General features: G+C 46.6%; 121 protein-coding genes and 3 pseudogenes (2 of these 124 cut by a window edge). 85 read left to right on the top strand and 39 right to left on the bottom strand.

The genetic code is table 11. The features are described 5' to 3' along the window. The 17 genes from F905_RS10475 to F905_RS10395 form a co-directional block, all read left to right on the top strand. Nucleotides 1–1,051, top strand: partial view of a pilus assembly protein PilM gene (locus F905_RS10475; RefSeq protein WP_005180518.1) — the 3' portion only. 8 nt of this gene lie to the left of the window's left edge; 1,051 of the gene's 1,059 nt are visible here — the last part of the coding sequence; the start codon falls outside the window, past its left edge; it ends in the stop codon at nt 1,049–1,051. Then, nucleotides 1,051–1,686 carry a PilN domain-containing protein gene (locus F905_RS10470; protein ID WP_005180516.1) on the top strand — a complete coding sequence of 212 codons (636 nt, stop codon included), beginning with the start codon at nt 1,051–1,053 and terminating at the stop codon, nt 1,684–1,686. The genes F905_RS10475 and F905_RS10470 overlap by 1 nt, the downstream gene beginning before the upstream one ends. Further along, nucleotides 1,683–2,402, top strand: a complete 720-nt coding sequence (locus F905_RS10465) for a type IV pilus inner membrane component PilO (protein ID WP_005180513.1) — start codon at nt 1,683–1,685, stop codon at nt 2,400–2,402. The genes F905_RS10470 and F905_RS10465 overlap by 4 nt, the downstream gene beginning before the upstream one ends. Beyond that, a complete protein-coding gene (locus F905_RS10460; protein WP_034598246.1) occupies nt 2,402–2,929 on the top strand; it encodes a pilus assembly protein PilP in 528 nt (175 codons plus the stop codon). Before F905_RS10465 ends, F905_RS10460 begins: the two co-directional genes overlap by 1 nt. Before the next feature lie 60 nt (nt 2,930–2,989). Further along, nucleotides 2,990–5,128, top strand: coding sequence for a type IV pilus secretin PilQ (locus F905_RS10455; RefSeq protein ID WP_171065122.1), 2,139 nt, complete (start codon nt 2,990–2,992; stop codon nt 5,126–5,128). A 36-nt stretch (nt 5,129–5,164) separates the two neighbouring features. Beyond that, nucleotides 5,165–5,707: a shikimate kinase AroK gene (gene aroK / locus F905_RS10450; RefSeq protein ID WP_005180498.1), complete on the top strand. Its 543-nt coding sequence runs from the start codon at nt 5,165–5,167 to the stop codon at nt 5,705–5,707. 22 nt (nt 5,708–5,729) lie between these two features. After that, a complete protein-coding gene (gene aroB / locus F905_RS10445) occupies nt 5,730–6,812 on the top strand; it encodes a 3-dehydroquinate synthase (protein WP_005180494.1) in 1,083 nt (360 codons plus the stop codon). Between the two features lie 12 nt (nt 6,813–6,824). After that, nucleotides 6,825–7,661 (top strand): hypothetical protein, encoded by an 837-nt coding sequence (locus F905_RS10440; RefSeq protein ID WP_005180491.1) that lies wholly within the window; start codon nt 6,825–6,827, stop codon nt 7,659–7,661. A gap of 438 nt (nt 7,662–8,099) precedes the next feature. Continuing rightward, on the top strand, nt 8,100–12,575 hold the full coding sequence (gene gltB, locus F905_RS10435) for a glutamate synthase large subunit (protein WP_155756628.1): 4,476 nt from the start codon (nt 8,100–8,102) through the stop codon (nt 12,573–12,575). 73 nt (nt 12,576–12,648) lie between these two features. Beyond that, the gene (locus F905_RS10430; protein ID WP_005180487.1) at nt 12,649–14,070 is read left to right on the top strand and encodes an FAD-dependent oxidoreductase; all 1,422 of its coding nucleotides are present in this window, start codon (nt 12,649–12,651) and stop codon (nt 14,068–14,070) included. A 242-nt stretch (nt 14,071–14,312) separates the two neighbouring features. Beyond that, a complete protein-coding gene (locus F905_RS10425) occupies nt 14,313–15,197 on the top strand; it encodes a metal-dependent hydrolase (RefSeq protein WP_005180485.1) in 885 nt (294 codons plus the stop codon). A gap of 165 nt (nt 15,198–15,362) precedes the next feature. Then, nucleotides 15,363–15,953 (top strand): LemA family protein, encoded by a 591-nt coding sequence (locus F905_RS10420; protein ID WP_005180484.1) that lies wholly within the window; start codon nt 15,363–15,365, stop codon nt 15,951–15,953. 26 nt (nt 15,954–15,979) lie between these two features. After that, complete coding sequence (locus tag F905_RS10415) at nt 15,980–17,044, top strand: TPM domain-containing protein (protein WP_005180482.1); 1,065 nt, start codon at nt 15,980–15,982, stop codon at nt 17,042–17,044. Further along, a complete protein-coding gene (locus F905_RS10410; RefSeq protein WP_005180479.1) occupies nt 17,038–17,598 on the top strand; it encodes a TPM domain-containing protein in 561 nt (186 codons plus the stop codon). The genes F905_RS10415 and F905_RS10410 overlap by 7 nt, the downstream gene beginning before the upstream one ends. 195 nt (nt 17,599–17,793) lie before the next feature. Beyond that, complete coding sequence (locus F905_RS10405; RefSeq protein ID WP_005180475.1) at nt 17,794–18,363, top strand: pilin; 570 nt, start codon at nt 17,794–17,796, stop codon at nt 18,361–18,363. 73 nt (nt 18,364–18,436) lie between these two features. Further along, nucleotides 18,437–19,171, top strand: a complete 735-nt coding sequence (gene tfpZ / locus F905_RS10400; protein ID WP_005180473.1) for a TfpX/TfpZ family type IV pilin accessory protein — start codon at nt 18,437–18,439, stop codon at nt 19,169–19,171. A gap of 91 nt (nt 19,172–19,262) precedes the next feature. Continuing rightward, nucleotides 19,263–20,903, top strand: a complete 1,641-nt coding sequence (locus F905_RS10395; RefSeq protein WP_005180471.1) for a PglL family O-oligosaccharyltransferase — start codon at nt 19,263–19,265, stop codon at nt 20,901–20,903. 111 nt (nt 20,904–21,014) lie between these two features. Here F905_RS10395 and bfr read toward each other — a convergent pair whose 3' ends face one another. The 6 genes from bfr to gmk form a co-directional block, all read right to left on the bottom strand. Further along, nucleotides 21,015–21,479, bottom strand: coding sequence for a heteropolymeric bacterioferritin subunit Bfr (gene bfr, locus F905_RS10390; RefSeq protein WP_005180468.1), 465 nt, complete (start codon nt 21,477–21,479; stop codon nt 21,015–21,017). 226 nt (nt 21,480–21,705) lie between these two features. Next, the gene (locus F905_RS10385; RefSeq protein ID WP_034597991.1) at nt 21,706–21,900 is read right to left on the bottom strand and encodes a bacterioferritin-associated ferredoxin; all 195 of its coding nucleotides are present in this window, start codon (nt 21,898–21,900) and stop codon (nt 21,706–21,708) included. A gap of 154 nt (nt 21,901–22,054) precedes the next feature. Continuing rightward, on the bottom strand, nt 22,055–22,438 hold the full coding sequence (locus F905_RS10380; protein ID WP_005180461.1) for a RidA family protein: 384 nt from the start codon (nt 22,436–22,438) through the stop codon (nt 22,055–22,057). 71 nt (nt 22,439–22,509) lie between these two features. Next, nucleotides 22,510–24,609 (bottom strand): RelA/SpoT family protein, encoded by a 2,100-nt coding sequence (locus tag F905_RS10375; RefSeq protein WP_005180459.1) that lies wholly within the window; start codon nt 24,607–24,609, stop codon nt 22,510–22,512. Between the two features lie 222 nt (nt 24,610–24,831). After that, nucleotides 24,832–25,113 (bottom strand): DNA-directed RNA polymerase subunit omega, encoded by a 282-nt coding sequence (rpoZ, locus tag F905_RS10370; RefSeq protein WP_005013174.1) that lies wholly within the window; start codon nt 25,111–25,113, stop codon nt 24,832–24,834. A gap of 76 nt (nt 25,114–25,189) precedes the next feature. Beyond that, nucleotides 25,190–25,813, bottom strand: a complete 624-nt coding sequence (gmk, locus tag F905_RS10365) for a guanylate kinase (RefSeq protein ID WP_005180457.1) — start codon at nt 25,811–25,813, stop codon at nt 25,190–25,192. A gap of 134 nt (nt 25,814–25,947) precedes the next feature. On the opposite strand from gmk, the gene ispH reads away from it, so the two are divergent. The 12 genes from ispH (at nt 25,948) to rplS (ending at nt 36,608) form a co-directional block, all read left to right on the top strand. Continuing rightward, entirely contained in the window at nt 25,948–26,898 is a 951-nt protein-coding gene (gene ispH, locus F905_RS10360) for a 4-hydroxy-3-methylbut-2-enyl diphosphate reductase (protein ID WP_005180456.1), read from the top strand. 163 nt (nt 26,899–27,061) lie between these two features. Continuing rightward, nucleotides 27,062–27,478 carry a pilus assembly FimT family protein gene (locus F905_RS10355; protein WP_005180452.1) on the top strand — a complete coding sequence of 139 codons (417 nt, stop codon included), beginning with the start codon at nt 27,062–27,064 and terminating at the stop codon, nt 27,476–27,478. A gap of 12 nt (nt 27,479–27,490) precedes the next feature. Beyond that, entirely contained in the window at nt 27,491–27,994 is a 504-nt protein-coding gene (gene pilV, locus F905_RS10350; protein ID WP_005180450.1) for a type IV pilus modification protein PilV, read from the top strand. Continuing rightward, nucleotides 27,987–29,060, top strand: a complete 1,074-nt coding sequence (locus F905_RS10345; RefSeq protein WP_005180447.1) for a PilW family protein — start codon at nt 27,987–27,989, stop codon at nt 29,058–29,060. The genes pilV and F905_RS10345 overlap by 8 nt, the downstream gene beginning before the upstream one ends. Further along, nucleotides 29,057–29,758 (top strand): hypothetical protein, encoded by a 702-nt coding sequence (locus F905_RS10340; protein WP_005180445.1) that lies wholly within the window; start codon nt 29,057–29,059, stop codon nt 29,756–29,758. The genes F905_RS10345 and F905_RS10340 overlap by 4 nt, the downstream gene beginning before the upstream one ends. 26 nt (nt 29,759–29,784) lie before the next feature. Then, nucleotides 29,785–33,324, top strand: a complete 3,540-nt coding sequence (locus F905_RS10335; RefSeq protein WP_005180442.1) for a PilC/PilY family type IV pilus protein — start codon at nt 29,785–29,787, stop codon at nt 33,322–33,324. 1 nt (nt 33,325) lies between these two features. After that, nucleotides 33,326–33,871 (top strand): prepilin-type N-terminal cleavage/methylation domain-containing protein, encoded by a 546-nt coding sequence (locus F905_RS10330; RefSeq protein WP_005180440.1) that lies wholly within the window; start codon nt 33,326–33,328, stop codon nt 33,869–33,871. Beyond that, nucleotides 33,871–34,305, top strand: coding sequence for a type IV pilin protein (locus tag F905_RS10325; RefSeq protein WP_005180438.1), 435 nt, complete (start codon nt 33,871–33,873; stop codon nt 34,303–34,305). The genes F905_RS10330 and F905_RS10325 overlap by 1 nt, the downstream gene beginning before the upstream one ends. A gap of 144 nt (nt 34,306–34,449) precedes the next feature. Further along, the gene (gene rpsP / locus F905_RS10320) at nt 34,450–34,707 is read left to right on the top strand and encodes a 30S ribosomal protein S16 (protein WP_004809941.1); all 258 of its coding nucleotides are present in this window, start codon (nt 34,450–34,452) and stop codon (nt 34,705–34,707) included. Nucleotides 34,708–34,735: 28 nt separating this feature from the next. Next, on the top strand, nt 34,736–35,284 hold the full coding sequence (gene rimM, locus F905_RS10315) for a ribosome maturation factor RimM (protein WP_005180434.1): 549 nt from the start codon (nt 34,736–34,738) through the stop codon (nt 35,282–35,284). A gap of 26 nt (nt 35,285–35,310) precedes the next feature. Further along, on the top strand, nt 35,311–36,060 hold the full coding sequence (gene trmD / locus F905_RS10310) for a tRNA (guanosine(37)-N1)-methyltransferase TrmD (RefSeq protein WP_005180431.1): 750 nt from the start codon (nt 35,311–35,313) through the stop codon (nt 36,058–36,060). Between the two features lie 173 nt (nt 36,061–36,233). Continuing rightward, nucleotides 36,234–36,608, top strand: coding sequence for a 50S ribosomal protein L19 (rplS, locus tag F905_RS10305; protein WP_003792460.1), 375 nt, complete (start codon nt 36,234–36,236; stop codon nt 36,606–36,608). Between the two features lie 64 nt (nt 36,609–36,672). Here rplS and F905_RS15775 read toward each other — a convergent pair. The 4 genes and pseudogenes from F905_RS15775 to F905_RS10285 form a co-directional block, all read right to left on the bottom strand. After that, a pseudogene (locus F905_RS15775) lies at nt 36,673–37,594 on the bottom strand (esterase/lipase family protein). 98 nt (nt 37,595–37,692) lie between these two features. After that, nucleotides 37,693–38,667, bottom strand: coding sequence for an esterase/lipase family protein (locus F905_RS10295; protein ID WP_005180416.1), 975 nt, complete (start codon nt 38,665–38,667; stop codon nt 37,693–37,695). Nucleotides 38,668–38,754: 87 nt separating this feature from the next. Beyond that, entirely contained in the window at nt 38,755–39,741 is a 987-nt protein-coding gene (locus F905_RS10290) for an esterase/lipase family protein (protein WP_005180413.1), read from the bottom strand. Between the two features lie 412 nt (nt 39,742–40,153). Next, nucleotides 40,154–41,182 carry a lipase secretion chaperone gene (locus F905_RS10285; protein WP_005180409.1) on the bottom strand — a complete coding sequence of 343 codons (1,029 nt, stop codon included), beginning with the start codon at nt 41,180–41,182 and terminating at the stop codon, nt 40,154–40,156. Between the two features lie 149 nt (nt 41,183–41,331). On the opposite strand from F905_RS10285, the gene truB reads away from it, so the two are divergent. The 4 genes from truB to F905_RS10260 all read left to right on the top strand — a co-directional run bounded on the left by truB (nt 41,332) and on the right by F905_RS10260 (nt 44,939). Beyond that, the gene (truB, locus tag F905_RS10280) at nt 41,332–42,237 is read left to right on the top strand and encodes a tRNA pseudouridine(55) synthase TruB (protein ID WP_005180406.1); all 906 of its coding nucleotides are present in this window, start codon (nt 41,332–41,334) and stop codon (nt 42,235–42,237) included. Between the two features lie 36 nt (nt 42,238–42,273). Further along, nucleotides 42,274–43,041 (top strand): sulfite exporter TauE/SafE family protein, encoded by a 768-nt coding sequence (locus tag F905_RS10275; RefSeq protein ID WP_005180404.1) that lies wholly within the window; start codon nt 42,274–42,276, stop codon nt 43,039–43,041. A gap of 159 nt (nt 43,042–43,200) precedes the next feature. Beyond that, complete coding sequence (locus F905_RS10265) at nt 43,201–43,659, top strand: hemerythrin domain-containing protein (protein ID WP_005180403.1); 459 nt, start codon at nt 43,201–43,203, stop codon at nt 43,657–43,659. A 128-nt stretch (nt 43,660–43,787) separates the two neighbouring features. Beyond that, nucleotides 43,788–44,939: an IS4-like element ISAbe18 family transposase gene (locus F905_RS10260; RefSeq protein ID WP_005176703.1), complete on the top strand. Its 1,152-nt coding sequence runs from the start codon at nt 43,788–43,790 to the stop codon at nt 44,937–44,939. 70 nt (nt 44,940–45,009) lie between these two features. Here the strand turns inward: F905_RS10260 and F905_RS10255 are convergent, their stop codons facing one another. From F905_RS10255 to serA, 3 genes are all read right to left on the bottom strand, one after another. Then, the gene (locus F905_RS10255) at nt 45,010–45,882 is read right to left on the bottom strand and encodes an EamA family transporter (protein ID WP_034598244.1); all 873 of its coding nucleotides are present in this window, start codon (nt 45,880–45,882) and stop codon (nt 45,010–45,012) included. 146 nt (nt 45,883–46,028) lie between these two features. Continuing rightward, the gene (locus F905_RS10250) at nt 46,029–46,904 is read right to left on the bottom strand and encodes an EamA family transporter (RefSeq protein ID WP_005180400.1); all 876 of its coding nucleotides are present in this window, start codon (nt 46,902–46,904) and stop codon (nt 46,029–46,031) included. A gap of 238 nt (nt 46,905–47,142) precedes the next feature. After that, nucleotides 47,143–48,375: a phosphoglycerate dehydrogenase gene (gene serA / locus F905_RS10245; protein ID WP_005180397.1), complete on the bottom strand. Its 1,233-nt coding sequence runs from the start codon at nt 48,373–48,375 to the stop codon at nt 47,143–47,145. 354 nt (nt 48,376–48,729) lie between these two features. Here serA and F905_RS10240 point away from each other — a divergent pair, with 354 nt between their 5' ends. From F905_RS10240 to F905_RS10230, 3 genes are all read left to right on the top strand, one after another. Further along, entirely contained in the window at nt 48,730–50,139 is a 1,410-nt protein-coding gene (locus F905_RS10240; protein WP_005180396.1) for an FAD-binding oxidoreductase, read from the top strand. A gap of 152 nt (nt 50,140–50,291) precedes the next feature. Beyond that, nucleotides 50,292–50,663 carry a hypothetical protein gene (locus tag F905_RS10235; protein ID WP_005180395.1) on the top strand — a complete coding sequence of 124 codons (372 nt, stop codon included), beginning with the start codon at nt 50,292–50,294 and terminating at the stop codon, nt 50,661–50,663. Nucleotides 50,664–50,895: 232 nt separating this feature from the next. Continuing rightward, nucleotides 50,896–52,125: a chloramphenicol efflux MFS transporter CraA gene (locus F905_RS10230; protein WP_005180393.1), complete on the top strand. Its 1,230-nt coding sequence runs from the start codon at nt 50,896–50,898 to the stop codon at nt 52,123–52,125. A 114-nt stretch (nt 52,126–52,239) separates the two neighbouring features. Here F905_RS10230 and F905_RS10225 read toward each other — a convergent pair whose 3' ends face one another. From F905_RS10225 to F905_RS10210, 4 genes are all read right to left on the bottom strand, one after another. Beyond that, entirely contained in the window at nt 52,240–52,539 is a 300-nt protein-coding gene (locus tag F905_RS10225) for a DUF3817 domain-containing protein (protein WP_034598242.1), read from the bottom strand. Between the two features lie 286 nt (nt 52,540–52,825). Continuing rightward, a complete protein-coding gene (sodC, locus tag F905_RS10220) occupies nt 52,826–53,371 on the bottom strand; it encodes a superoxide dismutase family protein (RefSeq protein WP_005180390.1) in 546 nt (181 codons plus the stop codon). 105 nt (nt 53,372–53,476) lie between these two features. Beyond that, nucleotides 53,477–54,604 (bottom strand): AI-2E family transporter, encoded by a 1,128-nt coding sequence (locus tag F905_RS10215; RefSeq protein ID WP_162182848.1) that lies wholly within the window; start codon nt 54,602–54,604, stop codon nt 53,477–53,479. Nucleotides 54,605–54,740: 136 nt separating this feature from the next. Continuing rightward, nucleotides 54,741–55,385 (bottom strand): ParA family protein, encoded by a 645-nt coding sequence (locus F905_RS10210; RefSeq protein WP_005180385.1) that lies wholly within the window; start codon nt 55,383–55,385, stop codon nt 54,741–54,743. A gap of 119 nt (nt 55,386–55,504) precedes the next feature. On the opposite strand from F905_RS10210, the gene F905_RS10205 reads away from it, so the two are divergent. Continuing rightward, nucleotides 55,505–55,972: a Holliday junction resolvase-like protein gene (locus F905_RS10205; protein WP_005180383.1), complete on the top strand. Its 468-nt coding sequence runs from the start codon at nt 55,505–55,507 to the stop codon at nt 55,970–55,972. Nucleotides 55,973–55,995: 23 nt separating this feature from the next. Continuing rightward, entirely contained in the window at nt 55,996–56,586 is a 591-nt protein-coding gene (locus F905_RS10200) for a hypothetical protein (RefSeq protein WP_034597981.1), read from the top strand. A 6-nt stretch (nt 56,587–56,592) separates the two neighbouring features. Here the strand turns inward: F905_RS10200 and F905_RS10195 are convergent, their stop codons facing one another. After that, complete coding sequence (locus F905_RS10195; protein ID WP_005180379.1) at nt 56,593–57,219, bottom strand: class I SAM-dependent methyltransferase; 627 nt, start codon at nt 57,217–57,219, stop codon at nt 56,593–56,595. 200 nt (nt 57,220–57,419) lie between these two features. Here F905_RS10195 and F905_RS10190 point away from each other — a divergent pair, with 200 nt between their 5' ends. Beyond that, the gene (locus F905_RS10190) at nt 57,420–57,953 is read left to right on the top strand and encodes a hypothetical protein (RefSeq protein WP_373366849.1); all 534 of its coding nucleotides are present in this window, start codon (nt 57,420–57,422) and stop codon (nt 57,951–57,953) included. Nucleotides 57,954–57,993: 40 nt separating this feature from the next. Then, on the top strand, nt 57,994–58,428 hold the full coding sequence (locus F905_RS10185; protein ID WP_005180373.1) for a protease inhibitor I42 family protein: 435 nt from the start codon (nt 57,994–57,996) through the stop codon (nt 58,426–58,428). Between the two features lie 57 nt (nt 58,429–58,485). Here F905_RS10185 and F905_RS10180 read toward each other — a convergent pair whose 3' ends face one another. Then, on the bottom strand, nt 58,486–58,818 hold the full coding sequence (locus F905_RS10180; protein ID WP_034598239.1) for a HopJ type III effector protein: 333 nt from the start codon (nt 58,816–58,818) through the stop codon (nt 58,486–58,488). 173 nt (nt 58,819–58,991) lie between these two features. Here F905_RS10180 and crcB point away from each other — a divergent pair, with 173 nt between their 5' ends. Then, nucleotides 58,992–59,372: a fluoride efflux transporter CrcB gene (gene crcB, locus F905_RS10175; RefSeq protein ID WP_005180370.1), complete on the top strand. Its 381-nt coding sequence runs from the start codon at nt 58,992–58,994 to the stop codon at nt 59,370–59,372. Between the two features lie 106 nt (nt 59,373–59,478). Here the strand turns inward: crcB and F905_RS10170 are convergent, their stop codons facing one another. The 4 genes from F905_RS10170 to F905_RS10155 all read right to left on the bottom strand — a co-directional run bounded on the left by F905_RS10170 (nt 59,479) and on the right by F905_RS10155 (nt 63,148). After that, nucleotides 59,479–59,736: a type B 50S ribosomal protein L31 gene (locus F905_RS10170; RefSeq protein WP_005180368.1), complete on the bottom strand. Its 258-nt coding sequence runs from the start codon at nt 59,734–59,736 to the stop codon at nt 59,479–59,481. Nucleotides 59,737–59,844: 108 nt separating this feature from the next. Next, the gene (locus tag F905_RS10165; protein WP_005180366.1) at nt 59,845–61,143 is read right to left on the bottom strand and encodes an ABC1 kinase family protein; all 1,299 of its coding nucleotides are present in this window, start codon (nt 61,141–61,143) and stop codon (nt 59,845–59,847) included. A 156-nt stretch (nt 61,144–61,299) separates the two neighbouring features. Next, complete coding sequence (locus F905_RS10160; protein WP_051065030.1) at nt 61,300–62,598, bottom strand: MATE family efflux transporter; 1,299 nt, start codon at nt 62,596–62,598, stop codon at nt 61,300–61,302. A gap of 91 nt (nt 62,599–62,689) precedes the next feature. Then, nucleotides 62,690–63,148: a DMT family transporter gene (locus tag F905_RS10155; protein ID WP_034598237.1), complete on the bottom strand. Its 459-nt coding sequence runs from the start codon at nt 63,146–63,148 to the stop codon at nt 62,690–62,692. A 127-nt stretch (nt 63,149–63,275) separates the two neighbouring features. On the opposite strand from F905_RS10155, the gene hemW reads away from it, so the two are divergent. Then, complete coding sequence (gene hemW / locus F905_RS10150) at nt 63,276–64,430, top strand: radical SAM family heme chaperone HemW (protein ID WP_005180349.1); 1,155 nt, start codon at nt 63,276–63,278, stop codon at nt 64,428–64,430. A gap of 91 nt (nt 64,431–64,521) precedes the next feature. Here hemW and F905_RS10145 read toward each other — a convergent pair whose 3' ends face one another. From F905_RS10145 to hemF, 4 genes are all read right to left on the bottom strand, one after another. Then, nucleotides 64,522–66,345 (bottom strand): acyl-CoA dehydrogenase C-terminal domain-containing protein, encoded by a 1,824-nt coding sequence (locus F905_RS10145; protein ID WP_005180348.1) that lies wholly within the window; start codon nt 66,343–66,345, stop codon nt 64,522–64,524. Nucleotides 66,346–66,754: 409 nt separating this feature from the next. Then, a complete protein-coding gene (gene aroE, locus F905_RS10140; RefSeq protein ID WP_005180346.1) occupies nt 66,755–67,543 on the bottom strand; it encodes a shikimate dehydrogenase in 789 nt (262 codons plus the stop codon). Nucleotides 67,544–67,761: 218 nt separating this feature from the next. After that, nucleotides 67,762–67,971, bottom strand: coding sequence for a hypothetical protein (locus F905_RS10135; RefSeq protein ID WP_005180345.1), 210 nt, complete (start codon nt 67,969–67,971; stop codon nt 67,762–67,764). A gap of 205 nt (nt 67,972–68,176) precedes the next feature. After that, on the bottom strand, nt 68,177–69,118 hold the full coding sequence (gene hemF, locus F905_RS10130; RefSeq protein WP_005180340.1) for an oxygen-dependent coproporphyrinogen oxidase: 942 nt from the start codon (nt 69,116–69,118) through the stop codon (nt 68,177–68,179). A gap of 235 nt (nt 69,119–69,353) precedes the next feature. Between hemF and hemN the strand changes: the two genes are divergently transcribed. Further along, a complete protein-coding gene (hemN, locus tag F905_RS10125) occupies nt 69,354–70,727 on the top strand; it encodes an oxygen-independent coproporphyrinogen III oxidase (RefSeq protein ID WP_005180338.1) in 1,374 nt (457 codons plus the stop codon). Between the two features lie 239 nt (nt 70,728–70,966). Here hemN and ribA read toward each other — a convergent pair whose 3' ends face one another. After that, complete coding sequence (ribA, locus tag F905_RS10120) at nt 70,967–71,569, bottom strand: GTP cyclohydrolase II (protein WP_034598236.1); 603 nt, start codon at nt 71,567–71,569, stop codon at nt 70,967–70,969. Between the two features lie 310 nt (nt 71,570–71,879). Here ribA and dxs point away from each other — a divergent pair, with 310 nt between their 5' ends. From dxs to F905_RS10080, 8 genes are all read left to right on the top strand, one after another. Then, entirely contained in the window at nt 71,880–73,790 is a 1,911-nt protein-coding gene (gene dxs, locus F905_RS10115; protein WP_005180334.1) for a 1-deoxy-D-xylulose-5-phosphate synthase, read from the top strand. A gap of 112 nt (nt 73,791–73,902) precedes the next feature. After that, nucleotides 73,903–74,733, top strand: coding sequence for an inositol monophosphatase family protein (locus F905_RS10110; RefSeq protein ID WP_034597976.1), 831 nt, complete (start codon nt 73,903–73,905; stop codon nt 74,731–74,733). A 457-nt stretch (nt 74,734–75,190) separates the two neighbouring features. Then, nucleotides 75,191–76,975 carry a DEAD/DEAH box helicase gene (locus F905_RS10105; protein ID WP_005180331.1) on the top strand — a complete coding sequence of 595 codons (1,785 nt, stop codon included), beginning with the start codon at nt 75,191–75,193 and terminating at the stop codon, nt 76,973–76,975. A gap of 390 nt (nt 76,976–77,365) precedes the next feature. Further along, nucleotides 77,366–78,187, top strand: a complete 822-nt coding sequence (locus F905_RS10100; RefSeq protein ID WP_005180329.1) for an ABC transporter ATP-binding protein — start codon at nt 77,366–77,368, stop codon at nt 78,185–78,187. Next, entirely contained in the window at nt 78,184–78,963 is a 780-nt protein-coding gene (mlaE, locus tag F905_RS10095; RefSeq protein WP_005180328.1) for a lipid asymmetry maintenance ABC transporter permease subunit MlaE, read from the top strand. The genes F905_RS10100 and mlaE overlap by 4 nt, the downstream gene beginning before the upstream one ends. Beyond that, nucleotides 78,963–79,634, top strand: a complete 672-nt coding sequence (locus F905_RS10090) for an outer membrane lipid asymmetry maintenance protein MlaD (RefSeq protein ID WP_005180325.1) — start codon at nt 78,963–78,965, stop codon at nt 79,632–79,634. Before mlaE ends, F905_RS10090 begins: the two co-directional genes overlap by 1 nt. Nucleotides 79,635–79,652: 18 nt before the next feature. Beyond that, nucleotides 79,653–80,285, top strand: coding sequence for an MlaC/ttg2D family ABC transporter substrate-binding protein (locus F905_RS10085; protein WP_005180322.1), 633 nt, complete (start codon nt 79,653–79,655; stop codon nt 80,283–80,285). 11 nt (nt 80,286–80,296) lie between these two features. Next, nucleotides 80,297–80,584: an STAS domain-containing protein gene (locus F905_RS10080; protein ID WP_005180321.1), complete on the top strand. Its 288-nt coding sequence runs from the start codon at nt 80,297–80,299 to the stop codon at nt 80,582–80,584. Nucleotides 80,585–80,720: 136 nt separating this feature from the next. Here F905_RS10080 and F905_RS10075 read toward each other — a convergent pair whose 3' ends face one another. Continuing rightward, nucleotides 80,721–81,734 (bottom strand): CorA family divalent cation transporter, encoded by a 1,014-nt coding sequence (locus F905_RS10075; RefSeq protein ID WP_005180320.1) that lies wholly within the window; start codon nt 81,732–81,734, stop codon nt 80,721–80,723. A gap of 152 nt (nt 81,735–81,886) precedes the next feature. Here F905_RS10075 and F905_RS10070 point away from each other — a divergent pair, with 152 nt between their 5' ends. Further along, nucleotides 81,887–82,480, top strand: coding sequence for an LOG family protein (locus F905_RS10070; RefSeq protein WP_005180318.1), 594 nt, complete (start codon nt 81,887–81,889; stop codon nt 82,478–82,480). Nucleotides 82,481–82,482: 2 nt separating this feature from the next. Then, nucleotides 82,483–82,884: an NUDIX hydrolase gene (locus tag F905_RS10065; protein WP_034597959.1), complete on the top strand. Its 402-nt coding sequence runs from the start codon at nt 82,483–82,485 to the stop codon at nt 82,882–82,884. A gap of 22 nt (nt 82,885–82,906) precedes the next feature. On the opposite strand, the gene F905_RS10060 is transcribed toward F905_RS10065, so the two are convergent. Beyond that, nucleotides 82,907–83,542: a ComF family protein gene (locus F905_RS10060; protein ID WP_005180315.1), complete on the bottom strand. Its 636-nt coding sequence runs from the start codon at nt 83,540–83,542 to the stop codon at nt 82,907–82,909. Then, entirely contained in the window at nt 83,529–85,574 is a 2,046-nt protein-coding gene (gene recG / locus F905_RS10055; RefSeq protein ID WP_005180314.1) for an ATP-dependent DNA helicase RecG, read from the bottom strand. Before recG ends, F905_RS10060 begins: the two co-directional genes overlap by 14 nt. A 33-nt stretch (nt 85,575–85,607) precedes the next feature. Here recG and F905_RS10050 point away from each other — a divergent pair, with 33 nt between their 5' ends. Then, a complete protein-coding gene (locus F905_RS10050; protein WP_005180312.1) occupies nt 85,608–86,423 on the top strand; it encodes an NAD(P)H-binding protein in 816 nt (271 codons plus the stop codon). 81 nt (nt 86,424–86,504) lie between these two features. On the opposite strand, the gene plsB is transcribed toward F905_RS10050, so the two are convergent. Next, a complete protein-coding gene (plsB, locus tag F905_RS10045; RefSeq protein ID WP_005180311.1) occupies nt 86,505–89,069 on the bottom strand; it encodes a glycerol-3-phosphate 1-O-acyltransferase PlsB in 2,565 nt (854 codons plus the stop codon). Nucleotides 89,070–89,355: 286 nt separating this feature from the next. On the opposite strand from plsB, the gene F905_RS10040 reads away from it, so the two are divergent. Both F905_RS10040 and F905_RS10035 read left to right on the top strand, forming a co-directional pair. Next, complete coding sequence (locus tag F905_RS10040; protein WP_005180310.1) at nt 89,356–90,228, top strand: acyl-CoA thioesterase; 873 nt, start codon at nt 89,356–89,358, stop codon at nt 90,226–90,228. A gap of 363 nt (nt 90,229–90,591) precedes the next feature. Continuing rightward, on the top strand, nt 90,592–91,836 hold the full coding sequence (locus F905_RS10035; RefSeq protein ID WP_034597932.1) for a dicarboxylate/amino acid:cation symporter: 1,245 nt from the start codon (nt 90,592–90,594) through the stop codon (nt 91,834–91,836). Here the strand turns inward: F905_RS10035 and F905_RS10030 are convergent. From F905_RS10030 to F905_RS10000, 7 genes and pseudogenes are all read right to left on the bottom strand, one after another. Then, a complete protein-coding gene (locus tag F905_RS10030) occupies nt 91,827–92,252 on the bottom strand; it encodes a VOC family protein (protein ID WP_005180308.1) in 426 nt (141 codons plus the stop codon). The genes F905_RS10035 and F905_RS10030 overlap by 10 nt on opposite strands. Nucleotides 92,253–92,365: 113 nt before the next feature. Next, nucleotides 92,366–93,313, bottom strand: a pseudogene (locus tag F905_RS10025) (metal-dependent hydrolase). 149 nt (nt 93,314–93,462) lie between these two features. Then, the gene (yihA, locus tag F905_RS10020; RefSeq protein WP_005180304.1) at nt 93,463–94,302 is read right to left on the bottom strand and encodes a ribosome biogenesis GTP-binding protein YihA/YsxC; all 840 of its coding nucleotides are present in this window, start codon (nt 94,300–94,302) and stop codon (nt 93,463–93,465) included. A gap of 87 nt (nt 94,303–94,389) precedes the next feature. Continuing rightward, entirely contained in the window at nt 94,390–94,842 is a 453-nt protein-coding gene (locus F905_RS10015) for an RrF2 family transcriptional regulator (protein WP_005180301.1), read from the bottom strand. A gap of 91 nt (nt 94,843–94,933) precedes the next feature. Next, on the bottom strand, nt 94,934–96,145 hold the full coding sequence (gene hmpA, locus F905_RS10010; RefSeq protein WP_005180299.1) for an NO-inducible flavohemoprotein: 1,212 nt from the start codon (nt 96,143–96,145) through the stop codon (nt 94,934–94,936). Nucleotides 96,146–96,294: 149 nt separating this feature from the next. Further along, entirely contained in the window at nt 96,295–97,878 is a 1,584-nt protein-coding gene (locus F905_RS10005; RefSeq protein WP_005180298.1) for a helicase HerA-like domain-containing protein, read from the bottom strand. Nucleotides 97,879–97,897: 19 nt separating this feature from the next. Further along, entirely contained in the window at nt 97,898–99,100 is a 1,203-nt protein-coding gene (locus F905_RS10000) for a PLP-dependent transferase (RefSeq protein ID WP_005180296.1), read from the bottom strand. 161 nt (nt 99,101–99,261) lie between these two features. On the opposite strand from F905_RS10000, the gene F905_RS09995 reads away from it, so the two are divergent. From F905_RS09995 to rplQ, 29 genes and pseudogenes are all read left to right on the top strand, one after another. Beyond that, nucleotides 99,262–100,014: a type 1 glutamine amidotransferase gene (locus F905_RS09995; RefSeq protein WP_005180293.1), complete on the top strand. Its 753-nt coding sequence runs from the start codon at nt 99,262–99,264 to the stop codon at nt 100,012–100,014. Between the two features lie 266 nt (nt 100,015–100,280). After that, nucleotides 100,281–100,592, top strand: coding sequence for a 30S ribosomal protein S10 (gene rpsJ, locus F905_RS09990; protein WP_005180291.1), 312 nt, complete (start codon nt 100,281–100,283; stop codon nt 100,590–100,592). Between the two features lie 59 nt (nt 100,593–100,651). Then, on the top strand, nt 100,652–101,290 hold the full coding sequence (gene rplC, locus F905_RS09985; RefSeq protein WP_005180289.1) for a 50S ribosomal protein L3: 639 nt from the start codon (nt 100,652–100,654) through the stop codon (nt 101,288–101,290). Between the two features lie 11 nt (nt 101,291–101,301). Further along, entirely contained in the window at nt 101,302–101,904 is a 603-nt protein-coding gene (gene rplD, locus F905_RS09980; RefSeq protein WP_005180287.1) for a 50S ribosomal protein L4, read from the top strand. Continuing rightward, the gene (rplW, locus tag F905_RS09975) at nt 101,901–102,221 is read left to right on the top strand and encodes a 50S ribosomal protein L23 (RefSeq protein WP_005180285.1); all 321 of its coding nucleotides are present in this window, start codon (nt 101,901–101,903) and stop codon (nt 102,219–102,221) included. Before rplD ends, rplW begins: the two co-directional genes overlap by 4 nt. A gap of 11 nt (nt 102,222–102,232) precedes the next feature. Beyond that, nucleotides 102,233–103,057, top strand: a complete 825-nt coding sequence (rplB, locus tag F905_RS09970) for a 50S ribosomal protein L2 (protein WP_005180283.1) — start codon at nt 102,233–102,235, stop codon at nt 103,055–103,057. 20 nt (nt 103,058–103,077) lie between these two features. Continuing rightward, on the top strand, nt 103,078–103,353 hold the full coding sequence (rpsS, locus tag F905_RS09965; protein WP_001138119.1) for a 30S ribosomal protein S19: 276 nt from the start codon (nt 103,078–103,080) through the stop codon (nt 103,351–103,353). Nucleotides 103,354–103,364: 11 nt separating this feature from the next. Beyond that, nucleotides 103,365–103,694 carry a 50S ribosomal protein L22 gene (rplV, locus tag F905_RS09960; protein ID WP_001982638.1) on the top strand — a complete coding sequence of 110 codons (330 nt, stop codon included), beginning with the start codon at nt 103,365–103,367 and terminating at the stop codon, nt 103,692–103,694. A 1-nt stretch (nt 103,695) separates the two neighbouring features. After that, nucleotides 103,696–104,512, top strand: a pseudogene (gene rpsC / locus F905_RS09955) (30S ribosomal protein S3). Continuing rightward, complete coding sequence (gene rplP, locus F905_RS09950) at nt 104,452–104,865, top strand: 50S ribosomal protein L16 (RefSeq protein WP_005180280.1); 414 nt, start codon at nt 104,452–104,454, stop codon at nt 104,863–104,865. The pseudogene rpsC and the gene rplP overlap by 61 nt, the downstream one beginning before the upstream one ends. Further along, nucleotides 104,865–105,062: a 50S ribosomal protein L29 gene (gene rpmC, locus F905_RS09945; protein ID WP_000849928.1), complete on the top strand. Its 198-nt coding sequence runs from the start codon at nt 104,865–104,867 to the stop codon at nt 105,060–105,062. The genes rplP and rpmC overlap by 1 nt, the downstream gene beginning before the upstream one ends. Beyond that, nucleotides 105,059–105,316: a 30S ribosomal protein S17 gene (gene rpsQ / locus F905_RS09940; protein WP_005180277.1), complete on the top strand. Its 258-nt coding sequence runs from the start codon at nt 105,059–105,061 to the stop codon at nt 105,314–105,316. Before rpmC ends, rpsQ begins: the two co-directional genes overlap by 4 nt. 91 nt (nt 105,317–105,407) lie before the next feature. Further along, entirely contained in the window at nt 105,408–105,776 is a 369-nt protein-coding gene (gene rplN, locus F905_RS09935) for a 50S ribosomal protein L14 (protein WP_001982634.1), read from the top strand. A gap of 9 nt (nt 105,777–105,785) precedes the next feature. Continuing rightward, nucleotides 105,786–106,103, top strand: a complete 318-nt coding sequence (gene rplX / locus F905_RS09930; RefSeq protein ID WP_005180274.1) for a 50S ribosomal protein L24 — start codon at nt 105,786–105,788, stop codon at nt 106,101–106,103. A gap of 16 nt (nt 106,104–106,119) precedes the next feature. Next, on the top strand, nt 106,120–106,656 hold the full coding sequence (gene rplE, locus F905_RS09925; protein WP_005180272.1) for a 50S ribosomal protein L5: 537 nt from the start codon (nt 106,120–106,122) through the stop codon (nt 106,654–106,656). 9 nt (nt 106,657–106,665) lie between these two features. Further along, a complete protein-coding gene (gene rpsN, locus F905_RS09920) occupies nt 106,666–106,971 on the top strand; it encodes a 30S ribosomal protein S14 (protein ID WP_005180266.1) in 306 nt (101 codons plus the stop codon). A 12-nt stretch (nt 106,972–106,983) separates the two neighbouring features. Continuing rightward, entirely contained in the window at nt 106,984–107,379 is a 396-nt protein-coding gene (gene rpsH, locus F905_RS09915) for a 30S ribosomal protein S8 (protein WP_005180264.1), read from the top strand. Between the two features lie 13 nt (nt 107,380–107,392). Beyond that, nucleotides 107,393–107,926: a 50S ribosomal protein L6 gene (rplF, locus tag F905_RS09910; RefSeq protein ID WP_005180261.1), complete on the top strand. Its 534-nt coding sequence runs from the start codon at nt 107,393–107,395 to the stop codon at nt 107,924–107,926. Nucleotides 107,927–107,940: 14 nt separating this feature from the next. After that, the gene (gene rplR, locus F905_RS09905; protein WP_005180260.1) at nt 107,941–108,291 is read left to right on the top strand and encodes a 50S ribosomal protein L18; all 351 of its coding nucleotides are present in this window, start codon (nt 107,941–107,943) and stop codon (nt 108,289–108,291) included. Nucleotides 108,292–108,293: 2 nt separating this feature from the next. Continuing rightward, nucleotides 108,294–108,791, top strand: coding sequence for a 30S ribosomal protein S5 (rpsE, locus tag F905_RS09900; protein WP_005180258.1), 498 nt, complete (start codon nt 108,294–108,296; stop codon nt 108,789–108,791). 6 nt (nt 108,792–108,797) lie between these two features. Then, nucleotides 108,798–108,974: a 50S ribosomal protein L30 gene (gene rpmD, locus F905_RS09895; protein WP_005180256.1), complete on the top strand. Its 177-nt coding sequence runs from the start codon at nt 108,798–108,800 to the stop codon at nt 108,972–108,974. Between the two features lie 3 nt (nt 108,975–108,977). After that, nucleotides 108,978–109,418: a 50S ribosomal protein L15 gene (rplO, locus tag F905_RS09890; RefSeq protein ID WP_005180254.1), complete on the top strand. Its 441-nt coding sequence runs from the start codon at nt 108,978–108,980 to the stop codon at nt 109,416–109,418. 45 nt (nt 109,419–109,463) lie between these two features. Continuing rightward, entirely contained in the window at nt 109,464–110,783 is a 1,320-nt protein-coding gene (secY, locus tag F905_RS09885; RefSeq protein WP_171065119.1) for a preprotein translocase subunit SecY, read from the top strand. Nucleotides 110,784–110,803: 20 nt separating this feature from the next. Next, nucleotides 110,804–110,920, top strand: coding sequence for a 50S ribosomal protein L36 (gene rpmJ, locus F905_RS15195; RefSeq protein WP_000867907.1), 117 nt, complete (start codon nt 110,804–110,806; stop codon nt 110,918–110,920). Nucleotides 110,921–111,027: 107 nt separating this feature from the next. Next, a complete protein-coding gene (gene rpsM, locus F905_RS09880) occupies nt 111,028–111,384 on the top strand; it encodes a 30S ribosomal protein S13 (protein WP_005012957.1) in 357 nt (118 codons plus the stop codon). Nucleotides 111,385–111,403: 19 nt separating this feature from the next. Continuing rightward, entirely contained in the window at nt 111,404–111,790 is a 387-nt protein-coding gene (rpsK, locus tag F905_RS09875; protein WP_001040166.1) for a 30S ribosomal protein S11, read from the top strand. Between the two features lie 12 nt (nt 111,791–111,802). Continuing rightward, entirely contained in the window at nt 111,803–112,429 is a 627-nt protein-coding gene (gene rpsD, locus F905_RS09870) for a 30S ribosomal protein S4 (RefSeq protein ID WP_005180248.1), read from the top strand. Between the two features lie 17 nt (nt 112,430–112,446). Then, nucleotides 112,447–113,454: a DNA-directed RNA polymerase subunit alpha gene (locus F905_RS09865; protein WP_005180245.1), complete on the top strand. Its 1,008-nt coding sequence runs from the start codon at nt 112,447–112,449 to the stop codon at nt 113,452–113,454. 19 nt (nt 113,455–113,473) lie between these two features. Further along, nucleotides 113,474–113,653 carry the 5' portion of a 50S ribosomal protein L17 gene (rplQ, locus tag F905_RS09860; protein WP_004754212.1) on the top strand. The gene runs 186 nt beyond the window's last position, so the window shows 180 of its 366 coding nt (coding positions 1–180); its start codon is at nt 113,474–113,476; the stop codon falls past the right edge of the window.

The following is a 113,653-nucleotide window of genomic DNA, read 5'->3' as shown; positions in this document are numbered from 1 at the left end:
GTTATATCGTAAACCGAGTAAGGGGTTAATAGGTGTAGATATTAGTTCTACTTCTGTTAAGTTATTGGAGCTCTCTGTAAAGAATGATCGTTACTGGGTGGAAAGTTACGCCTTGGTACCGCTCCCAGAGGGCAGTGTGGTTGAGAAAAATATTCTGAATCCTGAAGCTGTAGGGGATGCGCTCGAGCGTGCCTTTAATTTGGCCAATACACCGACAACAGCTGCCGCTTTAGCGATTCCAACCTCAATGGTAATTAGCAAGACCATTGAGATGGATGCCGATATGACGGATGACGAACGTGAAGTTCAAATCCGGATGGATGCAGAGCAATATATTCCTTTCCCATTAGATGAAGTTAGCCTGGACTTTGAGGTGCTGCCTGATCGTCTGGCCAATCCAAACCGGGTCAATGTTTTGCTGGTGGCGACACGACTGGAAAATGTCGAGAGTCGCTGTGAAGCGATTGAACTGGCCGGTTTAACCCCAAAAGTGGCAGATGTCGAAAGCTTTGCCATTGAAAATGCCTTTAAAGTCTTCGCCGATACCTTGCCGATGGGGGTAAATACCATTGGTGTGTTAGACATTGGTCATACTATGACCACGCTGTCGGTACTCAAAGACAATAAAATTATCTATACCCGCGAGCAGGTCTTTGGTGGCAAGCAGCTGACCCAGGAAATCCAGAACCGTTATGGTCTGTCCTTTGAAGAAGCCGGCCGCGCCAAGAAAAGCCGTACCTTGCCAGATGATTATGATGTTGAAGTGTTGGAGCCATTCCTTGAGGCGGTGGTGCAGCAGGCGGCACGTTCGCTGCAGTTCTTCTTCTCCTCATCGCAGTTTAATGAAATTGACCATATTCTGCTGGCCGGTGGGAATGCCAATATTCCAGGCCTGGCCAAGCTACTACAGCAAAAACTGGGTTACCGCGTCACCATTGCCAATCCGTTTTTACAGATGGGTTTCTCCTCCAAAATTGATATTAAAAGAATTGAAAGCGATGCCTCTTCATTGATGGTGGCATGTGGCTTGGCATTGAGGAGTTTTGATTAATGGCAAAAATTAACTTACTCCCTTGGCGTGATGAGCTAAGAGAAAAACGAAAAAAAGAATTTATTGCGGTTTGTATTGGGGCTGCATTAATTGGGGTGCTGGCCGTCACGTTGGCATGGTTCTATTACAACCATAAACTGCAGGATCAGGAACAGGCCAATCAGCTGGTGATCAGTACCAATCAGAATCTGGATGTACAGTTAAAGTCGCTGGAAGGCCTGCAAGAGCAGCGTAATGCCATTGTCGAGCGTATGAAGCTGATTCAGGGTCTGCAAAGTCAGCGTCCGGTCGCGGTACGTTTGGTCGATGAGCTGGTCCGCGTTACCCCAAGTAGCATGTATTTGACCAAAGTGGCCCGTATTGGCAATAAATTTACCTTTGAAGGCAAGGCCGAAAGTCCAAACACGGTAGCAGAGTTCCTGCGTAATCTGGAAGCATCGCCATGGTATCGTAACGCCTTCATGAATTCTTTCTTGGCCGTTGAAGAAAATAAAAACAAGGCACCAAGTTCGGTTGTTCCACGGGTAGAAGAAAGCTATGGCAGCTTCGTGGTAACGGCAGATTTGGATGAAATTGCACTTCCAGGCACAGCACCTGCGTCTGGTACTCAAGCAACAGCGGGGGCAGTACAATGAGTCTCGATCAATATGAAGAAATGAATCAGGATCCTGTTGCTGCGCCAAAGAAAAAAATGACGCTGGATAAATTCCTGCAGCAATGGAATACCTTAGATCCGAATAACTATGGCAGCTGGCCGTTTTCCGTCAAGCTGACCATCTGGATCTTTATCATTATTTTAATTGCCTTCCTGGGCTATTTCCTGGCCATCAAGCCGAAGCTGGATGCAATTTCCAATGCGCGTGCACAAGAGCAGAATCTGCTGAATGAGTTTCGTGAAAAAGATTCCAAACTGCGTAACTTGCAGCAATATCAGGCGCAGTTACAGGAAATGGAAGCCAACTTTAACCAGCAGCTACAACAGTTGCCAAAAGAAACCGAAATTCCAGGTCTGGTTGAAGATGTCAACGTTACGGGCGTGAATTCAGGCTTAAGATTTAAAAATATCCGTCTGGAAAATGAAATCAAGCAAGAGTTCTTTATCGAGCAGCCAATTTCGATTGAAGCCACTGGTGATTATCATGCTTTTGGTTCTTTTGTGAGCGGTACAGCCGCTTTACCGCGAATTGTGACCATGCATGATTTCACCATCACTGCCGGTGAAAACAAGGAAAAGAAAACCGATATTCCGCAAATTACCTATGTCGCGAAAGCCAAGACCTATCGCTATGTCGGGAATACCGATGCACAGGCCGGGAATAGCACGACTCCAGCCACAGGAGCAGCACAATGATGAAATTTGAAAAACTTTCGTTGGTTCTGGTGTTGGGCCTACTGGCTGCAGGCTGTGATTCACGTATTGATGCCGTGAATGCACAAATGGCAGAAATCCGTAATCAGTCGCCGTTACCGATTGAACCGGCACCGACTTTTGAGCCGGCACCTGTATTTAACTATGCAGCGCATCAGCTGAAAAGTCCGTTTATACCAAGTTCTCTGGCGGCCGAGCTGAAGATTATGGCGGGTAAACGGGTTTATCCAAACCTGTCGCGCCAGTTGCAGCCTTTAGAAAGCTATGCACTGGAAACCTTGAGCATGAAAGGCAGCATGCGCGGGCAACGCAGCGAAATTCTGGCCCTGATTCAAACTCCAGATGGGGAAATTGAACGGATTCAGCGCGGCAGCTATATGGGCTTGAATCATGGTCGGGTCATCAATATTACGCCGACACAAATTGACTTAATTGAGATTATTCCAGATGGTCGCGAAGGGTATGTTGAACGTCCAAGAAGTCTAGTACTGATTGGGCCGGCGCCATAAATTAAAGGAATAAAAATGAATAATACTGTGAAAGATTTTATTTTTGGGGATGGCATTACAATGAACAATTTGTTCCGTCAGTTTTCAATGGGCGCTGTTGCGATGGCCGTCATGCAAGTGGCCAATGCGCAGGTCAGCATTACCAATATTGTACCAATGCAAATTCCAGGACAAGGTACTGAAATTCGTGTCATGTTCAATGGCTTGCCACCTCAGCCTGCAGCCTATCAGCTTGAGCAGCCATCACGTTTGGTGCTGGATTTTGATAAAGCCCAGCAGAGCTTAAAACAGGCCAGCATTCCGGTTGCGACCCGGGAAGCCAGCTCGGTTGATGTCAGTTCCGATGCCCAGCGTGCACGTTTAACGGTTAATCTGGCTGAAGCGGGTGCTTTTACTACCCGTGTCGAAGGTAATACTTTTATTCTTAAAATTAACAGCACTCAGGCAGCCGCAACACCAGTAGCTGTACAGCAGACGGCTCAAGGCATATCGAATATCGGCTTTCAGCGTGGTGCAGAAGGGGAAGGTCAGGTGGTAATTGACCTGGCAGGCAGCAATACCCCGGTCGATGTACAACAGCAAGGCAGTAAAATTATTGTCCGTACCTTGGGTAATAAAATTCCTGCACATCTGGCACGCCGTTTAAACGTCAATGATTTTGCTACGCCGGTATCTACCATTGATGCACAAAATGATGGCGGTAATGGGGTAATTACCATTCAGTCTGCGGGAAGCTATGAATACATGGCGTACCAGGCAGAAAATAAACTGACCATCAGTCTGAAACGTCCGGTAGATAAGAACCCGTTCAAACCGCGTGCAGCACAAAGCTATACCGGCAAAAAGATTTCTTTAGATTTCCAGGATATTGAAGTGCGTCGTGTGCTGCAGTTACTGGCTGATTTTACCGGAATTAACATGGTTGCCGCCGATACGGTACAAGGCAATATCACCTTACGTCTCAAAGATGTGCCGTGGGATCAGGCACTAGATATTATTTTAAAAACCAAAAATCTGGATAAACGCCGTAATGGCAATGTGATCTGGATTGCACCCGTCGCAGAGCTGATCAAGGCCGAAGAAGAAGAAGCCAAAGCGATTGCACAAAGCGTCAAGCTGGCGCCGCTGCAAACCGAATATATCCAGTTAAATTATGCCAAGGCTGCTGATATTGAGAAACTGATTACTGATGGTAAAAACGCATCCAATTCTCGAGGCGGCACAAATTCGGGTTCTGGGGCAGATCCACTTGGTGATAGCGTCGGTAGTCTGCTCAGCCCACGTGGTACGGTGTCGGTTGATCCACGAACCAACACCCTGATTATTAATGATACTGCACAAAAAATTGACCAGATTCGCGGCATGATTGACTTGCTGGATGTATCGGTGAAACAGGTGATGATTGAAGCGCGTATTGTGCGTGCCACCACTGACTTCACCAAAGAGATGGGGGTCAAGTGGGGCATCCTGTCACAAGGGATCATGAATAATAACCATCTTCTGGTCGGTGGTAGTGATACCACACTGTGGAATTTACGTGAGCCGGAATTTGACGATGAGCGTGGTGGTTATACCTATGAAATTGAACGTCCACAAAACTTGAATGTCGATTTGGGGGTCACCAGCCCAGGTGCGAGCCGGATTGCTTTTGGTCTCATCAGCCTGTCTGACTTTATGCTGGATTTAGAACTGTCTGCCCTACAAGCTGATGGTTATGGTGAAGTGATTTCGACACCGAAAGTACTGACTGCTGATAAGCAACAGGCCAAAGTGGCTTCAGGTACGCAGATTCCGTATCAGTCTGCTGAAGGTGGTGGTGTCAATGCGGTGTCAACCACCGAATTTATTGATGCAACTTTAAGTCTGGACGTAACGCCAAGTATTACCCCGGATGGTAAAGTACAGATGAACCTGAATATCACCAGTGATAGTCCGGGAGCACCAACGCCGACCGGTCAGCTGACCATTAACAAAAACTCGATCAATACCAATGTACTGGTCGATAATGGTGAAACTGTCGTGCTTGGCGGTATTTTTGAGCAGCAGACAGCCAATCAGCAAACCAAAGTGCCATTCCTGGGGGATATTCCGTATTTAGGCCGTTTATTCCGTAAAGATATTAAATCGGACAATAAACGTGAGTTGCTGATTTTTGTGACACCACGAATTGTTAATGACAGTGTTTCAAGAAATCATTAATATATTTTCAATTTAACAAAATAAATAGGTGACTCCTTGCCAAGCAAAGAGTTTAACGCCCTGCCAAATATCTATTTGGTGGGGCCGATGGGGGCCGGAAAAACCACGGTAGGGCGACATTTGGCAGAGCTGCTCGGACGCGAGTTCCTGGACAGCGATCATGAAATCGAGCGTCGTACCGGGGCCACCATTCCCTGGATTTTTGAAAAAGAAGGGGAAAGTGGTTTCCGTCACCGTGAAACCACCGTCATTGACGAGCTGACCTCTCGTACTCAACTGGTTCTTGCCACCGGCGGCGGTGCAGTCACCCAGGCCCCGAACCGTGAATTCCTCAAACAGCGTGGTATTGTGGTATATCTGTATACCCCGGTGGAAATCCAGCTGCAACGTACCTACCGCGATAAAAACCGTCCTCTCCTTCAAGTTGAAAATCCTGAACAGAAACTGAAAGATTTGCTTGCAGTACGCGATCCATTATATCGTGAGGTGGCGCATCATATTATTGAAACCAATCAGGGGGCAGCCCGTGATCTGGCGCAAAAAATCCTGAATGAGATCGTGGCGAAGAAATCAATTTAATTGAGTATAGTGTTTTAAAACCATGCAAACCTTATATGTTGAACTCGGCGATCGCCGTTACCCGATTTTTATTGGCAGTGATTTAAATCCGCAGACGCTACTGGAACCTTATATTCAAGGCAAGCAGGTCATGATTGTGAGCAACAGTACCGTGGCGCCTTTATATTTAGAGCACTATCAAACTGCCATAGAAGCACTGGGTAAACAGGTAGCAACATGTATTTTGCCCGATGGTGAAAAATACAAGGATATTCAGCATCTCAACCTGATTTTTGATGCCCTGCTAGAGGCCGGGTTTAACCGCGATTGTACCGTGCTGGCACTCGGCGGCGGTGTGATTGGTGATATGGCCGGTTTTGCCTCAGCCTGTTTCCAGCGCGGCGTGTATTTTATTCAGGTACCGACCACCTTGCTGTCTCAGGTCGACTCAAGTGTGGGTGGGAAAACCGGGATTAACCATCCGCTAGGTAAAAACATGATTGGTGCCTTCCAGCAGCCGCAAGTGGTGCTGGCCGATATGTCACAGCTCAAGACCTTGCCGGATCGTGAGCTGTCTGCTGGTCTGGCCGAAGTGATTAAATATGCACTGCTGGGTGATATTGAGTTTCTGAACTGGTTAGAACAGCACATGGATGCCTTGGTGGCGCGTGATCCGGTTTTACTGGCAGAAGCGGTGTACCGTTCTTGTGCGCACAAAGCCCGTATTGTCGCCAATGATGAAAAAGAGCAGGGCGAACGCGCATTGCTGAATTTAGGCCATACCTTTGGTCATGCTATCGAGTCTTATCTCGGCTATGGCGAATGGCTGCATGGTGAAGCGGTTGCGACCGGCATGGTGATGGCCGCCGATTTATCGTATCGGATGGGCTGGATTTCCGCAGACGATGTTGAGCGTACAAAAAGAATCATTTCTCGTGCCCAATTGCCGATAGTATGTCCTAAAATTCCGTTGGATGATTTTCTCGGTTTTATGGCCCATGACAAAAAAGTGCTGAATGGCCAGTTGCGACTGGTGTTAATGCAGCGTCTGGGACAGGCCATCATTACCCGGGAATTTGATCCGGAATTAATGAAACAGTCTATTCTTGCGCATCAGGCAGCATAAATAAGGGATCCCATGGCAGCAGCATCACAAAGCGTCAAACAACGTGTTCAGAATTCCATCTGGTTGGTGTGTGGTGCGCTGTGTCTGCTGCTGGCGATCGTCTTCTGGGCCCTTACCGATCGTGATGAGCTGATTGAAGTCGAAAAAGCCCCAGAATCAGAAGTTGAATTGCAGATTCAGCCGGCAAAAGTCGCGGCAACCGCGCATTTGGGTGCCTTGATCGACGAAGTCAAACCGCTGGAACAAACCAAGCGTTTAACCGCTTCTGGTCTGCATGAACCCGAATTCCGTGGCACCAAATTTATCTCCGAGCAGCGTAAAAACCAGACCATTGAACTGTTTCGCGTGAGCGAAGAAGACATTATCAAGGGTTTTCTGAAAAAACAGGCCGATCGCCAGAATTTTCTTTATATTCGCTTGAGTGGTGAGAACCGCGCCGAGCAATATGTGCTGCTGTATGGCAATTATAAAAATACCAGTCAGGCGCAAAGCGCTTTAGAACAGCTAGCGCTGCAATTGCCTGCATCGGTCAAGCCGGTGGTGACCAGCTTTATGGACTATCTGCCGTTTGTGAATGACCTGGGTGCAGAGGAAGTGAGCCTGAACAATAAACTCTATGAAGTGGCTTTAAAGCCGGCTGCGCTGCCGAAAATTGATGAAAGTCTGCTGGCTGCACCAAAACAGAGCGCAACCAGTCCGCAACGCTCCACCACAACCACCACCGTAACCCGCCGTGATCAGGACGGAAACGTGGTGGATGTGCAAAAATCACAAAGCGGTGTCGCTCCATCTGCACCAGCATCGAAGAACACCACCACAGAACAAGAAATTAGCGATCCTTTCAATTAAACTGCCGTTCTAAAATAGCGCAGGCTGGTGTATAAAAATAAAGATATGCACAAAAACAGTGCGTATAAAATAAGCGAAACTTCCCTGAAAGCGCACCGCTCTCACTGAAACTTGCCCAAATTAAGTCATTTAAAAATAGCACAATAAAGTTGGCATCATTTTTGCATTATTGGGGCATCAATTGAGTTAATGTCCCTATTTTGGAGCAAGAAAGATTCAATGATTGTGCGAAATCGTCAAATGTTTATGCTTGATTTAAGTGCGTAAAGGCAGTCACGGTTTTCCTCAGCTTGTCATCTTGATCACTCAAGATCAGAGCCAGGAGAAATGAACTTGCTCAACATGGATCTTAAGCTAAGTCAGTCGGACCAGGTCGCAAAAGAAAGTAGATTGTTAATGCCCAGCAAGGGCGCGTTGAAAGAAGGGTACGCTATGCACATGCCATCGCCTAATACTGTAGCTCCCGCTCAAGGTTTATACCAACCGGATGAGTTTAAAGATAACTGTGGTTTCGGTTTAATCGCCCATATGCAGGGTGATGCAAGCCATGATCTCGTCAAGACCGCCATTCATAGTTTGAGTTGTATGACCCACCGTGGTGGTATTGCCGCAGATGGCAAGACGGGCGATGGTTGCGGTCTATTGCTTGCCATGCCAAAACAGTTCTTCCGTGAAGAAGCCAAACGCTTAAGTGACATTACCTTAAGTGAAGTGTTTGCTGTGGGCACCATTTTCCTGAGCCTCGATCCGGCCTTAGCTGCGCATGCCAAACAGACATTGACCAAAGAAATTGAAGCAGAAGGCTGTAAAGTCATTGCCTGGCGTGTAGTGCCAACCAATAACGATGCCTTAGGCTCAATTGCCATGCAGTCTTTGCCTGCCTTTGAACAGGTCATCGTGAACTGCCCGATTGGCGTGACTGAAGTTGAATTTAACCGTAAATTATTTTTGGCGCGTCGCCGTGCCGAGCAGCAACTCAGCAATGATCCGTATTTCTATGTGACCACTTTATGTTCAACTGTGATCAGCTATAAAGGTCTGATGATGCCAGCTGCGATTGCTGACTTCTATACCGACCTGGCTAATGAGCGTTTAGCGTCCCATATTGTGGTATTCCACCAGCGTTTCTCGACCAATACCTTGCCACGCTGGCCGCTGGCGCAGCCGTTCCGTTATCTGGCGCACAATGGTGAAATCAACACCATTACTGCAAACCGTAACTGGGCGCTGGCACGTACCCCTAAATTTGAAAACCCGTTGTTGCCGGGCTTAACCGAGCTGAATCCAATTGTGAACCGTACCGGTTCAGATTCATCCAGCCTGGACAATATGCTGGAAATTCTGGTGGGTGGCGGTATGGATTTGTTCCGTGCGCTACGTATGCTGGTACCACCAGCCTGGCAAAACGTGGAAACCCTGGATGCAGACCTGCGTGCCTTCTATGAATTTAACTCGAAACACATGGAAGCCTGGGATGGTCCGGCAGGTCTGGTGATTCAAGATGGTCGTCATGCCATCTGTATGTTGGACCGTAACGGTTTACGTCCGGCACGCTGGGTCATCACCAAAAATGGTTACATCACCTTGGCTTCTGAAATTGGGGTTTGGGGTTATGAACCGGAAGATGTGGTGTCGAAAGGCCGTGTCGGTCCGGGTCAGATTCTGGTGGTGGATACCATGACTGGCAAAGTGCTGGACACCAGTGATGTGAACCAGCATCTGAAAAAAATGCGTCCTTATCGTGAATGGTTACGTGAAAATTCAATTCGCGTTCAAGGCAGCCCGGAATTAGAAGAATATTTATGTGATCAGGGCTTAAAAGGCGATGGCCTGAAAGCGGCACAGAAAATGTTTATGGTCACTTTTGAAGAGCGTGACCAGTTGCTGCGTCCAATTGCAGAAAGCGGTCAGGAAGCGGTCGGCTCGATGGGCGATGATACCCCAATGGCCGTCTTGTCGCGTCAGGTACGTCATGTATCGGATTATTTCCGTCAGCAGTTTGCGCAGGTCACCAACCCGCCAATCGACCCGTTACGTGAATCGATTGTGATGTCGCTGGAAACCTGTCTGGGTCGTGAGCAAAACGTATTTGAGCAGGGGCCGGAACATGCTGATCGTCTGATCATTTCTAGCCCGGTGCTGTCAAACTCGAAAATGCACCAGATTCGCACTTTGGGACGTAAAGGCTATGAAATTGCCGATATCGACCTGAACTATGCTGAAACTGAAGGTCTGGAAGCGGCAATCACGCGTATTTGCGAGCAGTCTGCGCAAGCGATTCGTGATGGCAAAACCTTATTGGTACTTTCCGACAAGAAAATCCGTGAAGGCTATCTGCCGGCCAATGCGGTGATGGTCACTGGGGCAGTGCATCACCACCTGATTAATACCGGTTTGCGTACCGATGCCAACCTGATTGTGGAAACCGGTTTTGCCCGTGATCCGCATCAATTTGCAGTGTTGCTTGGTTTTGGTGCAACCGCGATCTATCCATATCTGGCCTATGATGTGATCAATGATCTGGTCGCTAAAGGTGAATTGCTCGGTGATCCAGTCTATGCACAATCGAACTTCCGTAAAGGGATTGAAAAAGGCCTGCTGAAAGTCCTGTCAAAAATGGGTATTTCAACCGTTGCTTCGTATCGTGGCGGTCAGCTGTTTGAAGCAGTTGGTTTATCTGCCGAAGTAGTGAATACCTGCTTTAGCGGTGTGCCAAGCCGTATTCAGGGTGCGACTTTTGTCGATCTGGAAAATGACCAGAAAAAACTGGCAGATACCGCGTGGAAAGCGCGTAAGCCAATTGATCAGGGCGGTTTGCTGAAATTCGTATTTGGCAAGGAATATCATGCCTTTAACCCGGATGTGATCAACTCCTTACACAAGGCGGTGCGTTCAGGCAATTATGCCGATTTTAAAGAATACGCCGAGATTGTGAATAACCGTCCAATCGCGACCATTCGTGATTTATTTAAACTGAAAACAGACAATTCGATTCCGCTGGAACAGGTGGAATCGGTTGAAGAGATTTTACCGCGCTTCGACTCAGCCGGGATGTCTTTAGGTGCCTTATCACCTGAAGCACACGAAGCAATTGCGATTGCCATGAACACGATTGGTGGTCGTTCGAACTCGGGTGAGGGCGGTGAAGATCCAGCGCGTTACGGCACCATCCGTAACTCGAAAATCAAACAAATTGCATCGGGCCGTTTTGGTGTGACGCCTGCGTATTTAACCTCTGCAGAAGTCCTCCAGATTAAAGTCGCGCAAGGTGCAAAACCAGGTGAAGGTGGCCAGTTGCCGGGCGGTAAAGTAAACGGACTCATTGCGCGTTTACGTTACTCTGTACCGGGCGTAACCTTAATTTCGCCGCCGCCGCATCACGACATTTACTCGATTGAAGATTTATCACAGTTGATCTTCGATTTAAAACAGGTGAACCCACAGGCGATGGTGTCGGTGAAACTTGTTTCTGAGCCAGGTGTCGGTACGATTGCGGCCGGTGTTGCGAAAGCTTATGCCGATTTCATTACCATTTCTGGTTATGATGGCGGTACAGCGGCTTCGCCACTTTCTTCTATTCATCATGCCGGTTCTCCGTGGGAGCTCGGTCTGTCTGAAGCACATCAGGCACTGCGTGTGAACGACCTGCGTGGTAAAGTTCGCGTACAAACCGATGGTGGTTTAAAAACCGGTCTGGACGTGGTGAAAGCGGCCATCCTCGGTGCAGAAAGCTTCGGTTTTGGTTCTACCCCAATGATTGCTTTAGGTTGTAAATACCTGCGCATCTGCCACCTGAACAACTGTGCGACCGGTGTGGCGACGCAGCAGGATCACTTGCGTCAGGAACACTATATCGGTGAGCCGCAAATGCTGATCAACTTCTTCACCTTTATTGCTGAAGAAACCCGTGAATGGCTGGCGGCGCTGGGTGTATCCAGTCTGAAAGACCTGATTGGTCGTACAGACTTGCTGGAAATCCTGCCGGGTGAAACCGACAAGCATGCCCATCTGGATTTAAGTGCCTTGCTGGAATCGCATCCTGCCGCGGAAGGTAAGGCGCAGTACTGTGAAGTACAGGGCAATGAGCCGTTCGATAAAGGTGTATTGGCCGAGCAGATGGTTAGCGAGATGCTGCCAGCCATTGAAGCCGGTACAGGTGGTGAATTTAATTACAGCATTGGCAACTGTGACCGTTCAATCGGTGCACGTATTTCCGGTGAAATTGCCCGCCGTTATGGCAACCTGGGTATGGAAGCCCATCCGGTGAAAATGAACCTGACTGGTACTGCAGGTCAATCGCTGGGTGTCTGGAATGCCGGTGGTTTACACATCAAGCTGGAAGGCGATGCCAACGATTACGTGGGTAAAGGTATGGCTGGTGGTCGTCTGTCGATCTTCCCACCAAAAGGTTCGCCGTTCCAGACCCAGAATACCGCAATTATTGGGAACACCTGTCTATACGGTGCCACTGGCGGTAAACTGTTTGCAGCCGGAACTGCAGGTGAGCGTTTCGCGGTGCGTAACTCGGGTGCCTTTGCTGTGATTGAAGGCGCAGGCGATCACTGCTGTGAATATATGACCGGTGGTATCGTAACGGTACTGGGTAAAGTCGGACACAACTTTGGTGCCGGGATGACAGGTGGTTTTGCTTATGTACTTGATTTGGACAACGACTTCGTTGACCATTACAACCATGAGCTGATCGAGTTAAACCGTATTTCTACAGAGTCGATGGAAGAACACAAAGAGTTCTTGTCACGTATCTTAGATGAGCATATTCAAGAAACGGGTAGTGCCTGGGCGTACAAGATCCGCCATGAGTTTGATTACTACAGCCGCAAGTTCTGGCTGGTAAAACCAAAAGCAGCCAACTTGCTGACTTTGTTAAAGACAACTCAAGCTGATCCTCAATAATTCCACGACTGCAGAAATGAAGCCAGATGCAAGGCAACTGTGAATCCCTTGCATCTAGCCACGGAGTAAAGACATGGCAGAACGCCTAAGTAATGACTTTCAATTCCTGGATGTTGCACGCCAAGACCCAGAGAAAAAAGAGATTGACGTCCGCAAATCTGAGTTTGTGGAAATTTATAAGCCATTTACCGCAGAAGTGGCGACCAACCAGACCCATCGCTGTTTAGGCTGTGGTAACCCGTATTGTGAATGGAAATGTCCGGTACATAACTACATTCCAAACTGGTTAAAACTGGTTTCAGAAGGCCGTATTTTCCAGGCAGCAGAACTGTGCCACCAGACCAACACTTTGCCAGAAGTTTGTGGCCGGGTTTGTCCGCAAGACCGTTTGTGTGAAGGTGCCTGTACCTTAAATGATGGCTTTGGTGCCGTGACCATCGGCAATGCAGAAAAATACATCAATGACACTGCATTTGCGCTGGGCTGGCGTCCAGACATGTCGCATGTCAAATGGACCGATAAAAAAGTCGCGATTATTGGTGCGGGCCCGGCAGGTCTGGGTTGTGCTGATATTCTGGTGCGTAACGGTGTAAAACCGGTGGTGTTTGACAAACGTCCGGAAATTGGTGGTCTGCTGACTTTTGGTATTCCAGAATTCAAGATGGAAAAAGACGTAATGAAACGCCGCCGTGAAATTTTCACCGGTATGGGCGTAGAATTCCGTTTAAATACTGAAATTGGTACAGATGTCACCATTGACCAGTTGCTGGCTGATTACGATGCGGTATTCATGGGCATGGGTACTTATACCTATATGAAAGGTGGTTTTGCCGGTGAAGACCTAGATGGTGTGTATGATGCACTGGATTTCCTGATTGCCAACGTGAATCGTTGTCAGGGCTGGGAAAAAGATCCATCGGAATACATCTCAGTCGAAGGCAAAAAAGTGATTGTCCTGGGTGGTGGTGATACCGCGATGGACTGTAACCGCACCTCAATCCGTCAGGGTGCCGCGTCAGTGACCTGTGCCTATCGCCGTGATGAAGCCAATATGCCGGGTTCACGTCGTGAAGTAACCAATGCGCGTGAAGAAGGCGTGGAATTCCAGTTTAACCGTCAGCCAATTGAAATTGTGGGTGAAAATGGCAAAGTTACTGGAGTAAAAGTGGTGACCACGCAACTGGGTGAACCAGACAGCCGTGGCCGTCGTAGTCCAGAGCCAATTCCGGGTTCAGAAGAAATTCTGCCGGCAGATGCAGTGCTATTGGCCTTTGGTTTCCGTACCAGCCCAGCCGACTGGTTTACCGATGTGAACATCAACCTGGATGGTTCAGGTCGTGTCGTAGCTGCAGAACAGCAGGAATTTAAATTCCAGACTTCAAACCCGAAAATTTTTGCCGGTGGTGATATGGTGCGTGGCTCTGATTTAGTCGTGACTGCAATCTGGGAAGGCCGTCAGGCAGCAGAAGGTATTTTGGATTATCTGGATGTCTGATTCACGCTGAATTCATTCAAGAAGCCCGCTTTTAGAGCGGGTTTTTTTTAATCACTTTGGTTTTAGAGTTAATCCCTGAAAATGAAAAAGAGACAAGGGCTGCTAGCAAATTTTATTGAAATGCACTTTATGCAACCGGTGATTTTGAAGTTTTTTGCAAATTGAATCGGTCTTTTTGCCATAGGGGAAAAGTGATTTTGTTCACATACTGAGCTTCTCCAAAACAAAAAAGGTCAGTAACCATGACGCAAGTGACGGCAGAAAAATCCTATCTTCATCGTCCGAAAGCCATTGGGATCACGGTTCGCCGGCTCAAATTTAACCCTCATGCTATCCGCCGGCATTATTTTGCCAATTCTCCGGTGATGTCACATCTGCTTACCGCCTTATCTTCCACTTTTCCCATTGGTGAGCAGTTTTTTGTGCATAGCGTGCGCAATGTACGTGATCAGGTTCAGGATCCGCAGTTACAGGCACAAATTGCTGCGTTTATTGGGCAAGAGGCGATGCATTCCAAGGCACATCGTGAATTTAACAATGCCTGGCGCCGTGATGATTATCAGCTCGATCGTTTTCAGGCCTGGCTGCCGCGTAAAGATCATCATGTCAAAAGTCTGCCCCCTAAAGTGCAACTGGCGATTACCTGTGCCTTTGAACATTTTACTGCGCTACTGGGCGGCTATATTCTGCGTCATCCGGAAGTGTTGAGTACGCTGGATGATGATGCAGCCAAGCTGTGGATCTGGCATGCGATTGAAGAAATTGAACATCGGGCGGTGGCATTTGAGGTATATCAGCATGTGTATGCCGATCATCGTCTGCGCCGTATGATTATGCGCAGTGTTACTGCCGGTTTTGCCAGTCTGACCTTTTATAGCACCTCACAGCTGTTTTTGCAGGACAAGAAAAACAGTATGCCGAAAATCGGCGGTAATCTGTTTGGTTTGTATTTGCTGGCGAAAATGCTGCTGCAGTTATTGCCGGAATATCTGTCTTATTACCGGAAAGATTTTCATCCGGCCAAAATCAATTACAGTCGCAGCCTTAGATACTGGAAGCAGCGCATGGCAACGCAGTATCAGGTTGAAGGTTTCCAGCAGGAACAACAGCCACAATTACTCAGTTAATTCAAACAGATGTTGGATAACTAATCGAAACCAGGCCGATTATGTGTCTGGTTTTTTCATGCGTGTATGTTTTCCAAGTGATAAATAAAATTAACAAAACTGGGCTAAAATACCGTTAGAATCAAATTATTGAACAAATACAAATAAATAATTAGAGGATAAGGTATGAACTTGATGAAAAAAACACTGCTGATGCTGGCACTCAGCAGCAGCTTGACTCTGAGTGGCTGTGGCTATAACACCTTGCAGGTCAAAGATGAAGCCGTGACCGCGGCCTGGTCGGAAGTACAAAACCAGTATCAGCGCCGTGCCGATCTGGTGCCGAACCTGGTCAATGTGGTGAAAGGCTACGCTGCACATGAAGAGCAGGTGCTGACTGAAGTGACCCAGGCACGTGCCAATGTGGCCGGCTTAAAAGTCGATCAGGCGGTGCTTGAAGATCCGGCTCTGTTCCAGCGCTATCAGGAAGCGCAAGCGCAAATGACTGGCGCGTTATCGCGTTTAATCGCGGTATCAGAAAATTATCCGGATTTAAAAGCCAATCAGCAGTTCCGGGATTTGCAGGTGCAGCTTGAAGGCACCGAAAACCGTATTGCGGTAGCGCGTAACCGTTATATCACTACGGTGCAGGACTTTAATGCCTACTCACGCCAGTTCCCGCAGGTAATGACCGCAAAAGTAATTGGTATGGACACCAAGCCAAACTTTAGTGCCGATCAAAACGCGCAAACTGCACCGACCGTGTCGTTTGAATAATCCCAAGCCCCAAGGAGCCGCGGATCATGCCTGATTCAATTACTGCTCTCATCCGGTGGATACTGCACAGCCTGCTGTTGTGCTGTGCACTATTGCTCAGTTCACTCAGTCTGGCAGATACCGCTGCTACCGGCTCAGCAGATGATCTGGCGGCGGCGCGTATCATTCAGGAACAGCAACGTGCGGCCAATGCTCGTCATCAGAGTCAGGCAACCGCTGCATCCGAGGCAAGTGTTGAACAACCGGCGATTGCCAATGATATGGCAGAAGGGGAGTCCATCCGCGGCTTGCCGACTTTAAATGAGCCGGTGATTGATCAGGCCAATTTGCTGAGTGCAGCGCAGAAACAGGCGATAAGCCAGCGGATTTTAGCGCTGCATCAGCAGGGTAAAGCACAAATTGGGGTGGTGATTGTGCCGACCACCGGTCAGGAAGATATTTTTGATTTTGCCATGCGCGTTGCAGAACGCTGGCAGTTGGGATCGGCCAAATATGACAATGGCTTGCTAATTGCAATTGCGGTGAATGATCGACGTATTCAGATTTTAACCGGTTATGGTCTGGAAGGGGTACTACCTGATATTGTGCTGGGCCGGATTATCAACAACCAGATCACGCCGTATTTTAAACAGGCACAATATGCCAGCGGCATTGAAGCCGGTCTGGCCGAAATTGAACGTATTTTGAATATGGACCCGGACGTGGCGGCCAATGCTGCCAAAGAGCTACAAGAACGCCAGCAACAGGCCTTACGTGAGCAGCAGGCACGGGAAAAAACTTTTAATACAGTCATTTTTATTTTAATTGCCGGGGTGATTGGCTCTTATATTGTCGGTAAACGTCTCAGCGCCTCAACCGCTGCGGTGGCAGCTACGGTAGCGGGGCTGGTCAATGGTGTGGGTATATTTACCAGTCTGTTGATGGGCCTTGGGATTTTCTTTTTACTCATTACCGCACTGGCCCAAGCGATTTTTCATATTTTCCTGGCCTCGGCCGGTCGTGGCGGTGGAGGCGGCGGCTTTGGTGGTGGCGGTGGATATAGCGGCGGAGGTGGCGGCTTCGGCGGGGGAGGAGCATCAGGATCATGGTAACCACAACAGATACAACCGAAATTATTACCCAGCCGAAAACTCAGGAGCTGAGCCAGCCCAGTTTAAAACGCTGGTTTAAGCACTTTTTCTACATGCCAGCCACCAAGCGCTTTTTTAACCAGCAGGATCAGTATGCGATTGCACAAGCGGTCACAGAAGCCGAGCATGGCCATATTGGTGAAATACAGGTGGTGATTGAAGGCTGTCTGCCTTCGCGTTTCGCTTATTATCAGGATACGCGTACCCGTGCACGACAACTGTTTGCTGAACTGGGTGTCTGGGATACGGAATATAACAGTGGCGTACTGCTTTATTTAAACCTGTGTGAGCGTAAAGTCGAGATTGTGATTGATAGGGGCATTAAGCATGCCACTGAGCAGCAGGTCTGGGATGAGATTTGCCAAAAAATGGTGTATGGCCTAGTGCAAAGAGAGTATCAACAGGCAGTGATCTTGGGGGTTAAAGAAATTGGCATGATTCTAGATGGTTTTTATGACCGGAAAATTCAGGATGAAGCCAATGAGCTGGGGAATAAACCAATTATTCTTGGTTGATGTTGTAAATATGTGACACTAAGTGTCACTTTTTTACATAAAAATACATTAAAAAAAGAAAGTAAAATTTTTTTATTCTTAAATGGCTGTTTTTTCTTTAAATATATTTATAATAAAAGTTGGCACACATAGTGCTATATACAAAATAGCTTATAAAGCTTATAAAAAATTAACAAAACATTTGTGGAGAATGTTATGAAAACTGTTCAAAAGGGTTTCACCCTAATCGAATTAATGATCGTTGTTGCGATCATTGGTATTTTGGCTGCTGTTGCATTGCCTGCATACCAAGATTACACCGTACGTGCAAAAGTGTCTGAAGCAATCCTTGCAGGTTCAGCATGTCGTACTGCAGTTACAGAAGCAATTCAAAATGGAATAGTTCCTACCAAAGGTAACTGGGGTTGTGAACAAGGTACTCCTGAATCAGCAGCAGATGCTGGTGATGCTAAACGTGCTTCTAAAATGGTGGCCATGGTTGACGTTAATTCTGATGCATTGCCAGGTCAAATTACTATTACGCTAGAAAAGCTTCCTGAATTGAAAGCAGCATCTGAGACAGTAATTCAAATGACTCCATTAGTAGATACAAATACAGCACTTAAAGCTACGTGTACTGGAGAAGGCGATACTCGTAAATGTGACTTTAGTAGTGCTGCATCAGCAGGTATTTCTGAATGGTCTTGTGGTCCTCAAGCGAGTGATGCTGGTACTCCTACTAAGTACTTACCTGCAACTTGTCGTACAGTACAAAGTTTCTCTTAATTATATGAGAGATAAAAAGCTGACTTCGGTCAGCTTTTTTATTACTTATTTCTAATTTTCACAGAGCAGATTTATGTCCAAACGTTTAAAATTTTTCTTTGGTCATCTACTTAGTTCATGTTTAGTCGCTTTATTGGTGGTTGGATTAGTCTTTTTTATCTGGTATCCATCTCCACTTGCTACAGCAGTTGGTGTAACTCATATCTTCTTAATGCTATTGGTTATAGACGTAATTTTAGGGCCTATATTAGGCTTATTGGTCTATAAAGAAGGTAAAAAAACACTTAAATTTGACCTGAGTGTGATTATTCTTATTCAAATTGCGGCTTTGTGTTATGGAGTATATAGTATTGAACAAGGTCGCTCTGCATGGTTAGTTTATAATGTAGATCGTTTTGAATTGGTGCGAAAAAATGACCTTATTTTAGAAAATATTGACCAAGCACAACCTCAATTTCAGCATGTGTCATGGACTGGTCCACAATTTGCTGCAGTAAAATTAGCAGAAAGCCCACAGCAACGTCAAAATGATATGTTTAACGAGGTATTAGGGGGCGTTTCACTTGCTCAACAGCCTGCTCGTTATATAGAACTTACTCAAGCTAAAACCCAAATTCAACAACGTGCATTACCACTTAATGAATTGGAACAGTACAACCCAAAAATTGACGCTGAAAAAATTTCAGCAAAATATCCAAAAGCCGATGCTTGGGTGCCACTAAAAGCCACTGCTGTAGATATGGTAGTCTTAGTCAATAAAGAAACCGCAGAAGTCATCAAAATCGTCGACCTCCGCCCTTGGCACTAACGCAAAATAGAATAGTAATTTCACCAAGCAGCTGATTCCCTCAGCTGCTTTTTTGATTATCATAGCTCATCTTTTTCTCAACTCTTGCAGCATGAAATTTTTCCTCTTGCTTCTCGCTGGTATTTTTATCTCCCTCGCTTGGCTCCTTCCCATTCATTACCGTCCCTGGGTCACTTATACCGGCGAGCTATATGCCTTTTTTGCACTATTTGCTTTGGCTGCTATTTTCCTAAAAGAAAAACTGATTATCCCTAAAATTAGCCTGCCTTTACTGGCCTTAACCGCTGTCCCGTTTATCCAATGGGCCTGTGGTTTGCTGTTCTTTTTTGATAAAGCCCTATTTAGCACCCTATATATCTTTGGTTTTTGGCTGGCGATTGTACTGGGCTATAACCTGACCCTAGATGCCGCGCAGCGAGAAAAAATATTTACAGGTTTCAGTTTCGTCTTTTTAGGCGTTGGCACCCTAACCGGTCTCATGGCTATTTGCCAATGGCTCACCATCGACCAGTATTTCCCGTTTATGGTCGATATTCGTACTGGCCAGCGTCCTTATGCCAACTTTGCTCAGCCGAACAATATGGCGACCTTTTTGGTCATGTCCTTAATGGCCTGTTTATATCTATATGAAAAACAGAAACTGAAAACAGCACTTTTGGTTGCAACTGGTTTGGTCATCTTAAGCGGGGTGGTGCTAAGTCAATCACGGACCTCTTGGGTCGCCTCACTGTGTATTCTGGCCTATCTCGGTTATCAGCAATATCAAGGCTATATCCGCCTGAAATGGTGCTATAGCGCGCTCTGGTTTACAGCTTTTGTTGGTTTAATCTTTATTGCCCCTTCCGTAAGTCAGCTACTCTCTCAAAGCGCAGATATAGCGGTCCAGTCTCGTGATGTGGTACAGCGTGCCACAGGGGATATGTCACGACTGGCGATCTGGGAGCAAATGCTGCATGCAATTGCCCATCAACCCTGGTTTGGCTATGGCTGGCATCAGACCAGTGTCGCATACACCACGATTAGTGAATTTTTCCAGGGACCGGTATGGATTCGTAGCGCCCACAATGTGGTGCTCGATCTTCTGCTCTGGAATGGTCTGCTGATTGGCCTGCCATTATTGGCTTATCTGGCCTATTGGGGCTATCAATTACATCGGCAGGTGAATTCAACTATTTCGGTGATTGGTCTGTTGATGCTTGGTGCCTTCCTGATTCATGCCATGCTGGAATTCCCGCAGAACTATGCTTATTTTCTGCTCCCCGCCGGCTTTATCTTGGGAATTGTACAATCGCAACGTCCAAATGCTGGCGTGCAGTTATCGCCAATATTCATGCGGGTTAGTTTCGGTTTAGGCTTCATCCTGTTACTGCTGATTTATCGTGATTATGAAGTAATGGTGCCAAAGCTAAATCAATCGGTGCGTTATGAAAAAACACCGGAAAAAATCACCAACCAGGATCAGATTTATCTGCTCGAGGAATTTAACCGTCGTATTGCCTGGATTCGTCTGAATCCATATAGCCAGCAAAGTCCGGAGCAGTTGCAGCAGATTCATGAAATTGTGCTGAATTATCCAACCCAGTATGACCTGCTTAAATATGCCCGAGTGCTGGCCTTTAATGGCTATGAAGCCGAAGCCAAACAGCAGCTGGAACTGTTAAAGATCTTACGAAAGGTCGAGGTGGATTATGACAGCTTGCTGGATGGGGCAGAAATCAGCAAAGAGCCGTAAATTATCTTCTGATTTTTAAGGCTGCTGTTTGGGATTTGAAACACATTGCTCAATCCATAAAAAAGACCGGACTTCCGGTCTTTTTTATGCAGTTAATCTTTTTAATTGAGCTTAGAGCTGACTCTGAATATAGTTTTCAATACCGACAGATTCAGTTAAATCCAGTTGCGTGGTCGCCCAGTCCAGATATTCTTCTTCTTTTTCCAGAATTTCCTGAACCAGATCGCGGGTTACATAATCCATTTCCTGTTCAGCCAAAACGACGGCTTTCTGAATGGCTTCAATATTTTCTTTGACTTTACGGACATCGCAGTTCAGTACTTCAACGGTATGCTGACCAATATACAGTTTGCCCAGATGTTGCAGATTTGGCAGACCTTCTAGAAATAAAATCCGCTCGATAATTTTATCGGCATGTTTCATCTGACGAATTGATTCTTTATATTCCGCCGAACCGAGTTGTTCAATGCCCCAGTCATTAAACATACGCGAATGTAAAAAATATTGGTTAATTGCAGTCAGGTGATGATACAAAACTTGGTTGAGTTGATTAATCACCTCACGATTGCCTTTCATTGCACTACTCCATCTCACAATTTCTGCCCTAAACAGTTTTAAGGCAATCTAGAGCTTTATCTTAAACAAGATGATGCAGGATGGCGAGTAATTTATTGAACGGCAAATGAAAATCGTCATCAATGCGATTCGGCAGCAATGCCCGGTCAGGCAATAAAAACCCGCCTGAGTCAGAAGCGGGGGAGGAGAGTCGGCCCACGGACCGAAGGATTTATTCTTATTGGAATTAGGCAGCTACTGCGAGACGGCCAGCAAGTTCGGCCACCTCATCGCTAATAATGGCACGTGCTTCAGGGGCACAGCGGCCACAGCAGGTTCCCAGATCCAGCAGGTCACGAATTTCGCGATAGCTTTCAGCACCGTTCGCTACGGCGTCTTTAATGTCTTGATCTGTAATACCACGGCACAAGCAAACGTACATTGATACAACCATAAAGAATTAAATAAGATAAGTGTTATTATTGATAATTATTATCGTTTGTCAATAAAAATCATTTGAAAATTCATTTGTTGTGATTGGGTTTTTGAATAAAAAAATACCATCTTATCGATGGTATCTTTTTTGTACAGCTAAGTTATTGATTAATAATTACTACACCATCCATTTCAACCAGTGCACCTTTAGGTAGGCTGGCCACACCTAAAGCGGCACGCGCTGGATATGGCTGGGCAAAATATTCACCCATAATCTGGTTCACCAACTGGAAATTGGATAAGTCGGTCAGGTAGATATTGAGTTTGGCAATATCAGCCAGCGTGCCACCTGCGGCTTCACAGACGGCTTTCAGGTTATCAAAAACACGGCGGATTTGCGCTTCAATGCCTTCAACCAGTTCCATGCTGTAAGGATCAAGGCCAATCTGTCCTGACAGGTACACGGTATTGCCAACTAAAATGGCTTGAGAATATGTACCAATGGCAGCAGGCGCATTTTCAGTATGGATCACTTGGCGGGACATCGATTTCTCCTTTTATAAGTATGGACAGCATAAACGATTAGCCGGGCAGGCTCAGGCCTATCGTATCATGATTAACAGGCCTTGGATGTTTCGGCAATATTGGGCGGCAGTTCCAGACGGATAATCCGCGGGAAGCCAAAATGCATGCGCAGGTCGCGAATAATCTGGGCAATCTGCTTACGGTTGTTCACCACAATATTGACATAGGTTTTGGCATCGTGGCTACGGACCATTTCCACCCCGGTCTTGGCTTTACGGCATTGATAGATCAGGTCAGAAATCTGTTCATCATTCATTTCAATATCAATGCATAAATAGGCGGTGAAGCTGACGTCATCGACATCATCCGAGTTCCACTGCAGTGGCATGATATTTTCCGGATGCAGATGCTGTTCATGCAGCAGGTTATGGCAGCGGGCACGATGCACAATTAAACCCCGACGGGATAAATGGCCCTGAATCGGATCACCCAGTACCGGATTACAGCAATGCGCATATTTAACATCAATGCCTTCGGTGCCCTGAATCAGACGATCCGAAACTTCCGAGCTGCTGTCCTGTGAATAAAGATGGTTAGCCACCAGTTGGGGTAACAGGTCACCGACTGCAATCTGTTCGAACAGGCGTTCTTTGCTGTCGATATGACGCCATTGCAGCAGGTTAATCCAGTCGTCTTCAGTTAAATCTTTGATCGAACAGTTAAACAGTTTTAAGGCGCGGTTAAGGGCCTGTTCACCCACCAGACGCTGCTCGTCAATATCCTGATCACGCAGAATGTTTTGCAGGGCACGGCGCGCTTTCTGGGTGTTAATAAAGCTGAGCCAGTCCGGGTTTGGTGTTGCTAAAACATCGGTAATCACTTCCACCACCTGGCCGCTTGTCAGCGGGGTAGAGAGCGGTTTGATTTCTCCATTAATTTTCGCGCCGACGGCATGGTTGCCCAGGAACAGGCTGGCCGAATAGGCAAAATCCACCGCGGTGGCACCTTGCGGTAATTCATGCAGATGGCCATGCGGGGTATAAACCCAGATCTTTTCCTGATGCAGATAATCCAGCAGTTCGCTAAAGGTGGTTTTGGCACAGGCGCCATCAATCAGCACGTTCAGGTTTTGCATCGAGGCCTGAATCGCCGAGCGGCAGGCTTGCGGTGCATTCTCACCGAGAACCACGCCAAAACGGGCTGCTTTACGCATCAGCTCGGTTTGAATGGTTAAGGATAAGGTGGTTTCTTCACCTTTCAGGCGCAGCATCAGCGACTGGTTGCCACCCGGTAAGGGCCGGCGAATATGATCGGCAAAATGCAGTACCTGAAAATGTTCACGTAAAATATCGGCTAAGCGGTCACAGTCGGCGATGCTTTGCAGAATAATTTCAAAGGCGTGGCTGTGAGTCAGCTCTTGCAGATCGATGTCGTTTTTGACGAAATAACGGAGCAGTTCGATATTGTTATTTTTCTTTTTAATCCGGCCACTAATTTGATGATATTGCAGTAGCTCTGCCAGGTTCTTTTCCCATTTGGCCTGATATTCACAGCGTTTCGGCTTGGTTTCTAGCAGGGCAGCCTGAACATTGTTGAACATATCCAGATCAAGATTCTGGTAGCACAGATGTTCCAGGTTGTCGGCCATTTCATTCATACCGACAATACGCGCCATCGGCACAAAAATATCAAAAGTTTCTTGGGCAATGCGGGCACGTTTGTCTGGGCGCAAGGCATCTAGCGTGGTCATGTTGTGATAGCGGTCAGCCAGTTTAATAATGATCACACGCGGGTCTTGCAGGGTCGCTTGCAGAATTTTACGGAAGGACGCGGCTTTATTGTATTCTTTATCGCTGGAATGGCTGAGTTTGGTGACGCCATCGACCAGTTCGGCCACGGTCCGGCCAAATTTTTCAGTAATATCTTCTTTGCTAAATTCGGTATCTTCAATCACATCATGCAGCAGTGCCGCCATCAGGGTTTCGGCATCCAGACGCATATGTGCCAGAATGCAGCTGACCGCAATCGGATGCAGAATATAAGGCTCGCCGCTTTTACGGGTTACGCCATCATGCGCCAGATCGGCATAGTCACAGGCCTCAAGCACGCGCTCGCTATCGCTTTCACTCAAGTAAGCGTCGATAATTATATTTAGTTGCTGTTTGGCTTGGCTGACCTCTGCGCCTGGCATATACCACCTTTAACTACAATGCTCGTAACAATCACAAAAACTGATCTTCTAATGAAAAACATATTGCATGACTTGTCAATTTTTTTCACCGAAAATATCGAAATAAAAGCTCGTTGTAATTACGAGTTCCGATGCTTATGTTATAACGGTTATTGCGCAAATATTAAAGTTCAAATAATAAAAAAGCCTAGTAAAAAACTAGGCTTTTCAGGATGTATTTTCTTATTGGAAAGAAAAACCATCTAAATTCAAGTTATTTGCTGAAAGTGCAAGGTCAAGGCTAGAGGCTTGGTAGTCCTGATCGCGTTGTTTCAAAATGTCTTTAGAAACGTGGCCTTCTGCAATTTCACGTAAAGCAACAACGGTAGGTTTGTCGTTGTCCCACTCAACGGTAGGTTCAATTCCTTGACGTGCCAATTGACGCGCGCGTTTGCTTGCCACTAGTACAAGCTCAAAGCGGTTGTCTACATGGTCTAAACAATCTTCAACGGTGACGCGTGCCATAAGAGTTCTCGTTTGAATGGTAAATTTAAACAGACTGTGCAGTATAAGGTGCTTTGTCTGAAGACTCAAGTTTTAATCAGGGTGCTGTAGGGGTAATCAGCTTCTGGATCAGCTCCTGGTGACGGTTGGCCTGCTGGCTTAACACCAGACGGTTGGCAATAATCACGGCTTCCAGGTCATGCAGTGCTTTATTGAAGTCATCATTGATAATCACATAGTCAAAGTTGACATATTGCTGCATATCTTCTACCGCACAGCTTAAGCGATGTTCAATCACATCGACAGCATCGGTGCCGCGATTGGACAGGCGCTGGCGCAAGTCAAACTGGCTTGGCGGTAAAATAAAAATCTGTTTCGATTCAGGAAAAAGTTTGCGCACCTGCTGCGCACCTTGCCAGTCAATTTCAAGTAACACATCGTGACCTTTGGCTAACTGCTCTTTAACCGTTGCTTGCGCGGTACCATAATAGTTGCCAAATACTTCTGCATATTCAATAAAACCGCCTTGTTCTACCAAGTCGATAAAATCTTGTTTTTGTGTGAAGTGATAATGCACACCATCAAGTTCGCCGGGACGCTGACCACGTGTTGTGTGAGAGACTGAAACGTGTAAATTATTCACACGCTCAAGCAGGGCTTTAACAAGGGATGTTTTGCCTGTTCCTGAGGCGGCAGAAACGACAAACAATAGACCCGACATGATATTTTTCCTGATATGATAAAATATCTTCTCTATTTTAGAGTAGACGCCCCTTAAACAAAATAGCCAAGATGGCTTTTGTTGGCATAAATTTTTAAACATCCTACCTATTTAACTTCAACATAGAGGGTTCTATGGAAATTGTATTGGCGAATCCACGTGGTTTTTGTGCAGGTGTAGACCGAGCAATTGCGATTGTAAATCGTGCCCTTGAGTGTTTTAATCCCCCTATATATGTACGTCACGAAGTGGTACACAATAAATTTGTGGTAGATGACTTACGCCAACGCGGTGCAATTTTTGTCGATGAGCTAGATGAAGTGCCAGATGACAATATCGTGATTTTTAGTGCGCATGGCGTATCTAAAGCGGTGCAGCAAGAAGCGGAGCGTCGTGGCTTAAAAGTATTTGATGCGACTTGTCCGTTGGTCACCAAAGTACATATTGAAGTCACCAAATATGCGCGAGAAGGCACAGAGGCGATTTTAATTGGTCACGAAGGACACCCCGAAGTTGAAGGAACGATGGGTCAGTATGACAAGAAAAATGGTGGTGAAATTTATCTGGTGGAAGATGAAGAAGATGTTGCGGCTTTAAGCGTGCGTCATCCTGAAAAAGTCGCATTTGTCACCCAGACCACGCTGTCGATTGATGATACCGCCAAAGTGATTGATGCCTTGCGCCAGAAATTCCCGCAGATTCAGGGACCGCGTAAAGATGATATCTGTTATGCCACCCAGAACCGTCAGGATGCGGTGCGTGATTTAGCCAGTCAGTGTGATGTGGTGCTGGTGGTGGGGTCACCAAACTCGTCGAATTCGAACCGTTTACGTGAACTGGCCGAGCGCATGGGCAAACAGGCGTATCTGGTCGATAATGCCGATCAGCTGGATCAGGCCTGGTTTAATCCTGCAACAAAAATTGGTGTCACTGCCGGCGCGTCTGCTCCAGAAATTTTAATTAAACAGGTGATTCAGCGTTTGCAGGACTGGGGGGCAACCGCACCTGCCGAGCTTGCCGGTCGTGAAGAGAACATTACCTTTAGTTTACCGAAAGAGTTACGTATTTCTGTAACTCAGGCTTAAATTGAGAAATAGATAACAGTCTAATTTTTCTTTTAAAAATAAGCAGATGATTGTGATATGACAGTCATCTGCTTTTTTATGCCTTTTATCTGTTCTGTGTGGGTTTTGTAACTTTAATAAGTATGATTTTAACTGGGCCAACATTTTTGCCTAGGGGGAGAGCATGCGAAAAAGTCAGGGATTTACCTTAATTGAGTTGATGGTCACGATTGCGGTGCTGGCGATTGTGGCGATGATGGCGGCTCCTTCTTTTATAGAAATAATTAGAAAGAATGAACTTAATCAAGAGACTCAGCATTTAATTTTTTTGTTGCAGGAAGCTCGAAGTGACGCAATTTTTACTCGATCTTCCAAGCAAATTAAAGTTCCTACATATGGTTCAGATGAAAAAAGATTTTCAGAATGGTCTGTAACTAATGATATGAGTTCGTTAGAGTTTACTGCTATGGGCTATCTAAATTCTAATACATCTATTTGCTTAACTCTAACTCATAAAAAGAATTCTCATTTAAGCAGCTCGATTAGAGTCGAGAAAAATGGGGCTATTTCTAAAGATACATCAAATTGCCTAACTAATTAGGAGAGACTAGTAATGGGGAAGTATCAAAACGGAGTTGGACTCATGGAGGTTTTAGTTGGCTTAGTTCTGTTAGCTATAGCTGTGCTAGGTTTCTCTGCTTTGCAACTGCGAGGTGTATACGCAAGTGTAGAGGCTGCCAATAATACGCAAGCAATGCATTTAGGTCGAGATCTCGCAGAAAGAATTAGAGCGAATCGGTCTGGATACGAAGCTTTGAATAAGAATAATGTTTATGTTGAGGGTAAAGGAGAGTGTTACTCAGGTTTTTGTGAGCCAAAAGATTTTGCAGAGGCGGATTTTCTACAAATTCGGAACAAAGCTGAAAATTTAGGAATGAAGGTTGCGCTTAGAGACTGTCAGGGAGTGGGAACGGTATCAATGAAAAGGCGTTGTATATATGTGGCATGGGACAAGACAACGCCTACTGATGGTCAAGCTAAGAATGATTGTACGTCTGGAGCAGCATACAATGTTGGAGCTAAATGCATAATTATGGAGTTATATAATTATGAATAATTATAAAAAAGGGTTCACTCTTATTGAGCTAATGATTGCAATCGTTTTAGGGTTGTTAATTTCAGCAGCTGCATTAACTGTTTATTTAACAGCTCAACGTTCACTGTCTTTACAAAATGGTATGGGTCAGCTACAGCAGAATGGAATTTTTGGTTTAAACCAAATCACATATGACCTTAGACACGTAAATTTAAATACAGCCTCAGCTCAAATAATTAATCCACGAGTGGTCGGTTCAGGTATTATTTTTAATCATCGTAATTTGCCAAGTTCGCTCAGTGGTATAAGTAGTGATTTTTTTACATCATTTGAATTGACTGAAGGTGCGACAACAGATAATAGTGATCAACTCACAGTTCAATATGTGCCGCAGTATTTAACAACGACATCTTATGTCGATTCAGAAGAGGAGGAAGAAGTCACTATAAGTAAGAAAAATAGTGAACAATATGATTGTGAAGGTAATAAAATTGAGTTTGAGGAAGAGTTTTCTGGGGGTAAGGCTGATCATGGTTCTGGAGCGCCAGAAACAGCAGATCGTGTTGTAGTTCAACGATATTATATTTCTGAAATTAAAAACTCTCAGTCAGAATCTTTTACTCCTAAAAGGTATGCATTATATTGCGACGCTGGTTATTACAAAGACAATGATACAGTCATTACAGGTCTTGGCACTGGAGCTCAGCAATTAATGCAAGATGTAGATGCTTTTAAATTTCTTTTGGGGGTAAGGCAAAAAAGTAATGGGAAGCTTTCTTATCTTACAGTCAATGAATACAAAGAATTGATGCCTGAGGAAGATCCAACAGACGTAAATGCAGAGATCTACAATATTGTTTCAATTAAGTTGGCATTATTAATGCGATCTTCTAACCCTATTGGTGCAAATGAACACATTAATAATGATAAAACTTTTATTACTTTTGGGGACCAATTGGAGGGAAATGTAAAGGATTCGAAATACACGTTGAATTTAAGCAACGATCAAAAAACCAATTCTAAATATTTGCGCCAAGTTGTTAGTCAAGTTGTGGCTTTTAGAAATACGTTAGGAGAAGCACAATGAAGCAGCAGGGTTCAACTTTAATCATTGTGCTTGTTGTATTGTTATTAATTACAATTATTGGAACAATTGCCGTTAAATCAGGGATTTTAAATCTAAGAATCTCAACAAATGCACAGATTGATGCTTTGTTATTAGAGAGTAACGATGCTGCATTATTTGCCTTGGAGGATCAAACCAAAGTTTCTCGTCAATTGGCTCAAGATGGGATGTTTGGTTATTTCAACTCTGCAGACAGTAATGATGAATTGGTCTTCTGTTATCGTGCAAATGCGAAGAATTTTTTCAGTATGTCAAATGCGAGTGTTATTAGTGCAAATGGCAACTTTACAAAAAATGGTGTTTCTGGTTTTTGCAAGGCTAAAGAATATTCTACACGGAGAGCAGCTGTTCAAACACAATTGTATTTGCGTAAAAATGTCAAACCCACAACACCATTAACAACTCTACCTATAGGGACGAGTGTTGGTCAGTCAGGATTACCTCTTATCTCCAACCATATTGCAGTCACTGCTATTTCTATCTTGCCTAGTTTTTCAAGTGCATCTGATGATGAGATTCAAAACTGTTTTAAACAAACAAGTATTAAAAAATCGGATACTACTGAAACAGTAAGGGAGTGCTTTGAACGGTTAAGCATTCCTTATAACCTACAGAACGCTGAATATATGGTTGGTGGACAGCCAAAGTTAACGTCGTAGACGAACATGAATGAAAGAGGTTTATTATGAAAAGTTTTGATAAAAAAATACTTTCGGCAATGGTGTCCATGTCTATGACGTTGGCAATTTCCCATTCTGCGAATGTTTATGCAAGTGACATTGAGATTTATTCCAATTCGACCCCAGGTAAACTTAATTTGTTTTTAATGTTGGATACCTCGGGAAGTATGGGCTATGGTCGAGGTTATGGGGGAGGCAACTCTGCGACTAATGCGAGTAGCATATTTCAAGACTACGGTATATGCACGTATAATTATTACAACAATTATTATGGATTAAAAAAAGACGTTAGTTCTGAAAGTTTATCTTATCAGGTTAATGGAGAAGTTAAATCATATGTTGTTAACTATTGTCATATATCAAAATCTCAGTATAACAATTTAAGTGATACTTGGGATCCATATGATGGAAAATTTTTGGCTACAGGAGATGAGTTAAGAAGAAGGATTGCTAATGAATGTATACAACAAGCTGATAACAGTTATAAATGTTATGACCGAATAAGTAGATTAAAAAAAGCTTTGGTCAATGTGTTAACTAGCGACAAAATCTTAAATACTATAAGTTTAGGGGTTGGACAATATTCAACTCCTACTTCTACTTCATGGAATTCTCATGATTCGTATTCAGGTCGAGTAATATATCCTACAGTTTTATTAACGTCAGAAAATAGAGAAAAAATTCTGGAAAAAATAGTAGAACTGAATGTATATAATGGTACTCCTTCAGCTTCGGCTTATGCTGAAGCTGGCGCTTATATGCTTGGTAAAAATACTTATGGTATGCCTCGGAGTGGTTATAGTTATTCACATGCAGAATCAAGAGATAAAAACAAAGGCTATAAATCTCCCTTAAAAGATATTGATACGAATAGTAAATGTAATGGGCAGGGTATTTATTTCTTGACAGATGGATTTGCAAACAACTCAAATTATTCTGCTACAGAAGCATTAATGGAAAGATCTTTTAGTTCATTGACTGAAACGGGCTTAAGTGGCGGGACAAGCAATGCTGGTTGGTCATTGATAGGTAAATTTGCAAAACAATTACGCAAAGATGAAAATATAAAAACAGCTGTAGTAGGTTTTGGTAGCCTTTTTCCAAATGGAACAACTTATGTAAAAAATCTTAAAGAAAATGAAGATGATGAGAGTACGAAGCCTTACTACAATTGTTCTTTATTGCCTGAGGGGGATTTAAGGAATACATGTAATTGGGGTGCTAAACAGCATAAAGAACTCCCAGCTACGGTTGGAGGTTATGGTAATGGCGGATTTTACTCTGCCCAATCTGAACAAGATATTATTAACAGTATCGTCCAATTTATCGAGGATACAACGCCTACATTTGATTCAATCGCAACAGGCTCACCTACTATTCCTGTCGATGCACTTAACCCAATCGAATTACAAGATTATGGTTATTATGCATCTTTCTTACCTAAACCACAGGATTCGACAAAAATATGGACAGGTAATTTAAATAAATATGATGTATTTAATGGTCAATTAGGTAAAAAAATAGATGCTAGCAAAATTTTTCCATTAATCAAAGCTGATGGTAAATTAGATTCATCTGTACCAGGGTTATGGACTGGTGGGGTTGAAGCTAAAATTCCTTTAGGTACAAGTATTAATTCAACATCAAAAAGAACAGTCTTTACCAATCGACAAATTGATTCAAATAAGCAAGCTATTTCTAGTCAAACTTTGACGCAAGTTAATTTAGAAACCTTATTTGATGCTGATGATACAAAAGCAAAATTTAAAAATGATGAGCAAAAAAATTATTGGTTAAACGTACTAGGTTATAAAGTTGATGTTAGTTCAAATGTGACATTTGCGAGTTTGCCAACTGAAGAACGTAGAAAGTTAGGGTCGGTGATGCACTCTAAGCCAATTCTTTTAACACAATCAGGTGAAATTGATCCTACACAAACCAGTATTACGACTTCCAATCGAGAAGACTATCTTTTGTTTGGCACAACCCAAGGCGCTTTACACGTTGTAGATGATAATGGTGTAGAAAAATTTACATTCATACCGCATGAAATGATGAATAAACAAAAAGAAGCATTTTTAGATGATTCTGCAAGTAATAAAGGGAACACCAATGAAATTTTTTATGGGATAGATGGACAATGGACGGCATTTACCCAGTATGTAACAGATGCAAATGGTAAATTTACCGTCAAAAAAACTAAGAGAAAATTGGATGATAAAGAGATTGAATACTCTGGTTTGCAGTGGGTGTATGGTGGTCTAAGAATGGGTGGGCGCAGTTATTATGCCTTAGACTTATCGGATATAGATAAGCCGATACTTAAATTTCATATTGATCCAGATAGTGCACTAAATGCGGACAAGACTGATGACGAAAATAATGCTTTAGCCTATATGGGTGAAAGTTGGTCTAAACCGACAGTAGGATATATCAATTGGGAAGGTAAAAAGACCTTAGTCATGGTTGTAGGTGGTGGTTATCATCGTGGTTATGAAAATCCTGAATACAATGCTGATGATATAGGGGTGAAAAAAGGTGCTGGAGTTTATATATTTAATGCTAATGACGGAAGTTTGCTATGGTGGGGTGGAGTAAATGCTACCAAAACTAAAGGGAGTGAAGCTTATACAACCAATAGTGATATGAAATATAGTATCGTTAGTCAAGTCAATGCGATTGATCGTGACAGTGATGGTTTACTTGATAATCTATATGTTGGTGACTTAGGTGGTCAAGTATTCCGTATAGATATTAATAATAATGCTCTAAATAAAAATAATACTGTGCATAGAATTTCAAAGCTCTATGGATTTAGTGAAGCAGATAAAATTAAGCCAAGATTTTATGAAATGCCTAGTTTCTCTGTAGAGAAAGGTGTAGACGGTTTATATGGTGTTATTGCAGCAGTCTCTGGGGATAGAAGCTCACCATTAGCTGGAACAACTGGAAAGAATGCAAATACTAAAAAAACTGCAGAAGATGGTGTATTTGTAATTTTTGATAATGATGTGGGGCGTATGGACTTAATGAAAAATATTAATAATTTGCGGACTCCTTCAAATAAGCAGCTTTTAAATCTTGACTTAAAAGCAGGCGTCGCACAAAAAAATGGTGATAGCTATAATTTAGGCTGGAAGTATACCTTTGGTGGAGAGAATGGTCGCTACAAAGGTATGAATGAATTATATGCTATGGACAGCTATTTATTTACCAACGTATATGATCGTGATGGCGTTGGTGTTAGTGGCTCAGCTTGTGGTGGTGGAGTAAAGGGGGATACATACCTGTATCAATTCTGCTTGCCATCAGGAAAGTGTAATTTTTATAAGTCAGGAATTACCGAACCGAATAAGGTTAAATTAGGTGCTGGTATATTGGGGGCAGGACTAGGTAAAGGATATTTAAATAATAATGACGAAGTTGGGGTTATTGTACCTAGACCGGATGAAACAGACTGTTTAAAAACACCAAATGCACCTGAGTGTCAGTTATTCAAAACCAATGTTAATTTGAAGCAACTGCGTTGGTACGAGGTAAGATAATATGAAGCTATCTATCTCGGGACAAGGATTTACTCTAATAGAGCTCATGATTGTTGTGGTGATTATTGCGATTATTGCAGCGATCGCTTATCCATCGTATAGAGTTTATATGGAGCGAAAAGATTTAGCCCTTGCTCAAAAAGAAGCTTTGCTGATTGCTTCTGAACTTGAGAAATTTAAGTCCAAGAACTTTAGTTATAAAAACTTTTCTGCTGAATATTTATATCCAAATGACTATGATTCAGATACAGGTCTGCTGCTTATTCCAGTTGGAAGCACGGCTGGTCAAGAGAAGTATGTAATAACACTTAGTGATCTAGACTCTAATAAGCCATTACAAGATACGAGTGCTGTTGGATTGAATTGGGTGATGAAGGTTGAAAGGGCTGATTTATCACCTTCGCAAAAGAAACAACCAAGTAATTATGATTTATTACTCTCAAGCAACGGTTTGAAATGTAAATCTAAGACCAATAATGCTTTCAAAGATTATGATAAGACTCAGACCGACTGTAAGGCAATTGATAGTCAAAGTGAGGCTTGGTGATGCATCAAAATCAAGGGTTTACATTAATTGAATTAATGATTGCTGTGGCAATCATTGGGGTTTTGGCTGCAATTGCGTACCCTTCTTATACTGAGTATGTTAAACGCACAAATCGTACAGATATGCAGGGTCAATTGTTAAATATCACGTATAAATTGCAAAATTATAAAGTTGTAAATCATACCTATCAGAATGCCACCTTATCTGTTTTGAAAGTTGATTCAACCTATCCATCAACAAGATTATATGATATTGAATTATTAGTCGATGCTGATGGACAAGGTTATTTATTAAAAGCTTCACCTAATAAGAGTAAAAATCAAAAAGATGATGGTGACTTGTGTATAAATCAGGAAGGTCATAAATATTGGAAAAAAGCGAATACGTGTGACAGCAGTGATTTAGATGCCACAACCAACTGGGACGGCAAATAAGCTCAAATTCAAAATTGTGGATAAATACGTTTTAATCTTTCATTCAGGGCAAACTTCGCGTAAAATACTGCCCTCTATGAAAGGGGTTTGAAATGTATCGATGGTCGGTACAGGGATAATCCGTAAAAACTATAAGGTTGTATCATGGTAGTTATTCGTCTTACTCGCGGTGGTGCTAAAAAGCGTCCATTCTATCAAATCGTTGTAACTGATAGCCGCAATCCACGTGACGGTCGTTTCATCGAACGTATCGGTTTCTTCAACCCTACAGCGCAAGGTAAAGCAGAAAAACTTCGTTTAGATGCTGACCGTTTTGCTCACTGGGTAGCACAAGGTGCTCAACCTTCTGAACGTGTTGCTTCTTTAGCGGCTCAAGCGAAGAAAGCTGCAGCTGCTGCATAATTTTAAAGAATTAAGTAGTAGGTAGCCCATGACACCAACACAGAATGTACCCGAAGATCGTATTCAGATTGGACAGCTACGTTCAGCATATGGATTAAATGGGTGGCTCTGGGTCTATTCCAATACAGAACCTATGAGCAACATGTTTGACTACCTGCCTTGGTACATTGAGACCAAAGCAGGTTGGCAAACTGTCGATGTAAAACGTTGGAAACCACATGGCAAAGGCCTGGTTGTCAGCTTAAAAGGTGTGAGCGATCGCACTGCAGCAGACGGTCTGGTTGGTGCAAATATCTGGATTTCAAAATCGCAACTGCCTCAAGCGGGTGTGGATGAGTATTACTGGTCTGATTTAAAAGGTCTAACCGTGTTAGGTCTGGATGATAAGGAACAGGAAGTCAATCTCGGTCAAATCCACGAACTGTTTGAAACAGGTGCTAACGATGTGATGGTGGTTCGCGCAACTGCCGACAGTATCGATGGCGAAGAGCGTATGATTCCATGGCATAAAGATGTGGTACAACGCGTTGATCTCGAAGCGGGTCGTATTTATGTCAATTGGGGCGTAGATTACTAATATTTTTGGAAATACGGGAGTCTGCGATGTTTTTTGCAGTCATTACGCTTTTTCCTGAAATGTTTGAAGCGATTACACGTTTCGGTATTAGCGGGCGCGCAGCACAACGTGAGTTGATGCAAATTCATTGTATCAATCCTCGCGATTATGCTGAGGGTAACTACAAACGAGTGGATGAACGTCCATTTGGTGGTGGTCCCGGTATGGTAATGATGGCTGAGCCACTGGCAAAAGCAATCCGCCGTGCCAAAGAACTTGCTCATGAAGCAGGTGCGGTCAACGTACCCGTGGTGTATATGTCACCACAAGGTCAAACCTTAAATGAACCCGCTGTACAAGAATTTGTCCAATATGACGGATTAATTGTGCTGTGTGGCCGTTATGAAGGTGTCGATGAACGTTTAATCCAGAAATATGTCGATCAGGAATGGTCGATTGGGGATTACGTGTTATCGGGCGGTGAACTGCCTGCGATGGTGTTATTGGACAGTATTATCCGGAGACTTCCGGGTGCCATGTCTGATGAACAATCCCATGTACAAGATTCATTTGTGGATGGTCTGTTAGACTGCCCACAATACACAAAGCCTGACCATTTTGAAGGTTTGGATGTGCCTGAGGTATTGAAATCAGGTCATCATGCAAATATTGAAAAATGGCGTTTTTTGCAGCGTTATCAGCGTACACTTGAGCGTCGACCTGAACTGGTTGAACAGGTGGAACTGACCCAGCAGCAAAAGAAATGGCTAAAAGATTTGCCAGAACATAAATCTTAATTTATGCTTCGGGCGCAATGAAAAGCTTGGTCTTTAGACTGAGTATTTAAATAGGCTCTTTATGTCTTGAAGCGGTCAAGCATAAAGGGAAAGTTAATCGGGTCTATGCGCTTTAGCCTCTAGCCCCAGTGGATCTCAGACCTCTTCTGACCCACACATATTGGAGATACCCCATGAGTGGTAAGCATCCTTTAGTTCAAGCTGTTGAAAATGCTCAGCTTAAACAAGACATCCCAGCTTTTGCACCAGGTGACACAGTAGTTGTTCAAGTAAAAGTTAAAGAAGGTGACCGTGAGCGTCTACAAGCGTTCGAAGGCGTTGTCATTGCGAAGAAAAACCGTGGTCTGAACTCTGCGTTCACCGTACGTAAAATTTCTAGCGGTGTTGGCGTTGAGCGTGTATTCCAAACTCACTCTCCAATCGTTGCTAAAATCGAAGTGAAACGTCGTGGTGACGTTCGTCGTGCTAAACTTTACTACCTACGTGAACTTTCTGGTAAAGCTGCACGTATCCGTGAAAAGTTACCAGCGCGTAAAACTGAAGCTTAATCAGTTTTATCTCGTTGAAAAAAATGCGCCCTGTGGCGCATTTTTTTTATAGTTGTAGACTGGTTTATAAACCTTGCAGTTTGAGTCGGTTGGCATGCTGGCGATAGACTGCGATCGGGTCTGGAGCAAAAGTACCTTTTAAACCGAGCAGTAAGTTCACCTCATCGAGATGATTCCATGGAAAATCATCCCGAATGGTTTTACCAAATTTGGCGCTACAGACCGAGACAATGCCATCATTGGCACCGCCTTTATGGGCCGAGATCAAATCAAGGGCTTTCATAGCAGCATCACCAACATCCAGTGGATTGGTGACTTGTGTATTTCCGGTCATTGAATATAAAGCAATACCTTGGTCCTGATATTTGCCTTCACCATAGGGCGTTAAAGATAAGCCCAGCTGAAAACGCTGATTAAATTCCGCGGTTCCTTCAATCGAGGTGCTATGACCTGCAGCTAAGGCATTATGTGGAAAAGCATTGGCATCTAGGCCTTGTGCCCACATAATCACTTTGCCAAAACTGCTGATCCGCAAATTTCATTACATCGGAGGCCACCACGGTACCCTGATTGGCACCACCAACGGTCAGCACCGAGGCTACCTGGTCAGGAATTACACCTGTAGCATAACGCACCGCATGTGCCCCATGACTATGACCAATCAGGTTAACTTTTTTCGTTCCGGTGATGGCCATCACCTCCTGGAGCTGGGCCAGATATTGTTCACCACGGACTTCACTGGAGTTAAACGGTGACATCCGTGCTGCCCAGGCATTGCCGCCGTTACGGGCTAAATCCGGAAGAATCTGATACCAATAGTCCATGCCCAAGGTATCGGTACCAATGCGGTTAAACCCGACCATGCCATGGGCAAATACAATTGGATATTGGGTTTGGGCATAAGTCGAGGTCACCCGTTTGCTTTCGGCTTTAATCACATGGCTGTCTTGTGCCAGTGCGGTTCCACAGCACAGTACAGTTGTCATAAGCGTAAGTAAAATTTTTATTTTCATAAAATTCCATTTTTCTTCATCATCAAAAATAAAAACCCTGCTCAAAAGAGCAGGGCAGATCATCCTTAAGTTTACAAGCCTTGCTGTTTTAAACGGTTGGCATGTTGACGGTAGACACTGACCGGATCGGGGGCGAATACGGCTTTCAGACCCAGAAACTGATTGACTTCATCTAAATGGTTCCAGTTATAGTCATCGCGGATGGTTTTCCCAAACTTGGCACTACAGCGAGAGACCAGACCGTCATTTTCTTTGCCGCCATCAATCAGCAAGCTGGTGATTTTCAGGGCAGAGTCGGGGTCCAGAATATTGGTGACCGTACCAATACCGGTAAAGGAATAATTCACAACCCCATTCTGTTTATAGGCACCTTCACCGCAGACCGTGGTTGGCATCCCCAGCGGGAATTTCTGGTTAAACTTGGCCGAGCCGGCCAGGGTCAGGCTGCTGCCGCCAGCCAGAGAATCATGTGGGAAGCTGTTCGGGTCCAGACCTTGCGCCCAGGTAATGGCTTTGGACACCAGATTGACTGCACCAACCAATGGCCCTTCAACCGGCGAGCCTTCTGCTTTTAAAATCAGGTCGGCCGCTGGCGAGCCTTTATTCGGTGCACCCACCGCAGTTAAAGATGCCACCTGGTCTGGCATTACCCCGGCCACATAACGAATGGTAGGCCCGCCATGCGAATGGCCAATCAGGTTAACTTTGTCGGCACCTGTAATTGCAAGAATTTCATCGACCTGTTGTGCCAGTTGTTCCCCACGAACTTCGGATGAGTTAAAGGGAGATACCCGGGTGGCCCAGACATTGCTGCCGTGGCGCGCCAGATCTGGCAGAATCTGATACCAGTAATCCAGGCCAAAATTGTCGGTCCCCAGGGTAATAAAGCCACTCATACCATGACTAAATACAATCGGATATTTGGTTTTGGCATACTGCGAGCTAACAAAAGGTGCCTTGACCTGGGTGCTGTTTGAGGCGTGCAGCTGTGTGGTACCGCTCAATACGGTAGCGGCCAGACCGGCGATGAGATATCCATATTTCATTGTTAAATCCTCAGTCTTGTTCTTGTGAGTACAGACTGCTCACGATCTGTACGGTGTTCAGCCTTGTTACCAAGGCAATTTAAAAGTCTAGAGTTGCTGCTGTTTCAGGCGATTGGCATGCTGGCGGAACAGTGCCACCGGATCCGGGGAAAAGCGTCCGGTCAGCCCGAACATCATATTGGCCAGATCGGTATGGTTCAGGTTGTAGTTGTCCCGAATCACCTTGCCAATATGCGAGCTGCAACGTGCCACCATGCCGTCATTGTCCTTATTGCCATACGACAGCGGCCCGAGTTGCATCAGAATGGTGTCGATATCCAGCAGGTTGGTGCTTTGTGCAGTGCCGGTCCAAGAGTAGTAGCGGATGCCGCGATCAACTTCAGCACCGGCCTGATCACAGTTCGCTGCCAGTGCTGTGGTCGGGAAACGGCGGTTAAAGTCCACAGAACCGGTTTCGGTCAGGGATTTCATTGAGGCATCGAAGTTGATGGGCATATCCGGCTGTAACTGGGCATAACTGATGAGCGGGGCAATCATATAATCACCGACCAGATTGAAGACAGTGCGTAGCGCCGTATTGTTCTGAATGTCATCGGCCACTTTAGAGCCGCGGAACGTGCCACCAATACCGGTGACTGAGGCCACATATTCAGGTTTGACCGCCGCCACATAACGTACAGTCGGGCCGCCATGCGAGTGACCAATCAGATTGACCTTATTTTTGCCCGTAATGGCCAGCACATCTTCCACCTGGTGAATCAGCTGTTCACCACGAAATTCGGTCTGATGTGCCGGAGATAGCTGCGCGGCAAACACAGTGGCGCCGTGACGCGCCAGATCGGGCAGAATCTGGTACCAGTAATCCATATTGAAAGTTTCATTGCCAATTCGCGACCAGCCAAGCCAGCCGTGGGTCATCACAATCGGATATCTGGTTTGGGCATAATGGCTGATGGCGCGTTCCTGAACCTGCAAGACGCCCGGTTCGGCCTGTACGGGTGTGCTTAAGCCAAACAGGGCCGTAGCAAGTAACAGGGCTGAACCCCATGTGGTTTTTTGTTTTAAATGATGCATGATTGATCCTTCATTTCATTTTTTGTTTTATTGATGCAGTACCACCTGTCAAAAATTCCTCCTTTGTCGTGCTTTGCATAAAAATGTGATGATGTCTTCGATTTATATGGAATGATGAGTGCTCATCCCGGCAGCCTGCCTGCAAATATGTCATTTCAGGCCAAAATTTATCAAAAATTACTGTTTTTATAATGACTTAGTAATTTTAAAATCCATTTTTTAGTATAAATAAACAGTTTTCTTGAAATCGTCATTAGCCATTCGGTTATTTTTTGTAGTTGCCGATAACTGGTTGAGGACGTGCAGGTGAAATGGCAAAGATATTGATAAAAAAATAGGGGGTAGAAGCTTAGTAGAAAGATAAAAATAGACCCATCCACCAAAATAATGGATGAGTCATCTTTAGAGGATGTTATTCGGCAAAAGGCAGTTTACCGCCCTGATCGTGCACTGATTCAAAGGTATCCAGCCGCAGCTGTTCTTGCGGATTATTAAAATACTGTTGACGTAATTCTGCGACTGCCTGCTGTTTGGCGGCATCATTCAGGCCAGCACTGAGAATCTGATCGCGTTGATTTAAATATTGGGTGACACGGGTTTTCCAGTGGCTGCGCTCGACATCCAGCTGTTCCAGACGCTGCGTGGCTTCAGGCCCGACCAGATTCAGGCGCATCTGGCGCAGTTCTGCACTGGAGCCACCACGGGCTTTAATTTCTGCGGTCAGTGCTCTTAAATCTTCCAGCTTGTTGAGCTGTTCCAGATTGGCCTGCCAGTCTTCCGGCAGCTGCTCAAACAGGGCTTTTAACTTCTGGGCTTTTTCTGCTTCGGATAGCTGTTTATTGTCCATCACACTCAGGCGCTCCAGGGTATAGTCATGATAAACATCTTCCACCCCAAACAGACCCTCAATTTCATAGGCCGAGAAAAACTGCTGACGCAGGTTTTTCATGCTAGTAAAAATGCTGCGATAATATTGCGGGCTGTCCGGATCCAGTTGTGGCGGCTGCAATTCCCCTAGGCGCTCACGATAATCCAGATAGCGCTGCCATAAATCCAGAATTTGTCCCAAGGCCGGCTCCTGATGGGTCTGGGCGATATAACGCTGAAAATCCTGACGAATCTGCTCCAGAGTTTTCTCGCCATATTGGGTAATAAAATATTCAAAACAGTTACGGGTCTGTTCATTGACCATCAGCCGGTTGCCCGAGTCGAGCTGTAACTGGCAGTTAATTTCAGTATCCTGCTGACTGGGACTTAAAAAGGACAGGGTTGCAGAGCTGTTTGGACTGCTCACGGGTAGAGACGAGGTTGCAGATGTACGCGCTGTGGCGGCCTGTGCATGACCGGGGGATGGTGGTGAATGGGGAATTAACCAGTAAATAATGCCCATCACTGCCACGGTAATCAGGCCCAACCAGAGCCATAATTTATGTTTTTGCATTCCTATGCACCTGTTTTTCCATTGTATTTATTTTAGGTTTTCAGTTCGGCCTCAATATGCCATAAAAATGACATTGTTTTATAGAAAAGTTGTAAAGCTTGTGCTCAGATTGCTACCATGGCGCAGTTTAGAATTGTCCGATTTTTGCCATGAAAGCATCTTCTCCTAAAATTCAGCGTCGTCCTGTGCATGGCGTATTTTTATTGAATAAACCCCTGGGTATCAGCTCCAATGCTGCGCTGCAAAAGGTGCGCTGGCTGTATCGTGCGCAAAAAGCCGGACATACCGGTGCTTTAGATCCGTTGGCCTCTGGTTTATTACCAATCTGTCTGGGCGAGGCGACCAAGTTTTCGCATTTTCTTCTGGATTCGACCAAGCGTTACCAGACCACCATTCAATTGGGACACAGCACCACCACCGGTGATGTTGAAGGTGAAGTGCTGTTAGAGGCTGCGGTACCGGCATTGACTGAAGAAAATATTTTAACCGTCCTGACGCAATTTACTGGCGATATTCAGCAGGTGCCACCGATGTATTCAGCGCTGAAAAAAGAAGGCCGTCCCTTATACGAGCTGGCCCGTAAAGGCATTGAAATTGAACGGGATGCGCGTCCCATCAGCATTTATGCGCTGGAGCTGTTAGGGTTTACTGACGATAGCATTACCCTGGATGTGACCTGTTCCAAAGGCACCTATATTCGTGTACTCGGTGAAGATATTGCCAAGGCGCTCGGCAGCTATGGGCATCTGACCTATTTGCACCGTATTCAGACCGGGCATTTTGATCTGATCCCAAGCTACACCCTGGACTATCTGGAAAGCCTGAGCGAAGCCGAGCGTGAAGCGCTGTTGCTGCCGGTTTATGCCCCGATTGAGCATTTTCCACAGGTACAGGTGCCAGAAGGCCGGGCCGAATATTTTTGTCGCGGCATGGAAAGTAATATTGATCATGCGGCGGCAACTCAGGTATTGGTATTTGAGGGCGAGAAATGTTTAGGGCTGGCGGAAATTACCGATAAAAAACGTCTGGTACCAAAACGGGTCCTGAATCTCTAATTTTCATCTGCACTGAGGCCACAGGATTGCCCCGATATGGATATTGAAATCGTCATCAGCCTCGTGATTTTTGCCTTCTGTGCCGGTGCAATTGATGCCGCGGTTGGTGGTGGCGGCCTGATCCAGATTCCGGCGATTATGGGCGCAATGCCGCAACTGGCGCCGGCCACGGTGTTTGGCACCAACAAACTGGCTTCCATTTGTGGCACTGCTTCGGCGGCCTTTTCTTTTTTACGCAAAGTGCAGCTGTCCTGGAAATTGCTGGGCGTGATCGGGCTATGTGCCTTTCTCAGCTCTTTCGTTGGCGCAGCCTGCGTGTCAATGATTCCGACCGATATTTTGCGGCCCTTTGTGCTGCTGATGCTGATCGTGATTGCCATCTACACCTTCATGGAAAAGCAGTTTGGCCAGCTGCATGTGCAGCAGACTTTAAACCGCAAAATGTTGCTTCTGGCGGCGTTGGGCAGTGTGCTGATTGGTTTTTATGATGGTATTTTTGGCCCCGGCACGGGCAGCTTTTTTATTTTCTATTTTATCCGTTATTTACAGGTCGATTTTTTACATGCCTCGGCCTTGTCGAAAATTGCCAATTTTATGACCAATCTGGCAGCGCTGAGTTTCTTTATTCCCACGGGGCATGTGCTGTTTATGGTTGGAGCGATGATGGCGCTGGCCAATATTGCCGGTTCTCTGGTCGGGGTGCGTCTGGCCTTTAAATATGGCAGCGGCTTTATTCGGATTGTATTTCTGATCCTGGTCAGTGTGCTGATTATACGTATGGCCTATCAGATGTTCTGGTTGTAAATCATTCTCATTATTAAAATTTCCCATACAAATTGCTGCAGGAACCGTCGCACGAGCTTGGCGTATAGTGAATGCTTAGCCTGACCTGTCTGCTTAACAATAATGATGCAACCCGTTGTCGGGTGTTTAAATTTTGGCATTTGAAAGGGTAATAACAACATGAATATTTTTGAAGCACTGCGTGAAAGCCATGAAATACAGCGTGATCTGGCCGAGCGTTTAATCCAGACCTCGGGGGATACACCAGAACGCCGCGAGCTGTTTGATCAACTGAAAAATGAATTATTCGCCCATGCCGTGGCCGAAGACCGTTATTTTTATATTCCACTAATGATGACCGATTCCGGGCTGAATATTACCCGGCATGCGCTGGCAGAACATCATGAAATGGATGAGCTGCTGGAAAAACTGACCGAGACCGAATTTAGCAATCCGGGCTGGCTGGCGATTGCCAAGCAGTTGTCTGAAAAAGTGCATCATCATTTGCAGGAAGAAGAACATGGCTTTTTCCAGCAGGCCGGGAAAATTTTGGAAGAACGCCAGAAAACCGAGCTGGCCAAACAGTATTTAAGTGAATACGGCAAATATAAAGCCATTCAAAAAGACAGTCTGGTCTAAATTCAGGACTTAAAAAAGATGGCTCTCTTGGCACTGCTGTCCCATAGTTTGCTTTAAATAAAAAAACCTGAGTCCTAACAGTTAAAATATGAGTGCAAACAAACACTTTAACGACCAGGATTCAGGTTTTGTCACATCAGAATACCGTATTTCATGAGCTAATTAAACCTGTTGTGCGACAGGATTTTGAACAACTTGCTAAAGTACACCATGTTGGACAGAAATTTAGAGCGGCTTCCCGGTGGGATCAGTTTATTGCCATATTGATGTCTCAATTCTCTTGTAGGCAAAGTCTGAGAGATATTCAATCCAATTTGGAGTGCCAACAGGAAAAGCTGAGTCATCTCGGAGCAAAGTCTATTCCCCGAAGCACGCTGGCACGAATCAATGAGCAGCAGCCTGCTGCCTTGTATCAACAGCTATTTTACAAGTTGCTTAAATACTATGAACACTCAAAAGTAGCTCATAAATTTCGCTTTAAGAATCCCTTGTATTCCTTGGATGCCAGTCATATTGACCTGTCGCTTTCCTTATGTGAATGGGCCAAAGTTCACGACTCAAAAGCCAGCATGAAACTCAGTATAGGATTGAATCACAGCAATGATATTCCTGAGTTTGTTGCAGTTGAAAATGGCAAAGAAAATGACATGGTACAAGGCCGCAAATTCCAGTTTCCTGCTGGCAGCATTGTAGTTTTTGATAAAGGCTATGTCGATTACCAATGGTATGCAAATCTGACTGCTCAAAACATTGGATTTGTCACACGTTTTAGGCCTAAATCTGTGTATCAGGTGATCCAGCAACATCCAGTGCTTGAATCCAAAGGTATTCTAAAAGATGAAACCATTCAGCTGAATAGCGCACATGCCCTAAAAAGAAAAGCCCCAGTGTTAAGAAGAATTGAATATAGAGATCAGCAAAGTGGCAAGCACTTTAGCTTTCTCAGCAATAACTTTCATTTAGCCGCCTCCACCATTGCGGCGATTTATAAAGATCGTTGGAAAGTTGAGCTGTTCTTTAAGGCGATTAAGCAGAATCTCAAATTAAAAGCGTTTCTAGGCCGCAGCAGGAACGCAATTCAGACACAAATCTGGATTGCGATGATCGCCTATTTATTGGTGAGTTTCGCTCGACATTTAGGAAAAACAGGTTGGACAGTTCAACGTTTACTCAGAATAATTCAAGTGAATTTGTTTGAAAGAAGAACTTTAAAAGCTTTATTTTCACCCGATAAAATACCTATAAAACAAGAGGAAGCTCAAATGAGCTTCCTCTTGTGAAAAATTGTGGGACAGCAATGGCTCTCTTGGCCATCTTTTTTTATTTATCTTCTTTGATCTCTCTTTTTGCTTAAGGGCTGACAGCTTTCTTACGGCTGGCTCTTAGAGTCACGCCCACGGAAGCCAGCATCACGCAGAATAAAGCGACCCATTGCAACAGGCTGATCTGTTCACCGAGTAACACCAGACCGGTTAGCGCAGCCAGTGCCGGCGATAAACTGGACAGGGTGCCATAGCTGAGCTTGCTTAAATGCTGCAAGGCTTTCAGATCCAGTGCATACGGAATGGCGGTGGCCAAAATGGCAATAGCGATGGCTTTGCCCCAGTACTGGGTATCGACCAGGGCCGCGGCATTGTGATACAGACCAATGGGTAACAGGGTCAGCGCAGCCAGACTAATGGCAATGGTGAGGGCATGCATGCCAATATTCTGCTGTACCACGCGCTGCCCGAAATAAATATAGAGGGCCCAGCAAAAGCCGGCGCCCAGCGCACAGAGGGCACCAAAGACTGAGAAATTGTCACTGTTGGCCTGTCCCCAGGGCACCATCAGCGCAATTCCCAAAATGGCTAAAAGCACCCAGATATAATCACTACGCTGTTTAATCGAGAGCAGGGCCAGTCCCAGTGGGCCAATAAATTCCAGACCAACCGCAATCCCTTGCGGCAATTTGCCCAGCGACATATAGAACAGCACATTCATCAGACACAGGGCCGCGCTATAGCAGAGCAGATCACGCCATTTTAAAAAGGACAGCCGGGAAATAATCTTCCAGGAACGGAACATCAGGCAGATAATAATGGCGGCAAAGCACAACCGTAAAATGGTCACGGTAAGCGGATCGAGCACCTCAAACAGTTGTTTGGCAAAGGAGGCACTAATCTGGTACGAAGTCATGGACAGCACCATGAACAGTACCGACAGCAGTTGAGCATTTTGCATAAGCGCACCACCAACACCGGAAGGTGTCAGCATATTGGGGAGATGCTGCTGATTATAGCAATTTGCTTAAATTTTGATGAGTAGCCGGTCAAAATAAATTCCAGCACTACACAGCAGGAGGCTCAGTCTGGCCAGAACCACTCTACTTAACTGGACTGCTGTTTACGCTGCTGTACGGTATAGGTACAGCCAATAGAGGCGGCAATAATGGTGCTTAAAGCCAGCCATTGATTCCAGAGTAACTGTTCGCCCAAAAAGACAAAACCGGAGAGCGCGGCAATGGCCGGTTCCATGCTCATCAGTGTACCGAAACTGAGTGCGGTCAGGTTGCGAAGTGCAATCATTTCCAGACTAAAGGGCAAGGCGCTGGCCAGAACTGCCAAGGCAATAAAATAGATGAAATTGCCCGGTTCAAATACGCTAACAGGCAGGCCATCCCATAAGGCAATGGGTAATAAAATCAGGGTACCGACTAGCATACCCAGACAGACCGTATGATTCCCGGATACACCCGACGGTTTCTGTCCGGCCACAATATATAAGGCCCAGCAGGCACCGGCGCCTAAGGCAAACAACACACCCAGACCATCGAGCGGCTGCGCGGTCTGATCAAAGGGAAATAACAGCACCAGCCCGACAATGGCGAGGCCGACCCAAATAAAATCGAATTTGCGCCGGGCATAAAACAGCGCCACGCTTAACGGCCCGATAAATTCAAATGATACCGCAATGCCCAGCGGCAGGCGGTCAATCGCCAGATAAAACAGCATATTCATACCGGCCAGTGCTGCGCCGTAGCTGAAAATCGCCGGCCAGCGTATGGCTTTGGGCTGAATGTTCCAGAGCTGAAAAATCAGCATCAGCACCAGCGCGCTCAGCAGCAGCCGCATGGCAGAAACGGTCAGAATCGGAAACTGATCAAACAGCAGTTTGGCCATCGAGCCGCTGCTTTGCAGGCTGAGCATGGCAATCAGCAACAACAGCACAGCGCGGAGATGCGGCGCATTTTGAAGTATCGACATAACTGAAATGGGCTGGTTGGGAGAGTAGGGCGATCATCAGCGGATCAATAGCCGCTAGCATAGCATGAACAGATGACGCTTCCATGTCGTGGCTGCGTAAGTGGCCAGCAGACAAACTAGGGGCTTATGCACGATTTCAAAAGAACATGAAATAAGGATTGCGTATTGTTTTCAAAGCGGGAAATAAAAAAACCACAGCGCAAGGGCTGTGGTTTTGGGTGTTACTGTCTAATTGAAATTAGAACAGAACACGTACACGGATGGTGCCTTCAACATCATGCAGCATATCCAGTGCTTCTTGTGATGCAGTTGCATCCACATCCATCACCAGATAACCGACATCACCTTTGGTCATTAAAGATTGACCCGAAATGTTGATGCCTTGCTCAGCAAACAGGTTGTTGATTTTAGACAATACGCCTGGAATGTTTTTATGAATGTGCAGTAAACGGTGTTTACCTTCAGTCAATGGCAAGGCAATTTCAGGGAAGTTCACTGCAGACAGGGTCATACCCTTGTCAGAATAAGCCACAAATTTCTCAGCCACTTCCAGACCAATGTTGGCTTGCGCTTCCATGGTTGAACCGCCCACGTGTGGAGTCAGGATCACATTGTCCAGACCGCGCAGTGGAGAAACGAATTCTTCACCATTGGCTTTCGGCTCTTTCGGGAATACGTCAACCGCAGCACCAGCCAGATGACCTGATTTAATTGCATCTGCCAGATCTTCAATAATGACACAGGTACCACGTGCCGCATTCAGGAAGATCGCGCCTTCTTTCATTTGTGCAAACTGTTCTTTGCCCATAAAGTTACGGGTTGATGGAACGTCTGGCACGTGTAGCGATACCACGTCTGCATTGGCCAGCAATTCAGCCAAAGAACCGACCTGGCGCGCATTACCCATTGGCAGTTTGGTCACTGCATCATAATAGATCACATGCATACCCAGGCTTTCAGCAAGCACAGACAGTTGCGAACCAATTGAACCGTAACCCACAATACCTAAAGTCTTACCGCGTGTTTCAAAAGAACCCGCTGCAGATTTTTCCCAGCCACCGCGGTGACATGATGCCGATTTGGCTGGTACGCCACGAAGCAGCAGAATCAGTTCAGCAAGGACCAGTTCCGCAACAGAACGGGTATTTGAATATGGTGCGTTAAATACTGGAATACCACGTACCATGGCTGCATTTAAATCGACTTGGTTGGTTCCGATACAGAAACAGCCAACCGCGATCAGCTTGTTCGCAGCTTCAAAGATTTCTTCAGTTAATTGCGTACGTGAACGAATACCAATGAAGTGTGCATCTTTGACCGCTTCTTTCAGCGCTTCACCCTCAAGCGCAGTTTTACGGTAGTCGATGTTGGTATATCCGGCAGCATTTAACGTGTCGATGGCATTTTGGTGAACGCCCTCTAACAACAGGAAACGAATTTTATCTTTAGGTAGTGAAAGATGTTGGCTCATTACGGCTCCGCTACAAAGGCCAAATTTAGTGGCAGTATCATATCATAGGAGCGGGCAGGAGATACATTCCATTTATGGCTGATCGGTCTGCTATTTCTGTAGAAAATATAAACGCAGGATTCATTTTTGGTTGAATTAACTCTGTATTTTCAAAGCTATATTATCAAAATGATGGTTTTTCTCAGGTTTTACAGAAAAATCGCTTATAATAGCCCCAGACGGCAAAAACCGGCCTCAGGCTGTTGGTTTCTTGCCCGTTTTTTATCTTTTACTGTGCTTTGGCATGACTTTAAAATGTACAGCGCCAGTCCGGATAAATCTCTTCTTGTTTAATTCTTGCCAGGTCTGCAAACGATGAATGCTCCAGTCGCTTTAACCCCAGAGTTATTGACCCAATTGACTGCAATTGTAGGTGAAAACCGTATTAAAACTGATGCGGACAGCCTCCAGAATTGGGGTCGAGATCATACCAAGCACTTTGATCCAAACCCATCCGTCATCGTTTTCCCATCGAGCACTGAGCAGGTGCAAGCGATTGTAAAACTTGCCAATCAGTTCAATGTCGCAGTGACCCCATCGGGCGGTCGTACCGGTCTTTCTGCGGGTGCGGTAGCGGCCAATGGTGAAATCGTGGTCAGCATGGACAAGATGAACCAGATTCTGGAATTCTTCCCGGCAGACCGCATGGTACGGGTACAGGCCGGTGTGGTGACTGAACAGCTGCAAAACTATGCCGAAGAGCAAGGGATGTATTATCCGGTCGATTTCGCCTCTGCCGGTTCATCACAAATTGGCGGTAACATTGGTACTAACGCTGGTGGTATTAAAGTAATTAAATACGGCATGACCCGTAACTGGGTGCTGGGCTTAACCGTGGTGACCGGTAAAGGGGATGTGCTGCGTTTAAACAAAGGCATGATCAAAAACGCCACCGGTTATGCACTGCAACACTTATTCATTGGTGGTGAAGGGACTTTAGGCCTCGTCACTGAAGCGGAAATCAAGCTGGAACGTCAACCGCAAGACCTGCAAGTGATGGTGCTGGGTGTACCGGATTTTGATGCAGTGATGCCTGTGCTGCACGCTTTCCAGGCCAAAATTGATTTAACTGCATTTGAGTTCTTTGGTGAACTGGCAATGCAGAAAGTACTGGCCAATGGTCATGTACAGCGTCCGTTTGAAACTGAATGTCCATTCTATGTATTGCTTGAATTTGAAGCGCCATTTGAACCGATTATGGACAAGGCAATGGAAATTTTTGAGCACTGTATGGAACAGGGCTGGGTGCTGGACGGCGTACTCAGCCAAAGCCTGGATCAGGTCGAAAGCTTATGGCGTTTACGTGAAGATATTTCGGAATCGATTGCGCCGTTTATTCCATACAAAAACGATATTTCAGTGCTGATTACCCACGTGCCGGCATTTATTAAAGAAATTGATACGATTGTGGCCGAGAACTATCCAGACTTTGAAATCTGCTGGTTCGGTCATATTGGTGACGGTAACCTGCACCTGAACATCCTGAAACCTGCCGATTTAAGCAAAGATGAATTCTTTGCCAAATGTCAGGTGGTGAACAAGTATGTGTTTGATACCGTGAAAAAATATGATGGTTCAATTTCAGCAGAGCACGGTGTTGGCATGACCAAAAAGCCATATCTGGAATACTCGCGTTCTGCTGAAGAAATCGAATATATGAAAGCCTTGAAACAGGTTTTTGACCCGAACGGGATTATGAACCCGGGTAAATTATTCGACCTGTAATCAGGCCAACAGTATGAAAAAGCGCATCTCCGGATGCGCTTTTTTTATGGCACTTATCATGTGCACTCTCGCTCAAATTACATTCTGTGCATAGTGTTAAGCGCAAAAAGCCGGCATCATTTTTACAGTGTTGAATCAGTTTGGATAGAGTTATGTTTCGTTTCGCTGCAATGGCAGGACTGGCGATTGCTGTTACAGGATGTGCCACCACCCAGAATATTGTGTCTAAAGTGACACCGTCTGCCGAAACACCGTTGGCACAGGTGTTAAAAGAGCGTCCGGATTTACGTAAACAGCTGGCGACAGTCGAGCTGCGTCAATTCTTTAATAATGTCGAATCACCGACTGCGGCCCAGGTTAAAGTGACTGAAACCGGTTTAATGGATGATTCGGTACGCTCGATTCGCACCATTTACAGTTTTAAACTGGTCGATGGCGACTGGGAAAAAGTGAAAACTGAAAAGAGCTATCAATGTCTGCGCGGCAAAAATACCAAGACTTTCCAGAAGGCTGTATGTCCTTAATCCGCTTGAATCTTTCAATGATTTTGATTGAAAAGCGTAGCTAAACCCTACGCTTTTCTGTTTTTAAAACCGGGGATTTATACTGGTTTCGTTCAGCCGCTCTAGCTGAGTGTTGCTGCCACATGTCCAGCATTTCCCCATCAGAAAAGTCACAGATTTTAAAAATAAACTCTGCTACACTGCGCCCATTGTTATGATTGCAGCTTGCTGATCTGGCAGGCTTTTGAGCGCTATGCAAACCACTCCAACTACAACGCTCTCCCGCGCCACCTTAATGTTTCCGCTGGCTTTGGTGCTGTTCGAATTTTCTGTCTATATCGGCAATGATCTGGTACAGCCGGCCATGCTCGCCATTACCCAGGATTTTGGCGTCAGCAGTTCCTGGGCAGCCTCTTCGATGTCGTTTTATCTGCTCGGCGGTGCCTGTGTCGCGGCCATTTTAGGCCCTTTATCGGACCGTTTAGGCCGTAAAAAAGTCCTGCTGGGTGGGGTACTGTTTTTTGTGGTGACCTGCCTGCTGATTTTATTGACCCAGAACATCGAAAGCTTTTTATTGCTGCGCTTTTTGCAGGGCTTTGGCCTGTCGGTAATAACTGCGGTGGGCTATGCCGCCATTCAGGAAAGTTTTGCCGAACGCGATGCAATTAAAGTCATGGCACTCATGGCCAATGTATCGCTGCTGGCGCCGCTACTGGGGCCGGTGTTGGGTGCCTTTATGATTGAGCATGTGTCCTGGCATTGGGGCTTTATCGGGATTGCGGCTTTGGCGGCTGTAAGCTGGCTCGGACTAAAAGCCAAAATGCCGGAGCAGCAGCTTAGTATTCCAAAACAGCCAATTGGCTATATCTGGGATGATTTTAAACAGGTACTAAAAAACCGCCGTTTTCTGACCATGACCTTTGCCTTGCCGCTCTTGAGTATGCCGCTGATGTTATGGATTGCCTTGTCGCCGGTGATGCTGGTGGAACAGCTCGGTCTGAATAGTCTGCAATATGGTCTGGCCCAATTTCCGGTGTTGGGCGGGCTGATTGCCGGGAATCTATTGCTGCTGAAAATCATTGACCGTTTTGCTTTGGGACAGACTGTGCTGATGGGCTTGCCACTCATGTTGGTCGGTACTTTGCTATTAATTCTTGGTTTGCTCATACCAGACTATTTGATTTGGTGTCTGATTCTGGGTATGACTTTCATCAGCTTTGGTGAGGGCATCAGTTTTTCAATTATTTACCGTTTTGCTTTGATGTCGTCCGAAGTGTCGAAAGGGACGGTTGCCGCAACTGCCTCTGTGTTGATGATGCTGAGCTTTTTTGTGGTGATTGAACTGGTGCGCATGCTCTACAGCCATTTTGAACTGTGGGCTTATAGCCTGTCCTGTTTTGCTTTAATTGCCTTGTGGTTTGCTTATCCACGGCTAAGCTTAAAACAGATTATGCACGAACGTGCCGAAAGCGGTCAGTTTTAAGCGGGCTGATCATCTCGCATTTATCAATAGGATAATGTGGCTGAAAGGCCAAAAATAAAAGGCATCCAGCAGACAGTAATCTGGTGGATGCCTGATTCACAGATCCGTCAGAAGTTACACTTTGACCTGCGGCTGTGCCATTTTCTTCAGTTTGGCATCGAAAATAAACGGGCCAAACGGTAAAATTGAGGCAATCACACCCATTAAAAATACCTGAATTGACCATTTCTGTTTTTCACAGACCACGAACAGCACCACCAGAAAGGCAATAAACAGCACACCGTGGCCCATGCCGACGTATTTCACCAGAATTGGGTTACCCCATATATATTTCAGTGGCATGGCAATAAACAGCAAGGCCAGAAAAGATAAACCTTCTAAAAAACCTACCACACGCAAGCTTTGGATGTTCATACTCTGCAATTTCCCCATAAATCTAGCTGCAGTGTAGCGAATATTGGCGCAGAGGGCCATGCTTTTTAGTGCCCAGCCTGGTTTTAAGTTTTTGTTTTTTAATATAAATCAGACTGTGGTGCTTGGTTTTAGCTAAGCTGTTGATGTTCAAATAAAAGCCTGATAATCAACCGTGTAGCCTCAGATTGCTGTTTAATCTAGGCATAGAAAAAGGCACTCACCGCTATGGATAAGTGCCTTAAAAATCAGAAAACTGTGGATAAGTCGGGATTTATCCGCACAAGGTTTAGATCACACCACAGGCAATTCGGTCACCACCACCGCCTAACGGTTTTGGCGTATCGGCATAGTTATCGCCACCGGCATGAATCATGAGCGCCAGACCTTGTACATCCTGTAATTTCAGACGCGGCGCCAGTAGGGTGACACGTGCCGTGCCATCGGCTGCCACATTCAGGACCGGTAAATCACCGAGATGGCCGCTTAATGGATTGCCATGGTTGGGGGCCTGATTCGGGTTAAAGTGACCACCTGCAGCCAGTGCTGCCTGCATTTTACCGTCTTTTTCTGCTGGGGCGCAGGAGCCGTTTTCATGAATATGGAAACCATGTGGACCCGGTGGTAACTGGGTCAGATTGGTACGGATGACCAGACCCGCAGCACTATCGGTCAGTTGGACTTCACCAAGCTGGGCGCCAATGCCTTGGGCAGAGACCGCATTAACGGCGACGTTTTTACTGGCGCCAATCACGGTATCGGGCGTGGTGGTACAGCCAACTCCGACCAGGGCGGTAAATGCACATAAAGCACCGAGTTTAAAAAGTGAGGTCATAGTTTGCATCCTGTCTTATTCGAATATGTGGCTTCATTCAAACAAGGCTCAGGAGGCAACACAATGCAGTTTGCGTACAGGCTTGTATAAGTTTCTTAATGAAATTTAGCCTTTTGGTGCGGCCGGTCCCTGATCATCGGGCAGGTCATAGGCCATGGTGGTTTTTGGCATCATCATGGCTTCGGCTTCATTGGTTTCATGCAGCCATTCACGCCAGATTGCCAGCAAGACCGCCAGAATCACCGGGCCAATAAACAGGCCAATCAGGCCAAAGCTGGCAATACCGCCCAGAACCCCGAACATGATCAGCAGGAATGGAATCTGGGTGGCGCCGGAAATCACCAACGGACGAATCACGTTATCTGCGGTACTGACCACACACACGCCCCAGGCCATCACCCCAATTGCTTCAATGGTTTGTCCCTGCGAGAACAGCCATAGCGCCACCGAGCCATAGGCCAGCGGTGGGCCAAACGGAATCAGGGCAAACAGGAAAGTGACAATGGTCAATACCATCGGGTTCGGCACCCCGGCCACAAAGTAACTGACCCCGGCCAAAAGTGCCTGGGCAATTGCAGTCAAGCCAACCCCGTAAACCACCGCACGGGTGGTTTCAGAAATGGTATCTAAATAATGATGTACACGTGGCCCGATCACCATTTCCAGCGCTTTACTGACCTGATTTAAAATGGTCTGGCCATCGCGATAGAAGAAGAATAGCGACAGCATGGCAAAGCCAAGCTTAATTAAATTGCGGCTAATTTCACTGAGCAGGAAACGGCCATAATTCAGATGGCCCTGAATCCAGACTGAAATCGAATTAATGATGCTGTTCGGATCTTCATTAATTTCACGTAAGGAACGGCTAATTTCTTTACCGACAAAGGGCAGATCGCGGATAAAATCCGGCACATTCAAATGTCCGGAAAAGACCTGTTTCTGTAATTCGTAATACAGGTTACGACCTTCGTGCTGCAAGATAAAAATCGCAAAGGTCAACGGAATACCGACTACCAGTGTCACCAGAATCATCATAATTGTGGCACTTAAGGTCGGCCGTGGACCGCACATGCGCTGTACCGACTGATACAGCGGCCAAGTCATATAGGCAATAATAGTGGCCCAAACTACAGGAACAATAAAGTATTTGAGGACATGAAAGCTCAAAAAAATCAGGACAAAAAATAGTCCAAATAGCAAGACTTTTTGTAAAGTGGGCGCGTATTGTTGCACTGAGTTCACTGGCTCATTCCTAAGGTCTTGAAGCATATTAACTGAAAACCCAGCGCTCGCAAATGAACGCTGCGTAAGTTCTGTTAAATATTGAAGCGAGAGTGGAAAGGCAAAAGCCGTTTAATCGCTTAGGCGCTTAGAACCATTGGGCCGGATCATCAATAATCGCATTCAGGACAGGTTGCCACTGATTTTGAATGGTCAGGTAATTTTTCTGGGTTTTATCAAATACGCTTAAGCCCTGCATCGCCAGTTGACCATAGGCAGCACGTTCAGAAATCCAGGCCACCGGTTCCTGTTCAATTTTTTCAAAGAAATCACGAATTTCTTTGGAGCTGGCACTGTTGGCCTTGACCCGGTTGGCCAGCAGTAAAATCTGAACCTTGCCTTTACGAATCCGTTTAATTTCCTGCAAATGCTTTAAAAAGCGACGGGTCGAATCAATATCGAAGAAGGAGGGCTGCAGCGGGGTAATAATCGCATGTGCTTCACTAATCAGCTGCTCGGCCTGATCACCAGATAATGCCCCCGGCGCATCAATAATCAGGTATTCGATATTTTTAGGCGCATCACCCACCGATTTTTCATGACGCCAGTCCAGACTCTGAATGGGAGCGGCGCTTTCTGGACGCTGTTTTAACCATTGTCGTGCAGATTTCTGGTTATCGGCATCGGCCAGGGCGACTTTATATCCTTTTTGGGCTAAGGCGGAAGCTAAACTGATGGCGGTAATGGTTTTTCCACATCCACCTTTTTGATTGGCGACTAAGATTGTTTTCATGACCCTACTAAAGATTTTATTCTGCTCATCCCTAGCATATCATTGTTTGATGTGCTGGAGATGACCGTTGACAAAAGTCGTAGCGCTGCTTGCAAATTTTAAAAAATCAGGAAAACCCCATGTCGATATGGATGGCAATGCTTATAGGCGCTGCAATAGGAGTGGTGCTGACCACCATCATTTTAAGTCATAGCCGCAATGGCCGGATTAAGGCCGAATATGAACAGTATATTGCCGAGCTGGAGCTGGAACATCAGCAGGCACTGGCGCAGGCCCAAAAGCGCAGCGTCAATACTAGCCGCGCGGTGCTCAAAGGCAAAATGGCCGAACAGATGGCACCGATTATGCCGCAATTTGAATACTTGCCCAGCGATGCCAAATTTCTGGGCGATCCGGTCGATTATATTGTGTTTGATGGCTATACCGACTTTCGGGATGGCGATGGCCGGGCTGAGGATATTCAGGTGGTGTTAATTGATATTAAAAGTGGCGGCGCGCGCCTGACCAAAGGCCAGCAGGCCATTGCCGAAGCCATTCAGCAGGGGCGACTGCGCTTTGAAACCATCCGTATTGATTTCGAGGATTAATTTTTTGATGACTGAATTTTCTTGTGAATAAAATACTGCTCAGCCTGGCGGGACTGGCCCTGATGATCTGGCTATGGTCGGAATATTTTCGTGCCATCCCACATTTACAGCAGTCAGGGGTGTTAAAGAACTTTGCGCTGGAAACTGAAGGGGATTTTTCCGGGCAATATCAGGTCGTGGCAAAACGTTACTACAGTCCGGACCGGCGGGTGATTCATCCGGCTGCACCGGTGGTGGGACATTTTAATGATCTGGCCTATGTCAGCAATATTGATCTGCTGCTGGCCAAAGACGTGTTTAGTTCATCAGAACAGGCCAAAACAGTTGATTTTGAACAGACCCAGCGCTGCTATCAGTTTCAGTTGGCGTCCACTAGCCCGCTTGCAGCACAACAGGTGATTGCCAACACGCTCAATATCAGCACCATTGCTGCCAGCGAACAGATTGCTCAGCGCCTGCGCCGTGTTAAAGCCGGGCAGCGTATAGTGCTGCGCGGCGAGTGGGTCAAGGTGCGTTCAGTCAGCACGGGGCAGTATTTTCAGATCAACCATTACCCGCTACCAGCGAACAATTGCCGGATAGTACGGGTGCAGCAGCTTCAAGTACTCGATTAACCGCGTTTAAGCCGGTTTACGCACACGGGCCAGCAGCATCCGCTGGCCAATTTTCGGAATACCGGCCGCATCTATCTCGTATTTTTCCTGAAATTCAAAACCGGCCTGCTGTAACAGCAGCGCCAGATCGCGGTTGAGATGACAGCCATCCGCCAGCCGTTTTTGTAGCGGCGTGAGTAGATGCTGCAAGCGTTGAATATATAAATTTTCAGGATGCAGTACATGCTCGACCAGATGCAGGCAACCACCCGGTTTCAGTACCCGATAAATTTCGGCCAGACACTGTTCAATCTGTTGCACGCTGCATAAGGTCCAGGTTGATACTACATGCTCCAGACGATTATCGGCAAAATCCAGCTGCTCAGCTTTGCCAGCCAGATGCTCCACCAGAATGGCACTGTCACGAATCCGTGTTTCGGCCAGCTGGAAAATCTCCAGGTTTGGCTCCAGCGCATAGACTACATCGACACTTTGGTAAAAGGGTAAATTCAGCCCGGTGCCAAAGCCAATCTCCAGTACCTCACCCTCAATTGGCAGCAGCAATTCACGGCGTAAATCCATCAGGCTCGGCGTCTGCATCACCTGATTCAGCAGGTGTGGGAAAATATGCTGTTGATAGAATTTATAAAGCATTGAAATCACATATTTTTATTTAATCTATGTTTATTTTAACTGAGCCGCGCAGGCAAAGACAAAAATGAGACCAAAGATAACCATTTTCTTACCATTTCTTTATTTTCTGCTGATCAACATCAATTAATATCAAAGATATATCTGTTCTGACTGAAGGATCTGAGACTCTCATGAAGCTGCGCTTTGGACTTATTTCGTTTATGACGGCCGCTTTGTTACAGACCAGTGCCATGGCATCGGTCGACTATAATATTGCCAAAGGGTTAGCGCCGGCATCTGCCGATCAGTCGATTTCGGTCTTGCAGTCCTTTCGTGGCGATTTCCGGATTTTAGGTTCAAAAACCTATACCGATGATGAACAGGCCAAGTTTTCTCCGATTGATTATGCGGTGAGCTGGGGCCTGTTTGCAGAGCCGGAAATTGCCCGGCATATTACGGTAAATCAGTATGACCGCTATTTAAACTGGAAGATGGATCGTTTGCCGGTGCCAGCAGAGCAGGCCATGCAGATGGTTTCCAATATGCACATCATTCCGGCTAATCCAAAAATTGCCAAACAGATTAAACAGGTCAAACGTGGTGATCTGGTGCGTTTAAGCGGGGAGTTGGTCGAAGTTAAAGACAAAGATATGGTTTGGACGTCGTCACTCACCCCGACCGATACAGGTGATGGTGCCTGTGAAGTGTTTCGGGTCAGTTCAATCCAGTGGATTGAAAAAGTAAAACGCAGTTAATGTGGCCTGACCGGTAAAATGTAGCACCAGGGGAATGTTGATGAATCATAGGTGGATGAATCATAGCAAGACACTCATTCTCTGTAGCTGGCTGGGGCTGTTGACCCTCAGCGGTTGTGGTAGCGTCAGTACCCCGGTCGATGGTACTCATGTTTATCATGCCGATCAGCAATGTCCGGCACTGTTAAATTTAAAGATCGGGGAAACCCTGGAATTGCGTCTGGCAGAAAATCCAGCCACCGGCTATCACTGGTCGGTGATGCAACATCCGTCCATCTTTAAGCTGGAAACCTTGTATCTACACGCGGATGCAGAAAATGCTCAGCATGACTCCGCGCAGTTAAATGCCGCTGGAGAAAAAACCTTCCGTTTTCGTGCGGTTCAGGTGGGTGAAGGACTGATTCATTTAAAACAGGCTAGGGCGGGAGAACCGCTTCCCTTGGCAGAATGGAAATGCCGGGTGCGCGTAGCTTAAAACCTGAACATCAGACATAAAAAAACCTCTGTTTTAGAGGTTTTTCGTTTTAAAGGCTTATTTGGCTGTGAGCACTTCGCCTGCAAACTGTACACCAGCCCAACCTTGCTGCATAAACTGGCGGATATTCTGGTGGTCGGTGGCTTCAGGCGTGGCCAGTACCGCCGCATAGTGTTCAGCAAACAGGCTTAAGGTTTGCGCATGATCTAAACCATTTAATTTGGCAAAACTCAGTACTTTAGCGCTGCCTTGGTTTTCGGTGGCGGCATTGTGTTGCTGGCCATTACTAAACGCAGTTGGTGTGTGGGTATAACGTGCATCAATATAGGCAATTACATCGGCAAAGTTCGCTTTGCCTGCATGCAGCTGGGCCAATAAATCTTGAGCCATCATGTTCTCAATCCATAGAAAAAATTGGTAAAAGCCCTGCGACAATAGCATGTTTTTTCGCAGGGGTTTAGCCTATTTCGGCCTCAATTTTTGCACCCGGCAGATGAAAAAATCTGCGCTTTGGCCCAACTTGTGGATAAAATGGCAGTTATACACATGGAGATAAACACAACATGAATTGGCTTTGGGTGGCATTGGGTGGAGCAATCGGGGCGAGTCTGCGCTATGGCCTGAGTCTGTGGCTATTTAAGCCCGGTGTGTTATTTCCCTGGCCGACCTGGTCGGTGAATCTGCTTGGCTGTTTTGCTGCCGGAATATTTTTTGCCTTCAGCCAAAAGTTCCCGGTACTACAACAGGAGCTGCGACTGTTTCTAATGGTCGGGATTTTAGGTGGCTTTACTACCTTTTCCAGTTTTGGACTGGAAACTTTTCAATTGCTGAAACAGGGACACACCAGTGTGGCATTAATGTATGTGATCTCAAGTGTGATTTTGGGTGTGCTTTGCCTGGAGGTGGGTTTTTATCTGTTTCAGGCGCTATTAAATACGAAATAAAAAACAGGAAAATCAACTGCATAAAATAAAAAAATGAAGCCTAGCTGGAGATAAAGGTCTAGACTTCATAAAAGATGTGTATGCCAATTTTTTTCTACTGCGTGGCTTAGTCCTTACTGCGTTTAAAACGGGCAAAGCGTTTATTGAAGCTGGCAACACGGCCTTCATTGCTGGCCTGACGCTGCTCGCCGGTATAAAACGGATGCGAAGCACTGGAAATATCTAAGGTCATATAGGGATAGATTCTGCCCTGATATTCCTTAGTCTGCTGCGGTTTCAGGGTGCTGCCAATAATAAAATAGGCATCGGCATTGGTGTCGTGAAACAGCACTTCCTGATATTCGGGATGGATCTCTGGACGCATAATAATTCCTCATGTTTGCTGAATAATGTAATGTTATAACGTAACAAATAAAAAGTAAAGTCAGCCCGAATGGGTCATTCGGGCTCAGTGTGGTTTTTAATATATGGTTTAAGCGTGTGGTGGAACCAGTTCTTCAAACAGATCATTTAAATTGTCATGCACTTTTAAATGAATCAGGTTCCAGTAATGACCCGACACCGTGCGGTTGACCATTAAGGTATCGGGTGATGGCTTGAATACATCCCAATATTTTAACGAGGGTTTCATCAGTTCCATACCATCATGATGGGCCGAGTTTTCGGCAAAATCATAATTGGTGGTCAAAGGGCGCATCAGCACTTCCAGCCAGGCCTGATACAGTTCTGGCGGGAATTTGCCTTGCTCGGACAGGGAGTGCAGGGCAGTCAGTTCCTGTTCCATTAAGGCAATATTCTGGGCACGGCCGGCCTGAATCAGCGCTTTAAAATGCTGCACAATGTCATTGGACAAGGTCTTCACACCGCCGTAATCATAAATAATCACGCTGCCATCTTCACGGAAGGCAAAGTTACCCGGATGCGGGTCACAGTGGAAACGCTTGAGATAGAAAATTTCCTGACCAATAGCGCGAAACAGCCGGCGTCCCAGTTCATTCCGGGTCGCCAGTGGCCACTGGCTGGCGGTTTCAATACTGTCACCCTGTTCCAGACTTAACGTTAAAATATGCCGGGTCGAATAGTCCTTAAAGACCTGCGGAATAATAATTTTACTGTCCAGCGCCTGATGGAAGGTACGCGCCACTTCCAAGTTTTGTGCTTCAATCTGGTAGTTCAGCTCATTGTCCAGACTGTCCTGAATTTCCTGGAACAGTTTGTCCTGCAATTTGCGGTCAATTTTTAACACACCCATTAAACGCAAGGCCAGACGCACCTGTTTCAGGTCACTTTCACAGGCTTCATCGACACCCGGATACTGGATTTTCACTACCACCTGTTCACCCGTCGGCAAAATTGCCTTATGTACCTGGCCAATGGACGCGGCGGCAAATGGGGTTTCATCAAAATGCTGGAAAATCTGCGCGAGGGGCTTGCCCAGTTCTTTTTCGATTTGTGCCTGAATTTCGGCAAAAGGCATGGGCGGTGCCTGACGTTGTAATTTGCTGATGGCCCGCGCCACTTCTGGTGGGAAAATATCTTTATATTGCGAGGCAATTTGCCCCACTTTCATGACCGCACCTTTCATTTCTCCCAAGGTATCGGCAATCTGGATACCAATATCCTGAAACAGTTTGCTGCGTGCGGCATTCTTCTGCTCGTCATCGGCAGAAAAGTTTTTAATTGAATTGGAAACGGTTTTGGTGGCGATACTGGCGGTCATACTGGCCAGTTTCATAAAGCGACGACCCGGTGTACTAGCCGTTTTTGCCATGCGAGGTTCCTTAAGATCATCTTGACTATCTGCCTTGAGCATACCGGCAGTTGGGTGAAAAGCCTACTTTAAATTGTTAATAAGCAAATTCACTACATGTTGCACATCAAAAAGCCGGCGGTAATAGCCGGCTAAAGATGATGAGAGGCGAATCGCTTAGCTGCTTTGACTCAGGCGCTGGTTGTTCATATACAACCGGATCAGCAACAGTACACAGGCCACGCTCAAGCCGACAATCAGGCCGACCCAGACCCCGGCGGCACCCATGCTGCCAAAGCGGGAAAAATATACCCCGACCGGAAAGGCAATGACCCAGTAGGCCAGCATGGTAATCCACATTGGGCCTTTGGTGTCCTGCATACCGCGTAAACAGCCGGCTGCACTAATTTGCCAGGCATCCATTAGCTGGTAGGCAATTGCAAACAGCAGCAGATACATCGCCACCTGTGCCACATCGACATCCGAGGTATAAATCGAAATAATTTCCGGACGGAACAGCCACATAAAACTCATGGTCATAAAGGCCAGCAGGGTTGCGGTAATCAGCCCCAAATACTGCACGCGGCGCATGGCAGCCCAGTTTTTTTCACCATAATAGGTGCCAATGCGGATGGTCAGTGCAATGGCTAGAGACATCGGAATCATAAACAGCTGTGAGGTCACCGACATAGCAATCTGGTGTGCTGCTACCAGCGTTTCCCCTAAGGGGCTAATCACGATGGCTGCGGTACTGAAAATACTGACTTCAAAGAAAATTGCCAAACCAATCGGCAGGCCGAGCAATAAAATCCGTTTCATCCAGTAACGGTCGATGGGTTCCCAGCGGGTGAAAATCTGGGTGCTTTGGTAGGCGCTGCTTTTGGAAATATACAGCGCCAGGGTAATAAACATCAGCCACTGTAAAATGGCCGTGGCAAAGCCGCAGCCGGCACTGCCCAGTTCAGGCAGCGGCCCTAAACCATACATAAAGATCAGGTTCAACGGCACTAGTACTACCAGCGCCAGCAGACTGATGACCGTCACCGGACGCGGATAACCCAGCGCTTCAGAATAGCCACGTAGCGCAGCATACATGGTCACCGCCGGCATACCAAACCCAATGGCATGCAGAAACAGTCCGGCTTTGGGTTGCAGGCTTTCTGGTACTCCAAGCAGCGGCAATAACAGCGGTGCCAGCTGTAAAATCAGGCAGGCAATCCAGCCCAAAATAAACGCCACCCATAACGATTGCCGGGCAATGGTGGCAATTTTTTCCGGTGTACGCGCACCATTGGCCTCAGCCACCAGCGGTGTAGTGGCAATCATGATGCCACTAAACAGCAGCATCACCGGAAGCCACAGCCCCACACCAACTGCAATTGCGGCCAGATCGGTCGGTGAAAACTGACCGGCCATAATGGTATCAATTAGCCCCAGACCGGCCTGGGCAAATTGCGTCACCAGAATCGGAATCATTAAACGGAACAGTTGCTTTAATTCAAAACGTGTGCTGCCAAGCGTAGCCACAGTTATTACCCATATTCATCATGTGCTTAGAACAGAGCGATTAGCGTTGTAAAGTGAGAAGCACACCTATAAAAATCACCACGCCACCCAGAAGACGTTGCCAGTTGATGGGTGCTTTTTCTGTGCCCAGGACACCAAAATGATCGACCAGCATCGACATGGCAATCTGGCCAAACAGGATTAAACCGGTCAGGGTGAGATAGCCGAGTTTCGGTGCTGCATAAATACTTAAACTGATGGCATAGACCCCTAACACACCGCCCAGCCACATATACCAGGGTAAATGGACGATCTCGTGCAGATTGGGTTTGGGAACCTGTTGAAAAAACACCAAAATAGCCAGCACTATTGTACCAATCAAAAACGAGAAAAGGGCAGCCTGCAAAGGAGAATATAAATATTCGCGTAGCTGGGTATTGATGGCGGTTTGCAGGGTCATGGCAATCCCGATCCCCATGGCCAGCGGCATTAAAAGCAGTAATTGCGAAGATATTTTCATCATTCTAACACGCTAATTCTTCTGTAATTTTTTCTAGTGTAGCGGTATTCGCTGTGAGATTTTATCGGTGTCCTGATGCAGTCATGTTAAAATATGCATCTTCCTTTGCTGTTTTTGAGCTTGTTCCTTGGCTGAATTGAATCCTGCGTCTGTTCCCTTGTCCCTCTATATTCACATGCCGTGGTGTGTGCGCAAGTGTCCGTATTGCGACTTTAACTCGCATGCCGTCCCGGATGGCAAACTGTCACTGGATTTAGAACAGCAATATTTACAGGCCTTGGTCGCCGATTTTAATACGCAGCTGGAATTTGCCCAGGGCCGTGCAATTCACAGTGTGTTTATTGGCGGTGGGACGCCATCGCTGATTTCAGCAGCCGGCTATCAATGGCTGTTTGCACAGCTTAAAGCGCTGTTGCCGTTTCAAGACGAGTGCGAAATTACCTTAGAGGCCAATCCGGGCACCATTGAACATGATCCTTTTGCCGGTTATCTGGCGGCGGGAATTAACCGCCTGTCAATTGGCGTGCAAAGTTTTAATAGCGATCATCTGCAAAAACTGGGCCGGATTCATAGTCAGAGCGATGCGCTTTCAGCGATTCACTTGGCGCGTGAGGCCGGCTTTCAGCGCATTAACGTCGATTTGATGCATGGTTTGCCGGAGCAGACTTTGGAACAGGCTTTAAATGATTTAAAGCTGGCGGTTGGGCAGGGCGCGACCCATATTTCCTGGTATCAGCTGACCATTGAACCGAATACCGTATTTTTCCGCACCCAGCCGGTTTTACCGGTCGATGAGGTGCTGGAAGCGATTCAGGAACAGGGTGAGGCCTATTTAAAGGCCAATGGTTTTATCAATTATGAAGTGTCGGCATGGCGGAAGGAGCGACCTTCGGCACATAATTTGAATTACTGGCAATTTGGCGATTATCTGGCGATTGGTGCTGGCGCACATGGCAAAGTCACCCGACCAGATGGGGTATACCGTTTCCAGAAAACCCGTCTGCCAAAAGATTATCTGGCCAAGGTGCCGGCCGAGCATGGACAGTTCAAACGGATTACTGCTGAGGAGATGCCGTTCGAGTTTATGATGAATGCACTGCGCCTGAATGCCGGCGTCGATGCGAAACTTTATGCAGAACGTACCGGTTTAAGTCTGGATGATTTGGCACCGGTATTAACCTCACTACGTCAGCGCAAGTTGCTGGTGGAAGATGCCAGCCGGCTGGCCTGTACTGAACAGGGGCATGTGTTTTTAAATTCGGTGCTGGAAGAGTTTTTATAACAATCCAAAACCTTCGCTTAGGATATTCACTGTTTTTACAGCATCCATAAAAAAGACCGCTTGCGCGGTCTTTTCTTTTTGGGGCTTTGACTTAGTAGTCGAAGCTAAAATGTTCTGGTGCTAATGCAGTCATGGTTTTAGATGGATTGACCATCGCTTCGGCATGACCTTGGGTACGTGGCAATAAGCGTTCAAAGTAGAAATCTGCCACTTTGATTTTCGCTTTGTAGAATTCTGGGGTTTCTGCGCCATCATTCGATGCCAGTTTGGCCGATGCAACGGCCGCCTGCTGTGCCCAGAAGTAAGCCATCATCACATAACCCGAGAACATCAGGAAGTCGACAGAGGCACTTGAGACGATGTCGCGGTCTTTACGTGCCGCCAGCATGATGCGTACCGTCAGGGCATTCCACTGCGCGCATAGCTTGGTTAAGTCCCAGGCAAAACGGCGCATGTATTTATTACGGGCGTGCTGACCACAGAATTTCAGAATTTCTGCGGTATAGTCACGAATCACTTTACCTTTTGAGGTCAGCAGTACTTTACGGCCAATCAGGTCAAGCGCCTGTACACCGGTGGTGCCTTCATATAGGGTCGAGATACGCGAGTCACGTACAATCTGTTCCATGCCCCATTCTTTGATATAACCATGACCGCCATAAACCTGCATGCCGTGGTTGGCTGCTTCATAGCCCATTTCAGTCAGGAAGCCTTTTAGAATTGGAGTATAGAAACCCAGGTGATCATCATGCTGTTCAAAGGCAGCAGTATCGCCACGCTCCAGTGCATCGGTCATTTTGTCGGCAATTTGTGCAGCATGATAAATCATGGCACGACCGCCTTCAGCAATGGCTTTTTGCGTCAGCAGCATACGGCGCACATCGGCATGGTGAATAATGGCATCGGCCACTTTTTCCGGATCTTTTTTACCGGACAGAGCACGCATTGACATCCGCTCTTTGGCATACGGTAAAGCGCCCTGGAAGGCCTGTTCCGCATGACAGATCCCCTGAATCGCGGTACCAATACGGGCAGTATTCATAAAGGTGAACATGGCATGCAGGCCTTTGTTCGGCTCGCCAATTAAATAACCCACCGCATTGTCAAAGTTCAGCACTGCGGTTGCTGACGCGCGAATCCCCATTTTGTGTTCAATCGAACCACAGGTCACCGGGTTACGCTCACCCACGCCACCATCTGCAGATGGCAGGAATTTCGGTACGATAAACAGGGAAATGCCTTTGGTGCCGGCCGGAGCATCCGGTAAACGCGCCAGCACAATATGGACAATATTTTCGGTCAGGTCATGTTCGCCGGCAGAAATAAAGATTTTGGTGCCTGAAATGGCATAAGTGCCATCGGCTTGCGGTTCTGCTTTGGTTTTTACCTGACCTAAGTCAGTACCACATTGTGGCTCGGTCAAACACATGGTTCCTGACCAGGTGCCTGCTACCAGATGCGGTAAATAGGTATCTTTTTGTTCGTCTGTACCGTACTGGATAATGGTGTTGATACAGCCCACACTTAAACCCGGATACATCTGGAATGACCAGTTGGCGGTGCCCATCATTTCAGATTTGATCAGGTTTAACGACATTGGCAGGTTTTGACCGCCGTACTGTTCTGGATAAGACAGACCTTGCCAGCCGCTTTGCACAAACTGGTCATAGGCTTCTTTAAAGCCTTTTGGCGTTTTCACTTCGCCATTTTCAAAATGACAGCCTTCCTGGTCGCCGGTCTGGTTCAAAGGAGAGAGGACATTTTCACAAAAATCAGCCGCCCCTTCGAGAATCATGTCGACTGTTTCTGGATCTGCTGCTTCACCGTTAGACAAAGTTTGATAATGTGCTGGATAGTCAAACACTTCATTCATTAAGAAACGAATGTCGTGTAAAGGCGCTTTATATGCTGGCATAACATTAATCCTGATTTAAAAATAGTTTTGGATTATCTGATCGGATAGTTTGATTATTCACATTGCGCATCAAAATACATTGATGTTGAATTCAGTTAAAAATGTCAGAAAAGCGAATCAATAGAATCTTATAGACGTGGGATTCGTTCTAATTTAGGAGAAAATCCTGCCCTTGTCACCACTGTTTTTTGTATTCTATTTATTTAAATTATAACAAAATAAAACATAAGTGGGCATGATCTAGGACCAAAGCCTAATAGCAGTAAAGGCGTTTAAATCTGGGCAAAACGGTTGCCATATTTGTGTCATTAAATCCAATCATAATGCGGGTTAATTGTGCAGTCCAAATGCTAGGCATAAAAAAAGAACCGTGCAAGATCGGTTCTTTTTCTGGGAAAAATCGCAGATTTTAAAGAAAATCTTTTAAATCGGGTTTGACCCCATTCCAGATTGAAAACGATTCAATCGCCTGACCGACCAGCATGCCAAAGCCTTCCGAGGTTGGAATCTGACGGGCTTTGGCCTGTTCCAGAAAACTGGAGGGCTTGCCATAGGCCATTTCATAGGCATGTTGAAATTGCAGCGCGTCCGGCAGGATTAAGGCATCGCCACTCAAGCTGGCCGATGTCGCATTAATGACAATGTCAAACTCGCCCGCTAGTGCATCCAGACCAATGGTAGACAATTCGGCCTGTGGTACGGCCTGTTGCAAATCGGCCACCAGCTGCTCGGCACGCGCCAGAGTACGGTTGGCAATCACCACTTTTTTCACGCCGGCCTGAACCAGTGGATAAATCACGCCACGGGTGGCGCCACCAGCGCCAATAATCAGAATTTTAGTATTGTCCAAATTCCAGTTCAGCGCACGAATGGCATCGACCAGCCCTTGACCATCGGTATTGTCCCCATGCAGCTGACCATCTTGCATCCATAAGGTATTTACAGCTTTGGCGGTTTTGGCCCGTTCGCTGAGCACATCACACAAGGCAAAAGCCTGTTCCTTAAAAGGCACGGTGACATTCATGCCCACCCCACCTTCGGCAAAGAATTCACGAATATTGGCTTCAAAACCATCCAGCGGTGCCAGGCGTTTGCGATAGACCAGATCAACCCCGGTTTTTTCGGCAAAGGCATGATGCAGTTCTGGAGAGCGGGACTGTTCAATCGGGTTGCCCACAACGGCAAATTGTTTGCGCATTTTCACATGATCCATGTGCTGAAATGCCCATCAATATACGCCAAATCGGGCAGGGGCTAAAGCCTGCAAATGATGAACAATTGGAATAAATCCAATAAGCAAAACGACACAATCGGGTGTCGGGCAGGGAAGAGAGGGATAAGGTAAAAGGAGAGAAAATCGAATAGAGAAAAATAAAAAGATCAATAAAGCAGTCTGATCTGTAAACCTGTGACGGCTTAAGGATTACAGATATCTAAAATAGTATCTAAAACCAGCAAGACTAAAGTAAAAACCAGAGCAATCAGGGCAAAAACACTGGCCACAATCGACAGGCTGTCACTTAAAGGATGTTCGAAAATAAAGGTAATACTGAGAGAGCAGACTAGAAGACTGAGAATCAGCCAGAACAGCCGGCCTTTGTGTTGAGCAATGAAATTTTGCAGCATGGGAGCGTTCCTTAAATCGATACTGGCTCAATTCCATCTTTCGCCAGACGCATTAAACCAAAGACTATAGAGTCTACTCGCTTTAAATGAAAGTCTTGTGAAGAGTTGGCGAAAAAGTGTATGCAAATATATTGAAACGTATGCGACTTGCAAGCGTGTGTTGCAAGAAAAAAGCTACCGGTATTTGCGGTAGCTTTTTAGAAACTTATTGTAGTTCGCGTAGCCAGTCATGCGGCTTTAAATAATAGTCGGTGAGTTTTTTCTCTGCGGAATCGGCATCCCATTCCGGGCGATAACTCCAGCCGGCCAGGTTGGGCAAGCTGACCAGAATGGATTCAATTCGGCCGCCAGTTTGCAGGCCAAACAGGGTACCGCGGTCATAAACCAGGTTATATTCCACATAGCGGCCACGACGATAGAGCTGGAATTCACGCTGCGCTTCGGTATAAGGTTTATCCTGATTGCGTTTAAAAATCGGCAAAATCGCTTCCAGATAGCCATTGCCCACCGCCTGAATATATTCAAAGCAGGTGTCAAAATCCCACTGGTTTAAATCATCAAAAAACAGACCGCCCACCCCGCGCTGTTCATCGCGATGTTTCAGATAGAAATAGTCATCACACCACTGTTTGTGTTCGGCATAGACCTGCTCGCCAAAGGGTGCACATAAATCATGTGCAATCTGATGCCAGGACAGGACATCTTCATCATTCGGATAAAACGGGGTCAGGTCAAAACCGCCGCCAAACCACCAGATCGGGTCCTGGCCTTCCGGTTCGGCCACAAATAAACGCACATTGGCATGTGAGGTCGGGACATTTGGATTTTTCGGGTGAATCACCAGAGATACACCCATCGCCTGCGCTTTGGCACCGGCAATACCGGGATGACGTTCAGTTGCCGAGGCAGGCAGTTTGGAGATGTTAATATGCGAGAACATCACCCCGCCTTTTTCAATCACGCTGCCGTTTTGTAAGACCCGGGAACGGCCACCGCCCCCTTCAGGGCGCTGCCAGTCATCAATTACAAATTCAGCCGTACCGCCGCCGGCCCGTTCCTGTTGTTCTAACGCGGCACAGATGCGCGCCTGTAAATCGAGGAGAAATTCACGTACGCGTTGAATATCAGCGGAGGTTGGATGCTGCATGATGACACTCATGAATAAAAAACAATAAGCACATCAAAGCACAGATTGGTAAAAAAATTAAGAGGGGGAGGACTGCTGTACGCTGCGCATGGTTGATCTAAGTGAAGAGGCAACAGCATGAGCTTCCCGATTCCCGACCAAAAGGCTAGGTTGAATTCCTGTTTTAAGCTCCGCACAATAGTGAATACGGGCCTTGTGCCTACCTCATAGGGTCAATTGCAGTGGAGCAATGTAGATGTTGAAACCGGCCAGTTCTCTCGTACAAAAATACAATGTTCCAGGACCCCGCTATACCAGTTATCCGACCGTACCGTATTGGGAAGAGGCCAGTTTTTCTCGCGAGGCCTGGCAGCAAAGTCTGCAACGCGCGTTTGCTGAATCCAATGCCAGCGAAGGCATCAGCCTGTATATCCATCTGCCCTTCTGCGAAAGTTTATGTACCTTTTGCGGTTGCCATAAGCGCGTGACCAAACGCCATGAAGTGGAGCAACCGTATATTCAGGCGGTGCTGAAAGAGTGGGATTTATATTGCCAGTTGCTGCCAGACCGGCCGATGATTAAAGAAATCCATTTGGGTGGCGGCACGCCGACTTTCTTTTCTGTAGCCCATTTACAGCAGCTGATTCAGGGCATTCTGGTCAAAGCCACAGTGGCGCCCGAGCATGAATTCAGTTTTGAAGGCCATCCGAACAATACCACTCGTGAACATTTGCAAGCGCTGTATGATCTGGGCTTTCGCCGGGTCAGCTATGGCGTGCAGGACTATAATGAAAAGGTCCAGAAAGCCATCCACCGGATTCAGCCTTATGAACATGTGCAGCGTGTGACCGAATGGGCGCGTGACATTGGCTATACGTCAATTTCGCATGATCTGGTTTTTGGTCTGCCTTTTCAGAATCTGGACGATGTTCTAAATACCATTCAGCAGACCACCCAGTTAAATCCGGACCGTCTGGCCTTTTATAGTTATGCGCATGTGCCGTGGATTAAAGGCAATGGCCAGCGCGGTTTTAAAGATGATGATGTGCCAAAAGATGAACTGAAACGTACCCTGTATGAAGAGGGCAAGAAAAAACTGCTGGCGCATGGTTATCATGAAATTGGCATGGATCATTTTGCCCTGAAAAGTGATGCCATGTATCAGGCTTTTCAGCAGGGCAGTCTGCACCGTAACTTTATGGGCTATACCGCTTCCAAAACCCAGCTGATGATTGGCCTGGGATTGTCTTCGATCAGTGATAGCTGGTACAGCTTTGCGCAAAATGAAAAGACCCTGGAAGATTATTATGCGCGACTGGAACAGAACGAAATTCCGGTATTTCGCGGGCATGTACTGACTGCCGAAGACCTGATGATTCGCCGGCATATTCTGAATTTGATGTGCAGTTTCCAGACCTCTTGGGCCGAACCAGAGATGCAGTTCCCGGAATTGCCTGAGGTGCTCAAGCAGCTGGAAGAAATGCAGGAAGATGGCTTGTTAACGCTGTTTGAGGATCATTTACAGGTTACGGAGCAGGGCAAACCGTTTGTACGTAATATCTGTATGGCGTTTGATTTGCGTTTAAAACGTAAAGTACCGAGTACCCGTATTTTCTCGATGACGATTTAATTTCACTGAATCGGCACCTGATCTAACTCGTTATATCATCATATAAGTATGGGTGAATACAGGAAGCATTGATCTTACTTTTGACGGGGCAAAAGTAAGCAAAACCCCTCTATTTTGCTGAAGGGACGTCCCTGTCCCTCAGCAAAATGGCGACCTCCCTGTCGCCGGTCATCTAAATCAATATCGGGTATGGGATTCCTTAGATCTGAGAAGAATTGTTTTAAAACTAAAAAGATGACTTAGAAGTCATCTTTTTGGTACATATGTGCCATACGCTCATGTTTGGTCTTTAAATACTGCTCATTAAACGGGTTTAAACCTACCGTTAACGGCACGCGATCAACCACATTAATTCCTTGTTCACGCAATGCTTCAATCTTTAGCGGGTTATTGGTAATTAACCGCACCGCTTTGACTTGCAGATGATCCAGCATAATGCTGCACATATCATATTGACGGGCATCGGCAGGCAGATTCAGCATTAAATTGGCATCTACCGTATCATGTCCCTGATCTTGCAGGGCATAGGCGCGAATCTTGTTGGTCAGGCCAATGCCGCGTCCTTCCTGACGCAAATATAAAATCACCCCTTGTCCGGCTTCATTAATCAGGCGCTGGGTGGCTTGTAATTGCGGGCCGCAATCACATTTTAATGAAGCAAAGGCATCCCCGGTTAAGCACTCGGAATGGACACGAACCAGTACCGGTTCGGTCGGGGCCTGTTCCAGACCTTTAGACAGTGCAACATGCTCTTCGCCAGTTTTCGGATCTTGAAATACAGTAATTTTAAATTCACCAAAAGCGGTTGGTAGTCTTGACGTTGCGACAAATTCTATAGGCACAGTTTTACCCGTTAAATTGTTCATGAATGCGTTAAAGTATAGCCTAATGCTCAGACATTAGTAGAATAGGATTGCTGAATTTCTGCAGAAGATTTTCTTTTTTGTAGAAAGCGAACGATAATAGTTGATAAATAGCAAGGTTATTCAGGATAATCTACGCCACCTAAACACTGCCCGACTGAAATCATTGCTCAAAACTACATCGCTAGAAATGTGGCTGATTGAAGATGGTACAATTCGACTATATGATCGAGTAACTCCCCCTTGACCTAGCTTAGGTTTTGCCAGGCTTTAGAAGGCTTTGCCACATATGTTGTATACAGAAATACCGACTCAACGCCCTGTAACACCGTTGCTGGATAGCATAGATCATCCACAACAATTACGTTTACTCGCGCAAAGCCAGTTAGCACAAGTGGCAGATGAGTTACGTCAATTCATTTTGTATGCAGCAGGGCAAAGTGGCGGGCATTTCGGTGCCAATTTAGGGGTCATCGAACTGACTGTGGCCTTGCATTATGCGTTTAATACGCCACATGACCGTCTGATCTGGGATGTCGGTCATCAGGCTTATCCGCATAAAGCCTTAACTGGACGCCGTGAACAGCTGACCACTATTCGTGCCAAAGATGGTCTGGCCGCGTTTCCGGCCCGTGAAGAATCTGAATTTGATACCTTTGGCGTCGGACATTCATCCACCGCGATTTCTGCCGGTTTGGGCATGGCGCTGGCTAGCCGTTATCAGCAGCAGCAGCGTGAAGTGGTGGCAATTATTGGTGATGGTGCCATGACCGCCGGCATGGCCTTTGAAGCCATGAATGATGCGGTGGCGCATCAGGCCGATTTAATGGTCATTTTAAACGACAATGATATGTCAATTTCCTGCAGCACCGGTGGTTTTGCCAAACATCTGGCGGCGCTGTGGCAGCGCGGCGAAAGCGTGCATATTGATGCTGCTGGCGAGGCCTATATCCAGCCACATCCCGAGTGGAACTACACCTCACGTTTGCATTGTGCTGCAACCGATGCGGCTGATAATTTATTTAAAGCGATTGGTTTTGATTATTTTGGTCCTTTTGATGGCCATGATGTTGATCAGCTGGTCAATGTATTCCAGGCGCTGAAAAAGCGTAAAGGCCCGCGTTTAATCCACGTTTATACCAAAAAGGGCAAAGGCTTTGCCCCGGCAGAAGCGGACCAGATTAAATATCACGCAATTAGTAAAATCAACAGCAGCGCGTCTGCAGCAGCGGCACCTAAATATTCCGATGTTTTTGGCCAATGGCTATCCGATGAAGCTGCACAAGATTCACGCCTGCTGGCGATTACTCCGGCCATGTGCGAAGGTTCGGGCATGGTGCAGTTTGCCAAGCAATATCCGGAGCGTTTCTTTGACGTAGCCATTGCTGAACAGCATGCCGTGACCTTGGCGGCCGGAATGGCCTGTGAAGGTTTAAAACCGGTGGTCGCGATTTATTCGACTTTCCTGCAACGTGGTTATGATCAGCTGATTCATGATGTGGCGCTGCAAAATCTGGATGTCACCTTCGGTATCGACCGGGCCGGTCTGGTCGGTGAAGATGGTCCAACCCATGCCGGAGCCTATGACTATGCCTACATGCGCACCGTACCGAATATGGTGATCATGGCGCCGAAAGATGAAAATGAATGCCGCCAGATGCTACACACGGCTTATCATTATCCGGGGCCGGCAGCGGTGCGTTATCCACGTGGTAATGGCGTTGGAGTCGAAATTCAGCAGCAATTGAACCTGATGGAGATTGGTCAGGCAGAAATTGTGGCGCGTTTTAATGAACAGTCGGATGAGCAGATTGCCATTTTGGCCTTTGGTAGCCGGGTCTATCCGGCCATTGAAGCAGCACAGGCATTTGCAGCCCGGCATGACATTGCCGTGCAAGTGGTGAACATGCGTTTTGTGAAACCGCTGGATGAAGCCATGATTGAACGCCTGGCTGAAAACACCCAGCTGTTTGTAACCGTAGAAGAACATGCAGTGATGGGCGGCGCGGGCAGTGCCGTCAGTGAATATCTGGCCAAGGCTCAGCTGGTCAAGCCTATTATTCACTTAGGCCTGGATGACAGCTTTATGCAACAGGCCACACATAGCCAGATGTTGCAGCAGGCCGGTCTTGATGCCGCCGGTATCGAGCAGGCCATGACCCAGGCCTGGAACAAGCTGACCGAGAGCGTTTCATCCTGAAGCAATAAATTTTAGAAACATTTATTCCCCAAAAGCCCCAATATTTGCTAAAATGTTGGGGCTTTTATGCATTATTCTTTATCAGTATCTTCAAATTTGTAGTGGGTGTTCAATGGAACCTATGGTGGTGATGGCTGCGCGTGCGGCTCAAACAGTTGGTCAAGAGCTTTTAAAAGCGCATCAGAATCGTCATAAACTCGATCTACAAGTCGAAGAAAAAGGAATTGATGGTCCAGTAACGCGTGTTGACCGTTACCTGGAACAGTTGACCATCGATACCCTACGTAAAAGCTATAAAAATCACAGTTTCTTGGGTGAAGAGTTCGGTCTGCAAGAAGGTAAAGGTCATGATGCCGATTGGTGCTGGGTGATCGATCCTTTAGACGGTACGCTTAACTTCATCAACGGTTTTCCGCATTTCTGTATCTCTATTGCTGTTCAGCACAAAGGCGTGACTCAGCACGGCGTGATCTATGATCCAGTCAAAGACGAATTGTTCTCTGCCAGCCGTGGTCGTGGTGCCATGCTTAATCAGCGCCGTATCCGCGTGAATGTTAAAGACAGCCTGGAGAATACGTTCCTGGCTGTGGGTCATGCTTACCGCGCCAAACGTAATGGTGAAGTGGTGTCGTATGCCAAAAACCATTTCGAATCATTATTGAACGTGACTGAAGCTGGTGCGCAATATCGCCGTGCAGGTTCTGCTGCGCTGGATCTGGCTTATGTGGCAGCTGGCCGTTTAGATGGCTATTTCGAACTGGGCCTAAAACCGTGGGATATCGCAGCGGGCGAGTTAATCGTCAAAGAAGCTGGTGGTACTGTAGTGGATGCACGTGGTGGCAGCGATTCTATGGACAATGGTCAGGTACTTGCGTGTTCTATGAAAATGCTGAAGCCTTTAATGAAGGCAGTAGTACCTGCCTGGGGCGACGCGGCAAAATAATAGACGCATTGAGTGAAATGACAAGGCTTGCTCCCAAGCCTTAAAAAACAGCCCGCCCAGTCGGGCTGTTTTTTTTGCCTGTTATTTGTGCTTGATTTAATTCAAGTTTAACGACTGGTACAGAAATTAACGCAAAAGTTGATTAAATTAGATGACTTTTAAAATAATCCTGCTATAATCCGCCCACGCACTTAATTTCCGTTCATTACCTGAACATTTCTCTTCTAATCATTGTGTATGCGCGTGCGGTCCAAAGAGAGGACGATATCTCGCGCCCCAATCGCTAAAGCGATTCCTTCAGGTTAAGCCGTAATCATGCGTGCGTTATATCAACATCGTCGTTACTCGGATCGCCGCTGAATTCTTAAATTTTCAGCGTTCAATGCTGTGCCGCTTTTTGCCGATGTCCATTTGACTTTATTATTATGGAGCACCCAATTCTCGGGTGAAATACTCTATGAGCAAAACTTTTGCTGATTTTCCTCTACACGAAACTTTACAACAAGCGTTAGACGCTCTTGGCTTTACTGCGCCTACGCCTGTACAGGAACAGTCAATTCCTGCGGCATTAGAAGGTAAAGATCTTCTTGTATCAAGCCAAACCGGTTCGGGTAAAACTGCAGCGTTCCTTCTCCCAACGCTGAACGCACTTGCAAACCAGGACACATTCGTTCCGTTTAAAGAACGTATGAAAGCCATTACTCAGCCATCTATTCTGGTACTTTGCCCAACACGTGAACTTGCTCAACAGGTGAGCCAGGACGCGATTGCATTTGTACGTCACATGAAAGGTGTTCGTATTGCTGCGATCATGGGTGGTATGCCTTTTGGTAAACAAATTCAACAGTTAAAAGGTGCACAAGTGGTTGTAGCGACGCCAGGTCGTCTACTTGACCTTGTGAACCGTCGTCAAATCAAACTCGACAAAGTTAATGCGTTAATCGTTGACGAAGCTGACCGTATGCTGGACCTGGGTTTCTCTGAAGATCTGGAAGCAATCAGTGATTTGGCTGCAAACCGCGAACAGACTTTAATGTTCTCTGCGACATTTGCACCACGTATCATCACGCTTGCTGAACGTATGATGAATGAGCCAGAACGTATTGCGATCGAAACCGGTCACTCTACCAATACGGACATTACTCAGACTTTACACTGGACTGATGGCTTCGAGCACAAGAAAAAACTGTTGACGCACTGGTTGAGCGAACAGGATCTTGATCAGGCCGTTGTATTCGCTTCTACCCAAGAAGATACCGATATGCTGGCTGAAGAACTGGCTGAAGCAGGTCACTCAGTTGTTGCGCTGCATGGTGCAATGCCACAAACCGTTCGTAACCGCCGTTTACGCAGCATTCGTGAAGGTCGTGCCAAGATTTTAGTTGCAACTGACGTTGCAGCGCGTGGTCTGGACGTACCGACTATTTCTCACGTGATTAACTTCGGTCTGCCAATGAAGAACGAAGACTATGTACACCGTATTGGCCGTACTGGTCGTGCCGGTCGTACTGGTAAAGCGATTACTTTGGCGACTTACCGTGAACGCGGTAAAATTCGTGCGCTTGAAGATTACTTAGATGCACGTTTAGAAGTATCTGAAATTGAAGGTTTAGAGCCATCTCCACCTCCAGCACGTCCACGTCGTGACGGCGGTCGTGGTGGTAAACGTGACGGTGGTCGCGGTGGCCGTGGTGGTTTCGGCGGTGGCCGTCGTTTTGAAGGCGAAAGCAACTTCAAACGTCGTGAAGGCGGTGATGACCGTCCACGTCGCAGCTTCGACGACAAACCACGTGGCGAGCGTCCATTTGGTGAAGACCGTCCACGTCGTGAATTCAACAGCGATCGTCCGCGTCGTGAAGGTGGCTTTGGCGACCGTCCACAGCGTTCTTTCGATGACCGTCCACGTCGCGAATTCAACAGCGATCGTCCACGTCGTGAAGGTGGCTTTGGCGACCGTCCACAACGTTCTTTCGATGATCGTCCACGCCGTGAATTCAACAGTGACCGTCCGCGTCGCGAAGGTGGTTTCAACGAGCGTCCACGTTTTGACAGCAATGATGACAACCGTGGCAACCGCGTAGACTACAAACCACGTCGTGAAGGTGCTTTCGGTGACCGTCCTAAGCGTGATTTTGGCGACCGTCCAGCGCGTTCATTCGGTGAAGATCGTCCACGTCGCGAGTTCAACAGCGACCGTCCACGCCGTGAAGGTGGTGACCGTCGTCGTAAATTCAACGACTAAGTTGAACTGAGCGAATTCAGAAAACCGGTGCTTGCACCGGTTTTTTTATGCGAGAAAATTTGAATTTTGATGAGGAAAATGTATACTGGTTCAAGTTTATTTAAGAATATATTAAGCGATGTCTCATTATCATTCGCACAAACTGCCCGGTGTGTCATCTATGAAAGAGGTGCTTATGCCATATATTTTTTTGGTTTTGCTGCTCTGTAACCTCATCTTTTTTATTTACAGAACTTTTGCCTAAGCTGCATCTCTTTGTTTCTACACTCAAATTAGACCATAATAAAATCGTACAACTTGTACACAGTTTAAAAGAATTTCATAGATAACAATTTGTTCTCCAATCCTTTATAGTATGCATGCTGAAAAAATGCAGGAAAATCCTCAGCTATGAATAATCAGACACCTCTACAGGCGCCAGCACTGATTGAAGTCAATCACCTGAGCTTTAAACGAGGGGAGCGGGTCATTTACGACAATGTCAGCTTAAAAATTCGACGTGGGCAGATTACTGCAATTATGGGTCCGTCAGGCACGGGTAAAACCACCTTGCTGCGTTTAATTGGCGGGCAGCTCACTCCGGATCAGGGTGAAGTGCTGCTCGATGGTAAGAATATTGGGAAAATGTCACGTCAGGAGCTGTTTGCAGCACGGGCGCGAATGGGCATGCTGTTTCAAAGCGGTGCCTTGTTTACCGATATGACGGTTTATGAAAACGTGGCCTTCCCGATTCGTGCACATACCCGTTTACCCGAACATCTTATTGCCGAACTGGTGGCTTTAAAGCTGGAATCGGTGGGTTTGCGTGGTGCCGAGCAGCTCATGCCGTCTGAACTGTCTGGCGGGATGAACCGTCGTGTGGCTTTGGCGCGTGCCATTGCGCTGGACCCGGAACTGATTATGTACGATGAACCTTTTGCCGGTCAGGACCCGATTGTGATGGGCGTATTGACCCGTTTAATCCGTTCATTGCGTGAAGCACTGGATTTAACCACCATTATTGTGTCGCATGATGTGGCCGAAACCCTGTCGATTGCCGATTATATTTATGTGGTGGCGGAAGGGAAAGTGCAGGGTGAAGGCACCCCAGAACAATTAAAACAGCATGCCTCGCCTTTTGTACGTCAGTTCTTAACCGGTTCAGTTGAAGGCCCGGTCGACTATCAGTTTAGCCATCAACCCTATTTAAGTCATGAGGTGCATTCAGCATGAATGCGATTGCTGCATTAGGACGCCGTGTGATTGAGCGGGTACGTGGTATAGGCGTTGCCACATTAATGCTGCTCCAGATTTTATTTTCCATGCCAACCTGGATTGGCGTGAAACTGTTTATTTACCAGATGTACCGCGTCGGGGTGATGTCACTGCTGATTATTGTGGTGTCGGGCTTATTTATTGGTGCGGTGCTGGGCCTGCAAATGTACAGCATTTTGGTGACCTTTGGCAGTGAAGCCATGCTGGGCACCGCTGTGGCCCTAACCTTGCTGCGTGAACTGGCCCCGGTGGTTGCGGCCCTGTTATTTGCTGGCCGTGCCGGTTCTGCCTTGACTGCTGAAATTGGCCTGATGAAAGCCACCGAACAGTTGTCCAGTATGGAAATGATCGGGGTCGATCCTTTAAAGCGGGTCATCTCGCCGCGTTTATGGGCCGGTATTTTCAGCTTGCCGATGCTATCCGTGATTTTTGCGGCAGTCGGGATTATGGGTGGTAAATTCGTTGGGGTAGATTTTTTAGGCGCCGATGAAGGCTCTTACTGGAGCGGTATGGAAAGCACCGTACAGTTCTATAAAGATATCTTTAACGGCACCATTATTAAAAGTTTTGTTTTTGCATTAATTTGTACCTGGATTGCGGTCTACCAAGGCTATGCCTGCGAGCCTACGTCTGAAGGTATCGCGACATCTACCACGCGTACCGTGGTGTATTCATCGCTTTGTGTTTTAGGTTTTGATTTCGTATTGACTGCGGTCATGTTCGGAGGTGTTTAATGAAATCACGTACTAGTGAGCTGGCCGTCGGTGTTTTTGTCATTCTGTTTGGTATTGCTTTATTCTTCCTAGCGATGCGGGTCAGTGGTCTGGTGGGCACCACCATTCAGGACAGTTATTCCATGACTGCAACGTTTGACAATATTAACGGGATCAAGCCGCGTGCCAAAGTGGCCTTAAGCGGGGTTAAAGTCGGGCAGGTCGAATCTATTACTTTAGATCCGGTGACGCGTCTGGCCACTGTGACCATGATTCTGGATGGTGAGCTGACCACCTTTAATCAGGAACAGTTACAACAGGTGCAACAATATGCCCTGGAAGAGTTGCGTTACAGCAGCGAATACACGGAAGCCGATCCTGCGCAACAAAAAGCAATGGAAAAGCAACTATTGGATAACATGACCTCCATCACCAATATCGATGAAGATGCTTACATAATGGTAGCAACCAATGGTCTTTTGGGTGAGAAGTACCTGAAGATTGTACCGGGTGGTGGTCTGAATTATTTAAAACGTGGTGATCAAATCAGTAATACCCAAAGCACCATGGAAATTGAAGACCTTGTGACCAAGTTTGTGACCGGTGGCGCAGGCAACAAGTCATCATCCGATAACCCGGCAGATGAGACATCCGCTGAAACAACAGATGCAGAAGTGTCATTTGTTGAGTAATTGAGAGGAGAAATTTTAGTGAAGACATTGTTCAAACAAACCTTGACCGCAAGTGTTTTGGCCACGCTGGTGGCAGGTAGTGCATTTGCTGCACCAACCGAAACTCCTCCCGCATTTATCAAGAAAGTGGCGGATGGCCTGATTTCGCGTTTAAAAGCCGATCATGCCAAACTGCAAAATAATCCGGCCTTGGTGAAAACCATTGTGCGCCAGAACCTTGATCCGTATATCGATTCGCAAGCCTTTACCCGTATTGTGATGGGAACCTATGCGACCAATCAGTACAGTTCAGCTGCACAGCGTGCCCAGTTTGAAAAGAATTTCCGTGAAACCCTGATTGAAAACTATGGTTCAGCCTTTGCGAAATTCAGCAACCAGACTTATACCTTACGTCCGTATAAAGCCAGCAACAGCAAGAACCCGGTAGTGACCATCGACTTTAATAACAAAGGCGAGAAAATTCCGGTATCGTTCCAGCTGGTCGATAAAGGCAATCAGTGGAAAATCCGTAACATCAACGTATCCGGGATTGATTTAGGCCTGCAGTTCCGTAACCAGTTTGCAGCCAACGTCAAACGTAATGGCGGCAATATTGATAAGGCGATTGCGACCTTTAAACCAGATGCAGAAGCTGCGGTTGATAAAAAATAATAGGACGTGCTGTGATTGAATATGTAAATCAGGAACTGCGGGTTTCCGGGAAAATTGACTTTAACAATGCCGAGCAGTATTACCAGCAGGGCTTGCAGCTGATTCAACAGCAGCCTGCCCCGGTGGTTGTGAATCTGGCCGGACTTGAGCAGGGTAGTACCCTGGCTTTGGCTGTGCTGGTGCGCTGGTTAAGACAGACCCCGGATGCGCAAGGGCTGGTCTTTAAAGCTGTCCCGGAAAAAATGATGAAGATTATTCAATCCTGTCATTTGCAGGATGATTTACAGCTCAGCGCTTAAACAAAAAGCACCTCAACCGAGGTGCTTTTTTATGGCGTTAAGTTTCTCTCTTTACCTAAGGGAGGTGAGGAGGGATGAAGGATTAGTGAAACCAGCCCTCTCTCTAACTCTCTCCCTTAGGGAGAGACATATCGCATTAAATCCATTTCTTCCATCTGAAGTAAATCAGCGGCCCGATAAAGAAGCCAATCAGGATAATACTGACAATAATAAAACTGGTGGTGCCTTTGGCAAAAGGCAGTACATCGGTGTTCATGCCATAGACACTGGCCACCAGCATCGGTGGTGCCAGCATACTTGGTAAAATCGAGAAGCGACGGATGGTGTCATTCTGTTCGGTGTTAATGAAGCCCGAAGTAGTATCGAGCAGGAAGCGCACTTTCTGGAACAGGAAGGCGTCGTGTTCGACCAGCGAGCGTACATCTTCACTCAGTTCACGGATATCGGCATCATAAATATGACTGCCCAAAGCACGTGGACGGGCTAAAAAGGTCAGTACTCGGCGTAAATCAATCAGACAGAGCTGGGCTTTTCCAAGCATATCTTCCAGTTGTGCCAGCCGGGTAATCATGTCATCGAGGTCTAAAATCATTTCCCGGTGGCGGTTATTCAGCACTTCGGTAGAGTATTTTTCCAGGTCCTTGTGGATATCTTCCAAGATATCCGCAAGCTCATCCAGCTTGGCTTCTAACAGACCGAGCAGCACCCAGGTCGGGTCTTTATAATCAATTTCATAATCATTGCGCCGTGCACGGGCACGAAAGGCACGAAAGGCCACCAGTTTTTCACCGCGCAGGGTTAGCAGGCGGTCCCGGTTTAAAATAAAGGCAACGGTTTGTACCGTGGCGAGAATACTGGAATTTTCTTCCGATTCATCATCGACCTGATAGTTTTTATTTTTCGTTAAAAAATAGGTGCTGATGTGTAAAACCCCATCATCATCACGGTAAAATCGGGCAGATGAGGAAATGTCTTCCAGGGACTTTAAGGTGGGTAAATCCTGCCGGTAGGCGTCCATGACCCACTGTTGTTCTTCTTGTGAAGGGGCGATCAGGTCAATCCAGACCAGTTCTGGATGCAGGTCGAAGCCGCCGTTGATGGTGGCATCTTCCAGACTACCGCGCTCTGTGGCGTAAAAGGCTTCAAGCATTAGTCTTTTCTCCCTTGCGCAGTATGGGTTTTATTGATGGGTGTATTTTAGACAAGGATTTGATTAAAAACACTGTTTGAAGTGCTAATTTATTTAAAAAATCAGCTCAAGGGTATATTTGCGGCATCATAGCCGCTGAACATGGTGAAAAAATGACAAATTCAATTGCAGTCTTTTGTGGCTCGGCTTTAGGTTCCGATGCGGTTTTTGTGGACACGGCGCAGCTGGTCGGGCAAACGATTGCAAAACAGGGCAAAACCCTGGTCTATGGTGGTGGTCGCTCCGGGTTAATGGGTGTGGTCGCAGACAGTGCCTTGCAGGCCGGTGGTGCCGTAATTGGCGTGATTCCGGAGCCACTGGTTGATCGCGAGCTGGCCCATCCCGGTTTAACCGAGCTGCATGTGGTGAAGAATATGCATGAGCGTAAAACCAAAATGTCAGAACTGTCCGATGCCTTTATTGCCATGCCGGGCGGTGCCGGTACGCTGGAAGAAATTTTTGAGCAGTGGACCTGGGCCCAGCTGGGAATTCATTTAAAACCGAATGCCTTTTTAAATGTTGAAGGTTTTTATGATGATCTGCTGCGCTTTATTCGCATGACCACTGACAAGGGCTTTACCCATGCACGTTTTACCGAGGCGTTAATTGTGTCTGATTCTATGGATGAGATTTTAAGCCAGTTTGAACGCTTTCAGGCACCTGAACCGAAATGGGGTATGGCCGACCGTCAGGCCTTGGTGAAATAAATATGAACACCATTACCGTAGCTGCGGCCATTATTCTGAACGAGCAGCAGCAATTGCTGCTGGTACGCAAACAGCACACCCAATGTTTTATGCAGGTTGGCGGCAAGCTGGAAAGCGCTGAGCCACCGGAGCAGACCATCTGCCGGGAAATTGCGGAGGAAATTGGCTGTCAGGCCCGGATTAAACAGTTTGTTGGCCGTTTTGAAACCGCTACAGCCAATGAGCCGGATCATCGTCTGGTCAGTTATGTTTATTATGTGCAGCTCGATCAGGACCCGCAGGTTCAGGCGGAAATTGCGGAAATGAAATGGATTGAACTGGAAGATAAGACGACACGTCTGGCACCGTTAACCACAGAAGTGGTGATTCCCTGGGTGAAACAGCATCTGTTACAGTCGGCTTAAGGCTGGCTGTTTTTCAGATGATTTAACCATCGGCACTGGCAATACACACCGCATAGACCTTGTGACAGCCAAGTTGCTCCAGCTGCTGTTTCAGTGCACGAATTGAGCTGCCGGTGGTGACCACATCATCGACAATTAACACCCGGCGATAGGGCCGGCCGGCATCGGGTCGCAGCTGGAATTGCTGGTCCAGATTTTCCAGTCGTTCCAAGCGGCTTAAGCCTTTTTGACTGTGTTGATGGCGCCGTACAACCGGTTGCCAGATTGGTAGCTGTAAATGGCGTGCCAGCACCTGAGCCAGCAGCAGGGTATGATGATAGCCACGCTCTGCCAGTCGCTCGGTTGCCACCGGCATCGGGACAATGGCCTGTACCCGTGGATAGGTCAATTCACACAGGCTGCCCGCCAGTAAAGACTGATAATGCAGTTGCTGCTCATATTTGAATTGCTGAATCATCCGGTCGACTGGATAACGATAATGACAGGCCACCTGAATCTCGGTTTCCTGCCGGTAGACGTTTGCTTTTAACCATGGCAGTTGCTGCAAGCAATCTGCACAGACCCGGTACTTCTGCTGGGCCGCACTGCCACAGAGCTGGCAGGGCAGTAATTTTTGTAATAGCGTACGGCTATGCGCCAGCAGCTTAAACATAGGCATAACGTGGTGCTTCCGGCAGCCAGCGTTTGAGCAGGGCCTCGGCCTGCTCGGGATAATCTTTCAGCATCTGCTGGGCCACATAATGTGCCTGATTCAGCAGATGATCATCGCGTTCCAGCTTGGCCACCCGAAAGCCCATATCGCCGGTTTGTTTGGTGCCCAGCAACTCCCCGGGGCCGCGCAGTTCCAGATCTTTTTCGGCAATCACAAAGCCATCATTGCTTTCTCTTAAAATCCGCAGCCGTTCCTGGCCGTTTTGCGACAGCGGATGCTTATACAGCAGGGCACAGAAACTGGCTTTGGCGCCCCGACCGACCCGGCCACGCAGCTGATGCAATTGCGACAGCCCTAAACGCTCGGCATTTTCAATCACCATAATTGAAGCATTCGGGACATCGACGCCGACTTCAATCACGGTGGTGGCAATCAGCAATTGTAGCTGGTTGTCTTTAAACTGCTGCATCACCGCCTGTTTGTCATCAGCCTTCATTTTGCCATGCACCAGACCAATATTCAGTTCCGGAAAGCGTTCCTTGATTTCAGCAAAAGTCGCTTCGGCAGCTTGCGCATCCAACGTTTCTGACTGTTCGACCAGGGTGCAGACCCAATAGGCCTGTTTGCCTTCGGCACAGTTGCTGGCAATACGCTGTAGTACCTGTTCGCGCCGGTCCAGTGGAATGGTCACGGTCTGAATCGGGGTACGGCCCGGCGGCAGCTCATCAATAATGGAAGTGTCCAGATCGCCATAGGCGGACATCGCCAGCGTACGTGGAATTGGGGTGGCGGTCATCACCAGCTGATGCGGAGTCATGTGATTCAGGCCCTTGTTTCTTAAGGCCAGCCGCTGATCGACCCCAAAGCGGTGCTGCTCATCAATAATCACCAGTCCCAGCTTGGCAAATTCGACATTGTCCTGAAACAGCGCATGGGTGCCGACCACTAGCTGGGCGCTGCCATCCTGAATAATCTGTTCGGCGCTGGCGCGGGCCTTGCCTTTCTGTTTGCCAGAGAGCCAGGATACGGTCAGTCCCAAAGGTTCAAACCAGCGTTTAAAGTTTAAATAATGTTGTTCAGCCAGAATCTCAGTCGGTGCCATCAGCGCCACCTGCCAGCCTTCTTCCAGTGCATGACAGGCCGCCACCGCCGCCACCAGCGTTTTGCCGGCGCCGACATCGCCTTGTACCAGTCGCAGCATCGGCTTGTTTTGTTTCAGGTCCTGGATAATTTCCTTGGACACCCGTTTTTGTGCGCCGGTCATGCTAAACGGTAAACCGGCCAGTAACTGCTTGGCCAGACGTTGGCTGGGCGCAAAAGCTGGCGCTTCAATCTGCTGGATATAAGCGCGGCGGGTCAATAAACTGACCTGATGTGCCACCAGTTCCTCAAAAATCAGCCGCTGCTGGGCCGGATGCGAACCCTGACCAAGCTGCAGCATATTGGCACTGGTTGGCGGCTCATGGATATATTCTAGCGCCTGTTTCAGTGCATAGCCGTTGGTAAATTTTTCCGGCAACAGTTCCGGCAGATCATCACTGTGCTGTTTCAGCGCCTGTTTGACATAGTCGCGCAGTTTGGACTGGGTCAGCCCTTCGGTGCTTGGATAAATCGCCGTGAGTTGGGTTTTCGGTAGCGGAGTATGCTCGCTGATCAGCTGGATTTCCGGATGATACATTTCCAGACCACGTGCGCCGACCCGGACTTCACCAAACACGCGCAGACGGTTGCCGACTTTGGCACGGTCGGTTAGGCCTTTATAAATATGATAAAAACGTAAGGTGACTTTGGCGCTGTCATCATCCAGCAGAATTGCCATCGACTTGCGTTTGCCGGGTGGGAAATCGACCCCTTTGACAATGCCTTCCAGTAAATAGCTGCGGCCGACGTTCAATTGGTTCATCGGAATGATTGTGCTACGATCTTCATAATCACGCGGCAGATGAAATAGTAGGTCATCTGTGGTGAAAATATTCAGTTTTTCCAGTAACGCGGCAGCAGCAGCGCCAACGCCTTGTAATTGATGGACTGCGGCCATGTCCCCTCAACAATGGTAATGAGCAAGTGGGTTATGCATATTTTATTTATCGGTTATGGTAAAACATCTGCACGTGTGGCTAAACAACTATTTCAAGCTGGCCACCAAATTACCACAATTAGCCGCAGCCGGAAAAGTGATGACCATGCAACGCATCTGATTCAGGATGTGCAGCAGCTGGATTTAAGCCGGCTGACGCCCATTGACTGGGTCTATGTGCTGCTCAGTCCGGGGCAGAGTACGCCGGAGGCCTATCAGCAGACCTATCTGGATTCGGTGCAACCAATTGTAACGGCGCTGGCAGCGCATCCGGTGCGGCGCATGGTGGTGGTGTCATCGACCCGGGTGTATGGACAAAATGCCGGGGAATGGATTGAGGATACCACACTGCTTCAGCCGCCAGATGCACAGGCAGACATTCTGCTCAAGATGGAGCAGGCCTATTTAAGCGCTTATCCGGAGCGTTGCACCATTATCCGGCCCAGCGGTATTTATGGCACCTCAATCGCAAGGATGGTCAAGCTGGCGCACACGCTCACTGAATATCCAAACCGGCACTGGTCTAACCGGATTCATATTGATGATCTGGCGCGTTTTCTGGCACAGATGATTCACGTGGAACATCTGCAGGAGAGTTATATTGTCAGTAATGGTCAGCCGCAACTGCTGCATGAAGTGGTGCAATGGTTTCAGCAGCAGCTACATCGGCCGTTATTAACCCTGACCAGTCCGCACGAAACCGGCAAGCGGATTCGACCGAAACGGATGCAGGACAGTGGTTTTAAGTTACAGCATGATGACTGTTTTCAGGATTATCTGGCCCTGTTACAGCAAGCGGATGTGAACTAAGTATTTTTAATTTTATTGAGGATGGCTGATATTTCCCGCACCTTTGCACGAAGGCAAAGATACGGGTTATGGACGGTTTTTTTATTTCTTTTTACGTTTTAAGCGACGTTTGGCTTGCTGTGCGGCTAGTGCATCTAGTGCATCTTTCAGTTCTTCATCGCTAAAGGTGGTGATGTGTTGCAGCATTTGCAGGGTTACATCATCCAGCACCAGATTGGCATACTGCGCCACATTGCTAAAGTTCTCATCAAAGACAATGGCATTGTCGCTGTTGGTGCTGATATAGCCTTGCTGGGTCAGCACTTTAATAAAGCTCTGGAACAGGGCCTTATCGAAGAATTCCGGTGAATTGAACTCATACAGCACCGATAAACGCTGACCAACCAGATGACTCAATTCTTCAACCTGACGGGCGGAAATATTGCCTGAACCACGCTGGGTAATCAGCGCCAGGGTCATGTAGTAGCGTTCCAGACTTTGCATCACCGGCGCAGCCAATACTACCAACTGGTTATGATCTTCACTGTTCGGTGCCGGAGAAAGCAGATTCCCTTCAGCATCTTCACTAATCAGCTTGGCCTGAATCAGCCCATCGGCATAGGCACAGATCTGCTGTTTCAGTTCTGCTTCATTCCATTTCAGGAACAGCTCGGCTTTCAGGAACGGATACAGCGTACGAATTACATTAATCAGATCGCCACGCTTGATTGAACCATTGTGCTCCACCAGTGCCGCCACCAGAGATGGCAGGACAAAGGCATGCAGAATATTGTTACGGAAATAGGTTAGCAACACCGCCTGATTGTCTTCAATGGCAATAATATCGCCCAGAACGTGCTGCACACGTTTAATCAGTTTCAGCTTCAGACCGTAGGCAATAATTTCCTTGCCTGAAAGCGGGGTAATGTGGGTGCGCTCATCGTAAGGCAGGGCAGTGAGCAGGTCACGATAGGTATCCAGCTGCTTGATACAGATCGCTTCATCCAGGGTATGTTTTGGCGTGGCCAGCAAAATCAGCGATAACAGCGATACCGGGTTAATTACCACGGCGCGGTTAATATTTTCCAGAATCGCATAGGCCGAGCTGTTTACTGCATCGGACACTTCCTGCGGAATCGGGTCGTCATTTTTTTCGATACTGATCTGCTCGGCGCCATGCTGTTTCAGCATGTCATCCAAAAAGACTGGCTCGCCAAAGTTCACATGCACCTTGCCAAAAATACGCTCGATTTTTCTCAAGGTTTTCAGAATACCGACAATGGATTCGGCTTCTTTCGGTTTACCCTGCATTTCACCGACATAGGTCGAACCTTCCATCAGGCGTTCATAACCAATATAGGTCGGTACAAAGGCAATCGGTTTGGCGCGGCCACGTAAATGTCCATGTACGGTCATGGCCAGCATACCGGTTTTTGGTGGCAACAAGCGGCCGGTACGCGAACGGCCGCCTTCAATAAAGTATTCCAGCGGCGTGTTACGCGACAGAATGCTGTACAGATATTCCTTAAATACGGTGGTGTACAGGCCATTGCCACGGAAAGTCCGGCGAATAAAGAAGGCCCCGCCACCGCGTAATAACTGACCGACAAAGGGCATGTTCAGGTTATCGCCAGCCGCAATATACGGCACCATCATGCCGCGTTTATAAATCACATAAGACAGCAATAAATAGTCGATATGACTGCGATGGCACGGGGTATAAATAATTTCGTAGTCTTTGGCCAGTTCACGCACGGTGCTGAAATTATGCACCTCGACGCCATCATAGAGCTGGGTCCATAAACGGGTTAGTGCCGTTTCAGCAAAGCGGATGGCGGCATAGGAATAGTCCGACACGATTTCATTTAAATAGCCAATGGCACGGCGCTCGGCTTCAATCATGCTGATTTTACTGCGGATGCTTTCGCGGCGAATGGCTTCTTGTACATCCGGCGCTTTAATCAGGCTATGCATGACGTTACGGCGGTCCGATAAATCGGGACCTAATACCACTTCGCGCTGGCTGTCTAAATAATTATTTAAGGTATTAATAATACAGGTCGCTGGCGACAGGTTCGGGGCCTGAATCTTGGCGGTCTGCACCATCGCTCTTAAAGACTGTGCCTCATGAAACTCCAGATAGGACTGGCGACCATGCAGGCCAATATTGACCAGCTGCTTGACGGTACCCGGCGTAGCCCAGGTATCGGTCAGGAGCAGTTTGAGCCAGGAATCTTCTTTATCTGGTGCGCGGCCCCAGAGAACGGTTACCGGAATCAGCTCAATATCCAGTTCCGGGTGCTGTTCCAGCAGTTCAATCAGGCGTAGTAAACGCGGCGGAAAGGCGTGCGGCGGCGGATTTAGCAGATTGTTTTCATCATAGTGCTGTAGAAACAGAATCGAAGCTTTTTCCTTGTGCTGGCCAATCTGCATCGGGTCTAATGCTGGCGGCAGCTTTAAGCGGCGTGTTTCACCATCAAGGACCAGGGCATTGCTGCGGGAATGGTTCTGTAGCACATAGCAGACAATTTTCTGGGTCGGCTGTTCTGAATGGTCTGTCGCTGCTGCTTCGGCAGGAACCTCGCCCAGTACATGCGGGGTTACCACCAGATCAAGCAGTTTGCTTGAAAGCTGACGATAAATTTGACCAAAACCACTCTTGGACATACCAACTCCTAAATCAATGACCAGTACCGCAGATTATCTGAGGGAAAAATAATGAATCTAATTGTAGCGAAAAATAGCCTGACATTTTCTGACAAATTCTATCTTTAGTGCTCAATTTTATCGTTAAAAATCGTATTTTTAGTGCGGTGCATTATACGGGAGCCGTGACAGGGCAGTCAGTTAAACTTTAGTGTTTTAGTCGACAAATATGGCAAAATAGGCAAGATTGAGCTGTTTCTATTTTGCTTGTTTTGATTTTTAAATATCCCGACATAGGTTTCCCCGCATGAATGCACTGACTCAGGAACTGGTTGAACTGCTTAGCCTGGAAAAACTTGAAGAAAATATCTACCGAGGCATCAGCCGCAATCTGGTCGGTAAGCGCGTGTTCGGTGGACAGGTACTGGGCCAGGCACTGCGTGCAGCCTCGTATACCACCGACCGTCCGGCGCATTCCTTACATGCCTACTTCCTGTTTGGCGGCGATGTCAACGCACCGATTATTTATGAAGTGGACCGGATTCGTGAAGGCAAGAGCTTTGTTAGCCGTCAGGTGCGAGCCATCCAGCATGGCCGGACCATCTTTATGTGTATGGTATCTTTTGCTGCGCCAGAAGAAGGGCTGAATTACCAGATTTCCGAGCCTGAATATCCGGCACCGGAACAGTTAAAAAATGAAGCAGAACTGGTACAGAGCATTGTCGAGTTTATTCCGAAAAACGTTCGTGCCAGCTTTACCCGTGACCGGCATGTGGAAATCCGTCCGGTGAATCCAAGTAATCCGTTTCAGCCGCAGCCGGAAGCGCCGTCTTATGCGCACTATATCCGTACGCATAGTCCGATTGCAGCGGAGCAGGATGAAATTGCCCTGCATCAGGCCATTGCTGCTTTTTATTCCGACTTTACCCTAATGACCACTGCGCTGCGTCCGCATGGCCTGAGTTATCTGTCGCCAAGTTTGCAATGTGCCAGTATCGACCATGCCATGTATTTCCATAAGCCATTCCGGGTCGATGACTGGATGCTATATGACATGGAAGCTACCATCAGCAACAGTTCACGTGGCCTGAACTTTGGCCGTATGTGGCAAAACGGTGAGCTGGTCTGTAGCACCACCCAGGAAGGTTTAATTCGCCTACGCGAAATTGAAACTCAGTAAACCAATATCAATAAAAAAAGCCGAATCAGTCGATTCGGCTTTTTTTATCCTACCTTCAATGGCAATGTGGCAGATCACTTAGTGCATGTTTATGGCAGCCTTGTGCCTTGCTGTTGCCCGAAGAATGGGCAAAAACCTGCGTAGTGCTACAAATTAGTGCAAGAATAAGGGCGAGTTTTTTCATGAGGTTACTCTTTTAGTCTTAAAAACAAGGTAATGCACTGATAAAGCACATCTTATGCCAGTTTTTCTGGCACCGGGCTTTTTTCCTGAGCTGGATTTGCTTTTGACAAAATAATGCTCGATTCAGCGCAGCTCGCATGGCATAGTGCCAAGCAAGATGACATCACAATATATGCACCCATGAGCTTAAATACACAAATTCTGGTGGCCGCAATTTTAGGGGTTCTATTCGGGTTTTTGTTGAACCTGTTGCCGGGCAGCGCATTTTATGACGGCAGCTTATATGGCCTGAGTATTGCCAGCAGTATTTTTATCGGCCTGCTGAAAATGCTGCTGATTCCCCTGATTTTCAGTTCGATTGTAGTCGGGGTATCCAACCTGCAGGCTTCTGGCCAGCTGAGCCGGGTCTGGAAAATTACCTTGCTGTGCTGTGTGACCACCACTACATTGGCGCTAATTTTAGGTCTGGCCTGTGCGCATCTGTTTGAAGTCGGTAAAGGCGTAGATGTGCGTTTATTCCAGGACGCGATGAGCCAGCATCAGACGCCAGATACCTTAACGCCATCGTCCTTCTTCACCAATTTTATTCAAAATACCCTGATTAATCCGTTTAAGGCCTTTGCCGAGGGCAATGTGCTGGCGGTGGTGGTGTTTGCCTTATTTGTCGGGGTGGCGCTGGTCAAAGGCGGTGAACAGTTCCGGACCGTACGCCGGCTTAGCCATCAGTTTTTTGACATCATGATGCTGATGATTGGCTGGGTGATGAAACTGGCACCGCTGGGGATTTTTGCGCTATTGGCCAAGCTGATTGCTACCGAAGATGTGACCGTACTCAGCCGTCTGGCTGAGTTTGCTGTGGTGGTAACGGGTACCACGATTTTCCATGGGCTGGTGGTACTGCCGCTGTTGCTGTGGCTATTTGGCAAAATGAATCCAGTGACCTTCTTTAAAGGAACCCGCGCTGCTTTAATTACTGCATTTGCCACCAGTTCCAGTTCGGCCACCATGCCACTTTCGATGAAATGCGCCCAGGAAAATCTGAAGGTGCGTCCGCAAACAGCTGGCTTTGTAATTCCGCTCGGTACACAGCTGAATATGGATGGCACGGCCTTATATGAAGCCGCTGCGGCGCTGTTTATTGCCAATTTAATGGGACTGGATTTGACCTTGGGCCAGCAGCTGGTGGTCTGTGCCACCGCCATGATTGCCTCCTTGGGCGCGCCGGGAATTCCAAGTGCCGGCATGGTCACCATGATTATGGTGCTGCAATCGGTCGGTCTGCCGGCAGAAGCAATTGCCATTTTACTGCCGATTGATCGTTTGCTGGATACCGTACGTACCGTAGTCAATGTCCAGGGTGATATGATGATTAGTGTGGTGGTCGATCGCTATACCCGCGACGATGAGATCGCCACTCAATCCTGAGCATCTTCCCAGCACGGATTCCAGACCACTTCCCAGAGATGGCCATCGGGGTCCTGAAAATAACCGGCATAACCGCCATAAAAAGTGGCTTGTGCCGGTTTGACAATAGTGGCACCGGCACGCTCGGCCTGCTGCATCACCTGATCTACATCCAGCGGACTATGCACATTATGCCCCAGACTGATTTGGGTCGGGCAAAAACGGCTCAGGGGTAGGCCACTATCCTGCGCCAAAGCAGCTTGCGGCCACAGTGCCAGTGTCAGGCCTGAATCCAGCGTGATAAACGCCACTGCGCCCTGTTCAAATTCCTGCCCGACGATACCCTCACTCTGCCAGCCCAAACCTTGCTGATAAAAGCGCAAAGCTGCGTCTAAATCCTGCACAGCCAGCGTGATCACACTTAAAGATGCGCGCATTGTTCCTGCCTTTTCGTTCAAGTCTAATTTTTATCTTAGCGGAAATCTGGCTTGACACAGTGCTGCCTGTGTCGGGCAATTGTATCTCTGCAATTCTGCACCAAGTGGACGCTTTACGCGACTTTAAGTTGGGCGCGCTGTGCCGCCGGGGAGGCTTGCAGATAGGCCAGCGCATCTTCGGTTTTGGCTTCATGCAGCGGGTCATACCACGGCATTAAATAACCCAACTGTTGTGATACCAGTCAGAATGGTGAGGGCAATAAGCCATTATTGGCCTGTGCAGTGCGGTACCATTCCCGCCAGATCCACGGTTTATACAGGGCTGGCCGGATTGATGCATAACGTGGGTCCTGACGCATAATATGCGCCGCGCCATCAACCCAAAGACCAATTACCCCGGCAATCACCAGCAGGCTCAGATAATAACGGGCCAGATAACTGCCACCCAAATGCCGGTACAGGTCAAAGGCTACGGTGCGATGCTCGAATTCTTCTGCGCCGTGCCATTTGACCAGATCCAGCATGGCCGGGTCGGCGCCCTGACGCTGCCATTCGCGGTTATACAGCGCATATTTACCCAGCACGCAGGTCATGTGTTCTACCGTAGCAACAATACCTAAACGGAACAGATCCCAGTGCCGTTCGCTCCACTGCGGCAATTGCAGACCTAAAGGCCGATCAGCCAGTAACTGGTTAAACAGCCCGTTCATCAGACTGATATTGCGCTGAATATCAATCTGGCGTTCAGTTAAATAATCCTTGTTGGCCGAGTTATGCGCCTGGGCGTGCATGGCTTCCTGGCGGATAAAGGCCTGCACATCCTGTTTCAGTTTTTCATCCTGAATCTGTGGCAAAACCTTGTTGTACAGCCGGCAAAACCAGAACTCGCCGGCCGGCAGAATCATGTTAATTTCATTAATAAAATAACTGGCAAAAGGCTGCTGCGGAATCCAGTCGATGGGGGTGTCCTGCCATTCAAAGCGGACTTTACGCGGTTGAATAAAGTAGCCAATGGATGAGCCACGGGCAGCACGGCGAAAACGTGCGAGGAGTTTTTTCATGCTGTATTGCACCTCTAAAATGTGATGCGGTTCAAATTATGCTCAGCATGAGTATGAAAAAAATATCCCCCATTGAAACTAGCAATAGGGGACATTCCAATATCAATAGATGTAAATTATTGTCAGACAGTTTTGAGTTGTTGCAAAGCTTATGGCTCTTTGGCGGCCGTTTCAGTCAGCTGTTCAACAGCTTCTGTATCCGGCAGCTCTTCTGCTTCCAGTTCATCTGCCGTGGCTTCCGGAATGCTGGCCAGATCAAACTGCTGTGATTGTTCCAGGGTAAAGTTCAGACGACCGGCCATTACACTGGCCAGTTCTTCCAGACCCTGACGATTGAGCGAGGAGAACAGTTGAATCGAGAAATCCAGCTTCATCTTTTTCAGCTGTTGTTTCACTTCCAGCAGAACTTTATTGGCCGGGCCACGATTCAGCTTGTCGGATTTGGTTAGCAGAACATGTACAAACAGATGACGGGAATAAGCCCATTCCAGCATCATCACATCAAAATGCTGCAGTGGATGGCGAATATCCATTAGCAAGACCAGACCCTGTAAGCTCTTGCGATGAATCAGGTAATTTTCCAGCTCTTTTTGCCAGACAATTTTCATCGATTCGGGTACCGCAGCATAACCATAACCCGGTAAATCGACCAGACGCTGCTCTGGATTGCCCAGACTAAAGAAGTTGATCATCTGGGTACGGCCCGGTTTTTTCGAGGCACGTGCCAGCTGTTTCTGGTTGGTGAGGGCATTAATCGCACTGGATTTGCCAGCATTGGAACGTCCGGCAAAGGCCACCTCATAGCCGCTATCTTCTACACAGAGATTCAGCTTTGGTGCACTCATCAGGAATTCGGCTTTACGTAGCCAGTTCAGGGCACGAACGGCATATTCGGTAATCGCAGGATCAGCCTTTTTCTCATAGCTAATCTTTTGCTTCGGCGCATTAGCGGCCTTAGTGTTTTTCGATTTTCCTCTGCTATGGTGCATAACTTAACTTCATCACTGCTTTTACAAAGCGGTATTATAGATCAACTCGCGCAGACACGCGAACTTTGCTGTAGCCGTGTGCAAAAGTTAGCTGACTTGGAGATTGATCAGCTGAATTGGCGATTGTGTGCTCCACTGTGCCGGTGCAGGAGTATCTAACACGTCGGACAGGGTGTACTGGTCCAGACTCTGATAAAACTGTTCCAGCGCCTGATCTAAAATGCCTTTTAAGCCACAGCGGCTGCGCAGCACGCACGGCGGGGTATTACATTCCACAATCTGGGTTTCACGTTGCAAAATACGCACGATCTGGCCCAGCTTCAGTGCCCGTGCATCCGGATTTAAACGCAGGCCGCCCCCTTTACCGCGGGTGGTAATCAGCCATTCCTGTTTGCCCATGAAATGCACAATTTTAACCAGATGGTTTTGGGAAACATGCAAATCCTGCGCAATTTCCGCAATCGTATACGGCAGATCTCGCGGTGGGGAGATATACAGCAGAATACGTAATGCATAGTCGGTGAATTTATTTAATTGCATGATCGCACAAATATTTTTTCAAAGTTGAAATACAAGAAGGCTAGTCTACCATAAGCAGACTAGCCCTCCTATGTTTTACACGTGTGGGGTTTTAGTGACGTACACCACCCGTACCAAACGCTTCACTGTGAATCTGTTCGGCTTTAATACCACGTGCCAGTAAGGCTTTTTGCTGCTCGGCCATGAATGGCATTGGGCCACACAGGTAGTAATCAGCATTTTCCGGTAATAAGGCAGCATCCATGGTGCTCAGGTCCAAACGACCGGCCACATCATAATCCTGACCTAACACATCTTCGGTATTCGGGAATTCATAGGCTGTAAAGGTATGAATACGTGGATACTTCGCCTTGATGTCCTGAATATGCTGTTTCATGGCATGTACCTGTTTGCTGCGGCAGGCATGAATGAAGGTCACCGGTTGTGGCACATCTAAAGTCACCAGCTGGTTCAGCATCGCAATCATTGGGGTTAAGCCAACACCACCACTGATGAACACATTACGTTTGTTGCTGTCGATCAGGTAGAAGTTTCCGGTTGGCGCTGAAATTTCAAGTTCTGCACCTTCTGGCAGCTGATGCAGCGCATTAGATACCCAGCCTGCAATCTTGTCGGCGCCATTACCCGGTTCACGTTTTACCGAAATACGTAAGTAGTCTTGCTGCGGGCTGGTTGACAGCGTGTATTGACGTGGTTGTTTCAGGTCCAGTTCAGGGACAAAAACACGTACTGAAATGTATTGGCCGGCTTCATATTTTGGTAAGGCACCACCATCGACCGGTTCAAAGTAGAACGAGGTAATTTCGTCGCTTTCTACCACTTTCTTGGCGATTTTGAAATTACGCCAGCCTAACCAGCTGCCTTGAGTTTGCTGATGCTGCTCGTAAATGGCACGTTCGGTATTAATAAACACTTCTGCAAGCTGGCCATACGCGGCGGCCCAGGCATCAATCAGTGGATCATCCATGGAAATATTCAGCACTTCGCTGATGGAGTGCAGCAGGTTTTCACCGACAATATTATAGTCCGGAGCTTGAATATTCAGACTGACATGCTTGTGTGCGACCAGTTCAATTACTGGCGCCAGTACTGATGGATCTTCAATATTTTCTGCATAGGCCAGTACCGCACCTGCCAGTGCCTGCGCCTGCGCACCACTGCGTTGATGACCCAGGTTAAAGGTTTCTTTAAGGTCCGGATTATTCCCCAACATGCGGTTATAGAAATAGCTGGTCAGGGCCACACCATTTTCACGTAGAACAGGAACAGTTGCTTTTACAAGGTCAATTTGCTGTGGAGTCATGGCTGATCTCTCATGGCTGGTTATTTATAAGATGTATTTAAAATACATTTTATAAAACGCCAGTGCAAGCACTGTTTTTAAAAAACCATAAAAAAATTATGGGATATAAAAATAACCCATAATGAAAGCTGTTCCTATCGGTTTTTTGATTATTTTCGGCCAAACAGGGAGCCTAATAATCCGCGGACAATTTTCTGTCCGGTGCTGCCGCCTAAGGTGCGGGCCGCGCTCTTGGCAAAGGTGCCGACAATATCCTGAGTCAGCTTTTCACGCTGTCGTGCAGTGCGTTCAGCTTCTTTTTGCTGTTCGCGGGCCAGACGTTCCTGTTCCCGCGCCTGCTGTTTGGTCAAAGCAGCCTGTTCTTTGGCTTGCTGCTTGGCTAAAGCTTCCTGTTCTTTGGCGCGTTGCTGTTCTAGCGCGGCCTGTTCAGCCTGTTGCTGGCGTTCCGCTACTTTCTGTTGCAGCATTTCATAGGCACTGTCCCGGTCCAGACTCTGCTCATATACATCGGCGACAATACTCTGGCTCATCAGTGCCTTGCGCTGTTCAGGGCTAATCGGGCTAAACGAGGAGTAGGGCGGCATCACCCAGCCGCGCTCTACAATCTGCGGCGTGCCTTGTTCATCCAGACAGCTAATTAGGGCTTCACCGACGGCCAGTTCGGTAATGGCCTGTTCTACCTGAAACTCCGGATTGGCACGGAAGGTCTCGGCAGCGGTTTTGACCGCTTTCTGATCTTTCGGGGTAAAGGCGCGCAAGGCGTGTTGCACCCGGTTGCCGAGCTGTCCCAGTACACTTTCAGGCAAATCCAGCGGATTCTGGGTGACAAAATAAATTCCGACGCCTTTGGAGCGAATCAGGCGGACTACCTGCTCAATTTTCTCCTGTAGGGCCGGGCTGGCATTGTCAAACAGTAAATGCGCTTCATCAAAGAAGAACACCAGCTTGGGTTTGTCCATATCACCAACTTCCGGCAACTGTTCAAACAGCTCTGATAGCATCCACAATAAAAAGGTCGCATACAGTTTCGGGGTGTGCATCAACTTGTCTGCAGCCAGCAGGTTGATGTTGCCGTGTCCCTGGGCATCGGTCTGCATGAAATCCAGAATATTCAGGCTGGGCTCGCCAAAAAACAGATCACCGCCCTGATCGGCCAGTGCCAGTAAATTGCGCTGAATCGCGCCCAGACTGGCTGGAGATAAATTGCCATAGTCGGCCTTTAACTCTGCCGCATGTTCGCTGACATAGCTGAGCATGGCTTTCAGGTCTTTAAAGTCAATCAGCAGGAGGCCCTGATCATCGGCAATCCGAAACACTGCCGACAGTACACCTTCCTGGGTGTCATTTAAATTCAGCATCCGGGCTAGCAGTAGCGGTCCGATTTCGGAGATGGTGGTGCGAATTGGATGGCCCTGTTCACCAAATAAATCCCAGAACACCACCGGCGAGGCAGCAAAGGGAATACTGTCAATACCCAGGCTTTTAATCCGTTCATCAAATTTGGGATTGCTGGAACCAGCCTGCGCCAGACTGGAAACATCGCCTTTGGCATCGGCCAGAAAGACTGGGACACCAATGCGGGAAAAACTTTCTGCCAGGACTTTTAAGGTCACGGTTTTACCGGTACCGGTTGCACCGGCAATCAGGCCATGCCGGTTGGCAAACTGGGAATGTAAGACTATCGCTTGTGTGGTATCACGGGTTTTTTTGGCAATGGTAATTGGTGTACCCATACTGTACTGATCCTCGTTGTTATTCGTTTTTATGCTGCTTTAAATGTTGTAGTGCTTGCGCTATATCTTGAATTAAATCATCCGGATGTTCCAGTCCTATACAGAAACGCACCAGCAAACCTTGTTTTAGGTGTTTATGCTCAAGCACACGCATCTCTCTAAGGTTATACAGCATTACCAGGCTGACCGGTCCCCCCCAGCTAAAGCCCAGCTTGAACAGGGTTAATGCATCACAGAATGCTCGAATATCGTTTAAATTGTATTGCGCATCAAAAATCACACTAACCAGTCCGGCGCTGTGACCCTCCTTGCAGATGTCTTTCCAGTATGCATGACCGGCACTGTCCGGATCAGCCGGATGCAGGACCTGAACCAGCTCTTTTTGCTGTTTTAGCCAGTTCAGCAAGGTCAGTGCTGATTGTGACTGTTGCTGGTAACGCAGCTGCATGGAGGCCAGACTGCGCTGGATTTGCGCCGTATCATCTCCGCTGACACAAATCCCCTGAATGGCATGCATCTGGAATAATTGATGATGGAGCTTCTGGTCACGCGTCACCACCGAGCCCATTAAAATATCGCCACCCCCGCTTGGATATTTGGTTAGCGCATGCACGGTCAGATCTACGCTTAAGTGGTCCTCGCCAAAATCAAAGGCATTAAAGGCCAGTCCTGCGCCCCAGGTATTGTCCAGCGCAGTCAAAATATTATGGGCTTGGGCTTTTTTTACCAGACCAATTAAGTCCGGAAACTCCAGTGTCACCGAACCAGCCGCTTCGAGCCATAACAGTTTGGCTTTATCGCTTGGGCTAAAGCTTTCTACCTCCACCGGGTTATAGACCTTGACGGCAATGCCATAACGCTGCTGCAGATTACGCAGATGCTCCATATTCGGGCCATAAATATTATCCGGAACCCAGACTTCATCGCCCTGACTTAACAAGCAGGAATTGACCAGATTAATCGCAGAAAGGCCGCTCGGCGCCAGCAGGTGATAGAGGCCGCCTTCGATCTGCGCGATGTGATCACCTAAAGTAAAGGTCGTCGGCGTGCCGTGCGTGCCATAACTATAGTCATAGACATCGGTCCAGTGGCGATTAAACAGTGCATCGGTGTTGTTAAAAATAATCGTCGATGCACGATAGAGGGGAGGTTGAACCGTAGAAATCAGTTGAGGGGCTTTTCGTGGTGCATGAATCAGTTCGGTTTGCGGATTTTTTTTCACGACTTCGCTCAAATCAGGACAATCAATTGAATTTAGCTTAAGAGAAAAGGATCAGTTGTGCCATATCTGGCTGTATTTATTTGACTTTGAACATGCAGCGCTAAAGTTGGCTTCATTTTTGCAAAACCTAAAAGCAGAGCTACAACAACAGGTTTCAGCGCATGGCGTCGCATTTAAAAGTACATTATTTTCAGCATATTGCTGGTGAAGGATTTGGAAGTTGTTATACGCATTTAAAAGGGTTAAATGCAGAGATCAGTGCCACAGAATTTTTTGCCTTGCCGGTTGATTCAGCACTGGATATTGAAGCGCTGCCGCAGATCGAGGAGGTCGATTTATTAATTGTCATGGGCGGCACCATGAGCGTTAATGATGAAGCCAATTTCCCCTGGTTAAAAATGGAAAAACGCTGGCTCAGGCGTTATTTGGCCATGGGTAAACCGGCCATTGGTTTGTGTTTGGGCGGGCAACTGATCGCCAATGCGCTGGGCGCGGCCGTCAGTCGCAATCCTGTACAGGAGCTGGGCTGGCACGAGGTGCACAAGGTCAGGCATGTGCCAGCAGACTATTTTCAGTTGCCGGAGCAGTTTAATGTCATGCAGTGGCATAGCGAAAGCTTCGAGATTCCCAAAGGGGCTGTGCATCTGGCCGAAAATGATGCCTGTCGCAATCAGATGTATCAGATTGGCAAAAATGTACTGGGCTTTCAGTTTCACCCGGAAACCACGCCAGAAAGCCTGCAATTATTCCTGGAAGATGAAGAAGAGCTGGCCCTGTTTCAGGGACCTTATGTGCAATCGCTAGAGCAGCTGCAGCGCGCCAATAAAAATAAATTTATTCAAGGAAATCAGATATTAAATCAGGCGATAGATTATGTATTACAGCAAACTGCAGCGCAGCGGCGGGCTGTATAATTATTAAACAATTGATTTGTCGAAATATTTGAAAAATGATGTAAAAAGCCACAAAAGGATTTGCTTATGCATTAAACAATCGTTATAATGGGCGACCCTTTGATATTAAGGGGGTTAACCGCGAAGAAAGTGGTTAACTATCGTTACAGTCGTGGCATCGATCACGACCTTAGTGATATTTCACTGCTCTTGACACTTGCCTTTATTAGTGGGGTGAGATGCGTCAAGAGTGATTCTTTATATATTTTGGCTTGGAGTTAACTGGTATGTCTAACCAGAGAATTCGTATCCGTCTTAAGTCTTTTGATCACCGTTTAATTGATCAATCTGCTCAAGAGATCGTAGAAACCGCTAAGCGTACTGGCGCACAAGTGTGTGGTCCAATCCCGATGCCTACTCGCATCGAACGCTTCAACGTTCTTACATCACCGCACGTTTACAAAGATGCGCGTGACCAATATGAGATCCGCACTTACAAACGTTTGATCGATATCGTTCAACCTACAGACAAAACTGTAGATGCATTGATGAAATTAGATCTTGCAGCTGGTGTTGATGTTCAGATCGCATTGGGTTAAGGCTTTCGGTTAATTAACGCTCTAAGTTAATTAAGCCGCTTTTTTAGAGGTTTATGCACATGGCTATTGGTTTAGTCGGTCGCAAGTGCGGTATGACCCGTATCTTTACAGATGCTGGTGTTTCTGTACCTGTTACAGTGATTGAGGTTGATCCTAACCGCATCACACAAATCAAAACGCTTGAAACTGATGGTTATCAAGCGATTCAAATCACTACTGGTGAACGTCGCGAATCTCGCGTAACTAACGCTCAGAAAGGTCACTTTGCGAAAGCGGGTGTTGCTGCTGGTCGTCTGGTTCAAGAATTCCGCGTTACAGAAGCTGAGCTTGAAGGTCGTGAAGTTGGTGGTACGCTTACTGTAGATTTGTTCACAGTTGGTCAAATCGTTGACGTAACTGGCACATCTAAAGGTAAAGGTTTCCAAGGTGGTGTTAAGCGTTGGAACTTCCGTACTCAAGACGCTACTCACGGTAACTCTGTTTCTCACCGTGTTCTAGGTTCTACAGGTCAAAACCAGACTCCTGGTCGCGTATTCAAAGGCAAAAAAATGGCTGGCCATTTAGGTGCTGAACGCGTAACTACACAGGGTCTTGAAATCGTTGCAATCGACACAGAGCGTTCAGTTCTAGTTGTTAAAGGCGCGGTTCCTGGTGCTACTGGTGGCGACGTAACTGTTCGTCCTACTATCAAGGCCTGAGGGGAAATAACGTGAATTTAAAAACTGTTTCCGGCTCTGCTGTTGAATTGTCTGAAGTAGCTTTCGGCCGTGAATTTAACGAAGCGCTTGTACACCAAGTTGTTACAGCTTACTTAGCTGGTGGTCGTCAAGGTTCTAAAGCTCAGAAGTCACGTGCAGACGTTTCTGGCGGTGGTAAAAAACCATTCCGTCAAAAAGGTACTGGTCGCGCTCGTGCTGGTTCTATTCGTAGCCCAATCTGGGTTGGCGGTGGTAAAACTTTTGCTGCTCGTCCACAAGACTGGTCTCAAAAAGTGAACCGTAAGATGTACCGCGGTGCAATGCAATGTATCTTAGCTGAACTTGTTCGCCAAGATCGTCTTGTATTAGTTGAAGAGTTTGCTGTTGAAGCGCCTAAAACTAAAGCATTGCTTGCAAAACTGAACGACTTGAATGCAACTCGCGCATTGATCGTTACTGAAGCTGTAGATGAGAATCTATACCTTGCAGCTCGCAACCTTCCGCACGTTGATGTGGTTGACGCTACTGCAATCGATCCTGTTAGCTTGATCGCGTTCGATAAAGTTGTAATGTCTGTTGCTGCTGCTAAGAAAATTGAGGTAGAACTCGGATGAACAACGAACGTTTATATCAAGTCCTACAAGGACCTGTATTCTCAGAAAAAGCACAAGTTTTAGGTGAAACTGCTGGTGTTCAAGTGTTCAAGGTTGCATTAAATGCAAACAAGCTTGAAATCAAAAAAGCAGTGGAACAATTATTTGGTGTAGAAGTTGTTAAAGTTAACACGACTATCACTAAAGGTAAGACTAAACGCTTTGGTAAAACTATCGGACGTCGTTCTGATGTTAAAAAAGCATACGTCACCCTGAAAGCTGGCCAAGATGTTGAAATGGCTGACTTGGGCGATACCGCTGAAACCGCAGCGGAATAAGGACGAAAATTATGCCTATTCAAAAATGTAAGCCAACGTCTCCAGGACGTCGCTTTGTAGAGAAAGTGGTTCATGATCACCTTCACAAAGGCGCGCCATATGCTCCGTTGGTAGAAGCTAAAAAACGTACTGGTGGTCGTAACAACAACGGTCACATTACGACTCGTCACGTTGGTGGTGGCCACAAACAGCACTACCGTATCGTTGACTTCAAACGTAACAAAGACGGCATTCCTGCTGTAGTTGAGCGTATTGAATACGATCCTAACCGTACTGCACACATCGCACTGTTGAAGTATGCTGACGGTGAGCGTCGTTATATTATTGCGCCTAAAGGCTTACGTGCTGGTGATAAAGTACAGTCTGGTAACGATGCTCCAATTCGTCCAGGTAACTGCTTGCCACTTCGCAACATGCCTATCGGTTCTACACTTCATAACATCGAACTTAAAATCGGTAAAGGCGCGCAGTTAGCTCGTTCAGCTGGTACTTCAGTTCAGTTGTTGGGTCGTGACGGTTCTTACGCTATCGTTCGTTTACGTTCTGGTGAAATGCGTAAAGTACACGTTGAATGTCGTGCTGTATTGGGTGAAGTTTCTAACTCAGAAAGCAACTTGCGTTCACTTGGTAAAGCAGGTGCTTCACGCTGGCGTGGCGTTCGTCCTACCGTACGTGGTATGGCGATGAACCCGGTTGACCACCCACACGGTGGTGGTGAAGGGCGTAACAAAGGTATTCAACCTGTAAGCCCATGGGGTCAAAAAGCTAAAGGGTACAAGACACGTACCAACAAGCGTACGACTAAGATGATTATTCGCGACCGTCGCGTTAAGTAACAAGTAAAGGAATCTGACTAATGCCTCGTTCATTGAAAAAAGGCCCATTCGTCGATGCGCACTTGTTCGCTAAGGTTGAAGCGGCTGTTGCGAGCAACTCTCGTAAGCCGATCAAAACTTGGTCGCGTCGTTCGATGATTCTTCCGGATTTTGTTGGTCTAACAATTTCTGTACACAATGGTCGTAACCACGTTCCAGTAATCGTTACTGAACACATGGTTGGCCATAAACTAGGTGAATTCGCGCCAACTCGTACCTATCGTGGTCACGGTGTTGACAAGAAGTCTAAACGTTAATAGGTGCTATGATGGAAGTAACTGCTAAATTACGCGGTGCCGCTATCTCGGCACAAAAGGCACGTTTGGTTGCAGACCTTATTCGCGGCAAATCTGTTGCGCATGCGCTTAACATCCTGAACTTCAGCAACAAAAAAGCTGCTGTACTGGTTAAAAAAGCGTTGGAATCTGCAATTGCAAATGCTGAACACAATAACAGTTTAGATGTAGACGACCTTAAAGTTTCTACGATCTACGTTGATGAAGGCATGAGCCTGAAACGTATTATGCCACGTGCTAAAGGCCGTGCAGATCGTATTACTAAGCGTACTTGTCACATCACCGTTAAGGTAGGGGTTTGATATGGGTCAGAAGGTTCATCCAATCGGTATCCGCCTAGGTGTTGTGAAACGTCATAACGCTAACTGGTATGCGAATCCGAAACAATACGCTGAATACTTGCTTAAAGACCTTCAAGTTCGTGAGTTTTTAACTAAAAAACTTAAGAACGCAATGGTAAGCAATATTCTTATCGAACGTCCGACAGGCGCTGCTAAAGTAACTATTAGCACTGCTCGTCCTGGTATCGTTATCGGTAAAAAAGGCGAAGACATTGAGAAATTACAGCGCGAACTTACCAACATTATGGGTGTTCCAGCGCAAGTAAGCATCAACGAAATCGATCGTCCAGACTTAGACGCACGTCTGGTTGCTGAAGCAATCGCTTCTCAATTAGAAAAGCGTGTAATGTTCCGTCGTGCTATGAAGCGTGCGGTTCAAAACACTATGCGTGCTGGTGCCAAAGGTATCAAAGTTGAAGTTTCTGGCCGTTTAGGCGGTGCTGAGATCGCTCGTACAGAATGGTATCGTGAAGGTCGTGTACCTCTACATACACTTCGTGCGGACATCGACTACGCGACTATGCGTGCTGAAACGACTTACGGTACGATTGGTGTTAAAGTTTGGATCTTCCGTGGTGAGATCTTGGGTGGCATGAAACAAGTCATGAACCCAGCTCCAGCTGAAGAACGTCCAGCTAAACGCGGTCGCGGTCGTGGTGAAGGTCAAGAGCGTCGTGGTCGTCGCAATGATCGTTCTGCTGAAAAAGGAGAATAATCCATGTTGCAACCTAAACGTACTAAGTTCCGTAAGGTTCAAAAAGGCCGTAACACTGGTCTAGCGCACCGTGGTAGCACTGTATCTTTCGGTTCTATCGCACTTAAAGCGACTGAACGTGGTCGTATGACTGCGCGTCAGATCGAAGCTGCGCGTCGTACAATCAGCCGTCGTGTTAAACGTGGTGGTAAGATCTTTATCCGTGTATTCCCGGACAAACCAATTACTGAAAAACCATTAGAAGTTCGTATGGGTAACGGTAAAGGTAACGTGGAATACTGGGTTTGCGAAATCAAACCAGGTAAGATCCTGTACGAAATGGAAGGTGTGAACGATGAATTAGCAACTGAAGCATTCAAGCTTGCTGCTGCTAAACTTCCGTTTAAAACCACTATCGTGACTCGGACGGTAATGTAATGAAAACTAAAGATCTACGTGAAAAGTCGGTAGAAGAGTTGAAAGCTTTGCTTGATGAGCAACAGCTTAACCAATTCCGTCTTCGTATGGCGAAAGCAACTGGTCAATTGGGCAAATCGCACGAAGTGCAAGTCGCTCGTAAAACTATTGCTCGTATTAAGACACTCCTTACCGAAAAACAGGGGAACGGACAATGAGTGATAAAACAGTCCGCACGTTAACCGGCAAAGTCGTAAGCGACAAAATGGACAAGTCTATTGTTGTGCTTATTGAACGTCGTGTTCAACACCCGTTGTATGGCAAATCAATCCGCCGTTCAACAAAATTACATGCTCATGATGAGAACAATACCGCTAAAATCGGTGATGTTGTAACCATCAAAGAAAGCCGCCCAATTTCTAAAACTAAGTCTTGGACTCTAGTTGAAGTTGTTGAAGCAGCTGCTGAGTAATTAACGTTCTTGTTGCATCATCGGTCAATTTCGAGTACTCTTTGAGCCTTTCGAAATTGTGACCGGTGATGCTCGGTTTTGGAGTAGGGCAATGATTCAAACCGAAACGATGCTCGACGTAGCAGACAACAGTGGTGCTCGCCGCGTACAATGTATTAAAGTACTTGGTGGTTCACATCGTCGTTATGCTTCTGTTGGCGACATTATTAAAGTTACTGTAAAAGAAGCAATTCCACGCGCACGTGTTAAAAAAGGTGACGTGATGAATGCTGTAGTTGTACGTACAAAATTCGGTATCCGTCGTCCAGATGGTTCTGTGATTCGTTTCGACGATAACGCAGCCGTTATTTTGAACAACAACAAAGCGCCGATTGCTACTCGTATTTTCGGACCAGTGACTCGTGAACTTCGTACTGAACAGTTCATGAAAATTATTTCATTGGCTCCTGAAGTTCTATAAGAGGCAATCATGGCTAAGATTAAAAAAGGCGATCAAGTAATCGTGATCGCAGGTAAAGAAAAAGGCAAACAGGGTACTGTTTTGTCAGTTTCTAATGACCGCGTTAAGGTTGAAGGCCTTAACCTGGTTAAGAAGCATCAAAAGCCGAACCGTGTTACTGGCGCTGAAGGCGGCATCGTAACTCAGGAAGCTTCGCTTCATATTTCAAACGTGGCAATTTTTAATGCTACAACCCAAAAGGCTGACCGTGTTGGTTACCAAACGATTGACGGCGTGAAAACTCGCGTTTACAAATCAAATGGTGAATCAGTGGCGGTAGCGAAGTAATAGGTTGAAATAGGCAATGGCCAGACTTAAAACACGTTACAACGACGAACTTAAAGCTCAATTACAAGAACAATTGGGCATTAAGAATGTGATGGAGATCCCTCGCATCACTAAAATCACTATCAACATGGGTGTTGGTGCAGCTGCTGCTGACAAGAAACTCCTTGATGGTGCTCTTTCTGATATGCAAGCTATCGCTGGTCAAAAACCAGTTCTTACGTTAGCTCGTAAATCTATCGCAGGTTTTAAAATCCGTGATGGTTGGCCGATTGGTTGTAAAGTTACTTTACGCGGCGAACGCATGTACGAATTCTTAGACCGTTTGATCTCTATCGCGATCCCTCGTATCCGTGACTTCCGTGGTTTCTCTGCGAAATCATTTGATGGTCGTGGTAACTACTCTATGGGTCTTAAAGAACAAATCGTTTTCCCTGAAATCGATTTCGATAAGATTGATCGTATTCGTGGTATGGATATTACCATCACTACGACTGCTCGCACCGATGACGAAGGCCGTGCGCTTATGCGTGCATTCGGCTTCCCGTTCAAATAAGAGGTCGATATGGCTAAGAAAAGTATGATTAATCGCGAATTGAAACGCGAAGCTACTGTTGCTAAATACGCTGCAAAACGTGCTGAATTAAAAGCTGTTATTGCAAACGTAAATGCAAGCGACGAAGAGCGTTTCGAAGCGATGATGAAGTTACAAGCATTACCACGTAATGCGTCTCCAGTGCGTCTTCGTAACCGTTGTGGTTTAACTGGTCGTCCTCATGGTTACTTCCGTAAGTTCGGTTTAAGCCGTAACAAATTACGTGACACAGTAATGCAAGGTGATGTACCTGGCGTTGTTAAGGCAAGCTGGTAAGGAGCGACTAGAATGAGTATGCAAGATACCGTTGCCGACATGTTAACTCGTGTTCGTAACGCACAAATGGCGAAGAAACAAACTGTTTCTATGCCTAACTCTAAGTTGAAAGTTGCGATTGCAAACGTACTTCAACAAGAAGGTTACATTGCCAATGTAGAAGTTGCTGACGTTGAAGGCAAAGCAACTCTTACTTTGACATTAAAGTATTTCGAAGGCAAACCAGTTATCGAAACTGTGAAACGCGTAAGCCGTCCTGGTCTACGTCAGTATCGCGGTAAAGATGCACTTCCAAGCGTTAAGCAAGGTTTAGGTATTGCAATTGTTTCTACAAGCAAAGGCATCATGACTGATCGCGCTGCACGTGCTGCGGGCGTTGGTGGTGAAGTTATTGCTTTTGTTTCTTAATAGGTGATTCCTCATGTCTCGTGTGGCTAAAGCCCCAGTAACTGTACCTAACGGTGTAACAGTTACTCAGAACGGCCGGCAGGTCGAAGTGAAAGGCAGCAAAGGTACATTGTCTTTCAACCTGCATGCGCTGGTCGAGCTAAAACAGGAAGATGGTACTCTTCAAGTTGCTCCAGTAAAAGAGTCGAAAGACGCTTGGATGCAAGCTGGTACTGCTCGCGCTGTATTAAACAACCTTGTAAAAGGTGTGAACGAAGGTTTCGAACGTAAGTTACAACTGATCGGTGTTGGTTATAAAGCTGCGGTTAAAGGTACTGTTGTTAACCTTAACCTTGGTTTCTCTCATCCAATCGATTACAGCCTTCCTGAAGGTGTAACTGCAGAAACTCCTACTGCAACTGAAATCATCCTGAAATCTGCTAACAAGCAATTATTAGGTCAGGTAGCAGCTGAGATCCGTGGTTACCGTCCACCAGAGCCATATAAAGGTAAAGGTGTTCGTTATTCTGACGAAGTTGTACTTCGTAAAGAAGCTAAGAAGAAATAAGGCGCGAGGTTCTTATGAACGAAAAGAAACAATCCCGTTTGCGTCGTGCGAAAAGCACACGCTTGCACATCCGTGCATTGGGTGCGACTCGTTTGTGTGTAAACCGCACTCCGCGTCACATCTATGCTCAAGTTATCTCAGCAGATGGTGGCAAAGTTTTAGCGCAAGCTTCTACTTTAGATGCTACTTTACGTGCTGGTACAACTGGTAACGTTGAAGCTGCCAAGAAAGTTGGTGCTTTAATCGCAGAACGTGCGAAAGCAGCTGGTGTAACTAAAGTTGCATTTGACCGTTCTGGTTTTAAATATCATGGTCGTATCAAAGCCTTGGCTGATGCTGCTCGTGAAAACGGCTTGGAGTTCTAATCATGGCTAAAGTTGAACAAAACGAAGGTCTTGTTGAAAAGCTGGTAGCCGTTGATCGTGTTGCCAAAGTTGTTAAGGGTGGTCGTATCTTCTCTTTCACAGCATTAACTGTTGTGGGTGACGGTAATGGTCGCGTAGGTTTTGGTCGTGGTAAAGCGCGTGAAGTTCCAGCTGCTATTTCTAAAGCACTTGAAGCTGCTCGTCGCAACATGATTACTGTTGACCTTGTTGACGGTACTGTTCAGCATCCTATTCATGCTCGTCACGGTGCAAGCCGCGTTTACATGCAACCTGCTTCTGAAGGTACTGGTGTAATTGCTGGTGGCGCTATGCGTGCAGTTCTAGAGGCTGTTGGCGTGCGTAACGTATTAACAAAATGTTATGGCTCTACAAATGCTGCGAACGTAGTAAACGCGACTTTCAACGGTCTGCGTGATATGACTTCTCCTGAGAAAGTCGCTGCGAAACGTGGTCTGACTGTAGAACAAATTCAAGGGTAATCAATCATGAAAACGATTAAAGTTACCCAGACTAAATCTGCATCGCACCGCTTGAAAAATCACAAGCTTTGCCTGAAAGGTTTAGGTCTGCGTCGTATTGGTCATACTGTAGAAGTGCAAGATACGCCTTCTAACCGTGGTATGATCAACCAAGTCTACTATATGGTTAGTGTAGAGGAATAAGCCATGACTCTGCGTTTAAATGAACTTGCACCTGCAGAAGGTGCTAAACGTGAAAACCGTCGTCTGGGCCGTGGTATCGGTTCTGGCGTAGGTAAGACTGGTGGCCGTGGTGTCAAAGGTCAAAAATCACGTAAGAGCGGTGGCGTACGTCCAGGTTTCGAAGGTGGTCAAACTGCGTTATATCGTCGTTTACCTAAATTCGGTTTCACTAGCCAAATCGCTTTAAAAACTGCTGAAGTACGTTTATCTGAGCTTGCTAAAGTTGAAGGCGACATCGTTAGCCTAGAAACTTTAAAAGCGGCGAACGTTGTGCGTAAAGACATGATCCGTGCGCGTATCGTACTTTCTGGTGAAATTACTCGTGCTTTCACTGTTCAAGGTGTTGCATTGACTAAAGGCGCTAAAGCTGCTGTTGAAGCTGCTGGCGGTAAAGTCGAGGAGTAATCTCCAGTGTCTATGTCTCCTAGTTCTTCAGGTCATGTACATATGATGAAAGGCCAACCATTTCACGTGAAATATCGTGAAATTATTCGCCGAATGATGTTTCTCATTGGTGCGTTGTTGGTATTTCGACTAGGAGCGCATATTCCAGTACCAGGCATTAATAATGCCGCACTTGAAAATCTTTTTAATGCAAACTCAGGTACTATCCTGGGTTTGTTTAACATGTTTTCGGGTGGTGCATTAGAGCGAATGTCGATTCTTGCTCTCGGGATCATGCCCTACATCTCTGCGTCGATTATCGTGCAGCTGATGTCAACCGTGGTTCCTTCGCTGGAAGCTTTAAAGAAAGAAGGCGAGCAGGGCAAGCGTAAGATTAATCAATATACGCGCCAAGGTACCTTGTTCCTTGCCTTAGTACAGGCAATCGGGATGTGTGCAGGTCTGATCAGTCAAGGGATTACCTTAACGTCAGGTCTTGCGTTTTACGTTCCGGCAGTCACCTCGCTGGTGGCGGGTACAATGTTCCTGATGTGGTTGGGTGAACAGATTACCGAACGTGGGGTGGGCAATGGTATTTCCATGATCATCTTCGCCGGTATCGTTGCCGGATTACCAAATCTGATTTTGCAATCGCTATCTTCAGTCGATAATGGTCAAACCAGCCTGATTGGTCTGGTGATTTTTGGTCTGTTGTCACTGGCGGTACTGGCAGCCATTGTGTTTATCGAGAAAGCGCAACGTCGTATTCCGGTAAACTATGCTCAAAAACAGCAAGGTCGTCGTGTATTTACTGCACAGCAAACCCATTTGCCATTAAAAATTAATATGGCAGGTGTGATTCCGGCAATTTTTGCCAGCTCTCTGCTGTTGTTCCCGGCCAGTCTGGGTCAATGGGTAGGAAGTGCGGATCCTGATGCAGGGATTATCAAGCGTAGCTTGCAAGATCTGGCACTCGTATTGTCGCCTGGACAGCCATTGTATTTGGTGCTCTTTGGTGCGTTAATTATCTTTTTCTGTTATTTCTATACCGCGCTAGTTTTTAGTCCGAAAGAAGTGTCAGAGAACTTGAAACGCAGCGGAGCTTATGTGCCTGGTATTCGCCCAGGTGAGCAAACTGCTCGTTACTTAGATCATATTCTCAATCGTTTGACCTTTATTGGTTCGATTTATATCACAGTGGTCTGCTTGATGCCGATGGTATTGCAGAGCTCGTTTGGTATTCCATTCTATTTGGGTGGTACCTCATTATTGATCGTTGTGGTAGTCGTGATGGACTTTATGGCTCAGCTTCAAGCACATCTCACCTCGCACCAGTACGATAATCAAACGTTAATGAGAAAAACGACTGCTCATCCTAAGGGATAAGCGCACTTAGAGGTTTCATCATGAAAGTACAAGCTTCTGTAAAGAAAATTTGTGGTAGCTGTAAAGTTATCCGTCGTAATGGGGTTATCCGCGTAATTTGCAGCGCAGAACCTCGTCATAAGCAGCGTCAAGGTTAATCTGATCAAGACCTGTTGATTTCAGTAGGCTAATTAGGTTATTATCCGCCCCTCAAGATTTTTGTGGGGCGGTTGATTATCTTAACTGCCTTTTTGGAGAAAATTGAATGGCTCGTATTGCCGGTGTAAACATTCCGGATAACAAGCATGCTGTTATCTCTCTAACGTACATCTTTGGTATTGGTCGCCACACTGCTAAGAACATCTTAGCTGCTGCTGGTATCGCTACTACCACTAAGATCCGTGAATTAGATGACGCTCAGCTTGATGCGATTCGTGCAGAAGTTGCTAAGGTTCCGACCGAAGGTGACTTACGTCGCGAAATTTCCATGAACATTAAACGTTTAATGGATTTAGGCTGCTACCGCGGTCTTCGTCATCGTCGCAGCTTGCCTGTCCGTGGTCAACGCACCAAAACTAACGCACGTACCCGTAAAGGTCCGCGCAAACCAATTAAGAAATAAGATTTCTGGAAGCTAAAAGATGGCTAAAGATACTCGCACACGCAAGAAGGTCACCCGTACCGTCTCTGAAGGTGTTGCACACATTCACGCTTCTTTTAATAACACCATTGTGACTATTACCGATCGTCAAGGTAATGCACTGGCTTGGGCCACTTCAGGTGGACAAGGCTTCCGTGGATCACGTAAATCAACTCCGTTTGCTGCTCAGGTAGCTGCTGAAGTTGCTGGTAAAGCTGCTTTAGATTACGGTTTGAAAAACTTGGACGTCCTTGTAAAAGGTCCTGGTCCAGGTCGTGAGTCTGCGGTTCGTGCATTAGGTGCAGTGGGTTATAAAATTAACAGCATTACCGATGTGACTCCAATTCCTCACAACGGTTGCCGTCCACCTAAAAAACGTCGCGTGTAAGGAGAAACATTCATGGCTCGTTATATTGGTCCAAAATGCAAACTCTCTCGCCGCGAAGGGACAGACCTGCAACTAAAATCTGGCGTTAAACCTTTTGACGTCAAAACTAAAAAACACGCTAAAGCTCCTGGCCAACATGGCGGGGCTCGTGGTGGTAAGCAATCTGAGTATTCACTACAATTACGTGAAAAACAAAAAGTACGTCGTATGTACGGTGTTTTAGAGCGTCAATTTAGTAATTACTATAAAGAAGCAGCTCGTGTTAAAGGCGCAACAGGTGAAAACTTGTTGAAATTGCTTGAAAGCCGTCTTGATAACGTCGTTTATCGCATGGGTTTTGGTTCTACACGTGCAGAAGCTCGTCAGCTTGTATCTCACCGTAGCATTACTTTGAATGGCCGTCGTGTTAACATCGCGTCTATCCAAGTTAAAGCTGGTGACGTGATCGCAGTTCACGAAGGTGCTAAACAACAATTACGTATCAAAAACGCAATTGAATTAGCTGCTCAACGTGGTATCCCTTCTTGGATGGAAGTTGATCACGCTAAATTAGAAGGTACGTTCAAAGCTGCACCAGATCGTTCTGATTTACCTGCTGAAATCAACGAAAGCTTGATTGTAGAATTGTATTCTAAATAATCCTTGAGGTAGCAATAATGACGCGTACTGCAAATGAGTTTCTAACTCCGCAAGCGATCAAGGTCGAAGCGGTTAGCGGGACCTCGGCAAAAGTTATTCTGGAACCATTAGAGCGTGGCTTTGGTCATACTCTTGGTAATGCTTTACGTCGCATCCTTCTTTCTTCTTTACCTGGCGCAGCTGTGGTTGAAGTTGAAATTGAGGGTGTTGAGCACGAGTACAGTACCTTAGAAGGCTTGCAGCAGGACATCGTCGAGCTCTTGCTGAACCTGAAAGGATTGTCTATTAAGCTATTCGATCAAAATGAAGCTTATTTGACATTGGAAAAACAAGGTCCAGGTGACGTTACTGCAGCTGACCTTCGTTTACCGCACAATGTTGAAGTGGTTAACCCTGAACACTTGATCGGCACTCTAAGTGCATCAGGCGCGTTAAAAATGCGTTTGAAAGTGGCTCAAGGCCGTGGTTATGAAACATCTGACTCACGTTTCCCAGAAGGCGAAACTCGCCCAGTGGGTCGTTTACAGTTAGATGCTTCTTATAGCCCGATCAAACGTGTGTCTTACATCGTAGAAAATGCGCGTGTAGAACAACGTACTGACCTTGACAAGCTGATCATTGATCTTGAAACCAATGGTACTGTTGATCCTGAAGAAGCAATCCGAAAAGCGGCAACAATCTTGCAACAACAAATTGCAATCTTTGTTGACCTTCAGAAAGATCAGGCACCTGTGGCTCAAGAACCTCGTGAAGAAGTTGACCCAATTTTGCTTCGTCCAGTAGATGATCTAGAGCTTACTGTTCGTTCTGCTAACTGTTTGAAAGCAGAAAATATTTACTACATTGGTGATCTTGTACAGCGCACCGAGGTTGAGTTACTTAAAACACCTAACCTGGGTAAAAAATCGCTTACTGAGATCAAAGATGTTCTGGCATCGAAAGGCTTGCAGCTCGGCATGCGTTTAGAGAACTGGCCACCAGCTAGTCTCCGCATGGACGACCGCTTCGCTTATCGTAGCCGTTAATTAAGTAGGACTATTCACCATGCGTCATCGTAATAGTGGTGTGAAATTAGGCCGTACCAGCAGCCACCGTAAGGCGTTGTTCCAAAACTTAACCAATGCTTTAGTTGAGCACGAGTTAATTAAAACAACTTTGCCTAAAGCGAAAGAACTTCGCCGCGTTGCTGAGCCTTTAATCACTTTAGCTAAAAACGATACAGTT

The sequence above is a fragment of the Acinetobacter sp. CIP 53.82 genome, from assembly GCF_000369465.1.
GTDB lineage: Bacteria > Pseudomonadota > Gammaproteobacteria > Pseudomonadales > Moraxellaceae > Acinetobacter > Acinetobacter indicus.
Note: the sequence above shows the minus strand (reverse complement) of the source record. Positions and strands in the feature narration are given on the sequence as shown.

What these genes read in the sequence shown, in the direction of transcription:
- yihA (WP_005180304.1), bottom strand. Translation starts at nt 94,302, where the DNA reads ATGCACCATAGCAGAGGAAAATCGAAAAACACTAAGGCCGCTAATGCG.
- ispH (WP_005180456.1), top strand. Translation starts at nt 25,948, where the DNA reads ATGGAAATTGTATTGGCGAATCCACGTGGTTTTTGTGCAGGTGTAGAC.
- rplB (WP_005180283.1), top strand. Translation starts at nt 102,233, where the DNA reads ATGCCTATTCAAAAATGTAAGCCAACGTCTCCAGGACGTCGCTTTGTA.
- trmD (WP_005180431.1), top strand. Translation starts at nt 35,311, where the DNA reads ATGTTTTTTGCAGTCATTACGCTTTTTCCTGAAATGTTTGAAGCGATT.
- rpmJ (WP_000867907.1), top strand. Translation starts at nt 110,804, where the DNA reads ATGAAAGTACAAGCTTCTGTAAAGAAAATTTGTGGTAGCTGTAAAGTT.
- F905_RS10180 (WP_034598239.1), bottom strand. Translation starts at nt 58,818, where the DNA reads ATGGCTCAAGATTTATTGGCCCAGCTGCATGCAGGCAAAGCGAACTTT.
- F905_RS10060 (WP_005180315.1), bottom strand. Translation starts at nt 83,542, where the DNA reads ATGCCTATGTTTAAGCTGCTGGCGCATAGCCGTACGCTATTACAAAAA.
- rpsH (WP_005180264.1), top strand. Translation starts at nt 106,984, where the DNA reads ATGAGTATGCAAGATACCGTTGCCGACATGTTAACTCGTGTTCGTAAC.
- F905_RS10295 (WP_005180416.1), bottom strand. Translation starts at nt 38,667, where the DNA reads ATGAAATATGGATATCTCATCGCCGGTCTGGCCGCTACCGTATTGAGC.
- F905_RS10145 (WP_005180348.1), bottom strand. Translation starts at nt 66,345, where the DNA reads ATGCCAGCATATAAAGCGCCTTTACACGACATTCGTTTCTTAATGAAT.
- F905_RS10275 (WP_005180404.1), top strand. Translation starts at nt 42,274, where the DNA reads ATGGATATTGAAATCGTCATCAGCCTCGTGATTTTTGCCTTCTGTGCC.
- F905_RS10460 (WP_034598246.1), top strand. Translation starts at nt 2,402, where the DNA reads ATGAAATTTGAAAAACTTTCGTTGGTTCTGGTGTTGGGCCTACTGGCT.
- rplC (WP_005180289.1), top strand. Translation starts at nt 100,652, where the DNA reads ATGGCTATTGGTTTAGTCGGTCGCAAGTGCGGTATGACCCGTATCTTT.
- mlaE (WP_005180328.1), top strand. Translation starts at nt 78,184, where the DNA reads ATGAATGCGATTGCTGCATTAGGACGCCGTGTGATTGAGCGGGTACGT.
- rpsN (WP_005180266.1), top strand. Translation starts at nt 106,666, where the DNA reads ATGGCTAAGAAAAGTATGATTAATCGCGAATTGAAACGCGAAGCTACT.
- rpsJ (WP_005180291.1), top strand. Translation starts at nt 100,281, where the DNA reads ATGTCTAACCAGAGAATTCGTATCCGTCTTAAGTCTTTTGATCACCGT.
- F905_RS10065 (WP_034597959.1), top strand. Translation starts at nt 82,483, where the DNA reads ATGAACACCATTACCGTAGCTGCGGCCATTATTCTGAACGAGCAGCAG.
- F905_RS10205 (WP_005180383.1), top strand. Translation starts at nt 55,505, where the DNA reads ATGTCGATATGGATGGCAATGCTTATAGGCGCTGCAATAGGAGTGGTG.
- sodC (WP_005180390.1), bottom strand. Translation starts at nt 53,371, where the DNA reads ATGACCTCACTTTTTAAACTCGGTGCTTTATGTGCATTTACCGCCCTG.
- aroB (WP_005180494.1), top strand. Translation starts at nt 5,730, where the DNA reads ATGCAAACCTTATATGTTGAACTCGGCGATCGCCGTTACCCGATTTTT.
- F905_RS10325 (WP_005180438.1), top strand. Translation starts at nt 33,871, where the DNA reads ATGCATCAAAATCAAGGGTTTACATTAATTGAATTAATGATTGCTGTG.
- tfpZ (WP_005180473.1), top strand. Translation starts at nt 18,437, where the DNA reads ATGTCCAAACGTTTAAAATTTTTCTTTGGTCATCTACTTAGTTCATGT.
- gmk (WP_005180457.1), bottom strand. Translation starts at nt 25,813, where the DNA reads ATGTCGGGTCTATTGTTTGTCGTTTCTGCCGCCTCAGGAACAGGCAAA.
- F905_RS10335 (WP_005180442.1), top strand. Translation starts at nt 29,785, where the DNA reads ATGAAAAGTTTTGATAAAAAAATACTTTCGGCAATGGTGTCCATGTCT.
- rplS (WP_003792460.1), top strand. Translation starts at nt 36,234, where the DNA reads ATGAGTGGTAAGCATCCTTTAGTTCAAGCTGTTGAAAATGCTCAGCTT.
- F905_RS10235 (WP_005180395.1), top strand. Translation starts at nt 50,292, where the DNA reads ATGTTTCGTTTCGCTGCAATGGCAGGACTGGCGATTGCTGTTACAGGA.
- rplR (WP_005180260.1), top strand. Translation starts at nt 107,941, where the DNA reads ATGAACGAAAAGAAACAATCCCGTTTGCGTCGTGCGAAAAGCACACGC.
- F905_RS10395 (WP_005180471.1), top strand. Translation starts at nt 19,263, where the DNA reads ATGAAATTTTTCCTCTTGCTTCTCGCTGGTATTTTTATCTCCCTCGCT.
- hemF (WP_005180340.1), bottom strand. Translation starts at nt 69,118, where the DNA reads ATGCAGCATCCAACCTCCGCTGATATTCAACGCGTACGTGAATTTCTC.
- recG (WP_005180314.1), bottom strand. Translation starts at nt 85,574, where the DNA reads ATGGCCGCAGTCCATCAATTACAAGGCGTTGGCGCTGCTGCTGCCGCG.
- F905_RS10340 (WP_005180445.1), top strand. Translation starts at nt 29,057, where the DNA reads ATGAAGCAGCAGGGTTCAACTTTAATCATTGTGCTTGTTGTATTGTTA.
- F905_RS10240 (WP_005180396.1), top strand. Translation starts at nt 48,730, where the DNA reads ATGAATGCTCCAGTCGCTTTAACCCCAGAGTTATTGACCCAATTGACT.
- F905_RS10405 (WP_005180475.1), top strand. Translation starts at nt 17,794, where the DNA reads ATGAAAACTGTTCAAAAGGGTTTCACCCTAATCGAATTAATGATCGTT.
- aroE (WP_005180346.1), bottom strand. Translation starts at nt 67,543, where the DNA reads ATGCGCAAACAATTTGCCGTTGTGGGCAACCCGATTGAACAGTCCCGC.
- rpmC (WP_000849928.1), top strand. Translation starts at nt 104,865, where the DNA reads ATGAAAACTAAAGATCTACGTGAAAAGTCGGTAGAAGAGTTGAAAGCT.
- F905_RS10170 (WP_005180368.1), bottom strand. Translation starts at nt 59,736, where the DNA reads ATGCGTCCAGAGATCCATCCCGAATATCAGGAAGTGCTGTTTCACGAC.
- F905_RS10050 (WP_005180312.1), top strand. Translation starts at nt 85,608, where the DNA reads ATGCATATTTTATTTATCGGTTATGGTAAAACATCTGCACGTGTGGCT.
- serA (WP_005180397.1), bottom strand. Translation starts at nt 48,375, where the DNA reads ATGAGCCAACATCTTTCACTACCTAAAGATAAAATTCGTTTCCTGTTG.
- rpsD (WP_005180248.1), top strand. Translation starts at nt 111,803, where the DNA reads ATGGCTCGTTATATTGGTCCAAAATGCAAACTCTCTCGCCGCGAAGGG.
- F905_RS10385 (WP_034597991.1), bottom strand. Translation starts at nt 21,900, where the DNA reads ATGTACGTTTGCTTGTGCCGTGGTATTACAGATCAAGACATTAAAGAC.
- F905_RS10330 (WP_005180440.1), top strand. Translation starts at nt 33,326, where the DNA reads ATGAAGCTATCTATCTCGGGACAAGGATTTACTCTAATAGAGCTCATG.
- F905_RS10040 (WP_005180310.1), top strand. Translation starts at nt 89,356, where the DNA reads ATGAATGCACTGACTCAGGAACTGGTTGAACTGCTTAGCCTGGAAAAA.
- hmpA (WP_005180299.1), bottom strand. Translation starts at nt 96,145, where the DNA reads ATGACTCCACAGCAAATTGACCTTGTAAAAGCAACTGTTCCTGTTCTA.
- F905_RS10185 (WP_005180373.1), top strand. Translation starts at nt 57,994, where the DNA reads ATGAATCATAGGTGGATGAATCATAGCAAGACACTCATTCTCTGTAGC.
- F905_RS10035 (WP_034597932.1), top strand. Translation starts at nt 90,592, where the DNA reads ATGAGCTTAAATACACAAATTCTGGTGGCCGCAATTTTAGGGGTTCTA.
- F905_RS10265 (WP_005180403.1), top strand. Translation starts at nt 43,201, where the DNA reads ATGAATATTTTTGAAGCACTGCGTGAAAGCCATGAAATACAGCGTGAT.
- F905_RS09865 (WP_005180245.1), top strand. Translation starts at nt 112,447, where the DNA reads ATGACGCGTACTGCAAATGAGTTTCTAACTCCGCAAGCGATCAAGGTC.
- F905_RS10160 (WP_051065030.1), bottom strand. Translation starts at nt 62,598, where the DNA reads ATGATTCCGATTCTGGTGACGCAATTTGCCCAGGCCGGTCTGGGGCTA.
- F905_RS10415 (WP_005180482.1), top strand. Translation starts at nt 15,980, where the DNA reads ATGCCTGATTCAATTACTGCTCTCATCCGGTGGATACTGCACAGCCTG.
- F905_RS10440 (WP_005180491.1), top strand. Translation starts at nt 6,825, where the DNA reads ATGGCAGCAGCATCACAAAGCGTCAAACAACGTGTTCAGAATTCCATC.
- F905_RS10155 (WP_034598237.1), bottom strand. Translation starts at nt 63,148, where the DNA reads ATGAAAATATCTTCGCAATTACTGCTTTTAATGCCGCTGGCCATGGGG.
- F905_RS10470 (WP_005180516.1), top strand. Translation starts at nt 1,051, where the DNA reads ATGGCAAAAATTAACTTACTCCCTTGGCGTGATGAGCTAAGAGAAAAA.
- F905_RS10135 (WP_005180345.1), bottom strand. Translation starts at nt 67,971, where the DNA reads ATGCTGCAAAATTTCATTGCTCAACACAAAGGCCGGCTGTTCTGGCTG.
- truB (WP_005180406.1), top strand. Translation starts at nt 41,332, where the DNA reads ATGAAAGCATCTTCTCCTAAAATTCAGCGTCGTCCTGTGCATGGCGTA.
- F905_RS10465 (WP_005180513.1), top strand. Translation starts at nt 1,683, where the DNA reads ATGAGTCTCGATCAATATGAAGAAATGAATCAGGATCCTGTTGCTGCG.
- rplE (WP_005180272.1), top strand. Translation starts at nt 106,120, where the DNA reads ATGGCCAGACTTAAAACACGTTACAACGACGAACTTAAAGCTCAATTA.
- F905_RS10425 (WP_005180485.1), top strand. Translation starts at nt 14,313, where the DNA reads ATGACGCAAGTGACGGCAGAAAAATCCTATCTTCATCGTCCGAAAGCC.
- crcB (WP_005180370.1), top strand. Translation starts at nt 58,992, where the DNA reads ATGAATTGGCTTTGGGTGGCATTGGGTGGAGCAATCGGGGCGAGTCTG.
- rpsK (WP_001040166.1), top strand. Translation starts at nt 111,404, where the DNA reads ATGGCTAAAGATACTCGCACACGCAAGAAGGTCACCCGTACCGTCTCT.
- rplP (WP_005180280.1), top strand. Translation starts at nt 104,452, where the DNA reads ATGTTGCAACCTAAACGTACTAAGTTCCGTAAGGTTCAAAAAGGCCGT.
- F905_RS10285 (WP_005180409.1), bottom strand. Translation starts at nt 41,182, where the DNA reads ATGCAAAAACATAAATTATGGCTCTGGTTGGGCCTGATTACCGTGGCA.
- rpmD (WP_005180256.1), top strand. Translation starts at nt 108,798, where the DNA reads ATGAAAACGATTAAAGTTACCCAGACTAAATCTGCATCGCACCGCTTG.
- rimM (WP_005180434.1), top strand. Translation starts at nt 34,736, where the DNA reads ATGACACCAACACAGAATGTACCCGAAGATCGTATTCAGATTGGACAG.
- F905_RS10005 (WP_005180298.1), bottom strand. Translation starts at nt 97,878, where the DNA reads ATGGGTACACCAATTACCATTGCCAAAAAAACCCGTGATACCACACAA.
- rpsS (WP_001138119.1), top strand. Translation starts at nt 103,078, where the DNA reads ATGCCTCGTTCATTGAAAAAAGGCCCATTCGTCGATGCGCACTTGTTC.
- rpsP (WP_004809941.1), top strand. Translation starts at nt 34,450, where the DNA reads ATGGTAGTTATTCGTCTTACTCGCGGTGGTGCTAAAAAGCGTCCATTC.
- F905_RS10250 (WP_005180400.1), bottom strand. Translation starts at nt 46,904, where the DNA reads ATGTCGATACTTCAAAATGCGCCGCATCTCCGCGCTGTGCTGTTGTTG.
- F905_RS10210 (WP_005180385.1), bottom strand. Translation starts at nt 55,385, where the DNA reads ATGAAAACAATCTTAGTCGCCAATCAAAAAGGTGGATGTGGAAAAACC.
- F905_RS10355 (WP_005180452.1), top strand. Translation starts at nt 27,062, where the DNA reads ATGCGAAAAAGTCAGGGATTTACCTTAATTGAGTTGATGGTCACGATT.
- F905_RS10225 (WP_034598242.1), bottom strand. Translation starts at nt 52,539, where the DNA reads ATGAACATCCAAAGCTTGCGTGTGGTAGGTTTTTTAGAAGGTTTATCT.
- F905_RS10030 (WP_005180308.1), bottom strand. Translation starts at nt 92,252, where the DNA reads ATGCGCGCATCTTTAAGTGTGATCACGCTGGCTGTGCAGGATTTAGAC.
- F905_RS10190 (WP_373366849.1), top strand. Translation starts at nt 57,420, where the DNA reads ATGACGGCCGCTTTGTTACAGACCAGTGCCATGGCATCGGTCGACTAT.
- rplN (WP_001982634.1), top strand. Translation starts at nt 105,408, where the DNA reads ATGATTCAAACCGAAACGATGCTCGACGTAGCAGACAACAGTGGTGCT.
- rpsE (WP_005180258.1), top strand. Translation starts at nt 108,294, where the DNA reads ATGGCTAAAGTTGAACAAAACGAAGGTCTTGTTGAAAAGCTGGTAGCC.
- rplF (WP_005180261.1), top strand. Translation starts at nt 107,393, where the DNA reads ATGTCTCGTGTGGCTAAAGCCCCAGTAACTGTACCTAACGGTGTAACA.
- F905_RS10430 (WP_005180487.1), top strand. Translation starts at nt 12,649, where the DNA reads ATGGCAGAACGCCTAAGTAATGACTTTCAATTCCTGGATGTTGCACGC.
- F905_RS10230 (WP_005180393.1), top strand. Translation starts at nt 50,896, where the DNA reads ATGCAAACCACTCCAACTACAACGCTCTCCCGCGCCACCTTAATGTTT.
- F905_RS10075 (WP_005180320.1), bottom strand. Translation starts at nt 81,734, where the DNA reads ATGCTTGAAGCCTTTTACGCCACAGAGCGCGGTAGTCTGGAAGATGCC.
- dxs (WP_005180334.1), top strand. Translation starts at nt 71,880, where the DNA reads ATGTTGTATACAGAAATACCGACTCAACGCCCTGTAACACCGTTGCTG.
- F905_RS10255 (WP_034598244.1), bottom strand. Translation starts at nt 45,882, where the DNA reads ATGCAAAATGCTCAACTGCTGTCGGTACTGTTCATGGTGCTGTCCATG.
- bfr (WP_005180468.1), bottom strand. Translation starts at nt 21,479, where the DNA reads ATGAAAGGCAATCGTGAGGTGATTAATCAACTCAACCAAGTTTTGTAT.
- rplW (WP_005180285.1), top strand. Translation starts at nt 101,901, where the DNA reads ATGAACAACGAACGTTTATATCAAGTCCTACAAGGACCTGTATTCTCA.
- rplX (WP_005180274.1), top strand. Translation starts at nt 105,786, where the DNA reads ATGGCTAAGATTAAAAAAGGCGATCAAGTAATCGTGATCGCAGGTAAA.
- F905_RS10345 (WP_005180447.1), top strand. Translation starts at nt 27,987, where the DNA reads ATGAATAATTATAAAAAAGGGTTCACTCTTATTGAGCTAATGATTGCA.
- rpsM (WP_005012957.1), top strand. Translation starts at nt 111,028, where the DNA reads ATGGCTCGTATTGCCGGTGTAAACATTCCGGATAACAAGCATGCTGTT.
- F905_RS10100 (WP_005180329.1), top strand. Translation starts at nt 77,366, where the DNA reads ATGAATAATCAGACACCTCTACAGGCGCCAGCACTGATTGAAGTCAAT.
- F905_RS10375 (WP_005180459.1), bottom strand. Translation starts at nt 24,609, where the DNA reads ATGCCAGGCGCAGAGGTCAGCCAAGCCAAACAGCAACTAAATATAATT.
- F905_RS10165 (WP_005180366.1), bottom strand. Translation starts at nt 61,143, where the DNA reads ATGGCAAAAACGGCTAGTACACCGGGTCGTCGCTTTATGAAACTGGCC.
- F905_RS10105 (WP_005180331.1), top strand. Translation starts at nt 75,191, where the DNA reads ATGAGCAAAACTTTTGCTGATTTTCCTCTACACGAAACTTTACAACAA.
- pilV (WP_005180450.1), top strand. Translation starts at nt 27,491, where the DNA reads ATGGGGAAGTATCAAAACGGAGTTGGACTCATGGAGGTTTTAGTTGGC.
- secY (WP_171065119.1), top strand. Translation starts at nt 109,464, where the DNA reads ATGAAAGGCCAACCATTTCACGTGAAATATCGTGAAATTATTCGCCGA.
- F905_RS10090 (WP_005180325.1), top strand. Translation starts at nt 78,963, where the DNA reads ATGAAATCACGTACTAGTGAGCTGGCCGTCGGTGTTTTTGTCATTCTG.
- F905_RS10195 (WP_005180379.1), bottom strand. Translation starts at nt 57,219, where the DNA reads ATGCTTTATAAATTCTATCAACAGCATATTTTCCCACACCTGCTGAAT.
- rplV (WP_001982638.1), top strand. Translation starts at nt 103,365, where the DNA reads ATGGAAGTAACTGCTAAATTACGCGGTGCCGCTATCTCGGCACAAAAG.
- F905_RS10290 (WP_005180413.1), bottom strand. Translation starts at nt 39,741, where the DNA reads ATGCATCATTTAAAACAAAAAACCACATGGGGTTCAGCCCTGTTACTT.
- F905_RS10455 (WP_171065122.1), top strand. Translation starts at nt 2,990, where the DNA reads ATGAACAATTTGTTCCGTCAGTTTTCAATGGGCGCTGTTGCGATGGCC.
- rpoZ (WP_005013174.1), bottom strand. Translation starts at nt 25,113, where the DNA reads ATGGCACGCGTCACCGTTGAAGATTGTTTAGACCATGTAGACAACCGC.
- F905_RS10420 (WP_005180484.1), top strand. Translation starts at nt 15,363, where the DNA reads ATGAACTTGATGAAAAAAACACTGCTGATGCTGGCACTCAGCAGCAGC.
- F905_RS10410 (WP_005180479.1), top strand. Translation starts at nt 17,038, where the DNA reads ATGGTAACCACAACAGATACAACCGAAATTATTACCCAGCCGAAAACT.
- plsB (WP_005180311.1), bottom strand. Translation starts at nt 89,069, where the DNA reads ATGTCCAAGAGTGGTTTTGGTCAAATTTATCGTCAGCTTTCAAGCAAA.
- F905_RS10070 (WP_005180318.1), top strand. Translation starts at nt 81,887, where the DNA reads ATGACAAATTCAATTGCAGTCTTTTGTGGCTCGGCTTTAGGTTCCGAT.
- gltB (WP_155756628.1), top strand. Translation starts at nt 8,100, where the DNA reads ATGCCATCGCCTAATACTGTAGCTCCCGCTCAAGGTTTATACCAACCG.
- hemN (WP_005180338.1), top strand. Translation starts at nt 69,354, where the DNA reads ATGTTGAAACCGGCCAGTTCTCTCGTACAAAAATACAATGTTCCAGGA.
- F905_RS09995 (WP_005180293.1), top strand. Translation starts at nt 99,262, where the DNA reads ATGGCGTCGCATTTAAAAGTACATTATTTTCAGCATATTGCTGGTGAA.
- rpsQ (WP_005180277.1), top strand. Translation starts at nt 105,059, where the DNA reads ATGAGTGATAAAACAGTCCGCACGTTAACCGGCAAAGTCGTAAGCGAC.
- F905_RS10380 (WP_005180461.1), bottom strand. Translation starts at nt 22,438, where the DNA reads ATGTCCCGCCAAGTGATCCATACTGAAAATGCGCCTGCTGCCATTGGT.
- F905_RS10110 (WP_034597976.1), top strand. Translation starts at nt 73,903, where the DNA reads ATGGAACCTATGGTGGTGATGGCTGCGCGTGCGGCTCAAACAGTTGGT.
- F905_RS10015 (WP_005180301.1), bottom strand. Translation starts at nt 94,842, where the DNA reads ATGCAATTAAATAAATTCACCGACTATGCATTACGTATTCTGCTGTAT.
- rplO (WP_005180254.1), top strand. Translation starts at nt 108,978, where the DNA reads ATGACTCTGCGTTTAAATGAACTTGCACCTGCAGAAGGTGCTAAACGT.